Annotated in this window: 113 protein-coding genes, 1 tRNA gene, 2 pseudogenes and 1 other annotated feature (2 of these 117 running past the window's edge); of the genes and pseudogenes, 92 read left to right on the top strand and 24 right to left on the bottom strand. The window is 41.3% G+C overall.

The window, feature by feature from the left end; genetic code table 11:
* From tuaG to AC20OE_RS02100, 3 genes are all read left to right on the top strand, one after another.
* Window positions 1–388 carry the 3' portion of a teichuronic acid biosynthesis protein TuaG gene (gene tuaG / locus AC20OE_RS02110; protein ID WP_058837534.1) on the top strand. Its footprint begins 368 nt before the window's first position, so only the last 388 of its 756 coding nucleotides appear in the window; the start codon falls outside the window, past its left edge; the stop codon is at window positions 386–388.
* A 16-nt stretch (window positions 389–404) separates the two neighbouring features.
* Window positions 405–1604 (top strand): teichuronic acid biosynthesis protein TuaH, encoded by a 1200-nt coding sequence (gene tuaH / locus AC20OE_RS02105; RefSeq protein WP_372555766.1) that lies wholly within the window; start codon window positions 405–407, stop codon window positions 1602–1604.
* Window positions 1605–1738: 134 nt separating this feature from the next.
* The gene (locus AC20OE_RS02100; RefSeq protein ID WP_034660156.1) at window positions 1739–2806 is read left to right on the top strand and encodes a glycosyltransferase family 4 protein; all 1068 of its coding nucleotides are present in this window, start codon (window positions 1739–1741) and stop codon (window positions 2804–2806) included.
* A 35-nt stretch (window positions 2807–2841) separates the two neighbouring features.
* On the opposite strand, the gene AC20OE_RS02095 is transcribed toward AC20OE_RS02100, so the two are convergent.
* Both AC20OE_RS02095 and AC20OE_RS02090 read right to left on the bottom strand, forming a co-directional pair.
* A complete protein-coding gene (locus AC20OE_RS02095; RefSeq protein WP_058837535.1) occupies window positions 2842–3933 on the bottom strand; it encodes an LCP family protein in 1092 nt (363 codons plus the stop codon).
* The gene (locus tag AC20OE_RS02090; RefSeq protein WP_064497974.1) at window positions 3918–4586 is read right to left on the bottom strand and encodes a YigZ family protein; all 669 of its coding nucleotides are present in this window, start codon (window positions 4584–4586) and stop codon (window positions 3918–3920) included. Before AC20OE_RS02090 ends, AC20OE_RS02095 begins: the two co-directional genes overlap by 16 nt.
* A 221-nt stretch (window positions 4587–4807) precedes the next feature.
* Here AC20OE_RS02090 and degS point away from each other — a divergent pair, with 221 nt between their 5' ends.
* From degS to AC20OE_RS01965, 25 genes and pseudogenes are all read left to right on the top strand, one after another.
* Window positions 4808–5983, top strand: coding sequence for a two-component sensor histidine kinase DegS (degS, locus tag AC20OE_RS02085; protein WP_003213166.1), 1176 nt, complete (start codon window positions 4808–4810; stop codon window positions 5981–5983).
* Window positions 5984–6047: 64 nt separating this feature from the next.
* Window positions 6048–6737, top strand: a complete 690-nt coding sequence (gene degU / locus AC20OE_RS02080) for a two-component system response regulator DegU (protein ID WP_008348273.1) — start codon at window positions 6048–6050, stop codon at window positions 6735–6737.
* A gap of 216 nt (window positions 6738–6953) precedes the next feature.
* The gene (locus tag AC20OE_RS02075; RefSeq protein WP_047201877.1) at window positions 6954–7796 is read left to right on the top strand and encodes a DegV family protein; all 843 of its coding nucleotides are present in this window, start codon (window positions 6954–6956) and stop codon (window positions 7794–7796) included.
* Window positions 7797–7916: 120 nt separating this feature from the next.
* On the top strand, window positions 7917–9314 hold the full coding sequence (locus AC20OE_RS02070; protein ID WP_487268215.1) for an ATP-dependent helicase ComFA: 1398 nt from the start codon (window positions 7917–7919) through the stop codon (window positions 9312–9314).
* A 49-nt stretch (window positions 9315–9363) separates the two neighbouring features.
* A complete protein-coding gene (gene comFB / locus AC20OE_RS02065) occupies window positions 9364–9657 on the top strand; it encodes a late competence protein ComFB (RefSeq protein WP_058837538.1) in 294 nt (97 codons plus the stop codon).
* A 26-nt stretch (window positions 9658–9683) separates the two neighbouring features.
* Window positions 9684–10340, top strand: coding sequence for a ComF family protein (locus AC20OE_RS02060; protein WP_231746861.1), 657 nt, complete (start codon window positions 9684–9686; stop codon window positions 10338–10340).
* A 56-nt stretch (window positions 10341–10396) separates the two neighbouring features.
* Complete coding sequence (locus AC20OE_RS02055; RefSeq protein ID WP_039181808.1) at window positions 10397–10816, top strand: TIGR03826 family flagellar region protein; 420 nt, start codon at window positions 10397–10399, stop codon at window positions 10814–10816.
* Between the two features lie 79 nt (window positions 10817–10895).
* A complete protein-coding gene (flgM, locus tag AC20OE_RS02050) occupies window positions 10896–11159 on the top strand; it encodes a flagellar biosynthesis anti-sigma factor FlgM (RefSeq protein ID WP_024423620.1) in 264 nt (87 codons plus the stop codon).
* 18 nt (window positions 11160–11177) lie between these two features.
* Entirely contained in the window at window positions 11178–11660 is a 483-nt protein-coding gene (locus AC20OE_RS02045) for a flagellar protein FlgN (RefSeq protein WP_024423619.1), read from the top strand.
* Between the two features lie 15 nt (window positions 11661–11675).
* Window positions 11676–13196: a flagellar hook-associated protein FlgK gene (gene flgK / locus AC20OE_RS02040; RefSeq protein ID WP_041088045.1), complete on the top strand. Its 1521-nt coding sequence runs from the start codon at window positions 11676–11678 to the stop codon at window positions 13194–13196.
* A 9-nt stretch (window positions 13197–13205) separates the two neighbouring features.
* Window positions 13206–14114 carry a flagellar hook-associated protein FlgL gene (gene flgL / locus AC20OE_RS02035; RefSeq protein ID WP_041088047.1) on the top strand — a complete coding sequence of 303 codons (909 nt, stop codon included), beginning with the start codon at window positions 13206–13208 and terminating at the stop codon, window positions 14112–14114.
* 46 nt (window positions 14115–14160) lie between these two features.
* Window positions 14161–14739: a DUF6470 family protein gene (locus AC20OE_RS02030; RefSeq protein ID WP_039181796.1), complete on the top strand. Its 579-nt coding sequence runs from the start codon at window positions 14161–14163 to the stop codon at window positions 14737–14739.
* Window positions 14740–14767: 28 nt separating this feature from the next.
* Window positions 14768–15202, top strand: a complete 435-nt coding sequence (gene fliW, locus AC20OE_RS02025; RefSeq protein WP_041088051.1) for a flagellar assembly protein FliW — start codon at window positions 14768–14770, stop codon at window positions 15200–15202.
* On the top strand, window positions 15196–15420 hold the full coding sequence (gene csrA / locus AC20OE_RS02020) for a carbon storage regulator CsrA (protein WP_008360181.1): 225 nt from the start codon (window positions 15196–15198) through the stop codon (window positions 15418–15420). Before fliW ends, csrA begins: the two co-directional genes overlap by 7 nt.
* 161 nt (window positions 15421–15581) lie before the next feature.
* Window positions 15582–15923, top strand: coding sequence for a flagellar protein FlaG (flaG, locus tag AC20OE_RS02015; protein ID WP_487268209.1), 342 nt, complete (start codon window positions 15582–15584; stop codon window positions 15921–15923).
* A 20-nt stretch (window positions 15924–15943) separates the two neighbouring features.
* Window positions 15944–17473 (top strand): flagellar hook-associated protein 2, encoded by a 1530-nt coding sequence (locus AC20OE_RS02010; RefSeq protein WP_487268207.1) that lies wholly within the window; start codon window positions 15944–15946, stop codon window positions 17471–17473.
* Between the two features lie 17 nt (window positions 17474–17490).
* Window positions 17491–17895: a flagellar export chaperone FliS gene (fliS, locus tag AC20OE_RS02005; RefSeq protein ID WP_041088057.1), complete on the top strand. Its 405-nt coding sequence runs from the start codon at window positions 17491–17493 to the stop codon at window positions 17893–17895.
* Entirely contained in the window at window positions 17892–18233 is a 342-nt protein-coding gene (gene fliT / locus AC20OE_RS02000; RefSeq protein ID WP_487268205.1) for a flagella biosynthesis regulatory protein FliT, read from the top strand. The genes fliS and fliT overlap by 4 nt, the downstream gene beginning before the upstream one ends.
* Window positions 18234–18246: 13 nt before the next feature.
* A complete protein-coding gene (locus AC20OE_RS01995) occupies window positions 18247–18627 on the top strand; it encodes a DUF8042 domain-containing protein (RefSeq protein WP_039181775.1) in 381 nt (126 codons plus the stop codon).
* Window positions 18628–18660: 33 nt separating this feature from the next.
* Window positions 18661–19407: pseudogene (locus AC20OE_RS01990) on the top strand (HAMP domain-containing protein); the annotation flags it as partial.
* Window positions 19399–20346 (top strand): methyl-accepting chemotaxis protein, encoded by a 948-nt coding sequence (locus AC20OE_RS01985; RefSeq protein ID WP_404841323.1) that lies wholly within the window; start codon window positions 19399–19401, stop codon window positions 20344–20346. The pseudogene AC20OE_RS01990 and the gene AC20OE_RS01985, both read left to right, overlap by 9 nt.
* Before the next feature lie 188 nt (window positions 20347–20534).
* Window positions 20535–21098: a ribosome hibernation-promoting factor, HPF/YfiA family gene (gene hpf, locus AC20OE_RS01980; protein ID WP_024423608.1), complete on the top strand. Its 564-nt coding sequence runs from the start codon at window positions 20535–20537 to the stop codon at window positions 21096–21098.
* A gap of 198 nt (window positions 21099–21296) precedes the next feature.
* A complete protein-coding gene (gene secA, locus AC20OE_RS01975) occupies window positions 21297–23822 on the top strand; it encodes a preprotein translocase subunit SecA (protein ID WP_034281086.1) in 2526 nt (841 codons plus the stop codon).
* A 67-nt stretch (window positions 23823–23889) separates the two neighbouring features.
* A protein-coding gene (gene prfB / locus AC20OE_RS01970; RefSeq protein ID WP_098677688.1) for a peptide chain release factor 2 occupies window positions 23890–24991 on the top strand; the annotation gives its coding sequence in 2 pieces (ribosomal slippage) (window positions 23890–23961 and window positions 23963–24991; 1101 coding nt in all).
* Window positions 24992–25115: 124 nt separating this feature from the next.
* Window positions 25116–26909 (top strand): M3 family oligoendopeptidase, encoded by a 1794-nt coding sequence (locus AC20OE_RS01965; RefSeq protein WP_151284857.1) that lies wholly within the window; start codon window positions 25116–25118, stop codon window positions 26907–26909.
* A gap of 16 nt (window positions 26910–26925) precedes the next feature.
* On the opposite strand, the gene AC20OE_RS01960 is transcribed toward AC20OE_RS01965, so the two are convergent.
* Window positions 26926–27660 (bottom strand): alpha/beta fold hydrolase, encoded by a 735-nt coding sequence (locus AC20OE_RS01960; RefSeq protein ID WP_487268200.1) that lies wholly within the window; start codon window positions 27658–27660, stop codon window positions 26926–26928.
* Between the two features lie 189 nt (window positions 27661–27849).
* On the opposite strand from AC20OE_RS01960, the gene AC20OE_RS01955 reads away from it, so the two are divergent.
* From AC20OE_RS01955 to AC20OE_RS01935, 5 genes are all read left to right on the top strand, one after another.
* Entirely contained in the window at window positions 27850–28698 is an 849-nt protein-coding gene (locus AC20OE_RS01955) for a YitT family protein (protein ID WP_047201865.1), read from the top strand.
* Window positions 28699–28746: 48 nt separating this feature from the next.
* Window positions 28747–29076 (top strand): cytochrome c551, encoded by a 330-nt coding sequence (cccB, locus tag AC20OE_RS01950; protein WP_058837547.1) that lies wholly within the window; start codon window positions 28747–28749, stop codon window positions 29074–29076.
* Window positions 29077–29457: 381 nt separating this feature from the next.
* Window positions 29458–30144: a cell division ATP-binding protein FtsE gene (ftsE, locus tag AC20OE_RS01945; RefSeq protein ID WP_024423601.1), complete on the top strand. Its 687-nt coding sequence runs from the start codon at window positions 29458–29460 to the stop codon at window positions 30142–30144.
* Window positions 30137–31027 carry a permease-like cell division protein FtsX gene (gene ftsX, locus AC20OE_RS01940; RefSeq protein WP_039181755.1) on the top strand — a complete coding sequence of 297 codons (891 nt, stop codon included), beginning with the start codon at window positions 30137–30139 and terminating at the stop codon, window positions 31025–31027. Before ftsE ends, ftsX begins: the two co-directional genes overlap by 8 nt.
* A gap of 110 nt (window positions 31028–31137) precedes the next feature.
* Window positions 31138–32400 (top strand): murein hydrolase activator EnvC family protein, encoded by a 1263-nt coding sequence (locus AC20OE_RS01935; RefSeq protein ID WP_341084687.1) that lies wholly within the window; start codon window positions 31138–31140, stop codon window positions 32398–32400.
* Between the two features lie 50 nt (window positions 32401–32450).
* On the opposite strand, the gene AC20OE_RS01930 is transcribed toward AC20OE_RS01935, so the two are convergent.
* Entirely contained in the window at window positions 32451–33191 is a 741-nt protein-coding gene (locus tag AC20OE_RS01930) for a sulfite exporter TauE/SafE family protein (protein WP_024423598.1), read from the bottom strand.
* A 153-nt stretch (window positions 33192–33344) separates the two neighbouring features.
* Between AC20OE_RS01930 and ctpB the strand changes: the two genes are divergently transcribed.
* The 3 genes from ctpB to AC20OE_RS01915 all read left to right on the top strand — a co-directional run bounded on the left by ctpB (window position 33345) and on the right by AC20OE_RS01915 (window position 36747).
* Window positions 33345–34793, top strand: coding sequence for a carboxy-terminal processing protease CtpB (gene ctpB, locus AC20OE_RS01925; protein ID WP_047201861.1), 1449 nt, complete (start codon window positions 33345–33347; stop codon window positions 34791–34793).
* A gap of 344 nt (window positions 34794–35137) precedes the next feature.
* The gene (locus AC20OE_RS01920) at window positions 35138–35491 is read left to right on the top strand and encodes a swarming motility protein SwrAA (RefSeq protein WP_003212923.1); all 354 of its coding nucleotides are present in this window, start codon (window positions 35138–35140) and stop codon (window positions 35489–35491) included.
* A 68-nt stretch (window positions 35492–35559) separates the two neighbouring features.
* Complete coding sequence (locus tag AC20OE_RS01915) at window positions 35560–36747, top strand: PDZ domain-containing protein (RefSeq protein ID WP_039181742.1); 1188 nt, start codon at window positions 35560–35562, stop codon at window positions 36745–36747.
* A 9-nt stretch (window positions 36748–36756) separates the two neighbouring features.
* Here the strand turns inward: AC20OE_RS01915 and AC20OE_RS01910 are convergent, their stop codons facing one another.
* Window positions 36757–37122 (bottom strand): winged helix-turn-helix transcriptional regulator, encoded by a 366-nt coding sequence (locus tag AC20OE_RS01910; protein WP_024423595.1) that lies wholly within the window; start codon window positions 37120–37122, stop codon window positions 36757–36759.
* A 228-nt stretch (window positions 37123–37350) separates the two neighbouring features.
* Here AC20OE_RS01910 and AC20OE_RS01905 point away from each other — a divergent pair, with 228 nt between their 5' ends.
* Together AC20OE_RS01905 and AC20OE_RS01900 are read left to right on the top strand one after the other, a co-directional pair.
* Window positions 37351–38025: an NAD(P)H-dependent oxidoreductase gene (locus AC20OE_RS01905; RefSeq protein WP_144491537.1), complete on the top strand. Its 675-nt coding sequence runs from the start codon at window positions 37351–37353 to the stop codon at window positions 38023–38025.
* An 89-nt stretch (window positions 38026–38114) separates the two neighbouring features.
* Window positions 38115–38339, top strand: a binding site (T-box leader).
* Between the two features lie 75 nt (window positions 38340–38414).
* Window positions 38415–39764, top strand: coding sequence for an amino acid permease (locus tag AC20OE_RS01900; protein WP_059377561.1), 1350 nt, complete (start codon window positions 38415–38417; stop codon window positions 39762–39764).
* Between the two features lie 44 nt (window positions 39765–39808).
* Here AC20OE_RS01900 and AC20OE_RS01895 read toward each other — a convergent pair whose 3' ends face one another.
* From AC20OE_RS01895 to AC20OE_RS01860, 8 genes are all read right to left on the bottom strand, one after another.
* The gene (locus AC20OE_RS01895) at window positions 39809–40801 is read right to left on the bottom strand and encodes a glycosyltransferase family 2 protein (protein WP_059377560.1); all 993 of its coding nucleotides are present in this window, start codon (window positions 40799–40801) and stop codon (window positions 39809–39811) included.
* Between the two features lie 31 nt (window positions 40802–40832).
* The gene (locus tag AC20OE_RS01890; protein ID WP_487268192.1) at window positions 40833–42947 is read right to left on the bottom strand and encodes an ArnT family glycosyltransferase; all 2115 of its coding nucleotides are present in this window, start codon (window positions 42945–42947) and stop codon (window positions 40833–40835) included.
* 205 nt (window positions 42948–43152) lie between these two features.
* Window positions 43153–44568, bottom strand: a complete 1416-nt coding sequence (locus AC20OE_RS01885) for a HAMP domain-containing sensor histidine kinase (RefSeq protein ID WP_059377554.1) — start codon at window positions 44566–44568, stop codon at window positions 43153–43155.
* Entirely contained in the window at window positions 44565–45251 is a 687-nt protein-coding gene (locus AC20OE_RS01880; protein WP_039181727.1) for a response regulator transcription factor, read from the bottom strand. The genes AC20OE_RS01885 and AC20OE_RS01880 overlap by 4 nt, the downstream gene beginning before the upstream one ends.
* Window positions 45248–46231 (bottom strand): YncE family protein, encoded by a 984-nt coding sequence (locus AC20OE_RS01875; RefSeq protein ID WP_039181725.1) that lies wholly within the window; start codon window positions 46229–46231, stop codon window positions 45248–45250. Before AC20OE_RS01875 ends, AC20OE_RS01880 begins: the two co-directional genes overlap by 4 nt.
* A gap of 275 nt (window positions 46232–46506) precedes the next feature.
* Complete coding sequence (locus AC20OE_RS01870; protein WP_144494058.1) at window positions 46507–47841, bottom strand: MFS transporter; 1335 nt, start codon at window positions 47839–47841, stop codon at window positions 46507–46509.
* A gap of 40 nt (window positions 47842–47881) precedes the next feature.
* Window positions 47882–48454 (bottom strand): TetR/AcrR family transcriptional regulator, encoded by a 573-nt coding sequence (locus tag AC20OE_RS01865; protein WP_126682352.1) that lies wholly within the window; start codon window positions 48452–48454, stop codon window positions 47882–47884.
* Window positions 48455–48543: 89 nt separating this feature from the next.
* Complete coding sequence (locus tag AC20OE_RS01860; RefSeq protein WP_151284852.1) at window positions 48544–51075, bottom strand: PEP/pyruvate-binding domain-containing protein; 2532 nt, start codon at window positions 51073–51075, stop codon at window positions 48544–48546.
* A 281-nt stretch (window positions 51076–51356) separates the two neighbouring features.
* Between AC20OE_RS01860 and AC20OE_RS01855 the strand changes: the two genes are divergently transcribed.
* The 3 genes from AC20OE_RS01855 (at window position 51357) to uvrA (ending at window position 56751) form a co-directional block, all read left to right on the top strand.
* Window positions 51357–51602 carry a CsbA family protein gene (locus tag AC20OE_RS01855; RefSeq protein ID WP_025093987.1) on the top strand — a complete coding sequence of 82 codons (246 nt, stop codon included), beginning with the start codon at window positions 51357–51359 and terminating at the stop codon, window positions 51600–51602.
* 279 nt (window positions 51603–51881) lie between these two features.
* Complete coding sequence (gene uvrB, locus AC20OE_RS01850; RefSeq protein ID WP_099663655.1) at window positions 51882–53867, top strand: excinuclease ABC subunit UvrB; 1986 nt, start codon at window positions 51882–51884, stop codon at window positions 53865–53867.
* Between the two features lie 7 nt (window positions 53868–53874).
* A complete protein-coding gene (uvrA, locus tag AC20OE_RS01845; protein ID WP_487268187.1) occupies window positions 53875–56751 on the top strand; it encodes an excinuclease ABC subunit UvrA in 2877 nt (958 codons plus the stop codon).
* Between the two features lie 34 nt (window positions 56752–56785).
* Here uvrA and AC20OE_RS01840 read toward each other — a convergent pair whose 3' ends face one another.
* The gene (locus AC20OE_RS01840; protein ID WP_034281058.1) at window positions 56786–57016 is read right to left on the bottom strand and encodes a hypothetical protein; all 231 of its coding nucleotides are present in this window, start codon (window positions 57014–57016) and stop codon (window positions 56786–56788) included.
* Between the two features lie 197 nt (window positions 57017–57213).
* Here AC20OE_RS01840 and AC20OE_RS01835 point away from each other — a divergent pair, with 197 nt between their 5' ends.
* The 5 genes from AC20OE_RS01835 to AC20OE_RS01815 all read left to right on the top strand — a co-directional run bounded on the left by AC20OE_RS01835 (window position 57214) and on the right by AC20OE_RS01815 (window position 63189).
* Entirely contained in the window at window positions 57214–57549 is a 336-nt protein-coding gene (locus AC20OE_RS01835) for a membrane protein (RefSeq protein WP_047201847.1), read from the top strand.
* A gap of 11 nt (window positions 57550–57560) precedes the next feature.
* Complete coding sequence (locus tag AC20OE_RS01830; protein WP_059374733.1) at window positions 57561–58652, top strand: DUF4097 family beta strand repeat-containing protein; 1092 nt, start codon at window positions 57561–57563, stop codon at window positions 58650–58652.
* A gap of 6 nt (window positions 58653–58658) precedes the next feature.
* Window positions 58659–58853, top strand: coding sequence for a PspC domain-containing protein (locus tag AC20OE_RS01825; RefSeq protein ID WP_024423578.1), 195 nt, complete (start codon window positions 58659–58661; stop codon window positions 58851–58853).
* Window positions 58854–59240, top strand: coding sequence for a phage holin family protein (locus AC20OE_RS01820; RefSeq protein WP_024423577.1), 387 nt, complete (start codon window positions 58854–58856; stop codon window positions 59238–59240).
* A 94-nt stretch (window positions 59241–59334) separates the two neighbouring features.
* On the top strand, window positions 59335–63189 hold the full coding sequence (locus AC20OE_RS01815) for a metallophosphoesterase (RefSeq protein ID WP_372555760.1): 3855 nt from the start codon (window positions 59335–59337) through the stop codon (window positions 63187–63189).
* Window positions 63190–63218: 29 nt separating this feature from the next.
* On the opposite strand, the gene AC20OE_RS01810 is transcribed toward AC20OE_RS01815, so the two are convergent.
* From AC20OE_RS01810 to nagA, 3 genes are read right to left on the bottom strand one after another with little or no spacing between them, the layout of a single operon-like run.
* Entirely contained in the window at window positions 63219–63944 is a 726-nt protein-coding gene (locus AC20OE_RS01810) for a GntR family transcriptional regulator (RefSeq protein WP_059376589.1), read from the bottom strand.
* Window positions 63945–63962: 18 nt separating this feature from the next.
* Window positions 63963–64688, bottom strand: a complete 726-nt coding sequence (gene nagB / locus AC20OE_RS01805) for a glucosamine-6-phosphate deaminase (protein ID WP_059376596.1) — start codon at window positions 64686–64688, stop codon at window positions 63963–63965.
* Entirely contained in the window at window positions 64688–65878 is a 1191-nt protein-coding gene (gene nagA, locus AC20OE_RS01800) for an N-acetylglucosamine-6-phosphate deacetylase (protein ID WP_099663658.1), read from the bottom strand. The genes nagB and nagA overlap by 1 nt, the downstream gene beginning before the upstream one ends.
* A 177-nt stretch (window positions 65879–66055) precedes the next feature.
* On the opposite strand from nagA, the gene hprK reads away from it, so the two are divergent.
* The 8 genes from hprK to AC20OE_RS01760 all read left to right on the top strand — a co-directional run bounded on the left by hprK (window position 66056) and on the right by AC20OE_RS01760 (window position 71860).
* On the top strand, window positions 66056–66988 hold the full coding sequence (gene hprK / locus AC20OE_RS01795; RefSeq protein WP_024423572.1) for an HPr(Ser) kinase/phosphatase: 933 nt from the start codon (window positions 66056–66058) through the stop codon (window positions 66986–66988).
* An 11-nt stretch (window positions 66989–66999) separates the two neighbouring features.
* Window positions 67000–67824, top strand: a complete 825-nt coding sequence (gene lgt, locus AC20OE_RS01790; protein ID WP_039181691.1) for a prolipoprotein diacylglyceryl transferase — start codon at window positions 67000–67002, stop codon at window positions 67822–67824.
* Window positions 67825–67843: 19 nt separating this feature from the next.
* A complete protein-coding gene (locus AC20OE_RS01785; RefSeq protein WP_039181688.1) occupies window positions 67844–68788 on the top strand; it encodes a nucleoside recognition domain-containing protein in 945 nt (314 codons plus the stop codon).
* On the top strand, window positions 68785–69435 hold the full coding sequence (gene ppaX, locus AC20OE_RS01780) for a pyrophosphatase PpaX (protein WP_039181686.1): 651 nt from the start codon (window positions 68785–68787) through the stop codon (window positions 69433–69435). Before AC20OE_RS01785 ends, ppaX begins: the two co-directional genes overlap by 4 nt.
* A 1-nt stretch (window position 69436) precedes the next feature.
* The gene (locus tag AC20OE_RS01775; RefSeq protein WP_039181684.1) at window positions 69437–69955 is read left to right on the top strand and encodes an acyltransferase; all 519 of its coding nucleotides are present in this window, start codon (window positions 69437–69439) and stop codon (window positions 69953–69955) included.
* Between the two features lie 69 nt (window positions 69956–70024).
* On the top strand, window positions 70025–70453 hold the full coding sequence (locus AC20OE_RS01770; RefSeq protein WP_024423567.1) for an Rrf2 family transcriptional regulator: 429 nt from the start codon (window positions 70025–70027) through the stop codon (window positions 70451–70453).
* Between the two features lie 87 nt (window positions 70454–70540).
* Window positions 70541–71182: an NAD(P)-dependent oxidoreductase gene (locus AC20OE_RS01765; RefSeq protein WP_058837565.1), complete on the top strand. Its 642-nt coding sequence runs from the start codon at window positions 70541–70543 to the stop codon at window positions 71180–71182.
* Window positions 71183–71227: 45 nt separating this feature from the next.
* Window positions 71228–71860, top strand: coding sequence for a DsbA family protein (locus tag AC20OE_RS01760; RefSeq protein WP_107163018.1), 633 nt, complete (start codon window positions 71228–71230; stop codon window positions 71858–71860).
* Between the two features lie 41 nt (window positions 71861–71901).
* Here AC20OE_RS01760 and AC20OE_RS01755 read toward each other — a convergent pair whose 3' ends face one another.
* Complete coding sequence (locus AC20OE_RS01755) at window positions 71902–72693, bottom strand: C39 family peptidase (protein ID WP_487268178.1); 792 nt, start codon at window positions 72691–72693, stop codon at window positions 71902–71904.
* 233 nt (window positions 72694–72926) lie between these two features.
* Between AC20OE_RS01755 and AC20OE_RS01750 the strand changes: the two genes are divergently transcribed.
* From AC20OE_RS01750 to AC20OE_RS01670, 17 genes are all read left to right on the top strand, one after another.
* On the top strand, window positions 72927–74102 hold the full coding sequence (locus AC20OE_RS01750) for an ATP phosphoribosyltransferase regulatory subunit (RefSeq protein ID WP_487268176.1): 1176 nt from the start codon (window positions 72927–72929) through the stop codon (window positions 74100–74102).
* Window positions 74095–74742 (top strand): ATP phosphoribosyltransferase, encoded by a 648-nt coding sequence (gene hisG / locus AC20OE_RS01745; RefSeq protein WP_487268174.1) that lies wholly within the window; start codon window positions 74095–74097, stop codon window positions 74740–74742. The genes AC20OE_RS01750 and hisG overlap by 8 nt, the downstream gene beginning before the upstream one ends.
* Window positions 74739–76025 carry a histidinol dehydrogenase gene (gene hisD / locus AC20OE_RS01740; protein WP_487268172.1) on the top strand — a complete coding sequence of 429 codons (1287 nt, stop codon included), beginning with the start codon at window positions 74739–74741 and terminating at the stop codon, window positions 76023–76025. The genes hisG and hisD overlap by 4 nt, the downstream gene beginning before the upstream one ends.
* Window positions 76025–76609 carry an imidazoleglycerol-phosphate dehydratase HisB gene (gene hisB / locus AC20OE_RS01735; protein WP_487268170.1) on the top strand — a complete coding sequence of 195 codons (585 nt, stop codon included), beginning with the start codon at window positions 76025–76027 and terminating at the stop codon, window positions 76607–76609. The genes hisD and hisB overlap by 1 nt, the downstream gene beginning before the upstream one ends.
* The gene (gene hisH, locus AC20OE_RS01730) at window positions 76609–77247 is read left to right on the top strand and encodes an imidazole glycerol phosphate synthase subunit HisH (RefSeq protein ID WP_058837571.1); all 639 of its coding nucleotides are present in this window, start codon (window positions 76609–76611) and stop codon (window positions 77245–77247) included. Before hisB ends, hisH begins: the two co-directional genes overlap by 1 nt.
* Window positions 77244–77981 (top strand): 1-(5-phosphoribosyl)-5-[(5-phosphoribosylamino)methylideneamino]imidazole-4-carboxamide isomerase, encoded by a 738-nt coding sequence (gene hisA, locus AC20OE_RS01725; protein WP_487268168.1) that lies wholly within the window; start codon window positions 77244–77246, stop codon window positions 77979–77981. Before hisH ends, hisA begins: the two co-directional genes overlap by 4 nt.
* Window positions 77978–78736 carry an imidazole glycerol phosphate synthase subunit HisF gene (hisF, locus tag AC20OE_RS01720; protein ID WP_487268166.1) on the top strand — a complete coding sequence of 253 codons (759 nt, stop codon included), beginning with the start codon at window positions 77978–77980 and terminating at the stop codon, window positions 78734–78736. Before hisA ends, hisF begins: the two co-directional genes overlap by 4 nt.
* On the top strand, window positions 78733–79362 hold the full coding sequence (hisIE, locus tag AC20OE_RS01715; RefSeq protein ID WP_041115607.1) for a bifunctional phosphoribosyl-AMP cyclohydrolase/phosphoribosyl-ATP diphosphatase HisIE: 630 nt from the start codon (window positions 78733–78735) through the stop codon (window positions 79360–79362). Before hisF ends, hisIE begins: the two co-directional genes overlap by 4 nt.
* A 131-nt stretch (window positions 79363–79493) precedes the next feature.
* Entirely contained in the window at window positions 79494–80954 is a 1461-nt protein-coding gene (locus tag AC20OE_RS01710; RefSeq protein ID WP_144490035.1) for a tetratricopeptide repeat protein, read from the top strand.
* A gap of 363 nt (window positions 80955–81317) precedes the next feature.
* Window positions 81318–82709, top strand: coding sequence for a C40 family peptidase (locus AC20OE_RS01705; RefSeq protein WP_487268163.1), 1392 nt, complete (start codon window positions 81318–81320; stop codon window positions 82707–82709).
* A gap of 234 nt (window positions 82710–82943) precedes the next feature.
* Window positions 82944–83894 carry a thioredoxin-disulfide reductase gene (gene trxB, locus AC20OE_RS01700; protein WP_039183330.1) on the top strand — a complete coding sequence of 317 codons (951 nt, stop codon included), beginning with the start codon at window positions 82944–82946 and terminating at the stop codon, window positions 83892–83894.
* Between the two features lie 357 nt (window positions 83895–84251).
* Window positions 84252–84716 (top strand): 8-oxo-dGTP diphosphatase, encoded by a 465-nt coding sequence (locus AC20OE_RS01695; protein ID WP_024423553.1) that lies wholly within the window; start codon window positions 84252–84254, stop codon window positions 84714–84716.
* Window positions 84717–84755: 39 nt separating this feature from the next.
* Window positions 84756–85643, top strand: coding sequence for an RNase adapter RapZ (rapZ, locus tag AC20OE_RS01690; RefSeq protein WP_039183329.1), 888 nt, complete (start codon window positions 84756–84758; stop codon window positions 85641–85643).
* A complete protein-coding gene (locus AC20OE_RS01685) occupies window positions 85644–86603 on the top strand; it encodes a gluconeogenesis factor YvcK family protein (protein WP_034281026.1) in 960 nt (319 codons plus the stop codon).
* A 17-nt stretch (window positions 86604–86620) separates the two neighbouring features.
* The gene (whiA, locus tag AC20OE_RS01680) at window positions 86621–87571 is read left to right on the top strand and encodes a DNA-binding protein WhiA (protein ID WP_024423550.1); all 951 of its coding nucleotides are present in this window, start codon (window positions 86621–86623) and stop codon (window positions 87569–87571) included.
* A 26-nt stretch (window positions 87572–87597) separates the two neighbouring features.
* Window positions 87598–87855: an HPr family phosphocarrier protein gene (locus AC20OE_RS01675; protein WP_024423549.1), complete on the top strand. Its 258-nt coding sequence runs from the start codon at window positions 87598–87600 to the stop codon at window positions 87853–87855.
* A 37-nt stretch (window positions 87856–87892) separates the two neighbouring features.
* The gene (locus tag AC20OE_RS01670; RefSeq protein WP_064498003.1) at window positions 87893–88636 is read left to right on the top strand and encodes an arylamine N-acetyltransferase family protein; all 744 of its coding nucleotides are present in this window, start codon (window positions 87893–87895) and stop codon (window positions 88634–88636) included.
* 50 nt (window positions 88637–88686) lie between these two features.
* On the opposite strand, the pseudogene AC20OE_RS01665 reads toward AC20OE_RS01670, so the two are convergent.
* Together AC20OE_RS01665 and AC20OE_RS01660 are read right to left on the bottom strand one after the other, a co-directional pair.
* Window positions 88687–89013 (bottom strand): annotated as a pseudogene (locus AC20OE_RS01665) (ribonuclease); the annotation flags it as partial.
* Between the two features lie 345 nt (window positions 89014–89358).
* Window positions 89359–90336, bottom strand: a complete 978-nt coding sequence (locus AC20OE_RS01660; protein WP_064498004.1) for a 2-hydroxyacid dehydrogenase — start codon at window positions 90334–90336, stop codon at window positions 89359–89361.
* Window positions 90337–90887: 551 nt separating this feature from the next.
* Between AC20OE_RS01660 and AC20OE_RS01655 the strand changes: the two genes are divergently transcribed.
* Window positions 90888–91469: a beta-class carbonic anhydrase gene (locus AC20OE_RS01655; protein ID WP_064498141.1), complete on the top strand. Its 582-nt coding sequence runs from the start codon at window positions 90888–90890 to the stop codon at window positions 91467–91469.
* A gap of 37 nt (window positions 91470–91506) precedes the next feature.
* Complete coding sequence (locus AC20OE_RS01650; protein WP_047203861.1) at window positions 91507–93129, top strand: SulP family inorganic anion transporter; 1623 nt, start codon at window positions 91507–91509, stop codon at window positions 93127–93129.
* Between the two features lie 26 nt (window positions 93130–93155).
* On the opposite strand, the gene AC20OE_RS01645 is transcribed toward AC20OE_RS01650, so the two are convergent.
* Window positions 93156–93497 (bottom strand): MazG nucleotide pyrophosphohydrolase domain-containing protein, encoded by a 342-nt coding sequence (locus tag AC20OE_RS01645; RefSeq protein WP_064498005.1) that lies wholly within the window; start codon window positions 93495–93497, stop codon window positions 93156–93158.
* A gap of 133 nt (window positions 93498–93630) precedes the next feature.
* On the opposite strand from AC20OE_RS01645, the gene AC20OE_RS01640 reads away from it, so the two are divergent.
* On the top strand, window positions 93631–94209 hold the full coding sequence (locus tag AC20OE_RS01640) for an LOG family protein (RefSeq protein ID WP_041088147.1): 579 nt from the start codon (window positions 93631–93633) through the stop codon (window positions 94207–94209).
* Window positions 94210–94269: 60 nt separating this feature from the next.
* Here the strand turns inward: AC20OE_RS01640 and clpP are convergent, their stop codons facing one another.
* Window positions 94270–94866 (bottom strand): ATP-dependent Clp endopeptidase proteolytic subunit ClpP, encoded by a 597-nt coding sequence (clpP, locus tag AC20OE_RS01635; protein ID WP_024427684.1) that lies wholly within the window; start codon window positions 94864–94866, stop codon window positions 94270–94272.
* A gap of 260 nt (window positions 94867–95126) precedes the next feature.
* Here clpP and AC20OE_RS01630 point away from each other — a divergent pair.
* The 9 genes from AC20OE_RS01630 (at window position 95127) to abc-f (ending at window position 104907) form a co-directional block, all read left to right on the top strand.
* Window positions 95127–95202 (top strand) — tRNA-Arg (locus tag AC20OE_RS01630).
* Window positions 95203–95703: 501 nt separating this feature from the next.
* Window positions 95704–96255 carry a hypothetical protein gene (locus AC20OE_RS01625; protein ID WP_487268155.1) on the top strand — a complete coding sequence of 184 codons (552 nt, stop codon included), beginning with the start codon at window positions 95704–95706 and terminating at the stop codon, window positions 96253–96255.
* A 242-nt stretch (window positions 96256–96497) separates the two neighbouring features.
* Window positions 96498–97667 carry a macrolide family glycosyltransferase gene (locus AC20OE_RS01620; protein ID WP_487268153.1) on the top strand — a complete coding sequence of 390 codons (1170 nt, stop codon included), beginning with the start codon at window positions 96498–96500 and terminating at the stop codon, window positions 97665–97667.
* Window positions 97668–97988: 321 nt separating this feature from the next.
* Window positions 97989–99632, top strand: coding sequence for a nickel ABC transporter substrate-binding protein (gene nikA / locus AC20OE_RS01615; protein WP_372555748.1), 1644 nt, complete (start codon window positions 97989–97991; stop codon window positions 99630–99632).
* Between the two features lie 15 nt (window positions 99633–99647).
* The gene (gene opp1B, locus AC20OE_RS01610) at window positions 99648–100577 is read left to right on the top strand and encodes a nickel/cobalt ABC transporter permease (RefSeq protein WP_047203870.1); all 930 of its coding nucleotides are present in this window, start codon (window positions 99648–99650) and stop codon (window positions 100575–100577) included.
* Between the two features lie 5 nt (window positions 100578–100582).
* A complete protein-coding gene (gene opp1C / locus AC20OE_RS01605) occupies window positions 100583–101470 on the top strand; it encodes a nickel/cobalt ABC transporter permease (RefSeq protein WP_372555747.1) in 888 nt (295 codons plus the stop codon).
* On the top strand, window positions 101433–102251 hold the full coding sequence (locus AC20OE_RS01600) for an ABC transporter ATP-binding protein (RefSeq protein ID WP_047203871.1): 819 nt from the start codon (window positions 101433–101435) through the stop codon (window positions 102249–102251). Before opp1C ends, AC20OE_RS01600 begins: the two co-directional genes overlap by 38 nt.
* A complete protein-coding gene (locus tag AC20OE_RS01595) occupies window positions 102245–103015 on the top strand; it encodes an ABC transporter ATP-binding protein (RefSeq protein ID WP_487268150.1) in 771 nt (256 codons plus the stop codon). Before AC20OE_RS01600 ends, AC20OE_RS01595 begins: the two co-directional genes overlap by 7 nt.
* Before the next feature lie 302 nt (window positions 103016–103317).
* Window positions 103318–104907, top strand: coding sequence for a ribosomal protection-like ABC-F family protein (gene abc-f / locus AC20OE_RS01590; RefSeq protein ID WP_487268148.1), 1590 nt, complete (start codon window positions 103318–103320; stop codon window positions 104905–104907).
* A gap of 15 nt (window positions 104908–104922) precedes the next feature.
* Here the strand turns inward: abc-f and AC20OE_RS01585 are convergent, their stop codons facing one another.
* Window positions 104923–106332 carry a polysaccharide deacetylase family protein gene (locus AC20OE_RS01585; protein WP_487268146.1) on the bottom strand — a complete coding sequence of 470 codons (1410 nt, stop codon included), beginning with the start codon at window positions 106330–106332 and terminating at the stop codon, window positions 104923–104925.
* Window positions 106333–106655: 323 nt separating this feature from the next.
* On the opposite strand from AC20OE_RS01585, the gene AC20OE_RS01580 reads away from it, so the two are divergent.
* The 4 genes from AC20OE_RS01580 to AC20OE_RS01565 all read left to right on the top strand — a co-directional run bounded on the left by AC20OE_RS01580 (window position 106656) and on the right by AC20OE_RS01565 (window position 109968).
* Window positions 106656–107684 (top strand): FecCD family ABC transporter permease, encoded by a 1029-nt coding sequence (locus AC20OE_RS01580; protein ID WP_487268144.1) that lies wholly within the window; start codon window positions 106656–106658, stop codon window positions 107682–107684.
* Complete coding sequence (locus AC20OE_RS01575) at window positions 107681–108682, top strand: FecCD family ABC transporter permease (RefSeq protein WP_039181585.1); 1002 nt, start codon at window positions 107681–107683, stop codon at window positions 108680–108682. Before AC20OE_RS01580 ends, AC20OE_RS01575 begins: the two co-directional genes overlap by 4 nt.
* A 17-nt stretch (window positions 108683–108699) precedes the next feature.
* Window positions 108700–109599, top strand: a complete 900-nt coding sequence (locus AC20OE_RS01570) for an iron-hydroxamate ABC transporter substrate-binding protein (RefSeq protein WP_039183325.1) — start codon at window positions 108700–108702, stop codon at window positions 109597–109599.
* A 144-nt stretch (window positions 109600–109743) separates the two neighbouring features.
* Window positions 109744–109968: a phage holin gene (locus tag AC20OE_RS01565; protein ID WP_008347764.1), complete on the top strand. Its 225-nt coding sequence runs from the start codon at window positions 109744–109746 to the stop codon at window positions 109966–109968.
* 86 nt (window positions 109969–110054) lie between these two features.
* Here the strand turns inward: AC20OE_RS01565 and slrR are convergent, their stop codons facing one another.
* Entirely contained in the window at window positions 110055–110525 is a 471-nt protein-coding gene (slrR, locus tag AC20OE_RS01560; RefSeq protein WP_058837587.1) for an HTH-type transcriptional regulator SlrR, read from the bottom strand.
* 257 nt (window positions 110526–110782) lie between these two features.
* Here slrR and AC20OE_RS01555 point away from each other — a divergent pair, with 257 nt between their 5' ends.
* The 5 genes from AC20OE_RS01555 to epsE all read left to right on the top strand — a co-directional run.
* Window positions 110783–111514, top strand: a complete 732-nt coding sequence (locus AC20OE_RS01555) for a YveK family protein (protein WP_024423528.1) — start codon at window positions 110783–110785, stop codon at window positions 111512–111514.
* Entirely contained in the window at window positions 111504–112187 is a 684-nt protein-coding gene (locus AC20OE_RS01550; RefSeq protein ID WP_099663672.1) for a CpsD/CapB family tyrosine-protein kinase, read from the top strand. Before AC20OE_RS01555 ends, AC20OE_RS01550 begins: the two co-directional genes overlap by 11 nt.
* A gap of 165 nt (window positions 112188–112352) precedes the next feature.
* Window positions 112353–114227: a polysaccharide biosynthesis protein gene (locus AC20OE_RS01545; RefSeq protein WP_039181574.1), complete on the top strand. Its 1875-nt coding sequence runs from the start codon at window positions 112353–112355 to the stop codon at window positions 114225–114227.
* Entirely contained in the window at window positions 114193–115341 is a 1149-nt protein-coding gene (locus AC20OE_RS01540) for a glycosyltransferase family 4 protein (RefSeq protein WP_058837589.1), read from the top strand. Before AC20OE_RS01545 ends, AC20OE_RS01540 begins: the two co-directional genes overlap by 35 nt.
* Window positions 115334–115343, top strand: partial view of a glycosyltransferase EpsE gene (gene epsE, locus AC20OE_RS01535; protein WP_099663673.1) — the start only. 830 nt of this gene lie beyond the right edge of the window; the window shows 10 of its 840 coding nt (coding positions 1–10); the start codon lies at window positions 115334–115336; its stop codon lies off the right edge, out of view. Before AC20OE_RS01540 ends, epsE begins: the two co-directional genes overlap by 8 nt.

Raw genomic sequence — 115343 nt, 5'->3', positions numbered from 1 at the left:
TATTATCGCAGAAAATGGAGAACCATTAGAAAAAACCGTCACTGCACCAGCAAGATTAACTTATGATGAAGCTTTGAAAAATACCATTATCGGCTGTTTAACGGTGATGCTTGATGTACAGAAGATCGGACATATAGAAATGCCGAACATCCGCACAAGACAGGATTTAGCTACGTGGCTGTCCATATTAAAAAGAGGATTTACAGCCTATGGTATGAGTGAACCGCTCAGTGAATACCGCATCGTTGGAAACTCGATCTCTAGTAACAAGTGGAAAGCAGCGAAAAAAACGTGGTTCGTCTACAGAGAAATTGAGCAGCTTCATTTTGTCAAAGCATCTTGGTGTTTTATGCACTATGCGACAAATGCTGTGAAGAAGCGCTTATAAACAGAAGGGAAAAAAGGTGATAAAGGTGAAAGCAGACTCGATCATACATGTTATCGTAGCGACGGGAGAATGGGGACAGGACGGCTTGAGGTACAGACGGCATCGACTGGCGGAATTTCTAGCATCTGATCCAGAAACGAAAGAGGTCATCTGGGTATGCCCATCTGCATCCCGTCATAAAGCTCCCTTTCAGCCCATAACCGATCGAATGAAGCAATTGACCATTCCTGATGTGCTTAAGAGCAAATTTTTTCGCTTTGGCCGATATCAAGACATGTTCTATATTCATAAATTGTCCCCACTTCTTGAGCATTTGCGGCAGGAGGAAAAGAAGGGGATCGCTGTTTGCTTATGGTATACGTTTCCAGGATTTCCGCTCTTATCTTCTTTATTTGAATGGAAACATATTGTCTATGACTGCAGTGACCTGTGGGGAGAGCCGATAAGCGGCAAAAATAATTTGCTTTCTTATATGAGGCAGCGTGTCATTGTGAAAGCAGAAAATCGAATCATCAAATACGCACACAGTATTACATGCTCTTCTCAATACTTACACGATCAAATTAAAAAACGTCTCATGGGTGAACCGAAAGATGTCTTTACAGTGGAAAATGGCGTTGAGTACGATGTGTTTGCCAAAAGCAATCTTCCATGTAAGGAGGATGTGCTGGGAGGAAGAGAAGGAACTGTTCTTGGCTTTATTGGAGGCATCAAGCCGAAGCTGGATTTTGACATGATAGCCGAAGCTGCTCGCATGCAGCCTGATTGGACATTTTTATTTGTCGGTCCGGATGGAACAAATGGCGATCCATCTTTTCAGCATGCACTTAAACTGCCAAATGTGATTTGGACAGGTGCTGTTGCACCAGAAGAAGTGCCTGCGTATATGAAGCTGATTGATGTAGGCATGATGCCATACAAACAATCTCCTTACAATCAAGCCGTGTTCCCGCTCAAGCTATATGAATTTTTAGCCGCAGGAATACCGGTTGTCGGTTTAAATCTTCCGTCAACGGAAAGGCTAAAAGAGAATGATGTGTATGAATATTTAGAGGGCGAAGATCCTAGACTCTTCGTGGAAGCCTGCCAAAAAGTGATCAGCAAAAAAGACGACATGGACTATAGACATCTAAGACAAAGCCGTGCGAAGAAAAAAGATTGGCACGCGCTGTTCACAAACATGGTGGAACTAACGAATATTAAAGAAAACGCATAATTCATCAGGGATTGTGCGTTTTTATTTGTTTCTTCTTTACAGGGGAAGCTTGTGATCATCCTCTATTCAATTGTATAATGGAAAGAGCGGCCAATATACAAAATACAGATTTCAATTTAGAAGGAGACTGACCTATGGATTACGAACGCGCCTTATTAGCGTTTTTTGTCTCTCTGGCTACAGTTTTAATTGTGACACCAATCGTCAAAAAGTTTGCAATTAAGATTGGTGCAGTGGACCAGCCGAATAAACGAAAAGTTCATGATAAAGTAATGCCTCGAATGGGCGGTTTGGCAATTTTTATTGGGGTAGCGGCTGGAGCATTAGCAGGCGGGCTGTTTCTACATAATAAAATTACAGCAATTTCAGTTGGTGCCGTACTTATCGTCATTCTAGGTATATTTGATGATAAATATAATTTAAGTGCAAAATTCAAATTTCTCGTACAAGTTCTTGTTGCTTGTCTGATTGTAAGCACAGGCTTAAAAATGGACTTTTTCTCTGTTCCTTTCTTAACAGATCGAATTGAGTTAGGCTGGATGGCATATCCCCTAACCGTGTTATGGATTGTCGGAATCACAAATGCCATTAATTTAATTGACGGCCTTGATGGACTGGCTGCCGGTATTTCCGTCATCGGTTTATCAACCATTGCCGTGATGGCATTTTCAGCTGATAAAATTTTGATTCTTTCTTTATCCCTTGTTGTCATTGGCAGTACCATCGGCTTTCTTTTTTACAACTTTCATCCGGCAAAGATTTTTATGGGTGACACCGGTTCGCTTTTTTTAGGCTATATGATTTCGGTACTGTCACTATTAGGGCTATACAAAAGTGTCACTTTGTTTAGTGTAGTTGTCCCAGTGATCATCTTAGGTGTCCCTATTTTCGATACCACCTTTGCCATCATTAGACGAATATTAAACAAACAGCCAATCTCAGCACCTGACAAATCTCATATTCATCATAGACTGATGGCCTTTGGCTTGTCCCATCGCATGGCTGTCATCGTGATTTATATGATTGGCTTAGTCTTTAGTCTAAGTGCGATTTTGCTGACAAGCGCCACCATTTGGTTATCACTGATTATTATCTTTTTACTGGTCATGTTCATGCAAGTGATTGCAGAAGTCACAGGCTTGGTGAATGAAGAATTTAAACCATTTACGAAATTTTATAAACGAATGGTCAAAAGGCAGTAAAAAACAGCCCGTTCCTAGGAACTGGGCTGTTTTTATTATTGTCCAGGTGTGCTGGTCGATGAGTTAGTTGTATCACTTGACCCTGTTTCACCAGAGGATGGATTGGTTTGTGAATCTGTTTCAGTTGAAGATTCAGCAGGAAGCTTTAAATGCGTCCGTAATTCATTTTGGACGTTAGCTAAATTGGTCGGATCTGGCTCAAAGTAATACGTGCGATTTGGCCCTAAATAAAGGTCTGATCCCTTAATAGAAAGTGTTTCTGTGTCGTCTCCTTTAAATCCGCTGTAGATTTGCTGAAGCGCAAGACCTTCTGTGATACGGAAATTGGTCGTAATGTGATCACTGACCTCTTTAGCGATGTTATCGACGTTCGCAATGTTATTTGGCTTCGCCATTTGATCAATCATTGCACGTAAAATTTGTTTCTGACGATCGTTACGTCCGAAATCACCGCGTGGATCTTGTTTTCTCATCCGTGCGTAAGCAAGTGCTTCTTCCCCGTTTAAATGCATATTGCCTTTTTTGAAGTAAATCTTTTTCGATTTTTTAACATCACTTTTTTCATTGAAGTCAAATGGAACATCGATATCAATTCCGCCGACTTCATCAATGACATCCTTGAATCCGTCGAAATCAACGGTTGCATATTTATCAATCGGAATATGCAAGAATTGTTCGACAGTTTCGATCGTTTCGTCTTTACCACCTTTAGCAAATGCTGCATTAATCTTTTCTTTACTTCCTGTTGTATCACTTGCAAGCTGTACGCGTGTGTCACGAGGAATACTAACCATTTTCATCGTTTTGTCTTGAGGGTTAATCGTTGCGACAATGAGTGAATCTGAACGGCCATGATCACCCTTTGTGGCATAATCCTCAATTCCGACAAATAATACAGAGAAAGGTTTTTTCTTAATATCAATGACAGCATCACGAAGATTCGATTTCTCTCCACGGTTTAGTTCATCATATGTTTTGTCAGCAGCTTGAAGAGTATTGACGATTTTATATACTGCGAATCCGCCCATGCAGATGATAAGTAGCAAAAATAAGACCAGAATACGTTTGATAATTCTCTTCTTCTTACTCTTTTTCTTTCGTACACGCACTTTTACTCGTTGTGCCATTCATCTGTCTCCTTTATCGGACCAATGTCCTTTTCTAAATAAATCAATTCGCCTTCTTTTGTAACACTCTTTCCATTTGTCAGCTCAGTCATCCACTCAACGAACTGCTCTGTTTGTGTTTCTTCGACATATGTCTCAAAAATAACATCTTCTGCATAATGGATTTCTTTTAGCTGAAAAGATGAGGCTCTAAGCTCATTCTCTACCTTTCCAAGCCATGTATAATCTATTGTTGTGTGCATTGTACGCATTAAACAGCGCTCTACCATGCCAACATGGTTGATAGCTTCTGATACAGATTTTCCGTAGGCACGAATCAATCCACCGGCACCTAGCTTGATACCGCCGAAATAACGAGTGACCACAACGACTGTATCTTTCAGCTTCCGTTTTTTTAGCACTTCAAGCATTGGCACACCTGCTGTACCACTTGGTTCACCATCATCATTCGCTTTTTGAATGAGGTCATGTTCACCAATGAGATAGGCTGAACAATTATGTGTGGCATTCCAATGTTGTTTTTTAATGGATTGTATAAATGCTTGTGCTTCTTCTTCTGAGACAGCACGCTGTATATGACAAATAAAACGTGATTTTTCAATGACGATCTCATGCTCGCCACGACTTTTTACTGTAAGATAGCGATTCAGCAAAAGACACACCCTCCTGACAAGCAAATTGTAAGACTAGTGAAAATTTGCATTGGTTTTAGAATTTTACAGCGTATTTTGTTATGATGATAGGAGCGGAAAAAGGGTCGTCATAAAAACTTCAAGATTTATACGCATTCTTTCATTATAATTCGACATAAAATGCAGATCAATGACATTTATAATAAAAAAAGATGACATCACTGTTACGGGAGGGAAAAGCCATGACAACACCCAAAATGGATCCAAAATTATTGGATTCAATCATCATGAAAATGCTAAGTACAGTTGATGGCAGCAAGGACGAAGTATTTAGAATAGGCGAACAGTCCCGTCAACAATATGAAAGCCTAGTAGAAGAGCTGAAGCAAATCAAGCAGCAAGTAAACGAAGTAATTGATTTTGGGGATAAGCTGGAAGTCCATACAAGACATGCTAGAAATCGCTTATCTGAGGTCAGCAGAAACTTCAACAAATTCAGCGAAGAAGAAATACGGGAGGCCTACGAAAAAGCACATAACTTGCAGGTGGAACTCACCATGATTCAGCAGCGCGAGAAGCAGCTGAGAGAAAGAAGAGACGATCTGGAAAGACGATTACTAAGCTTGCAAGACGTCATAGAACGCTCTGAAACGCTTGTGAGTCAGATTACAGTTGTTCTCAACTATCTCAACCAGGATTTACGCCAGGTCGGCGTTTTACTTGAAGATGCTCAGGCAAAACAAGATTTTGGGCTCAGAATTATTGAAGCCCAAGAAGAAGAACGCAAAAGAGTGTCTCGGGAAATTCATGACGGCCCTGCTCAAATGCTGGCAAACGTGATGATGCGTTCCGAATTAATTGAACGGATTTTTAGAGACCGCGGTACAGAAGAAGGCTTTAAAGAAATTAGAAGTCTCAGACAAAATGTGCGAAATGCACTGTACGAAGTAAGAAGAATCATTTATGATTTAAGACCGATGGCATTAGATGATTTGGGTCTGATTCCAACACTGAGAAAATACTTAAACACAATTGAAGAATATGATGGGAAAACCAAAATTACGTTCCAATGCCTAGGTGATACAGAAAGCGAAAGAATTGCTTCTCAATTTGAAGTAGCACTGTTTAGACTAGCCCAAGAAGCTGTCACAAATTCATTAAAGCATTCAGAAGCTGAAGAAATCTCTGTCAAAGTAGAAGTAACGAAAGACTTTGTGACATTAATTATTAAAGACGATGGAAAAGGCTTTGATATGAAAGATGTGAAAACAAACAAAAACAAATCCTTCGGTTTACTTGGCATGAAAGAACGCGTAGACTTACTGGAAGGTAAAATGACCATAGACTCAAAAATAGGTCTAGGGACATTCATCATGATTCGCGTGCCGCTAACATTGCAAAATAAAATTGTAAAATAGAGTCAAAAGACATATTGACCATAAAGTTCAGGTGTAGAACAATAAACATGGGGAGGCGTAGCTTGTGACTAAAGTAAATATTGTAATTATTGATGACCACCAATTATTCCGTGAAGGTGTCAAACGGATTTTAGATTTTGAACCTACTTTTGAAGTAGTTGCAGAAGGAGACGACGGTGACGAAGCTGCACGTATCGTAGAACACTATCATCCGGATGTTGTCATTATGGACATTAATATGCCGAATGTAAATGGTGTTGAGGCTACAAAGCAGCTTGTTGAGCTTTATCCCGAATCAAAAGTCATTATTCTATCTATTCATGATGATGAAAACTATGTAACACATGCATTGAAAACAGGAGCTAGAGGCTACCTGTTAAAAGAAATGGATGCAGACACACTTATCGAAGCAGTGAAAGTTGTAGCTGACGGAGGCTCTTATTTACATCCGAAAGTCACTCATAATTTAGTAAATGAATTCCGACGCCTAGCAACTAGCGGCGTTTCAGCACATCCACAGCACGAGGTATATCCTGAAATTCGCAGACCACTTCATATCTTAACTAGACGTGAGTGCGAAGTTCTTCAAATGTTAGCTGACGGAAAGAGCAACAGAGGAATTGGTGAATCGCTCTTTATTAGTGAGAAAACAGTCAAAAACCACGTGAGTAACATTTTGCAAAAAATGAATGTAAACGACCGTACACAAGCTGTTGTTGTAGCTATTAAAAACGGCTGGGTAGAAATGAGATAATGTTCCGGACAAGTACTCCTTTTTCGCCTGTTTTTTGTTCTCTCACATTTTAGCTGGAGAGAAATGATAGACAGGGTAAGGAGTCTTTTTCGGATATAGCGGGCTTGCCTATTGATTAGGCAGGCTTTTTTGATTACTATTATAAATCTAATGAAAAAATGATCATTCTTTTAAAATAAAAAAGAGTAACTTAACGAATAAGGAAGGTATTTAAGAATGAAAATAGCCGTTGTAACAGACAGTACTGCTTATCTACCACAAGAGCTACGTGATAAATATAATATTCATATGATCCCCCTCAACGTCATCTTTGGCAGTGAATCATACCGTGAAGAAATAGAAATGGACTGGAAGACATATTATGAAGAAATCAAAAAACACAAAGATCTTCCAACAACCTCTCAGCCTGCTTTCGGTGAATTAATAGCCTTATATGAAAAACTAAGTGAAACATACGACGCTGTGATTAGTATTCACCTTTCAAGTGGAATTAGTGGAACGTATAATAGTGCTGCCTCAGCGAATGATCTAGTTGACGGGATTGATATTTATCCGTTTGATACAGAAACAAGCTGTATGGCACAAGGTTTTTACGTGTTAGAAGCTGCTGAAAAAATCCAAGAAGGTGCTTCTTTAGAAGAAGTGTTAGCACATCTAAATTACCTGAAAGAAAGTCAGCGGGCGTATTTTATGGTAGACGATTTAACTCATTTGCAAAGAGGCGGCAGATTAAATGGTGCACAGGCTTTTATTGGAAGCCTCTTAAAGGTAAAGCCTATTCTGCATTTTGACAACAAGCTAATTGTCCCTTTTGAGAAGATTCGCACACGTAAAAAAGCCATTTCACGTATTTTTGAATTATTTGATGAAGATGCATCACGTGGTGTTCCGATGAGAGCAACACTGATACATGGTAATAGAGAAGAAGAAGCAGAAGAATTAATTGCGCACTTATCAGAAAAATATCCTCATGTTGAATTTTATAAAAGCTACTTTGGTGCCGTGATCGGCACTCATCTAGGTGAAGGCTCTTTAGCTCTTGGCTGGGTGATTAGATAATTCCTAAAAAACCTCTTTTCTTATGGAAAAGGGGTTTTGTTTTTCTATTTTAACTGTTGGACGAAAGGTCATGTCTTTGCGCATAATAGGCAAATATCAATTGAAAGGTGTTTGGTTAAGTTGAATATGGACAAAGCAATGGAACTAATGCGGCAGCTGCATTCACGCCATTTGCTCACCGCCGAAACAAGGTGCCCACAGTCTAATTTGGATTGGTTGGAGGAGAAGGGCTTAGTCAATCGAACACCTGCCATTGAGAGGAAAGCAAATGGTTTTACATGCTGCCGGTGCGGTGTATCACACAAGCGGTACTTTGCTCACTCTCCATGTGAAGTGTGTCAAAAGGATTGTGTGTACTGTAGGTCATGCATCATGATGGGAAAAGCAACTGAATGTGGGTTTCTTTATGAATGGACAGGTCCACAAAAAGTAGAAACATATCGAGCTGAATTAACATGGCAGGGAGAGCTGTCTAAAGGACAAAAAAGAGCGTCAGAAAAAATGATTGAAGCTATCAAAAGCAAATTTGATCTGCTTGTTTGGGCGGTTTGCGGGGCAGGGAAAACGGAGGTGCTTTTTCACGGAATCGAATATGCGTTAAATCAAGGAATGAGTGTCTGTATTGCGACCCCTAGAACAGATGTTGTGCTTGAACTCGAACCACGACTTAGAAAAGCATTTCAAGGGATGACAATAGCCGTACTTTATGGAGGCAGTTCTCAAAGGTTTCAGATTGCACCGCTTGTGATCGCCACAACCCATCAGCTGATGAGGTACAAAAATGCATTTGATGTGCTCATTGTAGATGAAGTCGATGCCTTTCCTTATTCAATGGATGAACGTCTCCAATTTGCTGTTCTAAAGGCGATGAGAAAGAACGGAGGGGTTAGGATTTATTTAAGTGCGACACCCTCTAAAAAAATGACGAGAGAGGTTTCTAGTGGAAAACTGGAAACGATAAAAATTCCTCTGCGTTTTCATAAACAACCATTACCCGTACCGACCTTTCATTGGATTGGGCATTGGAAAAAGAAATTAAAAAAGAATCAGCTGCCCCGTAAAGTGATGAATTGGATGCAGAGACATATTGCAAATAAAAGAAGAGTATTACTTTTTGTTCCTTCAATTGCTACCATGAAGAAGGTAACGAAGATTCTTCTAGAACACTCCTTAAACGTGGAGGGAGTATCTGCTGATGATCCAGATAGGAAACAAAAGGTTCAGCACTTTAGAGATTACGTATACGATGTACTAGTTACAACCACTATTCTAGAAAGAGGCGTAACCATTCCAAATGTTCAAGTGGGGGTATTAGGTTCGGAATCTACTATTTTTACAGAGAGTGCACTTGTTCAGATTTCTGGAAGAGTAGGCAGACACCCGGATTATTGTACAGGAGACGTTTTCCTTTTTCATTTTGGTTTAACGAGAAGTATGAAACAAGCAAAGAAGCATATCGTTAAAATGAATGATACGGCTGCAAATGAGTTTTCTGAAAAACAGTGTGGGTTCAACTAAATCATGGTACATTATATTCACAATACACAAATGGCAGGAGAGACAAAATATGCTACTCAATGCAAAAGAAATACTACTCAAGGAAATTCTCTATCAATATCTCAACCAATTAAACATGATTTGTCATTGTGAAAAGTGTATGGAAGATGTATTAGCAATTTCACTGAATCAAGTGAAACCACAATATATAACAGACATCGATAAAATATCTTACAGTAAATCTGAGATGGTGGATAAACAGAAGAATACTGCTATGCTAGTTATTCTGACAGAAGCAGCTTCCAAGGTCTCCGCATTTCCAAGGTGTGAAAATCGTCTGCTGCTGAACAAGAAAACCAATTGAATTGCCAAATTTGTGAGGGACATTTTGTGCCGGCTTTTACATGGAAATCATTCCTACTATTAAATGATGATCGTCTTTGTGTAGCATGTAAGAATGACTTAGTAAAGATTGAGCGTCCTATTTGTCCAACGTGTGGAAGGGCGCAGTCAAATGACCAAATGTGCCAAGACTGTGTTAGATGGAATGAACGCCCTGATTCTACTAAAGTTCTTGTGAAAAATAGGTCAGTTTATACTTACAATGAGTTGATGAAAGATGTCCTTGCCCGCTTTAAATTTCGGGGTGATACGGCTTTAGTTGAGCTGTTTAAACGAGATGTACAAGCAGCATTTAAACATTCCTTCAGCATAAAAGAACCATTACTGATTCCGATCCCTTTAAGTCATGAAAGACTAAAAGAAAGAGGATTTAATCAGTCCGTCATCATCGCTTCTTTGATAGGTAAGCCAATATTGCAGCCACTCGTGAAAATACATCAAAGTAAGCAGTCCAAAAAAAAGAAAAATGAACGCCTAGATCAAAAAGGATTGTTTCAAATAAAGCATACAGATGTGATTGTTCAAAGGGATATTATATTAGTTGATGATATCTATACAACGGGAGCAACCATTTATGATGCAGCAAGAATTTTAAAAGACGCAGGTGCCAAAAGTGTTTCTTCTTTTACGTTGATACGTAGTTAAAAATCATGATAATTAACCGATAATAAGAAAAGAAAATAACGTAAGGGGTTTTGGTTATGAATCAATTGGCAAACTGTCCACAATGTAATCAGCTATTTTTAAAAACCACCATCCAAACGGTTTGTAACAAATGCTATGAAGAAGAAGAACGTTCTTTTGATATCGTATATAAATTCTTAAGAAAACAAAGTAATAGACAATCAACCATCGCTGAAATAGTAGATGCAACTGAAGTTGATGAAGAATTAATCTTGAAATTTATTCGTTTGAAAAGACTGCAAATTAGTCAATTTCCGAATATTAATTATCCTTGTGAAAGATGTGGCAAAGCGATCAGGAAAAACAAGCTATGTAGCCAATGTGAACAGGATATTCATTCGCAAATCAGCCAAATGAACCAAGAAGAAGAGCGTAAAAGGGAGATTGAATCTAGGAAAAAAGACACCTATTATGCCATTAATCCTAAAAACGACTGATTCCCTAAACTAAGTTGCAGTTTGGTCGATAAAATGGATAGAATCAAGACAGACTGTAACGGAAAGCGAGAGGAATCCCGTGAAAATTAATCGATATGGAACACAACCAGTAAATCCTTACAAGAAAACATATGAGAAACAAACGTTGCAATCGAATCAAGCAAAATCAACTGATAAAGTCGAAATTTCTAAAAAGGCAATCGAAATGCAAAAGGTGCCGAATATTATGAGAGAACGTCAAGATAAAATTGACCAAATTAAAAAAAGCATTGAAGCCGGAACATATCAAGTAGATACAAAAGGCATTGCAGATAAAATGCTGAATTTTTATAAACAACAATAACAAAAGGGAGCAGCGTGAATGTCAGTTAAAATAATTATTGAAGAACTGCATCGTCTCTATGGATTGCATGAACAGCTATTAAAGTTGTCTAAGGATAAAACAGAAATGCTGAAAAGCAATGAGATTGATGCTCTTTCAGAGGTTCTGAATTTAGAGCAAAAGTATATTCAGGCCATTTCTCAATTAGAAGAAAAACGAATTGAAGCGACCGTTCAATTTTTACAAAGTGATCAATCACCAACCATCACTGCATGTATCGAAAAGGCTGAAGGTACAGATCAAGAAGAGCTCATTTCATTATATGAGAAACTAAATGACATCATGGTGGAACTAAAAGATGTAAATGAACTGAACAAGCAGCTTATTCAGCAGTCACTTCAATTTATTTCACTGACATTCGATCTCGTTAACCCCAATAAAGAAAATATGAATTACGGACAAAATGGTCTTGAGAGTTCAAAGCCTAAACAGCAAAGGGCTTTGTTTGATTCAAAGGCGTAAACAAGGAGGATACCAATGGGTTCTACATTCATGGGACTAGAAACGGCAAAAAGAGGAATCACAGCCCAGCGTGCAGGGCTTTATGTCACATCAAACAACGTCTCCAATGCAAATACGGAAGGCTACTCAAGACAAAGAGTGACCTTTAAAGCAGAAAATCCTTATCCAGTCCTTTCTGTTTATGATGGAAAGACGTATGGTCAAATGGGGACAGGTGTACAAGTTGGAACGGTTGAAAGAATTCGAGATAGCTTTTTAGATCTACAATATAGAGATCATAACAACAACTTGTCTTACTACTCAACGAAGTCAGATGCCCTTTCACAGATGGAAGGGGTTATGAATGATTTGACGGATGAAGGCTTGAACAGAGCTTTTGATAACCTATGGAAATCATTACAGGTCTTATCAGAAACAAAAAATGCTGATACAGCTTCTGCACGTACAGTTGTTAAAACAAGTGCACAGGCTCTAGTTGACCAATTCCGTCTGCTCAATTCTTCTTTAACAACGGTACAAAAGAATTTGAAAACGGAACTCGATTCAACAGCCAAAGATGTAAACACTCTATTATCTCAAATAGATGAAGTGAACAAACAGATTGCAGCAGTTGAGCCAAATGGATATCTTCCAAATGATCTTTATGATACACGTGATACTTTGGTAGATCAATTATCCTCACTTGTTGATATTAAGGTCAGCTACAATCCACCTGGCGGTAATGCACTTAAAATTGCTGAAGGAACTGTCAACATCGACATTATCGGTGCAAATGGACAATCTGCTGGAAACATTTTGAATGGTATTACAAATGAAAAGTCTGAACTGCAAATCTCTTACGATAATACTACGGGACTTGTTAACTCACTTCAATTCGGAACAACAACTATTGCAGCGGATCAATTACAAGTAAACGGTAAAGTAAAAGCACTTGTTGAGGCTTATGGCTACATGTCAAACGGTGCTGAAAAAGGCATGTATCCAGATATGCTTGCAGAACTGGATGAAGTAGCACAAGTATTCATGGATACATTTAACGATGTACATAAGCAGGGGTACACGTTAACTGGTGCAAGTGGACAAGACTTTTTTGATATCGAGAATAACAATGAGTTGAATAAAGGTTTGGCAGCTCGTATTAAAGTGAGCGATGTCATTTTAGCATCAACAGATAATATTGCAGCATCTCTCAATCAAACTCAAGGTGACGGTTCGAATGCTACGAAATTAGCTAATATACAAGACTTAAAATTACCAATTGGCGGAAATACAACGACCATTCAGGATTATTACCAAAATGTTATTGCTGAGATGGGTGTACAAGGGAAAAAGAACATGACGCTTGAAAGCAGTTCAGCTGCTCTTGTCAATTCAGCCAATGAACGTAGAATGTCGACTAGCGCTGTCTCCATCGATGAAGAAATGACGAATATGATCCAATTCCAGCATGCATATAATGCGGCTGCGAGAATTATGACATTACAAGATGAAGTACTGGATAAAGTAATAAACGGCATGGGTGTCGTAGGAAGGTAGGGATAACGGATGCGAGTCACACAAGGTATGATTTCTCAAAACTCACTTCGAAATATTAGTAAAAGTTATGAAAAACTTTCTAAGATTAATGAGCAGGCACAAACAGGAAGACGTTTCACGAATACGTCTGATGATCCTGTTGCAGCAGTAAAAAGCCTTCAATATAGTACTGCCTTGTTTCGAAATGAACAGTATAAAAATAACTTAAATGAAGCACAAAACTGGATTGATACATCTGAAACAAGTGTCACTGAAATTATTGATATTATGTCAAATATACGAGATAAAGTACTTGATGCGGCAAACGGAACAAAGCAGCCAGAAGATTTAGCAGCTATCGGAGTGGAAATTGGTCAGATGAAGAATCAAATCATCGATGCAATGAACACTCAAATGCTAGGTAAGTTCGTATTTAATGGGACAAATACAAATGTTAAACCAGTTGTTGAGAATGCAGACGGAACGTATACATTTAACTTCGAAAATTATACAGATGCGAATGCTGTTCAAGCGAATATTTCTGATGGGATTACTTTAAATGTAAACTCAAATCCAATCTCAGCGTTTGGTGGACAGGCCAACGGTCAAAATGTCATTGAAATGCTGACTGATTTAGAAAATTCATTGAAAAATGGAACATTTGCGAATTCTGATGATGCATTAGGAAGTATCGATCAGTTTAAAGAAGTGATGAGTGCTGAGCGATCTGACCTAGGAGCGCGTTCGAATCGTGTTGACTTAGTAGGAAGTCGTTTGACTTCACAATACCAAGTATTGAAAAATGCTAAATCAGATAATGAAGATGTTGAAAGTGAAAAGGCCATTCTTGATCTTCTTCAACAAGAGACGGTGAATAGAGCTGCTTTAGCGACAACAGCTAAAGTCATTCAGCCATCCCTTGTTGATTTCTTAAGATAATAAAAAGCATCCGTAGGGTGCTTTTTTGCATCATGGAGGTGAATATATGCAAATCCCTAGATTGTTAATGCAGCAAACCTATGCAAAGCTTCAAATGTCGACAACTCCTTCTAGGCAAGAAGTAGAGCAGCCACGAGCGGACCTTGAGATTCAGCAGCCGCGAGCTGTCATGGATATCAAAAGGACACCATCGAAATTAACCATTGATCAAACCGAGGCATTTGCGGATATGGACATCAAGTCGATTTTTAGACGTTCTGAGGAATGGGCAGCTGAGGGGAAGCGTGCTGTTGGAGAAGGAATGGGCCGAAGAGCGGAAGAAGGAAGTGAACTTATCAAGATCGAGAATGGTGGAAATGCGATTGCTGAATTTGCCAAGATCAACGGCAGTCCTCCAGCAAAACAATTCACCATTGGTGTGATACCTTCATTCTTTAGTGTGAAAATTCACTATCAGCCTTCTGAGCTTCAAATTGATGTGGAGCCGCAAAAAGCTGTTATAGAGGCAACACCTCATAAACCAATCGTTAACTACCAGCCAGGTAAGGTCAATATTGATATGTTACAATACCCAGAATTAAAAATAGAAGTTGACGAAACGGGCCATAATGGTGATAAGGTATAGTTAAGAAAAACGAAAAAGGTCGTGAATTATGATCATTCAAACAAAATACCATGGTGAAGTGACAATCAAAGAGGAGCAAATCATCAACTTCTCTAACGGGATACCAGGATTTCTGGATCAAAAACAGTTTGTTATTTTGCCTTTATCAGAAGAATCTCCGTTTTTAGTTCTTCAATCATTGAAAAACGCAGCATTAGGCTTTATCGTCAGCAGTCCGTTTTTATTCTTCAATCAATACGAATTTGATTTAGACGAAACGGTTGTAGACATTCTGGAAGTAGAAGATGCCAATGATGTGGAAGTAATGGTTATTTTAACAATGGAATCATCTATTGAAAAAACAACAGCTAATTTAAGAGCGCCTATTATTGTGAACCGGAAAAACATGAAAGCCAAGCAGGTGATTTTGCATGATTCAGCCTATCATACAAAACATTTGTTAGAGGTGGCATCCTCATGTTAGTGCTGTCTCGTAAATTAAACCAGTCAATTCAAATAGGCGATGATATTGAAGTCAAGATTATTTCAATCGAGGGCGATCAAGTGAAAGTCGGGATTGAGGCTCCTAAGCACATCGATATTCACAGGAAAGAAGTGTACCTGTCTATTCAAGAAGAGAACAATCGTGCTGCGAGCCTATCCTTAGATCTCCTCTCTCAATTATCCTCACAAAAAAAGTGAGGATTTTTTTATTGCATTCAGCTGTCCTTCTCCGTGTGAAAGCGTTCCGATACAGATGTTCATGATCTATAGGAAACTTTAACAAATCGGTCCATCTATATTTAATTTGCAAATTCAAAGCCGATATAAAAGATAGATTAAAGCACAGGAGCTGAATAACTATGTCTGTTGGTAAGTTGACATCGCTAGAGCCAATTATCGATGCATTTCAAACCCGTGTTTCTAATAACCAGAATGACAATGTAAACTCTGACTCACAAGCAAATGGCAGGGCTGTTTCAAAAGATGAAATTGAAAAAACGCTTCAAGGCGCAAACAAGCTGATTGAACCTACTCAATTTCATCTTCAATTTGAATTACATGAAAAACTCAATGAATATTATGTCAAAGTCGTAGATAACCAAACAGAAGAAGTTATTAGAGAAATTCCTTCCAAGGAATGGCTTGATTTCTATGCGGCAATGACAGAAATTGTCGGTTTATTTGTAGATAAAAGAATGTAAATGAAGGGAGAACATAAATAATGGTCAATCGTATTACTGGATTTTCAAATGTGTTCGATATTGATGAAATCGTATCAAAGCTGATGAAAACGGAGCAGGCACCACTTGATACAATGACGCGCCAAAAACAAACACTTGAATGGCAAAGAGACAGCTATCGCGAGGTTAATTCGAAAATTAAAGAATTAGATGATTTGATCAACAGTTTAAAGTTAAATCTTCCAAGCACATATGGTGCCAAAAAGGTGACAAGCTCTAATGAATCTGCTGTCACAGCAACTGGATCAACAAATGCGACCTCTGGCTCTATTCATGTCACTCAGCTAGCGACAGCTTCCGTCTTCAAATCTTCTGGTACATCTGGATTTACACCAACAAACGGAACGTTTACGTTTGAAGTGACGACACCAGATTCGACAAAACCAAAAATGGTGACAATCAATACTTCTGATACCGACACAATTGATGACATCGTGAAAAAGCTGAACAGCGCACAATTAGGTGTGACGGCTTACAAAGGCCAAATCTCTGATGGCACTAACTACGTGGATACAATTGCTCTTACTTCTCGGACAACGGGTGAAGGCGTCAGTATTAAAGCAGCTGATGGCAATTCGGCTTCATTTTTAACGCAATTAGGATTCCAAGTAGATGGAGATAACAAATTAGTTGCGACCACTCAAGGACAGAAGGCGCAATACGAGATTAATGGTCTGAAAATGGAGAATAACAACAATACATTCACACAGGCTGATATTACGTACGAGCTTAAAGCAACCACAGATAAGCCCGTCAGCTTAAACGTTTCAACAGATGTTGATGCCATATATGATAAAATTAAACAATTTGTTGATAAATATAACGAACTCGTTGAGCAGATTAATGGAAAAGTCAATGAAAAGAAAAACAGAGACTATCATCCATTAACGGCTGAAGAGAAAAAAGCGATGTCTGAAAAAGAAATAGAGCTATGGGAAACGACCGCGAAGTCTGGCTTGCTGAGAAGTGATTCCATTTTACGATCTGGTGCCTCTAAAATAAGAAGTGATTTGTATGCTAATATTACGACAAGTGATGGGGATAAAATCCAACTCACACAAATCGGTATTTCGACATCATCCAGCTATAAAGATGGTGGGAAGCTTGAATTTATTAAGGATAGTGATGGAGTAGAGAAATTAAAAAAAGCCATTGAAGAAGACCCGGAGAAGGTCAGACAAATGTTCATCTCGGGTAGTTTAAATGTGGATTCAAAGGATAAAAACAAAGCGCAGCAGCAATATCAAGAACAAGGAATCATCTATCGTATCAAAAATTCCTTATCAGACTTTTCGAAGAGCATTCAAAAAAAGGCTGGCAGCATAACAATGGAATCAAAGGAATACGGACTGGGTAAGGACCTTGATTCTTTGACAAAACGAATGAGCACATTCCAAGATCGTTTAAAAATGGTTGAAGCCCGTTACTACAAAAAGTTTAACGCCATGGATAGTGCAATTCAAAAGCTAAACAACCAATCTGGCTACCTTTCTCAACTGCTTGGACAATAATTGGAGGTTTATAACATATGGCAATACAGAACCCTTATGCCGCCTATCAGAAAAATTCTATTGAGACCGCAACACCTGCCGAGTTGACGCTTATGCTTTATGAAGGCTGCTTAAAGTTCATCAGACTAGCGAAGCATGCCATTCAAAAAGAGGATGCAGAAACGAGAAACTTGAACCTGAAAAAGGCTCAAAACATCATTCAAGAATTAAATGTCACCTTAAATCGTTCCTATGACGTATCAAAGAGTATGGCAAGTATGTATGATTACATTTATCGCAGACTGATAGAAGCCAATCTTCAAAATGACGAAGAGATATTGAATGAAGTAGAACAGTACGTAACTGATTTCCGTGATGCGTGGAAGGAAGTCATTCAAACCGATCGAAAAGGCCGTCACCACTCTATCGGGGGCTCCCTATGAGTATTGTGGACCAGCTGCATGATCAAACATTAAAAATGGCAGCAGAAATAGCGGAAAATCCACAAAGTGAGACACTGGTTGAAGACTTTGATGCCTTTTTAATTGAGAGAGACGAATTAATGAGAGATATACAGCATGAATTGACGAATCAAGAAAAAGAGAAAATCCGAGAAATCATACAAACAGATCAACAGATGGCGAAGCAATTAACGGTTATCCAAAATGGGATAAAAGCAGATATTCAAGCCATTCAAAAAAAGAAAACAAAACAGCTGAATTATCAAAATCCATACCAGCCCATAACAAGTGACGGCGTATATTACGATAAACGGAAATAAATAGGTGAGACCTGTGGCGTATCGTTCAAATGACTATATTTTATTAACCACATATTATGAACTTCTATACACGATAGAAGAGAGTTTAAAATATTTAGATGAAATTGAGAAGGATTTTGACAAAACAGAAGGGGATCGGATCTTTAATGATCTGATCCATGCCTTCTTTCATTTAGACACAACACACCCCCTTCTGCTTTCAATTATTGAAAATGAACACTTTGCCAAAACGATTCGTTCGTTTGATCAAATATTTTTAAGTTTTGATATACTAGCTTTCTATACATTCCCTTCAAATCACTTCCAATCATTCCTGAAATCATATTTTATACCTGAATATAGAAAGTGGATGGATGAAATACATGCCTGTATGAGGCCGTATGTCATTCATTAATTTTTGTCCAATTCAGACCATTCGGAGGAAATTATGAGACTAAAAAATCAATTTTTATTTGGGCTTATTGTCATATGTGTATTGTTTGTCAGTATGTTAGGATTCTCAAGCTTTCTCTATTACAAAACAGATCAATCCTATAAAGCGTTATTAAGCAAGGAAGTGAAGCTTTATCAGACCTCGCTGGAATTAGAGGCGCTTCTGCAAAAGCAGGAAGCACAGATCAAAACATATGTTGTCGTCCAAGATGCAGAAAATTTGCAGAAAATTGAGCAAACATATGAAGATATTAATAAGAAAACAACAGAAGCTTCGAAATTAAGTACGGTCAAACAAGCAAAAAATCTATTAGATCAAATCTCAGAAAAAAATTATCTCTACTACACCTCAACGAATCGATTATTTAATTCATTAAATATGCAAAATCAAAAAGAATTCAACACCCGCCTCACTCAAGAATTACAACCTATCGAACAAGAAATACATACCTATACAAAAGAATTCGCTCAAAACCAGCTAAAACAACGTGATCAAAAAATCAATCAGCTTAATCAAGATAGTAATCAATTATTGCTTACACTCATTTTGGTCAGTGCTGCGATTATTGTTGGCTTTCTGGTGATTGGTGTCAGATTCGTTCATCGCATGACAAAACCAATTGTTTCTGTCACAAATGCCGCAAGAAGGATGGCAGATGGTGACCTGACCCTTGAAGAGATTGAAGTGACCTCTAAAAATGAGATTGGTCAGCTCGGCACAGCCTTTAATCAAATGACGGCTCATTTGCGTCAGCTTATTTTGCAGGTGCAAAGCGGATCAAGACAGCTTGCTGATTCTGCTGCTCAATTTGAGGAAACCATCAGTCAAACGATATCGGCTAGTGAGCAGACATCTAGCTCGATCGAACAGGTCAGTGAAGCTTCACGTGAACAATCAGATGCGGTCGGAAAAGTCGCCTCTGCCATTCAAGAAGTATCGACTGGCATGCAAAATGCAGCTGTACACACGTCCGATGTTTCGGGTCACTCAATTTCAGTGACTGAAAAGGCTGAAGAGGGTGCCGCCCTTATTCAACAATTTGTGAAACAAATGAGTTCTATTAAAGAGTCTGTGAATGAACACCATTCCACAATGGCCAATGTACAAGCGCAGTTTACAGGCATTCAAGGTCTGTTAGGTCATATCCATGCCATTGCTGACCAGACGAATTTACTTGCTTTAAACGCAGCCATAGAAGCAGCAAGAGCGGGAGAACATGGAAGAGGTTTTGCAGTTGTAGCAGATGAAGTGAGGAAGCTGGCAGAAGAATCTAGTCAGCTGACAGATCAAATTAGTCAATTACTAGAGAACGTGAACAAAGATACAGAAAGGTCATCGCAATCGATGACGAAGGTTGAGCGGGATGTAGCAGAGGGTGTAAAAGTATCACAATTATCTGAACAGAGCTTCCATGAAATCTTGGAATCTATTCGTGATATTTCAATGAAAGCCGAAGAGCTGTCAGCCACTGCAGAACAGATTTCTGCTAGTACAGAGGAAATTTCTCAAACGGTTGGTGTCATTGAAGAAGGTGCGAAACGAAACTCAGAAGAGACGGAGTATATGTCTGCTGCTGTTGAAGAATCATTAGCGGCCAATGAAGAGATGAAAGCCGCTGCGGAGGATTTAAAATCCTTGTCTCAATCGCTGAAAACATCGATTTCATCTTTTACCATTTAATGTGCGCTGTTCTTTTTCAAGAATCAGCCGAATATATATTCATCACCTATCAAGCAACAGTTGAAGCACCGCAAAATTCGACAAATTTCAATAAATATTCACATTTTTTTTACGTTTGAGCAGGAGAAAAGGAGGGAAAAGTAGAAATAGGTTTACATATCCTTAATTTTAAAGGAGGCGTTCTTTACATGAATTACAATGTCAGAGGAGAAAACATCGACGTAACACCTGCACTAAGAGATCATGTCGAGAAAAAAATTGGAAAGCTGGAGCGTTATTTTGAGACAGATGTTGATGCTTCAGTCAACGTGAACTTGAAGTTTTACAATGATCAAGAATCTAAAGTTGAGGTTACCATTCCAATGACTGATCTAGCACTTCGAGCTGAGGTGCATAATGAGGATATGTACAATGCAGTAGACCTAGCAGCCAGTAAATTAGAACGTCAAATTAGAAAGCACAAAACAAAAGTAAACCGTAAATTCCGCGAGCAAGGTGCCAAAAAGCACTTATTTGCAGGAGGAAATGGTACGGCTGAAGTAGCAGTTCAAGATGACGAAGAGATTGATGAAACAGAAATCGTCAGACAAAAACGATTCAACTTAAAGCCGATGGATAGCGAAGAGGCCATTCTCCAAATGAACATGTTAGGTCATAGTTTCTTCGTTTTCACAAATGCTGAGACAAATTTGACCAATGTGGTTTATCGCCGAAATGACGGTAAATATGGACTCATTGAGCCAAACGCTTAAATATCAGTTGATGCTGATTCAAAAACAACCTAAATAAAGTAAACCCGTTCCTTTCATAAGGGGCGGGTTTTTTGTGCGAAATTATGGCAAATTCTTTGGAAATGAAAGAAGGTATGGTATGATAAATGCAGGTAAATATGGACCTGTCAAACTTTTGGACATGCCGAAAAATTGCATGAAATAGAGGAGCGTTATTATATGCTTGGAATCTTAAACAAAGTGTTTGATCCTACGAAACGTACGATCAGCCGATATGAAAAAAAGGCAAATGAAATCGAAGCTCTCGCTCAAGATTTTGAAAAATTATCTGACGAGGCTTTACGAAATAAAACGATTGAATTTAAAGAAAAACTTGAAAAAGGACAATCCGTGGATGACCTGTTGGTTGAAGCATTTGCTACGGTTCGCGAGGCTTCCCGCCGCGTAACAGGAATGTTCCCATTTAAGGTGCAGCTCATGGGGGGGATCGCACTTCACGAAGGCAACATCGCTGAAATGAAAACAGGTGAAGGGAAAACATTGACATCAACAATGCCTGTTTACTTAAATGCTCTTTCTGGAAAAGGCGTCCACATCGTGACAGTCAACGAATATTTGGCAAGCCGTGATGCGCAGGAAATGGGCAAAATTTTTGAATTCCTTGGTTTAACGGTCGGTTTAAACTTAAATAGCTTAGACAAAGATGAAAAAAGAGAAGCGTACGCCGCTGATATCACGTATTCAACAAACAATGAACTCGGCTTTGACTATCTACGAGATAACATGGTGCTTTACAAAGAGCAGATGGTTCAGAGACCACTTCATTATGCTGTGATCGATGAGGTTGACTCCATTTTAATTGATGAAGCGAGAACACCTCTTATTATTTCTGGACAAGCTGCGAAATCAACAAAGCTTTACGTACAAGCCAATGCATTTGTCCGTACATTAAAAATCGAAGATGATTTCACGTATGATATTAAAACAAAAAGTGTGCAGCTGACTGAAAGCGGAATGACGAAGGCGGAAAAAGCATTCGGCATCGAGAACCTGTTTGATGTCAAACATGTCGCGCTCAACCATCACATCGCTCAGGCGCTGAAAGCACATGTTGCGATGCAAAAAGACGTGGATTATGTGGTAGAAGAAGGCCAAGTAGTCATCGTAGACTCCTTCACAGGACGTTTAATGAAAGGACGCCGTTATAGTGAAGGTCTGCATCAAGCCATCGAAGCAAAAGAAGGTCTTGAAGTGCAGAACGAAAGCATGACACTAGCAACAATTACGTTCCAGAACTACTTCCGTATGTATGAAAAGTTATCTGGTATGACTGGTACAGCAAAAACGGAAGAAGAAGAATTCCGTAACATTTACAACATGCAGGTTGTGTCAATCCCGACCAATCAACCAGTAGTTCGTGATGACCGACCTGATTTAATTTACCGCACAATGGATGGTAAATTTAAAGCAGTGGCTGAGGATGTTGCGCAGCGCTATATGACAGGACAGCCAGTTCTTGTCGGAACAGTAGCAGTTGAGACATCTGAGCTTATTTCTAAGCTGCTTAAAAATAAAGGCATTCCTCATCAAGTGTTAAACGCAAAAAACCATGAGCGTGAAGCACAAATTATTGAAGAGGCTGGTCAAAAGGGTGCTGTGACCATTGCGACAAACATGGCAGGACGTGGTACAGACATCAAGCTTGGCGAAGGTGTAAAAGAACTTGGAGGTCTGGCTGTTATCGGGACAGAGCGTCATGAATCCCGCCGGATTGATAACCAGCTTCGCGGACGTTCTGGACGTCAAGGAGACCCAGGGATTACCCAATTCTATCTATCCATGGAAGATGAATTGATGCGCCGATTTGGTGCAGAGCGGACGATGGCGATGCTTGACCGCTTTGGCATGGATGACTCTACACCAATCCAAAGTAAAATGGTGTCTAAAGCCGTTGAATCATCGCAAAAACGTGTAGAGGGGAACAACTTTGATTCCCGTAAGCAGCTTCTGCAATATGACGATGTGCTTCGTCAACAGCGTGAAGTGATCTACAAACAGCGTTTTGAAGTCATCGATTCCGACAACTTAAAATCAATTGTTATCAATATGATTCAATCTTCAATTGAGCGTGCTGTGGGATCTTATACGCCAAAAGAAGAGCTGCCTGAAGAATGGAAACTAGATGGTCTTGTTGAATTAATCAACACGAACTATTTAGACGAAGGTGCCATCACGGTCAAAGATATCTTCGGTAAAGAAGCAGATGAAATCACAACTTTCATCATGGATCGTATTAAAGAAAAATACGATGCAAAAGAAGAAACATTTGGCGAAGAACAAATGCGTGAATTTGAAAAAGTCATCGTTCTTCGTGCGGTGGATTCGAAGTGGATGGACCATATCGATGCAATGGATCAGCTGCGTCAAGGTATTCATTTACGTGCGTATGCACAAACGAATCCGCTACGTGAATACCAAATGGAAGGATTTGCGATGTTTGAGCATATGGTTGCTTCAATTGAAGATGATGTGGCCAAGTATGTCTTGAAATCAGAAATCCAAAACAACCTAGAACGCGAAGAAGTGGTTCAAGGTCAAACAACGGCTCATCAGCCACAAGAGGGCGATGAGGAGAAGACAGTGAAGAAAAAGCCGGTACGTAAAGTCGTAGACATTGGACGAAACTCTCCATGTCACTGCGGAAGCGGCAAGAAATATAAAAATTGTCATGGGAAGACAGAATAAGTAATGGAAAGAGGTGAAAACCTCTTTCTATTCATGTCAGCCCCCATACATCTATGAGGTGAAGGATATGGAATTAGTAGAAATTAGACAAGAGCTTGAAAATATGGCTAGCAGGCTAGCTGATTTTAGGGGGTCTCTTTGACTTAGAAACAAAAGAAGCTAAAATCGCAGAGCTTGAAGCGACGATGTCAGAGGCTGATTTTTGGAATGATCAGCAAAAGGCTCAAGGCGTTATCAATGAAGCCAATGCACTGAAGGATTCTGTGAATTCCTATCATGAGCTCAGTGAATCGCATGAAGAGCTGCAAATGACGCATGACTTATTAAAGGAAGATTATGACGAAGAGCTTCATGCAGAGCTTGAAAAAGAGCTGAAGAACTTAACGAAGCAATTTAACGAATTTGAGCTGCAGCTTCTCTTAAGCGAACCTTATGATAAAAACAATGCCATTCTGGAGCTTCACCCAGGTGCAGGCGGTACCGAATCACAGGACTGGGGTTCTATGCTTCTGAGAATGTACACTCGCTGGGCAGAGCGCAGAGGCTTTAAGGTCGAAACGCTTGATTACCTTCCAGGTGATGAGGCAGGAATTAAGTCGGTGACATTGCTGATCAAAGGGCATAATGCGTACGGTTATTTAAAAGCAGAAAAAGGTGTCCATCGTTTGGTCCGTATTTCTCCTTTTGATTCATCTGGCCGTAGACATACATCCTTCGTTTCATGTGATGTTATGCCGGAATTCAATGAAGAAATTGATATTGATATTCGCACAGAGGATATCAAGGTAGATACGTATCGTGCAAGCGGTGCAGGCGGACAGCACGTTAATACGACGGACTCTGCTGTTCGTATTACACACATTCCAACCAATGTCGTCGTGACGTGCCAAACAGAAAGATCACAAATCAAAAACAGAGAACGTGCGATGAAAATGTTGAAATCGAAACTTTATCAAAAACGGATCGAAGAACAGCAGGCAGAATTGGATGAAATCAGAGGAGAGCAGAAAGAAATTGGCTGGGGCAGCCAGATTCGCTCTTATGTATTCCACCCTTATTCTCTTGTGAAAGACCATCGAACCAATACGGAGATGGGAAATGTTCAAGCGGTGATGGATGGAGATTTAGATTCATTTATCGATGCATACCTACGTTCGAAATTATCATAAAAACTCGGCTTCTTGCCGGGTTTTTTTAATTGTGAGAAAATATAATGAATATAAAGGAATACATACGACATACTGATTCTATATCCTTTGTATGATGAAATTAGCAAATAAAGGGGGAAATATTTTGGGATTAACACCATTGCAAGAAACGTGGGATTTAGATGCCTTTTTTAAAGGAGGCAGTTCTTCACCAGAATTTAAGACATACCTGCAAACCATTCAGCAGCTATTGGATGAATTACGACAAAAGGTGGATGCCTTTTCAAAAGAAGATACACACATTGAAAGCAAATTAACGTCTGTCCTTGACACGTATGAAACTACATATAAAAAATTGTCTCAAGCAGGTTCATTTGTATCCTGCCTCCAAGCTCAAAATACGAAGGATATGAAAGCAGGCAGCCTTCGAGGTACGATTGCCAAGCTAGAAGCGGATTTAGGAACCATCCTTGCACTGTTTGATCAAGCGCTTGCTGCTATTTCTGCAAACAAGTGGGAAGAACTGATGAATTCAGCAGCCTTTTCAGATGTCCGCTACATATTAAATGAGCGAAGAGACCGTGTGAAGGATCAATTACCTGTTGAACAAGAAACACTGATCCAAAAGCTGGCTGTAGATGGTTACCATGCGTGGGATGAGCTTTATTCCAGCTTAGTGAATAAAATTACCATTCCGTTTGAACAGCATGGTGAAACGCAGATGATCTCTGTAGGCCAAGCGGAAAATGCTATGGATGATTCAGATCGTGAAGTCAGAAAAGCCGTTTACCACAACCTAGAGCATGCATGGACGCAGGATGAACATTTATTTGCTAGTACGCTCAACCACCTAGCTGGTTTTCGTTTGCAAGTGTATGAAGCAAGAGGCTGGGATCACATTTTAAAAGAGCCGCTTGAAATTTGCCGTATGAAACAAGAAACCCTTGATACAATGTGGTCTGTGATTGATGAACATAAGCAGCCATTCATTGATTATTTACACCGAAAAGCTGAGATGCTTGGAGTGGATAAGCTGAGCTGGTTCGATGTTGGGGCTCCTATCGGCAGTGAGACCAAAATCTATCCTTATCAAGAAGCAGCTGCTTTTATTGTGAAACATTTCGCTGGATTTGGAGAAGAGCTCGCTGCTTTTACAGAAAAAGCCTTTAACGAACGCTGGGTAGAAGCTGAGGACCGTCCAAACAAACGGGTAGGCGGCTTTTGTACAAATTTCCCTGACAGCGGAGAATCACGCATTTTTATGACCTTCTCAGGAAGTCCATCCAATGTGGCGACACTAGCGCATGAGCTTGGTCATTCATTCCATCAGGACGTGATGCAGGATGTTCGCATTCTGAATCGCAAATACGCAATGAATGTAGCTGAAACAGCGTCCACCTTCGCAGAAATGATTGTAGCTGATGCTTCATTAAAAGAAGCGGCAAATGAAGAGGAGCGTCTCAGCTTGTTAGAGGATAAGCTACAGCGCAGTGTAGCATTCTTCATGAACATTCAATCTCGTTTCTTATTTGAACAGCGGTTTTATGAAGAGCGTAAACAAGGAGAAGTGCCAGCTGACCGATTGAATGAATTGATGGTCGAAGCGCAGAAGGAAGCGTTTGGTGACTCATTAGATGAATACCATCCTCATTTCTGGGCGTCTAAGCTGCATTTCCATATCACGAATGTTCCATTTTATAATTTCCCATACACCTTTGGATACATGTTCTCGTTAGGAATTTATGCAAAAGCATTGCAGGCTGGTACATCGTTTGAAGAGAAATACATTGCATTATTAAAAGATACTGCTTCAATGACAGTGGAAGATTTAGCTAAAAAGCATCTAGGCGTTGACCTTACCCAAAAAGCATTTTGGGAAGAAGCCATTCGTTTGGCTGTAGCAGATGCTGAAGAATTTTTAGAAGTGACGAAAAAATAAAAGTGAAAAGCTCCCGTTATGGGAGCTTTTTTGCTGGCTTCAGCCAATCCAGCATTGTCTGAATGAGATCATTTTGCTGAGACAGGGGTGGAATGTCCGCCGGCTGATCTCCTTTTTGTTTGCCATACATGCCAAATTGCGCATGATTCCCGCCTTTTATTTCATGATAAACGGTTTGAGACGGCAGATTTGCTTTCGATTTTTTGATTTTCTCTTGTGTTGCCAGCCCATCCTTTTCACCTGAAATAGAGAGGACTTTTAATGACGATTGTTTCAGGTCATCTGATGCTGGATAAGATGCTAGAAAAAAGAGTCCATCTAGCTTGCTCTGATTTTTTTCTGCAAACATAGCGGCAGCTGCCCCGCCAAGTGAATGTCCGCCAATATACCAGTGTTTGATCGTTTGATGATCTTTGATGATGTCCTGCGCTTTGTTTGTATTGAAGATCGCAAAAGAAAATGGCATGTCAGGGATAAAGACAGAGTAGCCTTTTTTCATCAGCGTATCCCCAATATAGGCATACGCAAGTGGTTCCACCTTTGCCCCAGGATAGAGAATGATGCCAGTATCACTTTTTGATGCTTCAAAAGTATAAACATCGTTTTTATGTTCCACTCGCTCCATGTTCACCTGTTTTTTTAATGCTTCTGATGGTCCGTATGTAAAGCGGCTCCATATATAGAAAGCACCAAAAGCTAAGATGATCAGTGCAAGTAATGTCATACCTGTTATCTTCAGTATTTTCTTCATCGCATGCCCCTTCTTTCTCATGTACATATTAAATATACCATCATTTACTCCTATGCCAACTGGCAAGTACGCTGATCCGTCTGTGTGATAAAGTGTTAATCCATTAGCACTGCATTTGGCTGTTATTTACAATCGTTTTAAGAGGGCTTAAAATAGGTGTGCATTCAGAAGTAACGGAGGAAGAAAGACATGAAGCAGGGATATTCACAATTTTGGATTGAAGTGAAAAATTATTTGTTCATTTTAATCGGATCTGCCATTGTGGCGATTGGATTTAATACGTTATTATTGCCGAATCAGATTGCAGCAGGCGGTGTGAGCGGAATTAGTACCATTATGCAGTCATTCGGCTTTGAAGCAGCGTATGTGCAATGGGGGCTCAATATTCCGCTGTTTATCGCTGGCTTTTATTTATTAGGCGGTACATTTGGAGTGAAAACACTCGTTGGCTCGATTTTTTTACCTTTCATGGTGTTTGTCACAAGACATATTGCACCTGTCACACATGAAGCGCTGCTGGCAGCTATTTTTGGCGGTGTGGTCATTGGAATCGGTATAGGGCTCGTGTTCCTTGGGAATGGATCAACAGGTGGAACGGCACTCGCTGCCAAAATCATCAATAAGTACACCGGACTCACGCTAGGCACTTGCTTAGCGATGATGGATGGTTTGATTGTTCTGGCTGCAATGACGGTCTTTGGAATCGAAGAGGGGCTATACGCGGTCATTGGTGTGTTTATTTCGAGTAAAACGATTGATGTGGTACAGGCTGGCTTCAGTCATTCGAAAATGGCGATGATCATTACAGGGCATGAAGATGAGGTCAGACAGGCGGTTTTTGATCAAATTGACCGCGGTGTGACGAAGATCTCAGCAGTCGGAGGATATACCGATCATGACCGCCCAATTTTGATGTGTGTCGTTGGGCAGTCACAATTCACAAAGTTGAAACAAGTGGTGAAAGCAATCGATGCATCAGCTTTTGTCATTGTAATGGATGCAAAAGAGGTGCTTGGTGAGGGTTTTAAAAGGGCATAAACAAGGATATAATAGCGTTGACCAAATGATTGTAAGGGAGGGAAATAGATGAAAAAAAGCGGATTAACGATGCTATTTGCAGCAATGCTTCTTGTTCTCGCGGCTTGTGGAGGAAATTCAAGCAGCAGCGAAAAAGAAGGCAGCAAAAGTGCTTCATCTGTGAGCAGTGGTGAGGAGATCTATCAGCAAAACTGTATTGGCTGTCATGGGAAAGACCTATCTGGCGGAGGCGGACCAAGCCTGAAAGAAGTAGGGAAGAAATATAATGAAAGCCAAATCGCAGATATTGCGCAAAACGGTAAAGGCTCTATGCCAAGCGGAATGGTAGATGAGAAGCAAGCAAAAGAAGTAGCAAAATGGCTTGCAGAGAAAAAATAAAACCTTTGTCTAATCGACAAGGTTTTTTTGTTTTTTATATGTAGAAAAAGACTTTTGGATAGTATGAAAACGCATTATATTAAATTTTATTTAAAAAATAAGGGTATAAAGGCACGTTTTTCGGTTTTGGTTGTTCTATTTACCTTTTATTTATAAGTTTTGAAATATAAATGTAATACCATTGCGTCGATTCATGACGTATAATTGGAGTTGTTGAAAATGAGACGATTCAATTTTTTCATCTTTTTGGATGAAAAGGACATAAATTGCTAGTAAGTATCGAAGGGTATGTGCGTAACCATACATAACGTTTTTTGACGAGAAGTGTCAAAACATCATGATAGCTGTTAGTCAGCGAATAAGAAAAGATTAGGTGATTACATGATTCAAATGAAGGAAGTCTACAAGATCTATCCTAATGGCGTAAAGGCGATCAATGGAATCAATGTCTCTATCCATCCAGGAGAGTTTGTGTATGTTGTTGGTCCCAGTGGTGCTGGTAAATCCACTTTCATCAAAATGATGTATCGTGAAGAGAAGCCAACCAAAGGGCAAATCTTAATTAATAACAAAGATTTAGGTTCAATGAAGGAAAAAGAAATTCCTTACGTAAGAAGAGAAATTGGCGTAGTATTCCAAGATTTCAAGCTGCTTCCAACTCTTACTGTGTTTGAGAATGTTGCATTTGCTCTTGAAGTGATTGGTGAACAGCCTCATATCATTAAGAAAAAAGTGCTTGACGTTCTCGATCTGGTCCAGCTAAAACACAGAGCGCGCCAATTTCCTGACCAGCTGTCCGGCGGTGAACAGCAGCGTGTATCTATCGCTCGGTCGATCGTCAATAGCCCTGAGGTCGTCATTGCAGATGAGCCGACAGGAAACCTTGATCCAGACACTTCCTGGGAAATCATGAAGACGCTCGAAGAGATTAATAACCGCGGAACAACAGTGGTTATGGCGACACACAACAAAGAAATTGTAAACACCATGAAGAAACGCGTCATCGCAATCGAAGATGGAATGATTGTGCGTGACGAAGCAAGAGGGGAGTACGGAATTTATGATTAAAACTCTCTCGCGGCATTTACGTGAGAGCTTCCGTTCACTAGGAAGAAACACGTGGATGACTTTTGCATCAATTAGTGCGGTTACTGTCACATTGATTTTAGTTGGGGTTTTCCTTGTGATTATGCTCAACTTGAATAACATGGCATCGAACGCTGAAAAAGAAGTAGAAGTAAAAGTATTAATCGAATTAACGGCGAATCAAAAGCAGCAGGATGAATTAAAAGCAGAAATTGAAAAGATTCCTGAAATCAGTAATGTGAAGTACTCATCTAAGGATGACGAACTGAAAGCACTGATTAAAAGCTTTGGAGAAAATGGACAATCCATGGGACTTGTTGATCAAGAAAATCCATTAAACGATGCGTTCATTGTGAAAACAACAGATCCTCACGATACACCAAAAGTAGCGAAGAAATTAGAAAACCTAAAGGGTACATATAAGGTAACCTATGGGAAAGAAGAGGTCAGCCGACTCTTTAATGTAGTCGGAGTAGCGCGTAATGTCGGCATTGTGCTCATTATTGGGCTGTTATTTACAGCTATGTTCTTAATCTCCAATACGATCAAAATTACGATCTTTGCTAGACGTAAAGAAATTGAGATTATGAAGCTGGTAGGTGCAACGAACTGGTTTATCCGCTGGCCATTCTTCATTGAAGGATTATTGCTTGGTGTATTTGGTTCCATTATACCTATTGCCCTATTGCTTGGCACGTATCAATATGCAGTGGGCTGGGTCGCACCGAGAGTACAAGGCTCATTTATTTCAATGCTTCCATACAACCCGTTTGTCTATCAAGTATCACTGATCCTGCTAGTGATCGGTGCAATCATTGGGGTATGGGGAAGCTTAACGTCTATCCGTAAATTCTTAAAAGTATAAATATATTTTGATGGCAGCATTCGAGAATTCTATAGAAGATGTGACCGGTTGATCCGATTCATCCGGTCGGCTCTTCATGTCGACAGTTGTCATGGGAGGGGAATATCGTTTTGAAAAGAAAGCTGATGATGGCTGGAATGGCAGCGTTTATTGGAACAACGTGGCTATACATTCCAGGGAACGAGAATCGTGCATCTGCATACGAAGACCTAGATCAAAAACGTCAACAAATCGAAGAGAAAACATCGAAGACTGAATCAAACTTGAAGAAGAAGAAGTCAGAGCTGGCAAAGCTTGAAAAGAAAGAATCAAAGCTCAAGAAAGAAATTGAACAAATTGACCAAAAGGTAAGTACTGCAACTGAAAAAGTCGCTGAAAAAGAGAAAGAAGTTAAAAAAACGAAGCAAGAGATCAAGAAGCTAAAAAAAGACATTCAAGTCATCAATGAGCGAATTGAAAAAAGAAAAGCCATTTTCAAAGACCGAATTCGTTCTATGCAAAAAAGCGGCGGTACGATCAACTATTTAGATGTGCTGCTAGGTGCTCGCAGCTTTAGTGATTTTGTCGGTCGTGTTGGGGCTGTCACAACGATTGTTGAAGCAGACAAAGACATGATTACAGAACATGAAAATGATTTAAAGCTGGTGGAGCAAAAAGAAGCAGAGCTAAATAATCAGCTAAGTGGACTTGAAACATCTCTGAAAGAGCTAGAAGCACTGAAAAAAGATTTATCTAAGAAGCATAAAGAAAAAGAACACATTTTAGGTGATGTGACAGATAAAAAAAATCATGCACATGATGAACTAGGCAAGCTTGAGAATGAACAAGAAATTCTTGCGAACCAAAAAGCGGCTGTGAAGTCTGAGGAAGCTCACCGTCAAAAGGAAGAAGCGGCGAAAGCAAAGCAAGCAGCTGAAAAAAATGCACCTGCACCTCGTAGCGGCGGCTCAGATCAAGTATCTGATACACCAGCAAGCAGCTCAGGCTTTATTAAACCAGCTGCAGGGCGTTTCTCATCTGGCTTTGGCGGACGTTCTGGCGGAAACCACTTCGGATTAGATATTGCAGCAAAAGGCACAGTTCCTGTCTATGCAGCAGCATCTGGAACCGTCACAAACTCAAGCTACTCATCGAGCTACGGAAATGTTGTGTTCATTACGCACAATATCAATGGACAGACATATCAAACTGTATACGCCCACCTGTCTACAAGAAGTGTGTCAACAGGACAGAGAGTTGAACAAGGACAATTCCTTGGCTATATGGGAAATACCGGCCAATCGCATGGTCAGCATCTTCATTTTGAAATTCATAAAGGATTATGGAATGGCGCGAAATCAAATGCAGTCAATCCAGCGCAATATATCCGCTAATCAAAAAGCCGATAACATGACGTTATCGGCTTTTCTTTGTCTAGATAGAATTAAAATAACAGCAGTAACCCGGCAATAATAGGTGTTAACAGAACAGCTGATTTCAATAAGAGCTTCGGTGCAAGGCGTGTGAATTTCGCGCCGATAAATGCGCCTAAGACGGTTCCGATTAATATTTGGATCAGCAAGATAAAATCAACATAGCCCTCTGAAATATATCCAATTCCACCGCCGATGGAAATCGGAATAATGACAAGCATCGTCGTGCCAACGGCTTGCCGAATCGACAGCTTCAGTAAAATCAAAAGTCCTACTTGAATAAATGGTGCAGACCCGATACCAAACATGCCTGACAGCATTCCAGACACAAGGCCTAAAATAATGCCTCTTGTCATCAGCTGACGTGAAGAAAGCGGTTGCTGCTCAGCCTCTTCATTAAGAACAAATAGTTTGATCATCATAAAAACAGCGGATAAAAAAAGCATCCCTGCTGTTAAATAGTGCAGACTCTCTTCTGGAATAAAAGGAGCGACCTTAGCCCCGGCAAAAGAAGCAATACAAGCCAGAGCCCCGACAATCAAACCAGATTTTAACTGAATGTTCCCTTCCCTGTAGTGGCTGTATGCACCTGATAGTGTCGTAAATGCCATAGCGGCTAATGACGTCCCGAGTGCTGTATGGATAGGGATATCAAAAATTAATGTAAGCAATGCGATGACAAATCCCGCCCCGCCTGCTCCTACAAAACCTAATAAAATTCCTAATAAAAGCATCGTCAAGATAATATACATAGCGAAGACTCCTTCTCAATCATAACAAAATAAAAATTACACCTAATAAAATGATTCGTCAAGCCTTCACGGGAGAATGTCTTTACATGAAATCCCTTCTTCTGGCATATAATAACTCAGGTCATCAGGAAGAGTTGAAGAAGGAGGCCAAATATGAAAAAACAAATCGCATCTATTATGGCAAGTGTCGTTCTCTTAATAAGTGCAGGTGTGATGACGCATAAAGAGGGAACTCATGCGGAGTCACTGCAAGCAGCTGCTGTAATGGCTGGACAAGCTCAATCAAGTGATAAGGCGAAAGAGAATGGGATGGAAAAGATCGAGAAAGCCTATGACCTTATTTCGAATGAATATGTAGAGGAAGTGGATCGGCAAAAGCTGCTTGAAGGCGCGATCCAAGGAATGCTTTCGACGTTAAACGATCCATATTCAGTATACATGGACAAGCAAACCGCAAAGCAATTTTCTGATTCGCTTGATTCTTCCTTTGAGGGAATTGGGGCAGAAGTGGGGATGGATGAAGGAAAGATCATTATCGTCTCAGCCTTTAAAAAATCCCCTGCGGCAAAAGCGGGTCTAAAGCCGAAAGATGAAGTCATCAGCATTGACGGTGAACCGATGAAAGAAAAAAGCTTAAACGATGCTGTGCTGAAAATAAGAGGGAAAAAAGGAACTTCTGTCGCCTTAACAATCAAACGAAATGGGATTGAAAAAGAGCTAACGTTCCATATCAAACGAGAGGAAATCCCGCTTGAAACAGTGACTTCCTCTGTAAAAGAGGTCAATGGGCATAAAACAGGCTATATTGCGATCTCCAGCTTCTCTGAAGATACGGCGAAGGATTTCACGTCAAGCCTGAAACAGCTCGAGAAAAAGGGCATAGAAGGCCTTGTACTGGATGTGAGAGGAAACCCTGGCGGCTATCTGCAAAGTGTGGAAGATATTTTGAAGCATTTTATTACGAAGGATCAGCCCTATATTCAAATCGCAGAACGGAATGGCGACCGGAAGCGATATTTTTCAAAACTGAAAGAACAAAAGCCTTACCCAGTTAACGTCTTAATTGATAAAGGCAGTGCTTCCGCTTCGGAAATACTTGCTGGAGCCATGAAAGAAGCCGGAAAGTATGAAGTCGTCGGTGATGTCTCATTTGGAAAAGGAACTGTGCAGCAGGCGGTTCCGATGGGAGATGGAAGTAATATTAAATTAACGCTGTATAAATGGCTCACCCCAAAAGGCAATTGGATACACAAAAAAGGCGTCGTACCGACAATTGCTATTCATCAGCCAGATTACTTTACCGCAGGTCCGCTTCAGCTAAAAGAACCGCTTCAGCTTGATATGAACAATGAAGAAGTGAGACAAGCCCAGACGCTGTTAAAGGGATTGTCATTTGACCCTGGCAGAGTAGATGGATATTTTGATGAAGAAACGAAAAAGGCCGTACTTGCCTTCCAAAGCACATACAATCTCGATAAATCAGGTGTCATTGATTTGAAAACAGCGGAAATGATGAACAAAATGGTGGATGAAGTGAAATCATACGAAAAAAATGACCTTCAATTACAGACTGCACTAAAAGCACTATATCTTAAAAAATAAAGAGGCGAATAATAGCCTCTTTTTTTTGGTTCATAAGTGTCATGAACATGTAATAATTTATGATTAAAAATAAATTATATCGAGAAATATATTCATTTATTTTACAAAAAACATAACATTCCTTCGATTTTACCCGATAACATATGTATATAAGAGACTTTCTGTTGATTTAAACATGTCATGAAAATGAAACTTTTGAAAGTTGTATGTTACATAAATAATTCTTACAATAAAAAGTAGCACTCATTTTAAATATTTTATTTTTTGCGGATATTCAGCTTGAGCATTAAGCTGTACCGAGGTTTGCGCTTTTCTTAAAAGAACTAGTAAATGGGGGTACACAATTGAAAAGGGCAAGTATTGTGAGAGAGAAAAAATATTACGAGTTGGTAGAGGAACTTAAGAGTCGTTCGAAAGATGTGACGTTTTCCGCTACAAAGGCATTAAGTCTGCTCATGCTGTTAAGCAGGTACTTGGTCAATTACACAACGGTAGAATCAGTCGACGAAATCGATGAAGACTGTGCTGAGATATACTTCAATTATTTAATGGATAATCATAAGAGACTTGGTATAAACTTAACCGACATCAAGAGGTCGATGCAGCTGCTCGGCGGCATACTAGATGTAGATGTCAATCACTACTTAAAAGATTTTTCACTGTCGAATGTCACACTTTGGATGAATCAGGAGAAATAAACCTGATGTCAAGCATCGATTTATTTGATAGAATAAGAGAAAATGCTTGACTTGGGCGGTGAACGATAATGAGCTCGGAGTGGATGGGAGCCGGATTAAAAGCGGTCGGTCTGTTTTTAATCCATCCTCTTTTTTATTTCATGATATTAATCAGCCTATTGCATGGCTACATCCGCGTAAAGCGGGAGAGAAAAGCGTTTCAAACAAGAATAGAAGATGTATACGATGAACTTAAATTTACATATTCAAAGGGATGGATTCTAGGGATATGCCTATCCGTCATTTCAGTAGGCTTAGGGATTGCCCTCCCCCCTGGATTCATCGTGCTGATTGCAGCGATGACCATCGTTTTCTCTTTATTCTTTAAGGCGAGTGCGCTTTCGTCTGCATACACACTCGGTTTCAGTTTTATTGCGGCACTTGGACTGATGCATTTCCAAGTGAGTCATTCTTGGCTGCCGCAGCTCTCAATGATGAATGCATCAGCCGTTGTCATTCTGCTAGGACTTTTATTAATGACCGAGGGGATCCTAGCCTATCGAACGGCGCATTTACGTACATCGCCTGCTATGGTGATGAGTGCGAGAGGACTTTTAATTGGTCAGCAGCGGGCAAACCGTCTGTGGCTTTTACCGCTTGTTTTGCTGATGCCGGCAGGTGAATTCACTTCTTCTCTGCCATGGTGGCCGGTGCTTCAAGTGCATGATCAAAGCTTTTCATTTATTTTGATTCCTTATATCATCGGATTCGGTCAGAGAATTCAAGGCTCACTGCCAATTGTTAGTATTCAAATTACAGCGCGGCGTATTCTCATGCTCGGACTCGCTGTCGCCTTATTAGGTGCTGCAAGTATTTGGTTTGAACCGATTGCTTGGGGAGCTGTATTGATTGCGGTGGTAGGAAGAGCCTTTCTCTCATGGAAACAGAGGGTCAATGACAATGCTGCCCCGTTCTACTTCTCTAAGCGTAATCAAGGGCTGATGGTGCTAGGAATTATTCCAAATACACCAGCGGCTGATTTAAAGCTTGAGATCGGAGAAGTCATTACAAAAGTGAATGGAATTGAGGTAAAAACCGTTTCGGAATTTTATGAAGCCCTTCAAACCAATCGTGCTCTGACAAAGCTCGAGATCATTGGCTTAAATGGTCAGACAAGATTTGAGAAACGTGCTTCTTACGAAGGGGAGCATCATCAGCTTGGCATCCTGTTTGTAAAGGATGATCCACAGCAAGAACCAACGGCAATTTCATCTTAAAAAAAGCTGCTAGAGATGGCAGCTTTTTTCTTTTGGGCGCGCTTCTTTCCCATAGGATTCGCCCCATTCACGCATGGCGAAGATGATAGGCTTTAAGGTATTTCCGAGAGAAGTGAGTGAATATTCGACACGAGGGGGGACCTCCTCATAGACTTCTCTATGAACGACGCCGTCTTGTTCAAGCTCACGCAATTGCAGTGTGAGGACACGCTGAGAAATTCTTGGCAGAAGCCGGCGCAATTCATTGTAGCGTTTTGGTCCGCAAGTCAAATGATAAAGGATCACTCCTTTCCATTTCCCTCCGATGACACTTGTCGTCACTGAAACGGGACAGCCATGATTAACAATACTGACTGGATTGGATGGTGCACTCATCTTAAGACTCCTTTCTAAGGCAAATTTGGTGATATACGAACAAGATGGTAACTAACGAACAAAAATGTGCGTACTTGAATCACTCGAAGCTTTTCTTATACCATAGAGATATCACATCACACATTCGGGCTGTTTGTTTTCTTATCATAACAATTTCTATATGTGAATGGAAAGAAATTGGATTGATGAAACACAACCCCTAATTGGTTAATAGAAAGGATGAATACAATGCGAGACAAAGAGCAATTAAAAAAAGAAATCATTGAGGCGTATGAGTTCCGCCATGCGACAAAAGAGTTTGATCCAGCGAAAAAAATATCAGAAGATGATTTTGCGTTTATTTTAGAAACAGGAAGACTTTCCCCAAGCTCTGTAGGGTTTGAACCTTGGAAGTTCCTCGTTGTTCAAAATGAAGCATTTAGAGAAAAATTAAAAGAGTATACATGGGGAGCGCAAAAGCAGCTTCCGACTGCGAGCCATTTTGTGATCATCTTGGCAAGAACAGACGCCCGTTATGATTCAGCATATGCAGAATACATCAACAAGCAAATCAAAGGAATGACAGACGAAACGTTCGAGATGGTGAAGGGACGCTACCAAGAATTCCAAGAGAATGATCTTCATTTGTTAGAAAATGAACGTACGCTCTTTGATTGGGCTTCAAAACAAACGTATATTGCCCTTGGAAACATGATGACAGCCGCTGCACAAATTGGCATTGATTCATGCCCAGTCGAGGGATTCAGCTACGATGAGATTCATCGCATTCTAGATGAAGAAGGGCTGCTTGAGGATGGTCAGTATGATATTTCTGTCATGGCAGCCTTTGGTTATCGTGTGATCGAGCCGAAGCGCGGCAAAACACGCCGTCCGATGGATGAAGTAGCAGTTTGGATTCGTTAAAAGAGAATGTCTGAAAAAGGATGTTGACAATTGCGTGGTTAGTCAGTATATTTAAAAAATAAAATCTTTGATGAATATACAAATGGACTATAAACGCTTTGACTTGAGAATAGTAGATGAACATCCGTTTTTTAAGAGAGCTGCGGGTTGGTGCAACGCAGTAAAACGAATCATTGAACTCGCTCAAAGAGCGGTAAGACTGAATGAATAGTAAGTCTTTACGTGTGACCTCCGTTAACGGGTTTTAAGATGGATTCAGCTAGGGTTGAATCAATTAGAGTGGTAACGCGGTTGCAAGGTCAGTCGTCTCTTCAAGGAGATGACTGGCCTTTTTATATGCTTTTATCTTATATTTGTCTGAAGATTCAAATTTAAAGGAGCTAAAGAAAATGGAAAAGGAACATGTGCAGTTAAAACGAACAATGACGTCAAGGCATATTATGATGCTCGCACTTGGCGGTGCAATTGGTGCTGGTCTGTTTAAAGGAAGCAGCTCTGCTATTGATATCGCAGGTCCTGCTGTCATTTTGGCATATATGATTGGTGGACTTATTTTATTATTTATTATGCAAGGACTTGCCGAAATGACGGTTGCACGACCTGGCGCAAGAACATTTCGTGATTTAATTGAACCTGTGTTAGGCAAATATCCGGCCTATTTCTTAGATTGGATATACTGGAAAATGTGGGTGCTGAACATTGCAGCAGAAGCGATCGTATCTGCGATCTTTATTCAGTACTGGTTCCCACAGGTGCCGATTTGGATACTTGTGTTAATCATTTCACTTGTTGTGACATTGATCAATGTATGTTCTGTTAAAATGTTTGCTGAGACAGAGTACTGGTTAGCCTCTATTAAAATTGCTGTTATTATTTTATTTATTATTATTGGGTTAACCATGTTGTTTGTCTCATTCGGACAGCATGCAGCACCGGGATTATCCAACTTAACCGGCCACGGAGGATTTTTCCCGAATGGAACGGGCGGCTTAATTGCGGCCATGCTTGTTGTGGTGTATTCATATGGCGGGACTGAAATGATTGGGGTCACATTAGCAGAAACAAAAAACCCTGAAAAAGTCATTCCAAAGGCTATTCAAAGTACATTTGTACGAATCATCGGTTTCTATGTACTGCCGTTCTTCATCATCGTCAGCTTGATTCCTTGGAATCAAGTAAACAATGAGCAAGTGAGTCCATTCGTCACCGTGTTTGCAACGATTGGCGTGCCATATGCAAGTGACATCATGAACGGTATCATTTTACTAGCGATCTTGTCTTCTATGAACTCTGGACTGTACGCATCCTCAAGGGTACTTTATACGCAAGCGATGGATGGGCGTGTATGGAAGGGCTTCTCAAAGCTATCAAAACAGCAGGTGCCTGTTAGAGCAATCCTAGTGTGTACATCTACATTGTATGCCGCTGTATTGATTTCTCTTTTTGTAGGCAGTCAAACTTTTAATTATTTAATGGGATCTTTAAGCTATACGGTCTTATTCATCTGGTTTATTATTGCTGTCGGGCATTTAAAATCTCGAAGTGTAGCAGAACCAGGAGGATATCGCGTGAAGTTGTATCCTTTTACAACATGGTTTTCTGTGATTGCGATCATTGCCATTTTCATCGGCGTTGTGTCAACAACTCCAATTGTCCAAACAATGGTCACAATGGGCATTTATCTGATGATTACTCTTTCTTTCTTCATAAACAGAAAGCGGTTTGAAACAGCTGCTTAATACAAAAAGCGTGCGGGACCTTGAAAGAGGTCTCACACGCTTTTTTAATGCTGTTTGTATTGCTTGAAATGAACAGGTGGTTGAACAGGATGTGGCTTTGATTGAAGCCCGTAACTCTCTCTTACGATGTAAAGTGGTCGATCTTTTGCCTCGTCGTAGATTCGGCCGATGTATTCCCCAATCATTCCCAGCATAAAGAGGATAATGCCGCTAAAGAACAGCTGTATGACAATTAATGAACTCCATCCTGTAATGGTGCTGTTTGTAAAAAGCTTTAAGTAAAGTACAAGAAACATTGAAATGAATCCGATAGCGGAAAGGGCAATTCCTGCTATACTCGCTAGCTTCAAAGGTTTATAGGAAAAGGAAGTGATTCCATCCATCGAGAGCTTAAGCATCTTTTTGAGCGGATATTTTGTTTCTCCTGCTAGACGTTCATCTCGAACGTACTCTACTGCAATTTGTTTGAAACCTACCCAGCTGACTAGCCCGCGAACAAATGGATTTTTTTCTCGTATTTTTCTCATTTCATGGCACACTCTACGATCTATTAACCTGAAGTCACCGGTGTCAATTGGGATATCTACTTCGGTGATCTGACGTAAAACGCGATAGAAAAGGGAAGCGGTTTGCTTTTTGAAAAAAGTTTCGCCTTTTCGTTTGGTGCGCACGGCGTATACGACTTCATAGCCTTCTTTCCATTTTGCGATCATCTCTAATATCAATTCAGGCGGATCTTGTAGGTCTGCATCTATCACGATGACAGCTTCTCCCTTTGCATAATCCACCCCAGCTGTAATTGCAATTTGGTGTCCGAAGTTACGTGAGAAATCAATGAGTCTTACCTTTGGATCGTTTTGGGAATACCCTTTAATTAGTTCAGCTGTTCGATCCATACTACCGTCATTGACGAAGAGAAGCTCGTATGCTTCTCCCGTCGAATCCATGACTGTTTTCAGTCGCTGATAGGATTCATGGATCACAAGCTCTTCATTATAGACTGGGACTACAATAGAATATTGTATGTTCTTTTCCATCAGTCATCGTTCCTCCCTTTTAATAGATGAATTAATCAACGGATAGTTCATAAAGAGTGCCGCTCTCCATTCCGCCCATTCGTCCATTTGACTGATCATTTTGTTCTGATTGTTGGCTGTCTGTTTGTTGGTTCACTTTGGATGTAGAGCTGTTCTGCCATTTAGAAGCAGATACTTCTTTTCCATTTTTTTGAATCCAAGTTAGAATGTCAGAGCTGCCGCCTCTCATACCAGAAAGATAGAAGTATTTGATTTTGCCGTCTTTGACGAGCTGTTTGAATTCACTAAGAGTGAGAATGTTATCAGATCCACTAAATCCACCTAATGCCATAACAGCTTTTCCAGTTTTAATAATGTAAGGTGAAGCAGTGGTTGCATCTGTTGTTCCGAATAGGAATTCTTCTCCCGTATTGTTTTTCTCAAGATAGCTGATCAACTTTTCATTGACTTGTGAACTCATGCTGCCACTTGAAGTGGCAAGCTGAGGACCAGCCTCTGGAAGCATACTATTTCCTCCATAAAGAAGAGGTGTGCTTGCCCAGTATAGTGGTGCAACCAGCATGCCAAGGATGGCGATGAGAGACACGAATTGTTTTCGTTTTTCTTTTCCTTTTATCAAAAGCAGAGAAAGGATTGTTCCAACACCAATGATACCGACTGCAATGCTTAGTCCAAGACCGATCGTGCTTGTAAAAGTGGATAGGATAAAGGTTTCAAATGCTGTTGTAACGAATATCGCAATTGGAAGCAGCCATTTTTTAAACCCAGTTCCTATTTGAAATAATTGTGTCATCGAAACCCATCCGGCTCCTGCTAATACAGCAATTGGTGGTGCCAGCATGATCAAATAATAATGATGGAAAAATCCTGCTACACTGAAAAATGCAGCAACAGGTATAAGCCAAGCTAACCAAAATAGAGTTTCTTTTTGTTTTGTATTGAGACGTCTTCTTTCAAAGGCAGTCGAGAAGAAGATACCAATCGCACCGAAGATTGCAAATGGAAGCAGCCAGCTGATTTGATCGGATAGTTCAGATTGGAACAGACGTAGCGATCCCTTGGTTCCTGTACCAAACATGCCGGAGCCATTTCCCATTTTTCCGCCCACGCCATTTGGCGGTACATCACCATTACCGCCAAATGGCATATCAGGTGGTGTTGTGCCGTTTGCACTGCTTGGTGGTCCTTGCATTGAAGGCTGTTCCTGACTGGATGATTGGTTTGAATTGTCTGAGTTGTTTTGATTTCCATTAGATGGCGGCTGAGGCATGGTGGATGAATCATTGTCATTTTGCTGATCACCCTGCTGTGAAGGTGGCTGTCCCTCACCCTGATTTGTGCCACCTCCCCCGCCAGACTGTTGACCAGTCAACCGCTGAAGACCGTTGTAACCAAAGGCTAATTCTAGTGCTGAGTTCGATTGACTTGATCCCATATAAGGGCGATTGTCTTTATAAGTGAGATCAACAGCGATAGACCAAGAAGCAGATACACCTAAAAGAACAATCATTGAAATCATCAGTGATAACAACTTTTTCTTCCATGTCGTTCGGTAGGCAATGATGTAAAAAAGAATGAGTGCTGGTACGATCATATAGGCTTGTAGCATTTTTGTATTAAAGCCGACGCCAATCATCGCAAACGAAACAATCGCCCAAAGAACCTTTTGCTGTTTTACAGCCTTGAACATCATTCCTGTTGCTAGTAAAAGTATAAAGACAAGTAAGCTGTCAATATTATTTGTTCGAGATACAGCAACCGCAATAGGTGTACACGCCATGATAAGTGCCGCTAATCTTGCCGCTGCTTGACCAAAAGTTGGTTTGACAAGACGATAGATCAGATAAACAGATCCAATGCCTGCTAAAGCTTGAGGCAAGATGACGCTCCATCCATGGAGACCAAAAATTTTGGCACTCATCGTTTGCAGCCAGAAGGTGAGCGGGGGTTTATCCACCGTGACATATCCTGCTGGATCAAATGAAGCAAAGAAGAAATTATGCCAGTTTTGCATCATACTTGTGACAGCCGCAGTATAATACGCATTCACCGTATCATCTTCCCAAATGTTATAAATGTTTAAGATGGCAGATAAGATCAATATGAAAAATAAATAAATATCAAATTTCTGAAAACGTCTGATCAAAAGCATGTCACTCCTTTTTCTTCACTTGAAAAAAGTGTAACAAGCAAATATGAATAAAGTGTTAATAAAAAAAGGCCATTTTTTTATTTTTTAGAAATAAAAACAGCTCTTAATGAAAAGAGCTGTTCAAGTTGTAGAAAGTTCTATGGATACTGAATTTATCAGATAAAATAGTGATTCCAATGAGAGTAAAATATGTGAGTAGCTATAGAGTAGGTGAGCTCTCATTGAATGGAGCATTGGGAAGTTGAATGATAGCTGTTGTACCAAACCCAGGCTCAGATTGAATGTCGAATGTCCCATGATGTTTTTTGATGATTTGATAGACAATGGCTAGTCCAAGGCCAGAGCCGCCATCTTTTCTTGTTCGTGCTTTATTGACACGATAAAATCGCTCAGAAACATGTGGAAGATCTTCTTTTGGAATACCATTGCCTTCGTCAGTCACTCTTAATTCAGCAACACTTTGGTGAACTTGTAATTCAATTGATATTGATTTCCCAGATGGCGTGTAATGAATGGCATTGTCCAGTAAATTACGTATCACTTGTTGGAGACGGTCGCTATCACCATAAACAATACAATCCTCTTCAAGCGTTCGTTTGAAAGTAATGCTTTTCTTATCAGCGACGAATGCCATTTGATCAAGAACATCGTGGATCAGCTGTGCAAAGACAATTGGCTCCATCGTTAGTGGATAAGAGTCTCCTTCTAACTGTGCAAGATCTAAAAGATCGTGCACAAGACGGCTTAAACGTGAGGCCTCATCTTGGATGATTTGCATCCCTTTCTTTTGATCAATGATCCCTTCTTCAATTCCTTCTGCATAGCCTTTCATATAACTTAAAGGCGTTCTAAGTTCGTGAGAGACATTCGCAAGAAATTCTCTGCGGTGCTGTTCAACTTTTTCGAGAGTTGAAGACAGTTTATTAAAGGAGCGGCTAAGCTGGTTTAACTCATCTCCTTTTTTGGTTACGGCCATTCGTTTTGAAAAATCACCAGATTCCATTTCTATTGCAATTTCTTTCATTTTATTAATGGTCTGCACAATTTTATTGGAGCTCTTATATCCGATCAAGAATATCAGGAGCATAATCAATAAGATGGATATACCAAGCGTCAATCTAATTTGAACAAAGGGTTCATATACATCTGATAAGGGCATGGAGAGGAAAATAGTTCCCGATAGATCATCATTGCTTGAGAAAACAGGAATGGCGATGCCAAGAATATCTTGGTGAAACTTCGGGTGTTCTCTAATTAACACGACGGTTTCACCTTGAAGGAGCTTTTGGCGTTCCTTGAACGTAATGAGATTGTCATTTGTGTCCGTATCAAAAGGAAGTCCACTTGAAAGTTCCATTGGATCATCTGTAAAAATAACGTTCGCCTGACTTGAGTCATTTGCCCATTTCATTCTGTCGGTAAAATACTTGTCTTTCCCGTGTGTGTGATAGATTTCTGCCAGCTTCTTACCTTGCAAACTTAAGGAATCGATCTGTTTATCAATATATAAATGCTGGTATAAGTAAAAAGTAAGGGCAAGCGCTGAGGCTGCAACGATTCCGATCACTGCAAGGATTAAGAAGAGTACTTTCTTTTTAATCGATAATGGCTTCATTCTTCCTCCTCAAACTTATAGCCGACACCCCAAACGGTTTTAATATATCGTTCTGCTTCCTTTAATTTCAGTCTTAGTGTTTTGATATGTGTATCGACTGTTCTTAAAGAGCCGCTCGTTGAATGTGATTCCCACAATTTTTGATAAAGGTGTTCTCTTGAAAACACTTGTCCTTGGTTGAGCAAAAGAAACATGAGTAAATCAAATTCTCTTCTTGTTAAATTAACGGGCTGTTGATGGAGGTAAACTTGTCTGCCATCTTGATCAATCTCCATGTCACCAATCTGTATTCGGCTGCGCTTTAGCGAAAGACCTCTAATTCGTCTCAGGGTTGTTTCAATTCTTGCTGCAAGCTCACGCAGACTGAAAGGTTTCATGATGTAGTCATCTGCTCCAATTTCAAGACCTCTAATTCGGTCCTCCTCATAACTCCTTGCTGTTAAAAATAAAATTGGAATTTGAGATGTTTGTCGAATACGCTGACAGACTTCAAATCCATCCATGTCAGGCATCATGATATCTAATACAACAAGGTCAATAGATTCCTTTTCAAGCTGATGCAAGGCATCTTTTCCATTATTCGCAGTTGTAATGTGAAAGCCATGTCTCTTTAAAAAAGACCCGATTAACTCAAGCATATCAAGCTCATCATCTACGATTAAAATACGCATTTGTTCCTTCATTTCTTTTCCTCCAACACGATAGCATAAGGTCCTGATGGGACATTTAGTTGATTTTTCATAATAAGTGAGTGTTTATCGATGATGGATACTGAGTTGTCATCCAAGTTACTCACATAAATTGATGTCGTATCAGCGGTGATATAATTCGGATTTTGACCAGTTTCAACAGAAGCAAGCTGCTTATTTGTTTTGGTATCTACTTTGTATAGCGTATGATCTCCATGACATAGTACATATAAAGTAGAAGAATTTTTCTCTGGAAAAAATGCAACAGGCATAACGCCTAGCTTTATTTCTCGCTGTTTTTTGCCTGTTTTAGGGTCATAAGCAAGAATACTTTTATTTAAGGTACCTTGTTTACCATGGCCGCCGATCCAAATGGACTGTCCATCAAAATGAATCCCAGAAGGCCGTTCAAGTACAGAAAACGTACGTATATTTTTTTCCTTTTTAATATCTATGACTGAGACAGTATGACTTTCTGCATTTAAAACAAATAAAACACCTGATGAAGAAAGTGTCATAGAAGAAGGTAATTTTCCTGTTTTCACAGTTGATTTTATTTTTTTACTCTTCGTATCAATAAAATAAACGACATTTTTCTGCGAATTTGCAGCAATTAATGTATGAGAAGCTGCATCATATGTAAGGGAAGTCAGCCCTTTATCCACATTCATATAATCTGTTGCTGTCCCATTTTTTAGATTGATTTCAATAAGGGATTCTCCCTCTTTACTTGTAGCGATGATGACGTCTTTATTAATTTGAATAAGATCAGTAAGTGGGTGTTTTAAATCCACAGAAGAGAGCATTTTATTTTTTTGTATATCAACTATTGAAAAGGAGGCTTTTTTTAATTGAGAGATGACAGCGATCGATTGAGAGCTGCCTGGCGGTGTAAATTGCTGTTCTTTTCCACAGCCTGTCAAGAATAAAAGTAGAGCTGATAAACAGATTAAAACATATTTCATACGTTCCATTCTTCCGCTCCTTTGCGTTCTCTATTTTCAAAATCATACCACAAAAATTGTGAAAAAAAATTGAAGTTATCTATGCTGAAAAGAATGAAAAAGAGTTTTTAGGTGAGTGAGGGGAGACAATTTGCACCTGAAGTTCCTTTTTTGTCTGTCCATATGCCATTTTTCCTTCTTTAAAAGATGATTATCAGGATTTGATAGATGCACTTGCTATAGCTTACAGTGATACAAATGATGAAAAACTCCCTCGCTCTAAATAGGCATAGAGCAAGGGACCATTAGGCGGAATGTTCAGATGATGGGGAGGTTGATTTTGTTTTTACACGTTGAGATAAAAAGAAACCAAGAATGCCTGCGCCCATTAATACAATAAATAAAGATTGAAAACCACTCATGATCCCAATCAATGTAGACGAAATGATACTGCCAAAATATCGAAAGGTAGAGAAAATACCAGATGCTGAACCAGATAAGCTTTGATCAACAGACGTTAAAGAAGCCATCTGCATACTAGTCATTCCAATCCCTGATGAAATTCCACCTGCGATAAGTGTCACGATAAGCAGTGGTAAGGTAGGGTACTGACTGAGTGTGATTAACATGATCCCTGATAAAGTGAGACAGATAAATGAAAAGCCAATCATTTTTTTGGCGCCTTTTTTCGGATGGAGTCTTGCCCCTAGCAAGCCACTAATAGACATGCAAAGAGAAAATACCGATAGAATGATACCGCTTTGTGTATGAGACAGTGAAAGTTGTTGCTCCATAAACAGCGGCATAATTAGAAGGATGGCATACATGACAAAATTACTTAGCATGATCGACAGGTTTGCATTTGTAAATGAACTGTTTTTAAAAAGCGATAAATCGATGATCGGATTCTTTACTTTCCGTACATGTATAAAGAATAATGGAATGACGATCAACGCTAGAATTCCATAGATCAAGTATTCATTTAGCAAATGGCTTTTTGTGCATAGAATGAGTGTGGCAATCCCGATGGTTAAGTACAATGAACCAATGATGTCCACATTTGTTTGTAAGCGTGTATGGTTTATTTTTGGAATGAGTAATACGCCGGTCACAAGTGTAAGGAACAAGAATGGGATATTTACAAAGAATATAGAGTGCCAATCAAAACTCTGAATAAGAATCGAACCAATAAAAGGTCCAAGTGCGGCACCAATACCGGCTCCAAACCCAAAGTATCCCATTGTTTTAGACAGTTTTTCGGGGGATACTGTTGCACGAATCAATGCAATGCTATTCGGTGTTAAAATAGCACCACCAGCTGCTTGAATGGAACGAAAAGTGATAAGAAAAGCTAGATTAGGTGCTAAAGCACATCCAATCGAGCCAATTAAAAAGAGCATGACCCCAATTAAATACATTCGCCGGTGTCCATATATATCTCCTAACTTACCAGCGATAGGCTGAGTGACTGCCATGACAATAAGATAAATTGTGACAACCCAAGTGATGTTTGAAAGGGATTGATTATAATAAGTTGAAATGGATGATAGAGCGACAGCGATCATCGTTGAGTTGACTGGAACTAGTATAGCTCCAAGCAACAAAGAATAGATGACCAAACTCTCTTTTTTTAACCTCAATGTGTATACCACCTTTTGTAAAAAAGAAGAATTTCACCCTTTAAGCGGGAGAAATTCCTCTCATGAAAATGTGTGTGCATGTCTCAATAAAATCTTCTTTTTGTGTGAGCACGAGTTGTAGATCTTGCTCTAGCTGCTGAATGAAAAATCCAAAATACGTACTAATGAAGATGTCTGCATAAATGTCTTCTTTTCCTTTTAATACAAGATGCTCGGCACCCATCTTTTTGAAATATTGTATCAGCATTTCTCTTAGTTCTTGAGGATATATCTTTTCATGACTAGTTAAATCCTTAAACATAGCCGGTTCTCGCATGCTGATATAAATAAATTCTTTTTTGGAAGTCAAATCTTCAAGGAAATAGGTGCCGAGAAACTTTAAATCGGTGTATAAATCGCCTTTAAATTCTGCTTCTAGGGTTTTTGTCGGTGTTGATTTCATTTTCATAATGGCAGCAATGACGCCGCGTTTGTTTTTAAAGTTGCGAAAAATAGTTGCTTCACTCACATTCGCTTTTGTTGCTATTTCTTTGGTTGTTGTTTTTTGATAGCCCTTTTCAGTTAATAAATCCATTGTTGCGCGAATGATTCGTTGATTTGTAGATTTTAACAAGCATACTCACCTCAGGTTATGAATGTGTTTGCAACAAAGTAAGTATACCGATAAAACCTATGAGCGCCAATATCGTCCAAATGATAAGTTTATGAACGCGAATGCTGCTTTAATATCTGAATGCGCCCATTGCTGCCATCTACTGTCACAAGGTCACCGGATTGAAGTGTTTCAGTTGCTATTCTAGTACCTAAGACAGCTGGCATCATATACTCTCTTGCAATAATAGCTGAATGAGATAAAATGCCTCCAGCATCGGTGATGACTGCTTTCGCATCTCTAAATAAGCTCGTCCATAAAGGTGTAGTCGTTTTACAAACTAATATATCATCCTTTTGAAATTGTGAGAATTCATCAGCACATGTAATGACTTTTACTCTTCCAGAAACAATACCGCTGGATGCGCCAATTCCATGGATCACATCGTGTGTGTTGTGTTCATTTTCTCTTAATGAACCAAGCATTCTTTCCACTTGCTGCAATTCAGCTTCAGTTGGAGTGCCGGTGTAAGCTGGTGGTTGAATGGCTTCATTTTCTTTCATTTCCATTTTTCTTTGCTGGATAACCGAATCGAATGAGATAGACGTTGTGAGCGCTTTTTGTACCTCTTCATCGTAGAGATACCAAAGATCTTCTTGATGAGGAATGGCTCCTTTTTTTGCGAGAAGCTCACCAATTTTTAATAGATATACCCGGGCTTTTGCATCTAACATTGCATCAATGTAGAAGTGGTGGTCATCTCGGATATTCGCTGCTTGAAGGGCAAATTGATACAGCGTCTCAAATTTTGTTTTAAACGACTCATCCTTCACTTGACTCATAAAATGTTTATACGTCTCTTGTCTTTTAATCACTGCTTTTGCAAATTCTTCATCAAAATCACATTGGGACTGGATGTTATTTCTGATGATATCTAATATAAACTCCGGGTTTTCTACCCAAGTCTCATCCGTAAGGTCATGACTTTTAACAGATCGCCAGCCGTAAACTTGGAGAAAATCCTCCAATTTCGAAATGAAATGTTTCCCTTTTTCGAAGTGATTGAGTGCGTATAACAGGTCCGGGTTCTTTTCATGATGAATAAATGCCTGATGAAGTTCTGGATCTTGAAGGACATCCTTTGCTATATCAGATAGCAGCTTGTCTGTTTCAAGAGATTTGTTCATCACGCCTATCATCATTTCGTGCAGCAAGACGACTTGTGTTTGATCACCGGTATATGTTACAAGCATGTCTTCAATGATAGATGATAGTATGACTTGCGGTGTGACGATATCAAAATGATCATCATATGCTTGAATGTAAAAATCCTTTAATTCTTCAAAGCCGATGATGGCTTTTTCAATGGTCATAGGTTCATTCATTTGGCGATCGAGTTTTTCGTAAAATGGAAAGAAATTTTTCTCTAGAATCTCATACATCCGTTCACTTAAATGCGGAAATAGCTCAAATATACGTTCATCAAAAAAGGGTGCAGCTCCCTCTTGCGCTTCTGGCAGTGCGGGTGCTGAGTATAAGTGGCCTCTGTAAAGCTTAATATCTTTGATGTTCATATCAGGTACTTGATACTTTTCTCCATTTTTCTTCATCCCGCTTTTTAAGGCTGGTATGATCAGGCTTGAGAAAAGAGGGCTCGTTGGACCAGGCATATGATCATCCATTGAAATCCAGAATTCCTGCAGCTCATCTGGCTTCATTTGAAAAGAAGCACCCGCTGTTTCATTTACTGCTTTTGGGAGAGCTGTAGTAATCGGCCTCGCTTGAAGTAAATAAAACGCCCCATCTGCAATTCCAAATTCGATATCGACTCCATGTCCGTAAAGTTCTTCTACTTGTTTTGTGATTTGTGCGATTTCTATCAATTGATCATCGTTTAGGCAAAACTGGCCAGCCATTTCCTCCGCTACTGGTTCCTCGATGACACCCTCTTGGAAAGGAACAATTTGTAGCTCTTTCGCCCCAAGTGTTTTTTCAATCGAAAAGTTCTCTTTATCTACAATAAACGTGTCTGGTGTCACAAGACCGGAGACAATTGCTTCTCCCAATCCGTAGCTTGCGGTCAGCATCATTTCATTTGGTTTCCCCGATATGGGGTTCTCACTAAAGATGACACCGGAGACGTCAGAATGGATCAATCCTTGAACGACAACGGCCATAAGCGGCATCTCTTCCTCGTTTTCATTCATCTCTTCCTTATATTCTGTGACTCTCGCTGCAAAATAAGAAGACCAGCATTCTTTGACCGCCTGTAAAAATTCTTCATTTGTTTTGATATTTAAATAGGTCTCGTACTGTCCTGCAAACGAGGCGCCTTCGAGATCTTCAGCAACAGAAGAGGATCGTACTGCAACTGAGGGATAAGTCTTCCGCAAGGATTGAAAGGACGAGATCAGCTCTGCTTCCATTTGTGAAGGAAACGATGCTTCTTTGATTTTTTGAGAAAGGTTTTGTTCTGCTGGCTGCAGATTGTGATATGAAAGAAAGCTTTCAAAGCTGTTGGTTTTAATAATAAATCCATCTGGGACTGGCAGGCCGTGATTGTTTAATTTAATTAAATTCAGGCCTTTTGCCCCTGCGAGTGATGCGGATTCTTCAGCCGCATGAAATAAAACTGAATACATGGGAATGCCCCCTTATCCAAATAGCCAATGATTTGTATGTCTCTCTATTTTTTAAAATGATAGTGCGCACTATCATTTTAATCATAGAATTGATTGGATGTTATTGTCAAAGACGGAAAGACCTATCTTTACAAAGGGGACAATCTCACTAATTTTCTGCTATTTCTAAAACAAAAGTCTCCGAACATGAAGAAAAAAGGCAAAATTGAAAACTGTGAATTGTTCAATATGCCAATCTTTACTATAATCAAGGAAGTAGACCATGAAGAGGGAGGGTTTTTGTGATTACAAAAGCCATATTTGCACTAGTTTTTCCTTTCCTGCTCGTTATTTTATTTTCAAAGGTTACTTATAATCATTACGTAGGCATTGCGTTAACAGCAGCGCTTTTATTTGCTTCGTATATGAAAGGCTATACAGAAACCTACTTTATTGTGGGATTAGATATTATTTCTTTAGTAGCTGGGGCTTTGTTTATGGCTAAAAAAGAAATCGAAAAGAGAGAAAAAGCTGAAAAACATCAATGATGTTATCTTAATGCTGAAAGCTGACATGTTTTAAACAAGAGCTGTGCTTACGATTTCTAGTAAGCACAGCTTTCTTTTTCTGCTCATCGAATATCTCACTCCAAAATGTTCCATACTGAAAGGAAGGTTTTCTTAAGAGGGTTATTTGCCAAGGGAGAGAGGGTATGACTGTATTGGAAATAAAAATCAAGCGAGAGCCGAACTTTAGTTCGTATTTTTGTGTTCTTTTATGATAATATATTCATTAGATAGATTTCGTAACGAAACGGAGGCTTTGATGTGAGTGACCGCTTTGAATTAGTTTCTAACTATCAGCCCCAAGGAGATCAGCCAAAGGCGATTGAAAAGCTTGTTGAGGGGATCCATCAGGGGAAACAGCATCAAACGCTGTTAGGTGCTACAGGTACGGGAAAGACCTTTACTGTCTCCAACCTGATCAAAGAAGTGAACAAACCGACGCTTGTCATTGCGCATAATAAGACACTTGCCGGTCAGTTATACAGTGAATTCAAGGAATTTTTCCCGAATAATGCTGTTGAATATTTTGTGAGTTACTATGATTATTATCAGCCAGAGGCATATGTACCTCAGACCGATACATTTATTGAGAAAGATGCCAGCATCAATGATGAGATTGATAAGCTGAGACACTCGGCTACGTCCTCGTTATTTGAGAGAAGGGATGTCATCATCATTGCCAGTGTGTCCTGTATTTATGGCTTAGGTTCGCCAGAGGAATACAGAGAGCTTGTGCTGTCTTTGCGCACTGAAATGGAGATTGAACGCAATCAGCTCCTTCGTAAGCTGGTGGATATTCAGTATTCTCGTAATGATATAGATTTTCAGCGCGGAACCTTCCGAGTCAGAGGAGACGTCGTTGAGATTTTTCCTGCTTCACGAGATGAGCATTGTATCAGAGTGGAGTTTTTCGGTGATGAAATTGAACGTATTCGTGAAGTGGATGCGCTGACCGGAGAAATACTTGGTGATCGTGACCACGTGGCCATTTTCCCAGCATCTCACTTCGTCACAAGAGAAGAAAAAATGGAAAAAGCCATTATCAATATTGAACAAGAGCTAGAAGAACAGCTCGAAAAGCTTCGCGAAAATGGAAAATTGCTTGAAGCGCAGCGCCTTGAGCAGCGGACAAGATATGACCTTGAGATGATGAGAGAGATGGGCTTTTGTTCAGGCATCGAGAATTATTCAAGACATCTGACCTTGCGTCCTCCTGGTTCAACACCTTACACACTGCTTGATTATTTCCCAGATGACTTTATGATTGTTGTCGATGAATCGCATGTGACGATTCCGCAAATCCGTGCCATGTACAACGGGGATCAAGCGAGAAAGCAAGTGTTGGTTGATCACGGATTCCGCCTGCCATCAGCACTTGATAACAGACCGCTCACCTTTGATGAGTTTGAAAAGCATATCAATCATATCGTTCATGTATCAGCAACGCCTGGTCCATACGAGCTTGAGAAAACGCCTGAGGTTGTGGAACAAATTATCCGTCCAACAGGATTACTTGATCCAATTATTGAAGTCCGTCCGATTGAAGGACAAATTGATGACTTAATTGGAGAAATTCATTCACGAGTTGAGAAAAATGAGCGTGTGCTTGTGACCACACTGACGAAGAAAATGTCTGAGGATCTCACAGATTACTTAAAAGAAATCGGAATCAAGGTGAATTACCTGCATTCAGAAATTAAGACCCTTGAGCGGATTGAGATTATCCGTGATTTGCGTCTCGGTAAATATGATGTGCTTGTTGGAATCAACCTTCTTCGTGAAGGACTGGATATTCCAGAGGTGTCGCTCGTGGCCATTTTAGATGCGGATAAAGAAGGCTTTTTGCGCTCTGAAAGATCCCTCATCCAGACGATTGGCCGTGCAGCGAGAAATGCAGAAGGCCGGGTCATTATGTATGCAGACAATATGACAAAATCGATGGACATTGCGATTCAAGAAACGAAGCGAAGACGAGAACAGCAAGAAGCATATAACGAGAAATTTGGGATTACCCCACAAACCATCCATAAGAAAATTCGAGATGTTATTAAGGCAACAAAGATACATGAGGATTCGGAAGAATACGAAACAAAAGCAGCACCAAAGCTTTCGAAAATGAGCAAAAAAGAAAGAGAAAAAGTGATCGAAAAAGTCGAGATGGAAATGAAAGATGCAGCAAAAGCGCTTGATTTTGAAAAAGCAGCAGAATTAAGAGATCTATTGCTAGAGCTAAAAGCGGAAGGATGATTGCCTGATGGCTATGGAACGAATAGAGGTGAAAGGTGCTAGAGCCCACAACCTTAAAAATATTGATGTGAATATCCCGCGTGACCAGCTAGTGGTCATTACGGGGTTATCTGGTTCAGGAAAATCGTCGCTTGCCTTTGATACCATTTATGCAGAAGGTCAGCGCAGGTACGTTGAATCTCTTTCAGCGTACGCACGCCAATTTCTTGGGCAAATGGATAAACCGGATGTAGATGCCATTGAAGGTCTTTCTCCGGCGATTAGTATTGATCAGAAAACGACGAGCCGAAACCCTAGATCAACAGTTGGTACTGTCACTGAAATTTATGATTATTTGCGTCTCTTGTATGCTCGAGTCGGAAAACCGATTTGTCCTATACATGGGATTGAAATTACGTCACAAACGATTGAGCAGATGACAGATCGTATTTTAGAGTATCCTGAAAGAACGAAATTACAAGTGCTTGCCCCAGTTGTTTCCGGCCGCAAAGGAACACATGTGAAAGTACTTGATCAAATTCGGAAGCAGGGCTATGTGCGAGTGAGAGTCGATGGAGAGATGGAAGACCTTTCAGAAGATATCGAGCTTGAAAAGAACAAGAAGCATTCCATTGAAGTGGTGATTGATCGTATCGTGGTGAAGGAAGGCGTGGCTGCTCGTCTGTCTGACTCACTTGAAACCGCACTGCGGCTGGGCGAAGGCCGAGTGATGATTGATGTGATTGGACAAGAAGAGCTGTTATTCAGCGAACATCATGCTTGTCCGCATTGCGGGTTCTCTATTGGTGAACTTGAGCCGAGAATGTTTTCATTTAATAGTCCTTTTGGTGCCTGCCCGAGCTGTGATGGGCTCGGTTCCAAACTAGAAGTCGACCCTGAGCTTGTCATTCCTAATAAGGATCTGACTTTACGTCAGCATGCCATTGCACCATGGGAGCCGCAAAGCTCGCAATACTATCCTCAGCTTCTTGAGGCCGTATGTACACATTATGGCATCGACATGGACATTCCAGTGAAAGATATCCCATCGCATTTATTCGATAAAATTTTATATGGAAGCGGATCTGAACGGATTTATTTTAAATACGAAAATGATTTTGGACAGGTACGTGAAAATGAAATTGAGTTTGAAGGTGTTCTTCGTAATATTGAACGACGCTATAAAGAAACCAGCTCTGATTATATTCGTGAGCAAATGGAAAAATATATGGCGAATCAGCCATGTCCGACATGTAAAGGATATCGTCTGAAAAAAGAAACGCTGGCGGTTCTCATCAATGGCAAGCATATCGGAGAAATCACCGATTTGTCTGTCTCTGATGCCCTTGATTTCTATGAAAAAATCGAGTTGTCTGAGAAAGATTTGCAGATTGCCCAGCTCATTTTGCGTGAAATCAAAGAGCGCTTGTCTTTCTTAAATAATGTGGGATTAGATTATCTGAATTTGAGCCGGTCGGCTGGCACACTATCAGGTGGAGAAGCGCAGCGGATTCGCCTGGCGACTCAAATCGGGTCAAGGCTGACAGGTGTTCTTTATATATTAGATGAACCATCCATTGGTCTGCATCAGCGCGATAATGACCGGTTGATTGGGACGTTGAAAAACATGCGCGACATCGGGAACACACTGATTGTCGTCGAGCATGATGAAGATACCATGCTAGCTGCTGATTATTTAATAGATATTGGACCTGGAGCAGGAGTTCATGGAGGAGAAGTGATTTCAGCTGGAACGCCAGAAGAAGTCATGAAGGACCCGAAATCATTAACAGGACAATATTTATCTGGTGAGAAATTTATTCCGCTGCCAATTGAGAGAAGAAAGCCTGACGGCCGCTATATTGAGATAAAAGGTGCAAAAGAAAACAACCTGAAAAACGTGAATGCGAAGTTTCCTCTTGGCGTCTTTACAGCTGTGACCGGAGTATCCGGCTCAGGGAAAAGTACGCTTGTGAATGAAATTCTATTAAAATCACTTTCACAAAAGTTGCACAGAGCGAAGGCGAAGCCAGGGCAGCACAAAGAAATCAAAGGAATGGATCATTTGGATAAGGTCATTGATATTGATCAATCTCCAATTGGCCGTACACCAAGATCGAACCCTGCCACGTATACAGGTGTCTTTGATGATGTGCGGGATGTGTTTGCACAAACCAACGAAGCAAAGGTACGAGGTTATAAAAAAGGCAGATTCAGTTTTAACGTCAAAGGCGGGCGCTGTGAGGCGTGCCGCGGGGATGGCATCATTAAAATTGAAATGCACTTTTTGCCAGATGTGTATGTACCTTGTGAAGTGTGTCACGGGAAACGTTATAACCGTGAAACTCTTGAGGTCACATATAAAGGGAAGAACATTGCTGATGTGCTGGAAATGACGGTGGAGGACGCACTCCAATTTTTCGAGAATATCCCGAAAATTAAGCGGAAGCTTCAAACGATTTATGATGTGGGGCTTGGATACATTACACTTGGACAGCCTGCAACGACATTGTCCGGAGGAGAGGCGCAGCGCGTGAAATTGGCATCTGAGCTTCACCGCCGTTCAAACGGAAGGTCTCTTTACATTTTGGACGAGCCGACAACAGGTCTGCATGTGGATGATATTGCCCGTTTATTAAAAGTGCTTCAGCGTTTGGTTGAGAACGGTGATACAGTGCTGGTCATTGAGCACAACCTTGACATTATCAAGGCTGCTGATTACCTCGTTGATCTAGGACCAGAAGGCGGTGCAGGCGGCGGAACGATCATTGCCTCTGGCACTCCTGAGGACATTGCAAAAGAAGAAGCATCTTACACAGGCCAATACTTGAAGCCTATTTTAAAGCGTGACCGTAAGCGTATGAAACAGCTGGTCAAAGAAACAGAAAGTGTGACTTCTTCATAAAGAAAACCCCTCTTTTTATAGAGGGGTTTTTCTTTTATTGCACATCTTCCTTCGGCATTAAATTACTGAGGTGCGTTAAATCCTTTAAAATATGCGTGCTGCTGCTATCGAGCAGTACCTTTAAATAACGGATATCACCATACTTTGGATGAGACGGATGAATGGTCTCAAGCTCCTTGATCATATCGCTGTTCATGCTTTTCTGTTTCTGTATAAGGTCTAAAAGCGTTTGAGCCGTGTGGTTTGAATTATGATGATCTGTCAAAATAATTACCCCCTATAATGATAATCACCATCTTTTCAACATATTTTAAAGGGTAATCTGTGAAGAATCTACTCTTAGGTGCAAAAAGAAATAATTTGTGTCTAAGGTCATATGTAAATCGAATGATTTTGAAACTTTTTATACGCAATAAACGTATGAGTTAGAAAGGAATTTTCGTTATGAAGGAGCGAATATATATGAATAGAGATCAGTCGATTATTGCTTCTATTTGTTACTTTAGTGTATTTTTTATGCCGTTTATCGTACCGATCGTGGCGGTTTTTGTAGTAGACCAAAAGGAAACGAAACGGCATGCGATGCGGGCATTATGGTCACATCTTTTACCGGTCGCAGCATGCATTGTGTTGGTTTTTGGGTCTATCCCGTTTTTATTGGCGACACAGGCAGGCGACTCGCTCATTCCAGTCATGACGGTGTTCATCTTGTCTTTTTTAGTAGTCATTGGCTTTTTGATCTCTGTCATTTGGAATATCATTCAAGGTATTAAAGTACTTCAATCCATCAAATCTTAGGAGGGCTTTGTATGAATGAAAAAGAACGAATTTTAAAATTAGTAGAAGACGGGGTATTATCAGCAAAAGAAGCAATTACGCTGTTAGAAAAATTAGAAGAAGGTCAGTCCATCTCATTAGAAAAGTCTACGGATGATCACACCTTTCATGAAGAAAAAGCTGGAGCAGAGAGTAAAGGAAACGGCACCGAAAATCTTGGGGCAAAGCTGTTTGGCTGGTTAGATACTGCGGTGAAAAAGGTAAAAGACGTGGATCTTGATTTGAACTTTGGACAGTCCGTTGATGTTGAGCATATTTTTCAGTTCAAAGACGCATCGCTCTCTCATTTAGATATTCAATTAGCGAACGGCAGCCTCAACGTGATGCCTTGGGACGATCGAGATATTCGAGCAGAGTGTCATGCGAAAATCTACCGTGCAGAGGATGGAGAGCAGGCAAGGCAGCAATTCCTCAATCAATTGGACTGCGGGCTTGAAGGGGATAAATTTTTTATTCGAACCGAAAAGAAGACGATGAAAGTCAATGTTACTTTATACGTACCGCGTATCCAATACGATAAGATCAAGGTCAAGCTGTTTAATGGGCCGATTCGCGGGGAAAAGCTAAAGACAAAAGAACTTGCCGCGAAAACCACAAATGGTGTTGTCTCTTTTGCCTCGTTACAGGCAGAAAAAGTCGGAATTGAAACAGCAAACGGACAAATCAAACTGGCAGATCACGAGTGTGGTATGATTGAAGTAGAAACCATCAATGGGCTCATAGACCTGCGCGGGAAAAGTGAATCAATTGATGCCCAAAGCTTTAACGGAAATATTGCGGTTCAGCTGTCAGATGAAAAGTGCCGTTCCATCTATGCGAAAACGACAACAGGCAGTGTGGACGTTCAGATCCCGCGCGCATGTGCAGTTACCGCTGAGCTGAAAAGCAATCTCGGGTCTATCTCTCATGATTTACTTGATGCAGAGATGATTAAAGAAAAAAATGAAACATTACAAAAAGAGAAAATGATCAAAGCCAATCAACAAGCGGCGCACAGTATATCCATTTTTGCAGAAACAAAAACAGGCTCAATACAAGTAAAGCACCAATCAGACAAGGAGTGATTCTACATGAAGAAACTTTATCGTTCAGCAACAGATAAAAAAATAGCGGGTGTTGTTGGTGGACTTGCGGAATATTTAAGTGTTGATGCATCGCTGCTTCGCATTTTAACCGTTATCATCGGATTTTTGACAGCATTTATGCCGATCTTTTTGATCTACTTCATCTGGTATTTTGTTGTTCCGGAAGAAGGCACTAAATAAATGCTTAGATGGATCGTCAGTATTTTAGTAAATGCATTACTTTTAATCGTCATTGCTGGATATTTTGATTCAGGCATTCTGCCTGGGCTCGGGAGCGTGTATATTGAAGGGTTTGGCGCAGCCATTGTGGCAAGTATCATTTTGTCCTTGCTCAATATTTTAGTGAAGCCGTTTTTGATCATTTTAACGCTTCCAGTCACCGTCCTTTCACTAGGATTGTTCTTATTTGTCATCAATGCCATTACACTCATGATGACATCGAGCTTTATGGGAGATAGCTTTAACATTGATGGATTCGGAACGGCCATTTGGATGGCTGTCATTTTGTCCATTTTCCATCTGTTGATACAAAAAGGAATCGTAGAGCCGTTAGCGAAAAAAAGCTAACGGTTTTTTTGTGCAAATTTGTATCGTTTCTCCGTTCCATCTGACATAAAAACCACCTTCAGGAGACACAATATCCGAAGGGAGGCGGTGCAAAATGGTGAACGTGAGCAGACAAATCATGCTTTTATGTTTTTTTATCATTCTTTTTTGTTTCAGTCAGCCTGCTTTAGCAGGACCTTTTCTTCAAGCAGAAGTGAATGTACCGGACAAGCCTTTTTCACCTTTTATCTTTGATCAATTTCATGTGGATGTCCGCCCGGTTCAAGGAAAAAGCCATGACCTTCAGTTTCGTGCGTCCATTAGTGACCAAGAACAGATTTTGTCTGCGAACTTGTATTATAAACAAAGTGATGAACTGGGGTATCGCTTGATTCCAATGGAACGACTGCCAGGAATGAAGCCAGAATTTACAGCGAAAATTCCGCCAGATCAATTATGGAATCCAACCGTTCATTACTATACAGAGTTCCTTACGCAAAAATCAGTGATCAAAACAGCAGAGAAATCGGTTCACATAAATGGATTTGAAGAGGATCTTTCGCATATCCCGGACTTATTCATCACAGAAATTGTCGTTAATTCAAAAAATCGAAAAGGCAAAGATGCTTTTGAGTTTATCGAAGTATATAACACGACACATGCGCCTATCTCACTTAAACATTATCAGATCCGCTACCGCAATCCCACGCAGGGCATCGAATTGGATGATGTATATTCCTTTCATAAAAATCCAATCACCATTTCGCCTGGAAAACCTTATGTTTTTTGGCTGAGAAAAAAAGGGCAGGAGCATTTAACTGTAGCGGACTTTAATGCCATGTACAAAAGCCAATTAAAAGAGGGCGAGCATCTAACCATTATCGAGAGCAAAGGGCTGTCCAACTCTAAATCTCGTCTTGTTTCGATCACAACAAATATAGGTGAAGAGATTTCTTCTGCCGCATTTCGTTTGAAGCCATCATGGTTTAGCGAGCATAAATCCTTGCTGTTTAAGTATCCAATGGATGGTACGACGCAGACGAAGCTGATTTCGAAAATTGAGGAAGAGCCCACTCCAGGTAAAGTGCTAAAAGCACAAATTCCATCTGAGAAAAAGGAAATTTCTCAAGATATCCATAAACCTGTGATTGAAGATATGACGATAAGGAAACCGGTGAAACCAACTGAAAGCGTAGAGATTAAAGCAGATGTCCAGGATGATCAGGCCGTGAAAACCGTCAAGCTGCGTTATCGAACGAATCGAAAAGAAGCGTTCAAGGAAATACTGCTGCAAAAAGACCAAAATGACCGGTTATTTCATCATATTATTTATTCACCTGAGTTGATTGGGAAGGAACAATTGGAATATCAGCTTGAAGCGTCAGATGGCGAAAATGAAGCCAAGACGTTGAAAAAAACGGTTGATGTGGAGCAGGTTAGTAAAGCCCACGGTCTCCGATTCAATGTAGAAGAGGGAGATACGGTTTCAGGGTTATTTTCATTAAAGGCAACGTCTGATCAGAAAAAAAGCATCGAATTACGGATTGATGGAAAACGGAATCAGCAAGTATCCGCTGCCCTTGAGGCAGATCCATATATCGCATTTGATGTCAAAGGAACAAATTTATATTTTAAAAATGGGGTGTCTATAGGTAAGCGTTTACTTTCTGTTTTTGATGATTCGACAAAAGTGTATCGTACCTATACAATGCCAATACCAGAAGAAGAGATAAAAAAGGCAGGTCTCCAAACGATCTCATTCCACGCTGGCACAAAGTCTTCTCCGATAGACCGGCTTCCTGGAGAGAATCATGATGATTTTGAATTGAAAAACGTCAGGATGATCTTATCGAATGGAACACAAATTCATCCAATCAATGCGAAGCCGCAAAAAGAATGGAGAATGGGAGACAGCGGGAACGCAAAAAAGGTTAGAACGTTTCAATTTGAGATTCCAAAAGAGGCTTATGTCTCAACCTATATAAAGTGGGATACAAAAAGGCTGAAAGAAGGGCCGCACCTAATTGAGGCCAAAACCTCAGACGAGCACGCTTCAGTACGTGTGAAAGTTGATAACACTGGGCCGAGAATTAAGACCAACGTACAAGCAAAGGATCAATATAAAGGCGCCTTTACATTAAAAGCAAAAGTAACGGATCGCTGGAGTGACATAGAGGAGTTGAAGGCGTATGTAGATGGCAAACCAGTTTCTTTGCCATATCAGACGTCCTCTAGTGAATTAAAGCCTGGGAAGCACACGTTTATGATCAAAGCAAAAGACGCTGCTGGGAACATGTCGACGTTGAAAAAAGAGTTCAAGACCGTACATGAGCATCCAGAAACACCAGAACGGGTGGCAGATAAGACGAAAATGAAATCATCAAAGCAAACTGTGCTAACCAAGGATCCAACCAATGATAAGTTAGATTACTCTTTTTATCGTGCCTATCAATATACATCGCTGCATCCTTCAATGAAGATTTTTAAGTATGCAGCAGAGACAGAGCCGCCAAAGAGTTTTCTCCAAAAAGGAGAAATGATTTTTTCTGATCAAGAAAGGAACCGCATTGCATTTGTTGATGGAAAGGCAGTTGAAACGAAGGATTTACAGAGTTTTCCTTATCATCGTTTTCAAATTAAGGTTCATCATGATGTGCGCGAAAAGGATATCGTCGAAGCTGTATGGAAAGGGAGTTCATTGTCGGGGAGAAAGGTGACAATGTACGCATGGAATCACCAGCAGGAAAAGTGGGATAAAATCACTCATCACTTTGCGAAGGATCAAAAGGAATTTTACCTAAAAGGGCTGCTGTCAGTGAGACAGTACATGAGGAATCAAACGTTTGATTTGCTAGTACAGGATGAAATCAGCAAATCACAAAAGCCATATAAGATGGTGTGGATGTCTGACACTCAATATTATGCAAAGAGCTATCCTCATATCTTTAAACAAATGGTCGAATGGATCAGAGATCAGAGGGAGAAATTAAACATTCAATATGTGTTCCATACAGGCGATATTGTGGATGATTCAAAGGATAAGCAATGGCACCGTGCTGATACATTTATGCGTGTATTAGATGAGAATCACATTCCCTATGGTGTTTTAGCAGGAAATCATGATGTTAGACACAAGGACGGTTTATATGCGGAATACGGGAAATATTTCGGGGAAAAACGCTTTGCTGATAAGCCTTACTATGGTGAATCCTATCGAAACAATAAAGGTCATTATGATCTCATCTCTGCCGGCGGCAATGATTATATGATGGTGTACATGGGCTGGGGGATTAAGCAAGATGAAATTGATTGGTTAAACCGCGTGATTTCTGAGCATCCAGATCGTATTGTCATTTTAAATTTCCATGAGTATTTGTTAGTGAGCGGCAACCGAAGCCCGATTGGCGAGCTCATCTTTCACCAAGTGGTGAAACGCCATCCTAATATTGTGGCAGTATTTAGCGGCCACTACCATGGAGCCAGCAGGAAAGTAGATGAGCTTGATGATGACCATGATGGAAAAGCAGACAGGAAAGTATATCAAATACTCGCCGATTACCAGTCAGGACCTGAAGGTGGGCAAGGGTTTATGAGGGTCATAACAGCGGATCAAGAAAAAAATCAGCTTCATTTTACAACATATTCACCTTACTTGAATAAAGAGCATTTTTACGATCCTAAAACGTATGGAGATCAAGATGAATTTTCAATCGATGTGGATTTGACACCGAAAATGAAATCTGTCAAAACCAATTATTTTGAACTCAATGTGTATACGAATGTTCTTCTAGGAGAAGCGCGCGGCGTAAAAAGCGGCAAAAAAGCGAGCTTTGAGTGGAAGGGCTTAAAGCCAAATGAAGATTATTATTGGTACACTGTAGCAAAAGATCGTTTCCAAGGAAAAGCCATTTCACCAATATGGAAAATTCATACAAAAAATGATGATGAAACAAAATTTCTTAGGAAATAAAAAACAGTGCTCCGTGTCAGGGGCACTGTTTATCTTTCCATTGTATGAATGAGCTTGTAACGATCCCCTCTATAAACGGAAACAACATACTCAAATGGAACGTCTTGTTGAAAAAAAGTCGTTCTTGTTATGGAAAGCACAGGATCGCCTGTTGAAATAGACAGCAAGTATGCTTCTTCCTTTGAGGCAACATTGGCTTCAAGCTCCTGTTTGGCATGAGCAATGACATGACCAGTGTGAGTTTCTATATATTCATATAAAGAGCCAGTTAAATGTTCCTTTGTTAAATCTCCTGCAAATCTTTCAGGTATATAGCTCGTTTCAATCGCCATCGGTTCATCATTTGCAAGGCGTATCCGTTTTAGTTCAAAAACATCATCACTAGTTGACAGTTGTAAGGCTGGCAGCAAGTGCTCTGGACATACGGTTTTTTTGAAGTCAATCAGCTGGCTTGATGCTTTGAGCCCTCGCTGCTGCATATCCTCTGAAAAGCTTGTTAAGCCTTGAAGCGGCTGTTCAAATTTTTTTCGGCTAACAAAAGTGCCTTTACCTTTTTGTCGATACAAATATCCTTCGTTCACAAGATTCGATAAGGCTTGTCTGACAGTCATTCGACTAATACCAAAGCGTTCGGCATATTCTCTTTCAGAAGGAATGAGTGTATCAGGTGCTAATGTTCCATCCTCAATCTGCTTTTTCAAGTTCTCCATAATCTGATGGTACATCGGAATAGGTGACTGCTTATCAATAAACATGTGAAAATCCTCTCGTTTTTAGCGTAGTGATCCAGCTTCTCGATCAATCAAAACTGTTACATCTTCATGGAGTTTCAGTGCAGATGCTGGGAAGTCTGGATGAATCTCTGCCTGTTCTAAATATTGTATCACTTTCGCTTTTGATTTTCCCGAAGCAAGAAGGAGAATCTTTTTACTTGAAAGAATGCTCGCAATTCCCATTGTGATCGCATGAGTAGGTACCTCATCAATAGAAGAAAAGTATCTTGCGTTAGCCTGTCTCGTGTTCTCATCTAATTGCACGACATGAGTCTTTGAGTTGAAAGGGGTACCAGGTTCGTTAAAACCGATATGTCCATTTTGACCGATTCCAAGGAGCTGAAGATCGATGCCGCCTACATCCTCAATAAGCTGGTCATATCTTAAGCATTCCTTTTCTAAGTGAGCTGCATTGCCATTTGGAAGAAAATACTGACCCTGAGGTAGATCAATATGGTCAAATAAATGACGTTTCATGTAGGTCATATAACTATTTTCGTGTTCTGGATCAAGCCCTGCATATTCATCTAAATTGATTGTTTTTGTTTGCTTGAAAGACAATTGATGTGCTTGATGAAGTTGAATTAACTCTTTGTAAGTATCAATAGGTGTACCGCCCGTTGCTAGGCCGAGTACGGCATCGGGTTTAGCAGCTATTGCATGTGCAATAATGGCGGCTGCTTCTTTTCCTAATTGTTCCTTGCTTTCAAATTCGATGATGTTCATTAGTGGTTGGCCTCCTTTTTTTCAAAGACGATTTGTCCACGGCAGATCGTCATCATCAGTTCACCAGATTCATCCCAAATCACCAAATCTGCTAGTTTTCCAACTTCGATGGAACCGAGCTGTTGATCAAGTCCCAGCTGAACGGCTGCATTGGTTGAGGTCATCTTCGCAATCTCTGTCCACTCACAATTTGTGAGCTGTTTCATCCGTTTGACGCCATCTTTCATTCGCAAAATCGATCCTGCAAGTGTACCATCTTCCAGCAATGCCTTTTCGCCGCTGACTGTGACTGTCTGACCGCCAAATTCGTACGTTCCATTACCGAGCCCTTTTGCACGCATCGAGTCTGTGATCATGATTAAACGATCACTTCCTTTTGCCAAATACGCAAGCTTGATGGAAAGAGGATGGGAGTGAATCCCATCAGTGATCAGCTCGGTATAAAGGTTCTCATTCGTAAGAGCAGCACCTACAGCGTTCGGTTCACGATGCTGAAACGAACTTATTGCGTTATAAAGATGCGTTACATGGCGTGCACCATGCTTAGCTGCTAAATTAATCATGTCATGATGGGCATTCGTATGTCCAATAGAAGGGATCATGTTCTTTTCCTGTAACAGGGACAGAAAAGCAAAATCTGTGTCTTCCTCAGGCGCAAACGTGACAATTCGAATTAGCTGTTCAGATGCATCCAGCCATTTTTTAAAAAGCGGAATATCGGGCTGTTTAATCCATTGAACTGGCTGTGCCCCTGCCTTATCTTTAGAAATAAATGGACCTTCTAGGTGGATTCCTAGACATTGCGCCTGACTTCCTGCTTGTTCTTCATTACTTTGTTTCCACTGAGCGACATTTTTAAGTGCCTGCTCAATCTCATGATGGTTTTGTGTAATGGTTGTCGCTAAAAAACTTGTCGTTCCTTCTGATGGAAGGTTGTCAGCGAGTGTATTCATCGCTTCTGCTGTCGCATCCATCATGTCTGCACCATATCCGCCATGAATGTGAATATCAATCATTCCAGGGAGTAAATAAAAGTTTTCCCGGGAAATATATACTTTTTCATAATTTCCTGTCGGTGGTGATGTTGAAATATAGTCAATCTTGCCATCGCGTAAACCGACAAAACCGTTTTCAATGATCTTTGTCTTTGTCACAATATGAATATTGGAGAGCAATAAAGAACCGCTCATGTTTGAGCCCCCTTATTCGTTATCTTTCATTTAAGTTTACTCTTTTTAAGTATAGTTGTCTATACCAGTTAGGGCGGTGAAACAGGAACAGGATAAAATACTGTTTTGGGTTCATCATTGAAAGTGATAAAATAGAGCTGTATTTCTGAATCGCCTGTGATAAAAGGAGGAAGAAGCGTGCCGAAAGTTCGTACGAAGGACATAATGGAACAATTTCATCTTGAACTGGTAAGTGGGGAAGAAGGGATTAATCGTCCCATTACAATCAGTGATCTTTCCAGACCAGGTATTGAAATGGCTGGTTATTTTACATATTACCCAAAAGAAAGAGTTCAACTTTTAGGGAAAACAGAGCTTTCTTTTTTTGAACAGCTCCCAGAACGCGAACGAAAGCAGAGAATGATGTCTCTTTGTACAGATATTACCCCTGCCATTATTTTGTCTCGAGATCGTGATGTGCCGAAGGAATTAATCGAAGCATCAAATGAAAATGGCGTGCCCGTTTTACGATCTAGCCTAAAAACGACAAGACTTTCGAGTCGATTGACCAACTTTTTAGAAAGTAAGCTGGCACCAACGACTGCCATTCATGGTGTGCTCGTCGATGTATATGGTGTAGGTGTATTATTAATTGGGAAAAGCGGAGTAGGAAAAAGTGAAACAGCCTTAGAATTAGTGAAGAGGGGACATCGCCTCGTTGCAGACGATTGCGTGGAAATCCGCCAAGAGGATCAGGATACGTTAGTCGGAAGTGCACCAGAGCTGATTGAACATCTTTTAGAAATCCGCGGGTTAGGCATTATTAATGTGATGACCTTATTTGGAGCAGGCGCTGTCAGAAGTTATAAGAGAATTACGATTGTGATGAATCTGGAGCTTTGGGAACAAGGCAAACAGTATGATCGTTTAGGACTTGAAGAAGAGAAAATGAGAATTATTGATACAGATGTGCCGAAGCTGACGATCCCTGTGCGGCCAGGTCGAAACTTAGCGGTTATCATTGAAGTGGCTGCGATGAACTTCAGGCTGAAACGTATGGGGCATAATGCAGCAGAACAATTTACAAGTAAGCTTGCCGATGTCATTGAAGACAATGGCCAAGATGAATAGGAGTTGACTATATGAACGAAGCAATTCAGCCAATTGATCCGATCGCTTTTCAGCTCGGACCTATTTCGGTTCATTGGTATGGTGTGATTATTGGGGTCGGAGCCTTGCTTGGACTCTGGCTCGCACTGAGAGAATGTGAAAAAAGAGGAATCAATAAAGATCTGTTTATTGACTTAATCTTATTTGCCATTCCAATCGCGATTATTTGTGCCCGAATTTATTATGTATCCTTCGAATGGGATTACTATCAGCAGCATCCAAACGAAATCATTAAAATCTGGAATGGTGGAATTGCGATTCACGGCGGGCTGATTGGTGCTGTGCTGACAGCCATCGTTTTTACAAAAGTGAGAAAGGTATCGTTTTGGAAAATAGCTGATGTCGCAGCACCAAGTATTTTACTAGGGCAGGCAATTGGGCGCTGGGGGAACTTTATTAACCAAGAAGCGCATGGTGAGGCGGTTTCAAGAGCCTTTTTAGAAAATCTGCATCTGCCTGAGTTTATCATTAATCAAATGTATATTGATGGTACCTATTATCACCCGACGTTCTTATACGAATCATTATGGAATCTTGCCGGTGTTGTCATATTGATTTTATTACGGAGAACTTCGCTGCGCAGAGGCGAAATTTTCTTGTCTTATTTAATTTGGTATTCAATCGGCCGTTTCTTCATTGAAGGGATGAGAACAGACAGCTTAATGCTGACGGAACATCTTCGAATCGCACAGATGATTTCGATTGCGATATTCGCAGTGGCTGTTCTACTGATTTTCTTTAGAAGAATGAAAGGATACGCATCAATTCCGTATAAAGAGAACAATTCATCGAATTAAGCAGGGGGGATGAGAAGAGATGAGAGAGACATGGAAAAACGGCTTGAAAGCAGGGCTATCGACAACTTGGACTCTTGGCAAAGTTATCTTTCCAGTAACTATTCTTGTCAGTATCTTGCAGCATACGCCTGTCATGGATTGGATCATCCGATTCATTCAGCCATTTATGGGGCTGTTTGGTCTTTCGGGGGAAGCAGCGATTCCGCTTGTATTAGGAAACATGCTGAATTTGTATGCGGGAATTGCAGCCATTTTGACATTAGAGCTTCCTGTGAAGGAAGTGTTTATTTTGGCAGTGATGCTGTCCTTTTGCCATAACCTGATCATCGAATCGACAGTGGCGGCAAAGGTTGGACTGAGAGTATCTGTGATTTTGCTGGTTAGAATCAGTCTTGCTGTTATTTCTGCTATTGTCATTCATCTCGTTTGGCAGGGAGGCGAGGAGCCGGCGCAATATGGACTTTTGAGTGCAGCTCAGGCGGCTGATGTGCCTTCCAGCTGGTACATGATCGTTCTTCTTGCTATACAAAAAGCAGTACTCGGTGTGCTGCAGCTTGCCTGTATCGTTATCCCGCTCATGATCATCATTCAATTCATGAGAGATTTAGGCTGGCTTCATACACTGTCTAAGTGGCTGTCACCTTTTACTAGAATGCTTGGGATGAAAGAAAATACGTCTATGACAATGGTGGCTGGATTAACGATTGGTCTGGCGTATGGAGCCGGCGTGATGATGAAGGCAGTGGAAGAGGACGGTGTGAGTAAAAAGGACTTAACCCTTGCTTTTATTTTCCTCGTTGCCTGCCATGCGGTGGTCGAAGATACGCTGGTTTTTATTCCACTTGGTATTCCAGTATGGCCGCTTCTTGTGATCCGCCTGATTTCTGCAATTTTATTGACAGCTGCCATTAGCTATATTTGGCGGAAGCGGGAACATGCAGCTGTTAGAAAGGAAGCCATATGAACGAATCGACGATCAACACAGTGCTATTTGATTTAGATGGCACATTAATCAATACAAATGAATTAATTATTGCTTCATTTCAGCATACGCTGGATCATTATTACCCTGGTCAGTACAGCCGTGAGGATATTCTTCATTTCATTGGTCCGTCCTTGTTTGATACATTCTCTGCGATGGATCCTGAGTTGACGGATGACATGATTCAGATGTACCGCACGTTTAATCATGAGCAGCATGATCTGCTTGTGACTGAATATGAGACCGTTTTAGACACATTGAAAGTCCTGCAGGATCGAGGATTTAAGCTCGGTATTGTCACAACGAAGATACGGGATACGGTTTTAATGGGATTGAAGCTGACCGGTTTAGAGCCGTTCTTTGAGGTCATTGTGACGCTCGATGATGTACAAAATGAGAAGCCGCATCCGGAGCCTGTTCAGCTTGCATTATCAAAGCTTGGCAGTGATCCGCATGAAGCGGTGATGGTTGGTGATAATTATCATGACATTTTGTCTGGTCAAGCGGCAGGGACAAAAACGGCAGGTGTGGCTTGGTCTATTAAAGGAGAAGAGGCCCTTTTAAAGCATCGCCCTGACTTCATGCTGAAGAAAATGAGTGATCTCCTGGCGATTGTTGGAGCTGATTAAGTTGAGAAAAACAGATCGATATCCAGTAAAAGGGGTCAATTCGCTGCGGCAAGTCTATCGGACAGTTCCCTTTTTCAAAGTGGTGAAAAATTTCATTTTTATTCAAATGGCAAGGTACACGCCGTTTATGGGAATGAAAAATTGGATATACCGAACTTTTCTTCGTATGAAGGTCGGCGAGGATACTGCGTTTGCCTTAATGGTGATGGTTGATCTGATGTTTCCTGAGAAAATCACCGTCGGTCGAAATAGTGTAATCGGTTATAACACAACCATCTTATCCCATGAGTATTTGATTAAAGAGTACAGACTTGGGGAAGTCTATATTGGTGATGAAGTCTTAATTGGAGCTAATTCCACTATTTTACCTGGTGTGACTATTGGGGATGGAGCGATCGTATCGGCTGGCACACTTGTTCATAAGGATGTGCCAGCAGGCTCATTTGTTGGAGGAAATCCAATGCGTATGATTTATACGAAGGAAGAAATGGAAGCACGTCAATCTAAGTCTGCTGAGTAGCTCGGCAGACTTTTTTGTTGACAATGTGACATGGTGTAACTATAATGATTACAACAGAGGTGAGAAAACATGAAAATCAGCAGCAGATTTACTGTCGCTGTCCATATTCTGGCCTTGCTATCACTTGAAAAAGGATCTTTACAGACATCGGAGGATATCGCAGGAAGTGTGAATACAAACCCAGTGGTCATCCGCCGCATTATGAGTAAATTAAAAAAAGCAGGCCTAATCTCAACGAGTCTTGGCAAAGGTGGTTCGCAGCTGAACCGCAGTGAAGACGACATCACATTGCTCGATGTGTATAAAGCGGTTGAAGTCGTAGATGAGGGTGAATTGTTTCAAATTCATGAAAGCCCAAATCCTGACTGTCCGATCGGTGCAAATATTCAAGCGGTGCTTGAATTAATCTTATGCCGGGCTCAAAGTGCGATGGAGCAAGTACTTGCTGAGATCAAATTAAGTGAACTAACGCATGTGCTAATCAAAAAAATTGGATGATCAATTCAATTTTTTTTACCTCTGTTGTAACCGTATTAGTTACACCTTTCTTTATCAACATAAAACCATATTGCAGGAGGAGTTAACATGAAAATTGGAATTATTGGCGCAACAGGAAAAGCAGGACAAGAAATTGTGAAAGAGGCTCAATCAAGAGGACATGAAGTAACGGCAATCGTCCGCGATGCACAAAAAGTGACTGATTCATCACTAGCTGTTCTTGAGAAGGATGTGTTTCACTTGCAAGCAGATGACATCAAAGGCTTTGATGTGATTGTGAATGCATTTGGCGCACCTCCTGGACAGGAGCATCTTCACGTAGAAGCAGGGAAAAAGCTGATTGATATTTTAAAAGAAACACCTGAGACTCGTTTAATCGTTGTGGGCGGAGCAGGAAGTCTATTTGTAGATGAGGCGAAAACAACAAGACTTGTGGACACACCAGAATTTCCAAAAGAGTATGTGCCTACTGCTTCACAGCAAGGAGAAAATCTAAAAGATCTTCAGCAGTCAGAGGGATTAAAATGGACATTCCTCAGCCCTGCCGCATTCTTTAATCCAGCTGGCAAACGTACAGGTTCATACGTGAAAGGGAAAGACAATCTAATTGTCAATTCTAAAGGTGACAGCTATGTAAGCTATGCTGACTACGCCATTGCACTGGTTGATGAAGTGGAGCAGGCAGCCCATGTTGGAGAACGTTTTACCGTTGTATCTGAAGCTGAATAAGCAGTTTCATGGCCGCCTAAAAATGATAAATGGGGAGTCTAACGCATGAACGAGCAAGAATTGTCTTTCATCTATGTATGGGATGCGTATTGTGGCTGGTGTTATGGTTTTTCAAACAGTATCCGCACTTTGCATGAAAATCATCCGGAGATATCACTAACACTTGTTTCGGGTGGTTTATTTGTAGGGGAAAGGAGTCTTCCGATAAAGGATTATCCGCACATTCCAGAAGCAAATCAGCGTATTAGTCAGCTGACTGGTGTCGAGTTTGGTGAACGTTATCAGAAGCTGCTAGCAAACGGAACGTTTCTTTTAGACTCTGAGGCTGCGGCCATTGGTTTTTCTGCATTAAGATCCATCGCACCTGAGCGTTCATTGTACTTGGCTTCATCGATGCAAAAGGCTTTTTATCAAGACGGAAAAAGTCTGAGTGATGAGGAAACGTATCGGGAGATCGCTTTGGCGCATCATCTTGATCCTGACGCAGTCATTGAACGTATGAAAACAAAAGAAGCGATCAATGATGCATATGCTGACTTTGCGAAGGTTCATCAACTTCATGTGAATGGCTATCCTACACTTTTATTAAAAAGAGGGGATGAATACTTCAGCCTGGGCGGAGGTGCAATGACGGCTGAAAAGCTTGAAGACCGCCTAAAGGAATTTCTAGAAAAATAAATCATTTAAAAACAACCTCTATGCGGATAGAGGTTGTTTTTTTACGCTTTAATGATAATCGCCTGATTGCCCATCTGTTCCCAAGAATCTTCAAATTGATCACGGTCGACCTTTTGATTCTTTTCTCCATATGGATTATTCAAGTAGACATGCTCCTTGTCATAGCCTGTGATGACTACACTATGCACATTAAAGCTTACATCTATTTTGCCATTTGGTGTATTCCAAGTTTCGATGTTATCGGTTTTGTCGAAGGTGGATGTCGTAATCACCCAGACAGGATAGCCCTTTTCAAGTGACTGATAGATGGCCTTTTTAACAGGCTTTCCGGTTAAGTCGACAACTTGATCGCCCGCGTATTTTTTCGCAAGCTGATAAATCGGTTCGTGGTAAACCCCAAGACCCGGTCCATTCTCCATATCGCCTACAAACCCGTCATGAGGGTCACCTTTTAAGCCATTTTCATAATTGAGCGGAACACGTTTGATTTCATTTGCCAATGCGTTTTTCGTTATGTGCTCATAGCCGCTGTAATGAAGCAGCATCGCTAAGCTCGTGACTTCGCATCCGTTATAAAGCCTTGGTGCATCCATTTGATTGTAGAGAATGACGTCCATGGCTTTTTTGCTTCCTTTTAGTGAATGATGTGTGGTTTCTGCTTTTTTTGTTGAACGAGTTTCTTCAGCCGAGAGTGCCGTTTCGTTTTCTTTTTTTGCTGCTTCTTGCGGCGATGCTGTTTTCTTGACTTGGTCGAGTTGTGAAACGTATATAAAGCCGAAATAAACAAGACATGCGCACAACAAAGTTAAGATTAATGTCTGGATGAACTTCACTGTTAATCTCCTGTGTTATTCAATATTTTTAAGTATTATAGCACGTTCCTTCACCGAACATGCAGAAAAGGCACAGGTGTCACTTGAATGTAATAATTCCAGAATATGTTGATGAAAATAGGGAGAAATAAAAATGATTGATTTAATTACTTTATTTTGTTAGCATATTATCATATTAGCGAACTAAAGGATTCGGAATTTTTTGTTTTAATGTGTTGGAGGTGCGGAAGAACATGTTTATGTTTGAGAAACCATATGGTATGCGGGATTCATTACCTGGATTGTATGAGACGAAGAAAAAAGTGAGACATTCTTTAACAGAGATCATGAATGGTTGGGGTTTCCGTTTAATGGAGACACCAACGCTTGAATTTTACGATACAGTCGGTGTGCAATCGGCGATTACTGATACACAGCTTTTTAAGCTCCTTGATCAAAACGGGCAAACCCTTGTACTGAGACCTGATATGACAGGTCCGATTGCAAGGGTGGCGGCTTCTAAGCTTCATGAACAGGCGTATCCACTTCGTGTCGGGTATGCAGCCAATGTGTTTCGTGCGCAGGAAAGAGAAGGCGGAAGGCCATCAGAATTTGAGCAGGTCGGAATTGAATTGATTGGTGATGGTTCGATTAGTGCAGATGCTGAAGTCATCGCACTTGCCGTATTTGCCTTAAAAAATGCCGGGCTAAGATCCTTCAAAATCGCGATCGGGCATGTCGCTTTAGCAGAGACGTTATTTGTCGATGTACTCGGAAATACAGAGCGTGCAAACGTCCTTCGCCGCTTCTTATATGAAAAGAATTATGTAGGATACCGTCAGCATGTGAAACAATTACCGCTTTCCTCCATCGATAAAATGAGGCTGTTACAGCTTTTAGAGTTAAGAGGCGGCCAAGAAGTGATAGAGCGGGCAGAGGAAATCGTCGTTTCACAAAAAGGAAAAGAGGTGCTCGCACAGTTAAAGTCGCTATGGGAGACACTTGAAGATTACGGCTGTACAGAATATATCCGTTTAGATTTAAGCATGGTGAGTCATATGAGCTATTATACGGGTATTCTGTTTGAAGTATTTGCTGATCATGTTGGATCGGTCATCGGAAGTGGCGGTAGATATGATCAATTGCTTGCTCATTTTAATGCACCCGCACCAGCTACAGGGTTCGGACTTCGACTAGACCGTCTTCTTGAAGCGCTCGATGCAAAAGAGATCAATGAGCCGCAGGAGGCTGTGATTTTTAGCAAAGAACAAAGACTTGAAGCTTTTGCTTTTGCAGAAAAGGAGCGCTCAAAAGGGAAAAAGATCGTCCTGCAAGACTTAGCGGGGATTGAAAATATTGACGCGATGACCAAGGCATTTGAACAGGTGACTTATTTTATCGGCGCTAGAAAGGAAGAGCGAAATGGATAAAGTGTTGACGATGGCGATGCCAAAGGGCCGGATATTTGAAGAAGCAGCAGGGCTGTTAAGACAGGCGGGGTACCAGCTGCCAGAGGAATTCGAGGATTCAAGAAAATTAATCATAGATGTACCAGAAGAAAACCTCCGCTTTATTTTAGCCAAGCCAATGGATGTGACCACCTACGTAGAGCACGGTGTGGCGGATGTTGGCATTGCAGGGAAGGATGTCATGCTCGAAGAAGCTCGTGATGTGTATGAAGTGCTCGATTTAAACATCAGTAAATGTCATTTAGCTGTTGCTGGTTTGCCAGGAGCGAGCTGGGGTGGTGTCGCACCGCGTGTGGCAACAAAGTACCCAAATGTCGCATCGTCCTATTTTAGAGAGCAAGGGGAGCAGGTGGAGATCATTAAGCTGAATGGTTCCATTGAATTAGCACCGCTCATTGGGCTTGCCGATCGCATTGTTGACATTGTCTCTACAGGTCAAACACTAAAGGAAAATGGACTTGTGGAAACGGAGCATATTTGTGATATCACGTCACGTTTTATTGTCAATCCTGTGAGCTACAGGATGAAGGATACGGTGATCGATGAAATGGCACAGCGTCTTGCAAGAATTATTGAAGGAGAAGAGGAGGAATCATCATGAACATCACCTGCATACAAGAAGGTGAGACAGATACTCTCTCACTCAAACGGACTTTAGATACAGGAACAGAAGAGCAGCGTCAGGCTGTTCAGCGCATTATACAAGAAGTGAGAACAAATGGTGATGAAGCTGTACGGTCTTTTACAAAGCAATTCGATGGCGTGTTGATTGAACATCCGCTTGTCACAGAAGGTGAAATGGAAGAAGCTTACCAACGTTTGGATAAAGAGATGGTTCAGATTATCCAAACGGCTATCAAGCATATTCGCACATACCACGAGCGCCAGCTGACCTCTTCTTGGTTTTATCACCAAAAGGACGGCTCAATGCTTGGTCAAAAGGTGACACCGCTTGATGCGGTAGGTGTGTATGTCCCGGGCGGAACAGCTGCCTATCCATCATCCGTCTTAATGAATGTAATCCCTGCGCTAGTCGCTGGCGTTGAACGAATTGTTCTTGTGACTCCTCCTGGGAAAGATGGACGTCTCTCTGACGCTGTCTTGGCTGCGGCGAAGGAGCTTGGTATTTCTGAGATGTATAAAATGGGCGGTGCACAGGCGATTGCGGCACTTGCCTATGGAACGGAAAGCATCAAGCCTGTTGATAAAATCACAGGTCCAGGGAACATTTATGTAGCGCTGGCAAAGAGGGAAGTATTTGGTCAAGTAGATATTGATATGATTGCAGGTCCAAGTGAAATTGCAGTTCTAGCAGACGAAACAGCAGTCGCGCATGAGGTAGCGGCGGATTTACTTTCGCAGGCAGAGCATGATGCCCTTGCATCTAGTATTTTGGTGACACCGTCTAAGACACTTGCTGAAAGCGTGCAGGCTGAAGTCAGAAAGCAGCTTGATACTTTGCCGAGAAAATCAATCGCAGCACAATCCATTCAAGATCATGGCCATATTTACGTGACAGAATCAATCGATCGTGCAGTAGACGTCGTCAATCAATTAGCACCAGAGCACTTAGAGGTGCTAACAGCATATCCAGAATCACTTCTTGGTCAAATCAAGCATGCGGGCGCGATTTTCTTAGGACGCTATAGTCCAGAGCCGGTGGGCGATTATTTTGCAGGACCGAATCATGTGCTGCCAACAAACGGAACAGCTCGATTCTCCAGTCCGCTTGGTGTGACTGATTTTCAAAAGAAAACGAGCATTATTTCATATAGTCAAGAGGCCTTTGAAACACATCGGGATAGCATTGCCGCTTTTGCCAGATTAGAAGGGCTTGAAGCACATGCAAGGTCGATTGAAGCGAGAAAGCGGGAGGAATCGTAATGAGACAGGCGAAAACAGCGAGAAAAACAAATGAAACGAACATTTCATTAGCGCTAGAAATTGATGGAGAAGGAAAAGCGGATATTCAAACAGACGTCCCTTTTATGACGCACATGCTTGATTTATTTACGAAGCATGGACACTTTAATTTGACCGTCGATGCGAAAGGAGATACGGATGTTGATGATCACCACACAACAGAAGATATCGGCATTGTGCTCGGGCAAATGTTTAAGGAAGCGTTAGGCGATAAAAAGGGAATTAAGCGGTATGGTTCAAGCTTTGTTCCGATGGACGAAACTCTTGCCCAGGTCGTGGTCGATTTAAGCAATCGTCCTCATTTGGAAATGAGAGCGGCCTTTCCAAGTCAAAAGGTAGGTACCTTTGATACAGAGCTAGTACATGAGTTTCTGTGGAAATTTGCACTTGAAGCCCGGATCAACCTTCATGTCATTGTTCACTACGGAACCAATACACACCATATGATTGAAGCCATTTTTAAAGCGATGGCACGTGCCTTAGATGAAGCAACAACCATTGATCCACGTATGAAAGGAATTCCTTCGACAAAGGGGATGCTCTAATGATCGGAGTCATTGATTATGGAATGGGAAATTTGTTCAGCGTATCAAAAGCATTGGAACGAGCAGGTGCCCGTTATATCGTTTCCTCTGATGTGGAGGAGCTGAAAAAAGCAGATGCTTATATTTTGCCCGGAGTTGGTTCGTTTCGTGATGCAATGCAGCTGTTAAAAGAGACTGGACTTGAGGCGTTTATTCATCAAGTTGTGCAGGAAGGAAAGCTGTTATTCGGCATTTGCCTTGGCATGCAGCTGTTATTTGAAGAAAGCGAAGAGGCAGGCCGCACAAAAGGATTGGGGCTGTTAAAAGGGCGTGTCGTTCTTTTAAAAGATCGTGATCAGGACGGGAAAAGGCTGAAGGTACCTCATATGGGGTGGAATGAGCTCACATTTCATCAGCCCTCCCCATTGTTTGACGGTGTACCAGAAGGATTTGCATACTTTGTTCACTCTTATTATGTGAGTGATATGAACCCAGATGAGCAATTAGCAAGCGCGGACTATGGTGTTCAAGTACCAGCAATCGTTGGCAAGGGAAATGTGCTTGGTGCACAGTTTCACCCTGAAAAAAGCAGTACAACGGGAATGGCGCTGCTCAAACAATTTATTCAATTAGCAAACGAACAGAGGGTGAGCAAATGAGTGAGTTTACATTATATCCAGCGATTGATATGAGAAATGGCAAATGTGTACGTCTTGTACAAGGTGATTATGATCAAGAAACCATTTATGGAGATTCACCGCTCGACATGGCCGCGAAATTTGCGAAGGATGGAGCAACGTGGATTCATCTTGTGGATCTAGATGGTGCAAAAGCAGGGAAACGTGTCAATCATGAGCATGTGCTGGCGATTGCATCTTCTTTAGATGTGAAGGTGCAAATCGGCGGCGGTATTCGGACAGAAGAAGACGTTGCTTTTTATTTAAAGAGCGGCGTCGATAGAGTGATTCTTGGCAGCTCAGCTGTATCTAACCCAGCCTTTGTGAAAAAAACGCTGTCGCAATATGGAGAGAAAATCGCAATTGGGATTGATGCGCGAAATGGCTTTGTATCGACTGAAGGGTGGCTTGAAACGTCTAAAGTGAAGGCAGAGGAGCTCGGCAAGGAATTGGCAAAGGAAGGCGCAGAGGTCTTTATTTTCACCGATATTCAAATGGATGGCATGCTGTCTGGTCCCAATGTGGAAAGCACGGTTCGCTTAGCAGAAGCAACCGGCAAACAAGTGATTGCTTCAGGCGGTGTCAGCGCGGTAGCTGATCTTCAAAAGCTGTCAGCGCAAAAAGAAACTGGTGTGTCTGGTGCGATCATTGGAAAAGCACTTTACACGAAGCAGTTTACTTTAGCGGAAGCATTTGAAGGGCTTGACCGCATATGATGACAAAACGAATCATCCCATGTCTTGATGTGAAGGAAGGGCGTGTTGTCAAAGGAGTGCAATTCCTAGGCTTAAAGGATGCTGGTGATCCGGTAGAATTAGCGCAGATCTATGATGAGGCAGGGGCGGATGAACTCGTCTTTCTTGATATTTCTGCGTCGCATGAAGGCCGGAAAACGATGGTGGATGTGGTCAAACAAGTCGCGTCCACTCTTGCCATACCATTTACGGTAGGAGGCGGGATTAACCACCTTGATGACATGAAGCGTATATTAAGAGCGGGTGCAGACAAAGTATCTGTCAATACAGCAGCTGTGTTAAGGCCAGAACTGATTTCAGAAGGCGCTGACTTTTTTGGCTCCCAGTGTATCGTTGTCGCAATTGATGCAAAATACGATGAAGAGAAAAAAGCATATATGGTCTATACACACGGAGGACGCCGTCAAACAGATTTAGAGGTTAGCGATTGGGCGAAGGAAGCTGTGCAAAGAGGTGCAGGAGAGATTTTGCTGACAAGTATGGATGCAGATGGTGAAAAGACAGGCTTTGATCATCGATTGACAAAGCTTGTATCAGAGGCAGTCACTGTGCCAGTTATCGCTTCTGGCGGCGCTGGCAATGCCCAGCATATGGTGGAGGCATTTACAAAAGGAGAAGCTGATGCAGCATTAGCAGCCTCCATTTTCCATTACAAAGAAACCTCCATTCACGAGGTGAAGACATATTTGAGAGAACACGGGGTGAAGGTCAGATGAAACAGGCAAATGAATTAACTTTTAATGAAGCAGGCCTGATTCCTGCGATTGTACAGGATGCTCAAAGTAAGGAAGTACTGACGCTGGCATATATGAATCAAGAATCCTATGAAAAAACGCTGGAGACAGGTGAAACATGGTTTTATAGCCGGTCGAGAAACGAGCTTTGGCACAAAGGCGCCACCTCTGGGCATACCCAGCAAGTGATTTCTATTCGATATGACTGTGACAAGGACGCTTTGCTTGTCCTTGTCGCGCCAAGCGGCCCAGCCTGTCATACTGGCAGCTATAGCTGTTTTTCGGAAGAAGGCGTAAAGCGTCAAAGCGAAGAGCAGGATCGTTTTGCGATATTAAATGAACTTGAACAGGTCATTGCAAAGCGTCAGGCGGAAATGCCTGAAGGTGCATATACTACCTATCTATTTGAAAAAGGGGTCGATAAAATCCTGAAAAAGGTAGGGGAAGAAGCGTCTGAGGTGATCATTGCAGCGAAAAACCGGGATCAAGAAGAATTGAAATGGGAAACAGCGGACCTCCTCTATCATCTTCTTGTGCTATTACGTGAACAGCAATTACCGCTTGATGATGTATTAAAGGTATTAAAAAAGCGTCATCAAGGTGAATGAAAAGCCGGGGGATATCCCAGGCTTTTTATTTTTAAATGAAAAACAAATCCTTCCTTTCCTTTTGTTCTATGTGACGACTGGTGAAGTATGTTATACTACACACGGTACACTGTTCGAAATGGAGGGTATCGGTGAGTAAATACACTTCTCAAAATAATCACACACAAGTCGTCCAGCTTTTTCAAGATGGGCATTACTTTTTTCATAAAGGTCTTAAAGCATATAGAGAAAGAAATTTGTCTAGGGCAAGTAAGCTAATACAGCGGGCTATCGTACTTGAGCCTGAAAATGTAGAAATGCTGTCACAGCTTGCCATTATTTATACTGAAATGGGTCATTACCAGCAATCAAACGAACTGCTTGATTTCATCCTCGAACACATCGATGAAAACATGTCTGAGTGTCACTACTTTAAAGCCAATAATTATGCCAATCTCGGACTATTTCAAGAGGCATATAAATCAGCTACTGCTTATGCCGCACTGGAAGAGAACGGGGAATTTGCGGATGAAAATGACGACCTCCTGGACCTGCTCGATATGAGCGACGAAGAGGACGAAGATTTTCCTTATGATCAGGATGACCTGATTGTGAAGCAGGATCAAGCAAACCATTTGCTTGAAAGCGGCAGACTCGATGAAGCCATTGAGATGCTGGAACAGATGATTGTTGAGTATCCAGAATTTTGGTCAGCGTATAACAATCTCGCTTTGGCCTATTTTTATTCTGGCCGAATCCATCAGGCGAAAGAAATGTTGAACCGGGTCCTTCATGAAAATCCCGGTAATCTGCATGCCCTTTGCAATCAGCTAGTCTTCTACCATTATGAAAAAGAAGAAGAGAAGGTCAACAAGTTAGCGAAGCAATTAACGCACGTGTATCCAATACTAAGTGAACAGCGTTATAAGCTTGGTGCAACATTTGCCCTTGTAGGAGAATTTGAATGGGCCTTTAAATGGCTTTATTCTTTGTACAAAACAGGTTTTCAGGGAGATAGTACATTTTTATACTGGCTTGCAAGCGCAGCCTATCATACAGGCCACAAAACGCTCGCCCAAACGGTTTGGGATAAGATGGTCGAAGAAGATATCGACGCAGATGAGATCAAGCCGTGGCAGGATAAACCTGAGGAGACTGAGCCAATGGTCTCGATTGAGGAACGTCTGACTGCGTACTATGTCAGCAAACAAAAAGGAGAACGTGACGTTCTGCAGTCTGTCCTTGATGCACGTGCAGCGAAAACGGCCTTTGAACAGCAATTCATAGAACTGCTTTTGTATGAAGATGAAATGAAAGAAAAGTCTTTTTCAGAAGATGCAGTTTTTGCAAAACAGGCGGCATCCAGTTTAGAGGAAGCCGTTCAGCCTGACAGCCATATGCCTTATTTTTGGTTATTCCATATTATTCAGCAGGCACGTGCTTCTGGTATTGATAAGAAAAATGCGCCTGCCTGGGCAGCAGCATCTTATTATCTATGGATGAATGAACAAGAAGAATCAGCTGTCAGCAAAAAAGACATTGCGTCTGCTTTTCAAATCAGTGTTCAAACACTGTCAAAATACGAACGAGAAATCTGTACGTTAATTGATTAAATAGGTAAATAGATTCAGAACATCCCAGCATGGCCGAAAAGGTCATGCTTTTTTCTTGGATAAAAAGGTGGGATTTGCAAGGAATTGGCGAAGTATGACAATCACGACATGTTTTTGAAACATAAATGTAATAAAAATATTAGCTCATTTTGTCGATGTCTCATGTATAATGAAAATCGTGGATTAAAACAAAGATAGATATTTAAATATTTTACTATACATAATGAAACACCCAGTGATGAAACAATCTGGTCAACATCTGACTGAACAATCAGGAAGAAAGACATAGAGAGCACAGATTGGTCGCAGAGAATTTGCTGCTTTCTAATGTCGCTTGGGAAATTGTCAAAGGAGGAACTATTTGTGAAAAAGTTTATTACTTTCGGTTTAGCTTCGGTGATCGGAGCGAGCGGTTTATTTATTCCATTTACACATGAAGCAAACGCACAGAACTTTGAACAAAAGAAACAAGAACTAGATAGCAAGCAATCTGAGGTAAACAAGAATCTTCAAAAGAAAAAAGAAGAGCTTTCAAAGCTTGAAGCAAAACAAGAGGCACTTGCACAAAAGCTTAAAGATATTGATGAGAAAGCTTTAAAAACAAGTGATCAAATCGAAGAAAAACAAAAAGAAAATGAAAAAACTAAAAAAGAAATCAAAGCACTGAAAAAAGAAATTGCTGATACAGAAAAACGTATTGAAGAAAGAAACGAGTTCTTGAAAAAGCGTGTACGTGCCCTTCAAGAGAGCGGCGGTTCTACGAAATACATAGATGTATTACTAGGAGCAAAAAGTTTTAGCGATTTCATCAGTCGTGCAGGTGCAGTTTCTACACTGATCAACGCAGACAGTGAAATCATTAAAGAGCAGGAAAAAGACAAAGCAGAGCTTCAAAAGTCTGAAAACGAATTAAACACAAAGCTTGAAAATGTGCAAAGCACACTTGCAAAGCTTGAAACACTTCAATCAGACTTGAATAAACAGCTTGATGAAAAAGACAAGCTATTCAAGCAAGTGAAAAAGCAAAAAGGAAGTGCTTTTTCAGAAATCAGCGAGTTAAACAGTGAGGCTAACAGCATTGCATCTGAAAAAGACGCAACAGTAGCTGCACAAAAACAAGCTGAAAAAGAAGCTAGAGAAGCAGCTCAAAAAGCAAAAGAAGAAAAAGCGCAAAGACAACAGCAGCAGCGTCAAGCTAGTGTTCAAGCGGAAGACAACAGCTCAAATAACGATAGCAGCCCGTCTTCAAGTAACAGTGGTTCATCTAATAACAACAATAACAATAACAGCAACAGCAGTTCACCAAGCAAGAAGCCATCTTCTGGCGGTGGATCACCTGTCAGCAGTAACGTAGGCGGAATTGAAGGTGCAATCAGCACAGGTTCTACTATTGTTGGACAATCTCCATATAAATGGGGCGGCGGCAGATCACAAGCCGATATTGACGCTCGTCGTTTTGACTGTTCTTCATTCGTTCGCTGGGCATTTGCATCAGCAGGCATCAACCTTGGACCAGTTGGCGGAACAACAACAGATTCGCTTGTAGGTAAAGGAAGAGCTGTAAGTGCATCTGACATGAAACGCGGAGACCTTGTGTTCTTTGATACGTATAAAGTAAATGGACACGTTGGTATTTACTTAGGAAACGGTACATTCTTGAACGATAACAGCTCTCGCGGTGTTTCAGTTGACTCAATGAGCAACGTATACTGGAAAAAAGCATTCAAAGGCGTTGTAAGAAGAGTCGTTGAATAAATCATTACTTTTTATATAACCGTAAACAGGCTTCCTTAAACAGCAGTTTAAGGAAGCTTTTTCTTTTTTTGAAGATATGAGCAAATGATTCGCTTATTCCCCGCAGATTTAATAGGATATGGATAAGGAATAAAAGCTAAGAGTGGAAATGATGCTCTCTGTCATGAATGGAAGCATCACCCAAGGGCATTCTAATAAGAAATGCGAGCAGCAATTGAAGAGGGAGTGACAGTTGTGTCAGAAGAAAAAATCTACGATACGATCATCATTGGAGCGGGTCCTGCCGGAATGACAGCCGCTGTTTATACATCACGGGGAAATCTTTCAACATTAATGATTGAAAGAGGAATTCCAGGCGGACAAATGGCGAATACGGAAGATGTCGAGAACTATCCTGGCTTTGAAAGCATTTTGGGGCCGGAACTTTCAAATAAAATGTTTGAGCATGCGAAGAAATTCGGTGCAGAGTATGCATATGGCGATATCAAAGAAATCGTGAACGGTGAAGAGTACAAAATCGTCAAAGCCGGCTCAAAAGAATACAAAGGACGCTCTGTCATTATCGCGGCAGGGGCTGAATACAAAAAAATCGGTGCACCAGGTGAAAAAGAACTTGGCGGCCGCGGCGTATCATATTGTGCAGTATGTGACGGAGCATTCTTTAAAAACAAAGAGCTTGTCGTCATTGGCGGCGGAGATTCTGCTGTAGAAGAGGGTGTGTATCTCACACGCTTTGCTTCTAAAGTAACGATTATCCATAGACGCGATAAGCTTCGTGCACAAAGCATTTTACAAGCGCGTGCCTTTGATAATGAAAAAATTGACTTCATGTGGAACAAAACCGTGAAACAGATCAATGAAGAAAACGGGAAAGTCGGCAGTGTGACATTGGTTGATACGGTGACTGGTGAAGAAGAAGAGTTTAAAACAGACGGCGCCTTTATCTATATCGGAATGCTGCCACTGTCTAAACCATTTGAAAATCTCGGCATTACAAATAAAGAAGGCTACATCGAGACAAACGAAAGAATGGAAACGAGAGTGGAAGGTATTTTCGCAGCGGGTGACATTCGTGAAAAAACACTTCGTCAAATTGTCACAGCAACAGGAGACGGAAGTATTGCAGCACAAAGCGCACAGCATTATGTAGAAGAGCTTGCTGAAAAACTCAAAGCAACGAAATAATTGGCTGTCGTAAATCCTTAATATAGCGTCATGGGCTTTTAACTGGAATGTAACACGGGTGAAATAATTTTCCGTTATGATAAAACTAGTAATTGACCCCCTTTTATAAGGAATACATGTTTGGCACGGATGTGAATCCGTGTCCTTTTTTTTGCCTAAAATCAGAAATTCACGAGATGTTCACAAATGACGCATGGAGAACCGTTAGATGCTGTAAAATAAAGAGTAGAGAAATGGCTCGTTACATCATTCAAACGAAAACCGGTCTGTTTTCGGGGAAGAACGGGCATGTTCATTGTGGGAGTCAGGTTGAACCTGTATAATAAGTTAAAGACATAAAAGAGTAGGTGACAGCTGATGCAACGAGTAACCAATTGTGTGCTGCATCACGAAGATCAAGTTCTCTTGCTGCAAAAGCCAAGACGGGGCTGGTGGGTAGCACCGGGCGGCAAAATGGAAAGCGGAGAATCGGTCAAGGATTCAGTCGTTCGAGAATATAGAGAAGAAACAGGTATTTATATTTTAAATCCGCAGCTGAAAGGTGTTTTTACCTTTATCATAAAAGAAGGCGATCAAATCGTTCAAGAGTGGATGATGTTCACCTTTATGGCAGATTCATTTACCGGAAAAAACGTAACAGAGTCAGAGGAAGGCATTTTAAAATGGCATGACGTAAAGGATGTGCCTCATTTGCCGATGGCTCCAGGAGATTCCCATATTCTTGATTTCATGCTCAAAGGAAAAGGACTTCTGCACGGCACTTTTACGTATACACCCGATTTTGAGCTGATTGCTTATCGGTTAGATCCTCAGGGAGAATAATACATGAACCGTTTTCATAAAGAAGGAGAGGAAGCAGGCATGAATACACACAAACAAGAAGATATTCAGCTTGTGATTATTACAGGAATGTCAGGTGCGGGGAAAACCGTCGCCATTCAAAGCTTTGAAGATTTAGGCTACTTTTGTGTTGATAACCTGCCGCCATCACTTTTACCGAAGTTCCTAGAGCTCATGAAGGAATCGAATTCCAAGATGAGCAAGGTCGCTCTTGTGATGGATTTGCGCGGACGCGAATTTTTTGACAGCTTAATTGCGGCATTAGATGAAATGAGTGATCTTGACTGGATCACGCCAAGGATTCTATTTTTAGATGCAAATGATAAGGTGCTTGTCTCAAGATACAAAGAAACGAGACGTTCGCACCCCCTTGCGACAACAGGTTTGCCGCTTGAAGGAATTGCAATGGAGCGCGAGCTGTTAGAGGAGTTAAAAGGCCGGTCTCAAATGATTTTTGATACATCGGATTTAAAACCAAAACAGCTGCGAGAAAAAATCGTCACGCACTTTGCCACAAACCAAGGTCAGGTGTTTACAGTAAACGTGATGTCCTTTGGCTTTAAATACGGTCTGCCGATTGATGCTGATCTTGTCTTTGACGTGAGATTCCTGCCGAATCCTTACTATATTGAGAGTATGCGTCCACAGACTGGAAACGATGAAGAAGTGCGCTCCTATGTGATGAAATGGAGTGAAACGCAAAAATTCACAGAGAAATTAATCGATCTTCTCAGCTTTATGCTTCCGTCGTATAAGAGGGAAGGAAAAAGTCAGCTTGTGATCGCCATCGGCTGTACAGGCGGGCAGCATCGATCTGTGACGCTGGCCAACTATTTATCGGAGTATTTTAAAAACGATTACTATACACATGTCACTCACCGGGACATTGAAAAGAGAAGCAGAAAATAGATGACGACACTACCAAAGGTGGTCATTCTTGGCGGTGGCACTGGCTTATCTGTTTTGCTCAGAGGGCTAAAAACGAAGCCAGTGGACATTACCGCTATAGTAACGGTTGCTGACGACGGAGGCAGCTCAGGCAGACTGCGGCATGATTTGAATATTCCCCCTCCAGGTGATATTCGAAATGTCCTTGCAGCTCTCTCTGATGTTGAACCGCTTGTAGAAGATTTATTTCAGCACCGTTTTAACAAAGGGAATGACTTAACAGGCCACTCACTCGGCAACCTCATTCTTGCGGCCATGACAAATATAACCGGTGATTTTTTTCATGCCGTCACTGAAATGAGCAAGGTTTTAAATGTGAGAGGAAAAGTATTGCCAGCAGCAAATTCAAGTGTTGTTCTTCATGCGGAATTAGAAAATGGGCAAATGGTGACAGGAGAATCGAAAATTCCCACCTATGGTGAGCGAATTAAACGAGTGTTCCTCACACCCGATACGATTGAACCGCTGCCAGAATCTATTCAAGTCATTCGTGAGGCGGATTTGATCGTCATTGGGCCTGGCAGTCTGTATACGAGTATTTTGCCAAACTTGCTTGTCCCGCATATTGGAGAAGAAGTGATTCGCTCAAAGGCGAAAAAAGTGTATATTTGCAATGTCATGACGCAGCCGGGGGAAACGCTTTCCTACAGTGCAGCTGATCATGTTCAGGCATTAAATGATCATATGGATCGTCCATTTATCGATACGATTTTTGTGAACAATAAAGAAATTCCAGAAGAAATCAAAGCAAAATATGCAGAAGAACAGGCACAGCCTGTCCAATTCGACACAGATGCACTGAAAGCAATGGGACTAGAAGTGATTCCTGGAGAAATCATTACATACGACCAGCATGTCATTCGTCATGACACGCTAAAAGTAGCCTCGCTGCTTGTCGATCTGCTGCATCAGAAAAAATAGGAATGGGGGTGGCAAGGATGTCATTTGCATCCGAAACAAAAAAAGAGCTGACTAATCTGGACGTGAAGGACTGCTGCACAAAAGCAGAGCTTTCTGCCCTCATCCGTATGAACGGTTCATTATCTTTCTCTAATCGAAAATTGATTTTAGATATACAGACAGAGAACGCAGCCATTGCAAGACGTATTTATACGCTGCTTAAAAAGAAATACGATGTGACAGTCGAGCTGCTCGTCCGTAAAAAAATGAGATTGAAAAAGAATAACGTGTATATTGTCAGACTGGTAGAACGAGCGAAAACCATTTTAGAGGATTTAAAAATATTAGGTGAGCAATTTGTATTTGAGCGCAATATTTCAGAAGAGCTCGTGAAGAAAAGATGCTGCAAGCGCTCCTATATGAGAGGTGCTTTTTTAGCAGGCGGTTCTGTGAATAACCCAGAAACGTCCTCCTATCACCTTGAGATTTTTTCACTATATAAAGAACATAATGATGCCCTTTGTGAGCTGATGAATCAATTTCATCTCAATAGTAAAACACTTGAGCGCAAAAAAGGGTACATTACGTACATGAAGGAAGCAGAAAAAATCACGGAATTTTTAAGTGTTGTGGGCGCTCATAACTCACTGCTTCGCTTTGAAGATGTGCGAATCGTCCGAGACATGAGGAACTCCGTCAACCGGCTCGTCAATTGTGAAACAGCAAACTTGAATAAAACGATTGGTGCATCACTGCGTCAGGTCGAGAACATTCAATTTATTGATGAAAAAATTGGACTTGATGCCCTGCCGGAAAAGCTTCGTGAAATTGCTAAACTGCGAGTCGACTATCAAGAGGTCACGCTGAAGGAACTTGGAGAAATGGTGGAAAGCGGCAAGATCAGCAAGTCAGGGATTAACCACCGTTTAAGAAAGCTAGATCAAATCGCAGAACAATTACGAAACGGACAAGCTGTTACACTCAAATAGGAGAATGAAAAAGGGAGGCAGATCATATGGTGGAAAAAACGGTCACCATCCAGCTGAAAACAGGCTTGCAGGCACGTCCAGCTGCTTTGTTCGTACAAGAGGCTAATCGCTTTGGAGCTGATATTTTTCTAGAGAAAGATGGGAAAAAAGTCAATGCGAAAAGCATTATGGGTCTCATGAGTCTAGCGATCAGCTCTGGGGTTACTGTCACACTGATTGCAGATGGTGCGGACGAACAAGAAGCCATTGAGGCGTTAACAGATTTTATCAATCAAGAAAACTGAGTCTCTTCAAAGGCTCAGTTTTTTAGGAGGGAATGTCATGATTCAATCAGCTTTTTTACAGAAGATCGGATATGAAGGCCAGTCGATCACCTTTAATGACTTACCTGTATTATTAAAAAAAATGGCCTATACCTTTCCATTTGAAAATAGATCTGTTCTGAACAAACAATCCTACGCTTTGAATCAAGAAGGGTTGAAGCAGCATCTTCTTGAAGAAAACAGAGGAGGTCTTTGTTACGATCTCAATCCTCTCTTATACTATGTGTTAAAAGAGGCTGGGCTCTCTGTACAGCTTCTTCAAGGGACAGTGTATATCAAAGAAGCGGACACGTGGGCCATTGATGGCACGCATGTAGCCATTATGTTGAAGCATCATAACGAACGCTTTCTCATTGATGGGGGATTTGGTGTGAATTTACCTCTTCAGCCTGTGCCTTTTACAGAAGATTGGGTGGAAGGAGCGTCTATTCGGTTTCGCGTCAAAGCAGAGAAAACCGAAAAGGGGACACATCTACTCCAATTAGATAGGGGAGATGGTGCTGAAACAGGCTATGCTTTCACATTGAACGAGGTGGACGAGGCTGCATTGGTCCAATTGAGACACGAGATTTATGAAAATGAATCCTCTACTTTTAACAAAAGACCGCTCGCGTCAAAGCTCACGCCAACAGGACGTGTGGTCGTTACTGAGGATCATGTCACCACACATGAACATGAAGAAGTGTCAAAAAAGCCGCTTCCAGTTCCTTTTGAGGATTACGTGAAAAAGCTTATACCGTAAACCATACTAAAAGACAGCCCCAGATGAAACAGGGCTGTCTTTTTTATTGATTATCGAATACGTGTGAAAGTCGCATAATGGTCTGTTGTTTTGTAAATGAGCCAGTCGCTTGAATACACAAGACGGTCAGCATTGCGGAAGCCTGAAACGTAGTTGATGTCTGCCTCACGCCATGTGCGGCCGCTTGCTGAAGGAAGACGTCCTTCCCGGTTTGAGAAAATATCTCCACCGATGCTTTTACCTGGCGCCACTTCTGCTAGATTTCCCTTAGATGCCACCCATCCGAGAGCACTTGCTTGTGATTTCGTAATGTAGTTATCAGGCAGTCGTTTGTAGCGAATTAAATAATCTGCTACACCATCAAACGTATTAATGACGGCAAGGGTACGTACATCTGGCGTGAGCTGAATAGAAGCATTTTCAGTTGTGGCTGTTGGTGTAAGAGGTGTTTCTGCATGAACTTGCTGCGGGATAAATCCAGAAAACAGAATAGCAGCGATCAGAGCGAACATAGTCAAAACTGAACTCAATCTTTTCATCTTCATCCTCCTATTAAGGAAATCCGATGCCGTCCTCTTGATGCTTGTCTACCTCATATTATAGCACCCGAACATGAAGGAAATGTAAAGAATCAGGATCTTTGCTAAAATGAGACTTTTCTCCTGAATCCTCTTAAAGAAATAAATAAAAAGACGCAGTTCAGTTCCCTGCGTCTTATTTGATCAAGAGGAAGCAAGCTCCTTCACAACATCAACAGGCGCCTTCCCATCTATTCCATGAATCACATTATGAATGGCTCGTTTCAGCATTAGATCCCTTGTTGTTTCAGTAGCGGAACCGATGTGAGGGGCTAGGGTGACATTGTTCATCTCTTTGAAAGGATGATCCTCTTGAAGCGGTTCCTGCTCATACACATCAAGACCAGCGCCTTTGATCCATCCCTTCTGAAGTGCTTGAATGAGGCTTTTTTCATCCACTGTTTTCCCGCGGGAAATGTTTACAAATAAAGCCGTTTGCTTCATTAACTTCAATTCTCGTTCCCCAATCATATGATACGTTTCCTCGGTCAGCGGTGTAATCAACACAATGATATCAGCTTGTTTTAAAAGATCATCAAGTGCACAATAGACAGCGCCATACGCCGATTCAGCCTTTTCATTCCGGCTTCGGTTATGATAAAGAACATTCATATCAAAACCATGTGCTGCCCGTTTGGCAACTTGTTCTCCAATACGTCCCATGCCAATAATACCGAGCGTTTGGTGATGTACATCGATGCCAAAGATCTCTTCTTCCTGTACGAATTTTGTCCATTTTCCTTCACGGATAAAACGATCAAGCTCGGCGATTCTTCGCGCAGAGGAGAGAATGAGCGAAAAGGCAAGGTCAGCCACGGTATGATCGAGCGTATAAGGGGTGTGCGTACCAATCACGCCTCTTTGCCTCATCGCTTCTATATCGAAATTGTCATAGCCGACAGAGTTATTACTCACTACCTTGAGTTTTGGTGCGTGATCTAACAGCTCTTGATCGATTTTCGTTCCAGACGTTAAAAGACCATCAGCGTGCTGCAGCTTTTCAAACAAAATGTCTCTTGGAATAGGGTCTTTGGATTGCCAAACCTCGTATGTACAATGTTCCTTTAGCATTTCCTCAAAAGAAGCAGGTAAGGGTTTGGCGACAAAAATGTGTGGTGTCACAGTCAATTCGCTCCTTTCACATGGTCATCTTACTCCTTTTATTATAAAGCAACCATTTCGGCAGAACACGTTTGAATGTTAGCAGCTCAATATTTAATATACTAAAATAACGGTAAAGAAAGACATTTTCTTAATGAAAAAGTAGATTCATATGCCATCTGATGCATTTTTTATCTATATAAAAATAAGCGGATAGTAGAGTATACATGTGAATTTGCAAGATTTTACGAGAGATTATCTGACAAACCGGAAAATAGATCGAGACTTTTTGATAGAAAATTTATTATATTTGAAATGTATTAAACGGGATGGTCATTTTCTACTAAACCATTTTATTGTCTTTTAGTGTGATGAGAATAATAGATTGAAAACAAACCCGCGAATCCGCTGGGATGCAGCGTAAAATAGAGAAAATAATGATATTTCTTCTCATCGTTTTCTCATTTTTTTCTTTTTTTTCTATCATTTTTCTTCTCTATTCTTGAGAACACGAGAAGGAAAAGGGGGACAGGCACGAGCTTACGTTACTTAAAAAGATGGGAGATGGCAAAATGGGATCAAAATTAGAACAGATTCTTCAGCACAATTCAGAGTTTGTGAATCAGAGACATTATGAGCCTTACAAAGCGGGGAAATTTCCTGAGAAAAAACTGGTCATTTTAACGTGCATGGATACCCGTCTTTTGGAATTATTGCCGCAATCTATGGGACTGCGCAATGGGGATGCAAAGATCATTAAGAATGCGGGCGCCATCGTGACACATCCGTTCGGCAGTGTGATGCGGAGTATCCTGCTAGCTATCTATGAGCTAAAGGCAGAGGAAGTATGCATTGTAGGTCATCATGAATGCGGAATGGCAGGTCTTGCGGCGGATCCTTTACTTGAAAAGGCGAAAGCACGTGGAATCGAAGAGAAATGCTTAAGCATTGTAAAAAACTCAGGAGTCGATTTAAAGGGCTGGCTGACAGGCTTTGATTCAGTTGAAGAGAGCGTGGCCCAAAGTGTGAAATTAGTGAAAGAGCATCCACTGATGCCAAGTGATGTGGCTGTTCATGGACTGGTGATTCATCCAGCAACAGGAAAGCTGGATGTCGTTGTGAAAGATAAACTGATTGACCCGCAGTATACCTAAATCATCTACACATACTTAAAGGAGGCCAACACATACCATGCGTTTTTATGGAAGATTTGAAGGGTACAATTCATCAAAGTTTAGACGCGATTTAATCGCTGGGCTTGTCGTGGGGGTTGTGGCAATTCCTTTAGGCATGGCATTTGCCATTGCATCTGGTGTCGGACCAGAATATGGATTATACACAGTCATCGTTGCCGGCATTTTGATTTCATTGTTTGGTGGTTCAAAGTATCAGATCGGCGGGCCGACTGGGGCGTTTGTTCCAATTTTATTCGGGATCGTCAGCCAGTACGGAATTGAAAACTTGCTTATTGCCGGTTTTATGGCAGGCTGTATGCTTGTATTATTCGGAATATTCAAACTAGGAAAGCTCATGAAGTTTATTCCTCGTCCGGTTATCATCGGTTTTACTGCTGGCATTGCTGTCATTATTTTTTCAGGACAGATTGCCAACTTCCTCGGATTAAAGGGTGTTGAAAAACATGAAAGCTTTTTCCTCAATATGAGAGAAATCGTGGTCCATCTCGGTACCACAAACAGTCTCGCCATCATCACAGCCGTCACCGGGCTCATTGTGATTTTGGCGGCACAAAAATACATTCCCAAAATACCTGGTGCTCTATTAGGTCTATTGGCTTCTACGTTTCTCGCCGTTCTCTTCTTTCAAGGACAAGTTGAAACGATTGGCTCTGCATATGGTGAAATCCCTCGTCAGCTGCCAACCTTCGCTTTTCCTGAATTGACGATTGAAAAAATGATATACCTCCTGCCTCCAGCAATTATCATTGCACTTTTAGGCGGCGTGGAATCGATTTTGTCCGCAATGGTTGCTGATAATATGAAAGGCTCTAAGCATGACAGCAATAAAGAGCTTGTTGGGCAAGGAATTGCCAATATGGCGGCACCGCTTTTCGGAGGAATTCCAGCGACGGGCGCTATTGCCCGCACGGCAACGAACATAAAAAATGGCGGAGCAAGTCCGATTTCTGGTGTTGTGCATGGCGTTGTCGTTTTGTTAATTTTAATGGTATTTGCGCCATATGCGTCAATGATTCCACTTGCTGCAATGGCACCCATTTTAATGTTTGTTGCTTGGAATATGAGTGAGAGAAAAGAATTTATCAATATTGTGAAAGTGAAAAATGCCGATTCGCTTGTACTTGTCGTGACCTTCCTGCTCACAGTGATCGGTGATTTGATTATTGGCGTCACCGCTGGTCTCATTTTAGCGTTTATCGCTTTTATCAAAAAAATGAGCCAGACGACCAATATCCATACAAATGTCGCTGTTCCTCAGATGGAAACAGCAGCTGCTTTAGAAAAACAGGTAGACGAGAAAGGGATCAGTATGTATTCCATCGAAGGGCCGCTCTTTTTCGGAACAACAGATTCATTGGAAAATTCGATTTTGGACCATGTTCAAACAAAACCGAAAACACTCATTCTGCTTATGAATAAAGTCAATTATATGGACACATCGGCAGAAGCGGTTCTCATGAATATCTCCAATCGGTTAAAGCATCATAATGGAAAGCTGATGATCGTTGGGCTTCAATCACAGCCTAAGGAGCTTTTGCATCGAACAGGTCTTTTCCATCATATCGGAAAGCAGCATTTCTTTGAACGAACAGATGACATCTCACCACAGCATCTTTAAGGCTTAGAAAAACACGTGACAGCTGGTCACGTGTTTTTTACTGACTCTTTTTCTCCAGAAAAACGTTTTGTGAGTTTCTGTTGATGAGCGCTGAAGACCTCTTCTACTGTGACGTCATAGAGATCCGCTAAAATGAGGAGGTTTGCTAAGACATCTCCCATTTCTTCAATGAGTTCTTTCTTCAGCTCAGATGATTCCTGTTTCTGCTCATCAGGCCGGTCTCGTCCAATTTCTATTGTTCTAACAGCACGAGCGAGTTCTCCCGTTTCTTCCATTAAGAAGCCTAACCGGATAAACGGTCCATATTCTGTCCAATTTCTCATTTGATAAAAATCCTTGATCCACTTCTCCATTTCAGTTATTTGCATTCTCTCTATACAGCTCCTTATATGGTGTTCACTCTTTTGATTTTACACTATATATAGAAGAAACGGCTGTTTTTTTACAAATCATTATAGTAGAATGAGTGAAGAAATCATAGAGAGAGATGGAGCTGTTTTGATGAAAACGATTTGTGTGTTTGCTGGTTCAAATCCAGGTGTAAACGATGTCTACAAACAAAAGGCTGTAGAGCTGGGGGCTTATATGGCGAAGCAGGGCATTCGTCTTGTTTACGGCGGATCGCGTATTGGGTTAATGGGCGCGATTGCCGATGAGGTCATGAGACATGGCGGACAAGTGATCGGTGTCATGCCTAAGGGGCTTTTTAGAGGAGAAGTCGTGCATCAAGAGCTGACAGAGTTAATTGAGGTAACAGGCATGCATGAACGAAAAGCGAAAATGAGCGAGCTGGCCGATGGGTTTATTGCGATGCCAGGTGGCTTTGGTACATATGAAGAATTATTTGAGGTGCTGTGCTGGGCACAAATCGGCATCCATCAAAAGCCGATTGGATTGTATCAAGTGAATGACTATTTCAACCCGCTTATGGACATGGTGAAGTTTAGTGTACAGGAAGGCTTTTCAAATGAATCACACCTTCAATTGTTACATGCTTCGAGCGAACCGGAGGAATTAATCACGCAGATGGCTTCTTATCAAACACCGTCTCTTCAGCAGAAATGGACGGAGCTGTCTTAAAGTATGTTTAAATGACAAAAAACCGTCTGTTCAAGGAACAGACGGTTTGTGTTGTGATCATTATTTTTGGTCTTCTGTATTACGGGTCAAGACTTTGTCAATGAGTCCGTATTGAAGTGCTTCTTCCGCTGTTTTGAAGTTGTCACGATCTGTATCGCGCTCAATGACTTCAATTGGCTGACCAGTACGTTCAGCAAGTACTTGGTTCAGTTTATCGCGTAAAGAAAGGATTCGTTTTGCCGCAATTTCAATTTCTGTTGCTTGACCTTGGGCTCCGCCTAGTGGTTGGTGAATCATGACTTCACTGTTTGGAAGAGCATAACGCTTACCTTTTTCACCAGCAGCAAGCAGGAACGCACCCATAGATGCAGCCATACCAATACAAATAGTTGATACCTTTGGTTTAATAAATTGCATCGTATCGTAAATGGCCATACCAGCTGTGATTGAACCGCCAGGGCTGTTAATGTAGATAGAAATATCTTTTTCTGGATCTTCAGCTTCTAAGAAAAGCAGCTGTGACACGATGGAGTTGGCAACATTGTCATCGATCGCAGAACCAAGCATGATAATACGGTCTTTTAAAAGACGAGAATAAATGTCGTAAGCTCTTTCCCCACGATTTGTTTGCTCAATGACTGTAGGTATTAAATTCATAATGTTCCTCCTTCACCTTTTAGGTAAGTATGTAATTCTTAATTCAATGATACATTTTTGGTCAATAAAGGTCAAACAAAACGCTGACCTAAATTCAAATACCCCTATCCATTTTCCCCAAAATCATTCCACTTCAAACCATCATATTAGTTTATGTATCCAAAGTAAGAAAATACATCATCATGACGAATGATTAATCATTGCTTTCTCGCAGTATTTCCCTTATAATTTGATATGCTGACGTTCAAAAAACATATCGTGCGCTCGTAGCTCAGTTGGATAGAGCGGTGGTTTCCGGTACCACGTCTGCCGGGGGTTCGAATCCCTCCGAGCGCGTACTTGACCTTGTTTACGATGATAAAGGTTATTCATGAACCCCTCTTCATTTAGAAGAGGGGTTTTTGTATGTTCAATCGGATTCATCGTTCTCTTCTAATAAAGCTAGGGTAAGCAAGTGAAAAAACGATCTTGTTGCAAAACAGCAACATCTATCCGAATATAATAAAATAACCCCCACTCTTAACATAAGGATGGGGGTTATTGCTATAAAGGGGTTACCTGCCTTTTTGGCCTTTCCTGTAAATAGCCGCAGGTATAATTGTAAGAAGAACAATGATAAATCCAATCACGGATACAGTATTTTTTATTGTATTGTCATTCACAGTGAAGTTTGTCACGATCATTGCCGCCAGACAAAGAATGATGATTAAATAACTGTATTTCTCCAAGACTTTCACAAAATATCCCTCCAATATGAATCTATAAAATTGAAACAATTATTATAATATGATATTTTTACCTCATATACAAAAAATAAACAAGAAAGGGGTATATTGGATGACAACTATTTTTCATAAGAAGAGTGTTATATGCTTCATAACAGCTCTTTTCATGTTATTGTCAACGATTTTTACTGCGAATGCAACAGCAATTAGTCCTAATTCAGAAGTGGATGAAGAGTATCAAGAGTTGCTAGAGGTTTTATTGGCGATTGAAGCTTTACCTGACAGCGTTATTGCAAAAGGAGATGAAGCCGTAGTTAAATGGTTGAAAGAGAACTCTAATATCCCTCTTCAACGACATGGTGAGCTTGTTACTATGGGTGTAGTTGGTTGTATTTCTGCGGTTGGAACTGCCATTATAACCAATGTTATACCAATAGCAAAAATCGCAAAAGTCAAGTCCGCAATAAAAGCTGCAGGAGGCGCGACAAAATTTGTTAAAACATTGATTCCAGCGTATAAAGCCGCCAGACAGGCGGGGAAAAGTAAGTGGAATGCTGTAAAAGCAGCTGTAAATAAAGCAGCGAAAAATGCTAGTCCTGAAGCAAAAAGAGCACTGCTTGAATTTTTCAATATAGGAAATGTGTATTCAGCGTGCTTTGAATAAATATCAAAACATCAGATTCGATCTCCATTGAAAAACAGTCTGATGCATTTAAAAAAATGCTTCTCAAATCATAATGTGAAAAAGACAAAGTGCTTATTAGGAGACTTTGTCTTTTTTCTTGCCACCTCATCATGAAATACTGGACATAAGACTCATTTCTTCCCTTTTCAGGCGTATTTGTTGAGCCGGCTTGCTGTATATGATTAACATGGAAGGGAATTGACAATGAGGAGGGATTTCTTGTGGCGAAGATTTTATTGATTACGTTTCCAGCTGAAGGACATGTGAACCCTATGTTAGGAATGATTAAAGCATGGGCGGATCGAGGCGATGAAGTGCATGCGGTCACAACTGTACATTATGAGGAACGAATCAAACGCTTAGGAGCTCACGTACATATACATCCAGACTATATTCGGACATTACATGTGGAAGAAGGAGATTTAGATTCCATGCAGCCGTTCTTTCATGCCATGCTGCAAACATCATATGATATTTTAGAGGTAGTGGAAACACTTTCCGATAAGCATTCATTTGATTTGGTCTACTACGATATGTTTGGGGCAGGTGAGCTTGTTCGAGATTACTTGCGCATTCCGAGCATTGGGTCCAACCCATCTTTTGTGCTGCAAGAGGCGCATTTTGATACACCGCTATACAGGAAGGATGAGAAAGCTGAGCATCTGTTAGAAAAAATACAAGAGCGTTTTGGCGTTCAGCCAACGCGTTTGATGCAATTTATGAAAAACCGTGGAGAACTGAATATCGTCTATACAAGTGAATATTTCCAGCCGTCTGTTGATTCATTAAACGATTCGTTTGTCTTCATTGGACCGAGCTTTCTAAAAAGAGCCGACCAGCATGATTTCCCGCTGGAAGCACTTGAGCAAGAAAAAGTCGTTTTTATTTCCATGGGCACCGTTCTTGGGGATACAGAAGCATTTTTTAATATGTGTATAGATGCCTTCGCAGACTTTGACGGAAAAGTAATCATCGCAACAGGTGAAAAAGTAGATCGTTCTCTCTTAAAAGAGGCGCCTGCTCATTTTCTGATCGAGCCTTATGTGCCGCAGCTTGAAGTGCTCGAACTGACAGATGTGTTTATAACGCACGGCGGGATGAATAGTGTCAATGAAGGTATTCATTACCACGTTCCGATGGTCGTCATTCCAGTCGACAAAGATCAGCCGATGGTGGCACAAAGACTGACCGAATTATCTGCTGCCTGTGCACTTGATAAAGATCATCTGACAGCAGAGCAGCTAAGAGAGACCGTTGAGACGGTTTTAGGCAGTGATACGTACCGGGCGGGGATTGAGAAAATTGAAGAAAGCTTCCAAGCAGCAGGTGGAACAGAAAAAGCATTAAGGGTGATCGATCAATTCATACAAGCGAAACAGACTCAATCATGAGTCTGTTTCAGCGTGTAGACAAACCCTCGCATTCGCCCGCAGTCCTGCGCTTCGGTGCTCACGAATGTCAAATTCGCTCCGCTCCGATGCTCGTCCTTCCTAGGGCTGTAAAGGTTTTCTATCATGCTGAAAAGAAGACAAAGGGCTAAAATCAAGATTATTTTATCCCTTTATTAACAATCTGAAACAGACTCAATCATGAGTCTGTTTTTTTATGAAAAGACGTTGTATTTCCCATTTCTGTATGCTAATATTCAATTCGTAATCATTTCGATTAATAATCGTAATGATTACGATAATGTTGAATTGGAGGAAATACATATGAGTGATCAACCTGTTTACATAAAGAAGAAATATGAGAAAAAGCATCCCTATGTGATATACACCTTGATGCTGTTTTCAGTGATGGCTTGTTTTTTATTGGCCTCATGCTCTGGAAACAAAGCATCTTCCAGCATGAATGATAGAGAAGAAGATGAGCTCGTGTATGCAAGTACAAAAGATATCAGGGACATCAATCCCCATCTATATGGTGGAGAGATGGCTGCTCAAAATATGGTGTTTGAATCGCTTGTCGTCAATACAGAGAAGGGCGTTCAGCCTGCCTTAGCGAAAAGCTGGGACATTTCAAAAGATGGAAAAACCTACACCTTTCATCTTAGAAAAGGTGTGACTTTTTCAGATGGTGAGCCTTTTAATGCAAAGGCAGTGAAATGGAACATTGATGCTGTCGTCAAAAATATTGAAAAGAATGCTTGGCTTAATCTCGTATCCGAAATCAAATCCACAAAGGCGTTAGATGACGATACATTTGTTCTCACGTTGAAAGAGCCTTATTATCCTACGTTAGAAGAGCTGGGCTTAACACGCCCCTTCCGTTTTATTTCTCCAAAAAGCTTCATTGATGGAACGACTGCAAAAGGAGTCAAAAGCTATGCAGGTACAGGTCCTTATGTTCTAAAGGAACATAAGAAAAATCAATATGCCGTTTTTGAAATGAATGACCACTATTGGGGAAAAAAGCCAAAAATTTCAACCGTGAAATGGAAAGTCATGCCGGATCACCAGACCATCTTACTTGCGCTCCAAAAAGGAGAGATAGATCTTTTATTTGGAGCAGATGGTGACATGATCGATGGAGACTCATTCCAGGCTTTAAAAGAAGCAGGTCAATATGGTGTAACCGTGAGTCCTCCTGTTGGTTCAAGATCGATTGTCATTAATTCAAACCAGCCAATCACAAAAGATCCGAAAGTAAGAGAAGCGTTTCAATACGCCATTCAAAAGGACATGATCACAGAAGGCATTTTAAATGGAACGGAAAAGGTGGCACACACATTGCTTGCCCCTTCTGTCCCTTACGCAAATATTCCACTGAAAAAGAAAACTTATCAAAAGAAGAAAGCAGAGGCAATATTGGATGAGGCAGGCTGGAGGATGAAAGAAGACGGGTATCGCTATCAAAATGGCAAACTGCTGAGTGTGGCTATTTACTATAATTCCGATAATGCAGGGGAAAGAACGATCAGTGAATCGATTCAACAAGATTTCAAGCAGGTGGGGATCAAGCTGGATATTAGAGGAGAAGAAAAACAGGCATTTTTAGATCGGCAAAAAACAGGAAAGTTCGATCTGATGTACTCGCTGTCTTGGGGACTCCCATATGATCCACAAACTTATGTCTCTTCATTCCGTGTAGCATCCCATGCTGATTATCAAGCCCAATTAGGACTGAAAAAGAAAAAGTGGCTGGACGAGACGATTACGGAAGTATTAGTAGAACCAGATGAGCAAAAGCGGAAACAAATGTATCAAGAAATATTGACGTATATCCATGATGAAAATGTCTACATCCCAATCTCTTATTCTGTGACAAAGGCCGTTTATAATAAGCGCCTGAAAGGCGTAGGTTTTCATGTTTCTCAGTATGAAATCCCATTTGACCGTATGTATTTTGCGTCATAAAACGGAGGTAGAGACATGACTCGCTATCTCTTAAAACGAATATTGATGCTTTTCCCGCTTATGATCTTCATCACCTTCTTTGCTTTTGTACTGCTAGCGATGCGGGCAAGTGATCCAGCTGAGGTCGCTTTGCGGGTGAATCAAGTTACACCAACAGAAGAAATGATTGAATCGATGCGTCAGGAGTTAGGCTTAGACCAGCCGTTTTTCATCCGCTATGCCACATGGCTTAAAGATGGATTAACAGGTGATTTTGGTAAGAGCTATGTCACACAGGAGCCGGTTTTTAATCTTATCATGGAGGCGCTGCCTGCTACATTGCAGCTTGCAGGAGTAGCGCTCTTTTTGATCATATTGCTCAGTTTGTTGTTCGGGGTGATTTGTGCATATGCTGCTCATTCCTGGGTGGACCGGATATTGAGAGCCTTTGTGTTTATCGCCGCTTCAATGCCTAGTTTTTGGCTGGGGATTTTGTTGATTTGGCTTTTTTCTGTCAAATTCAATTGGGTCAATACGAGTGGAATGGAAGGGTTCAAATCGATTCTTCTTCCAGCTGTCACATTGTCATTTGGCTACTTATCGACCTATGTGAGACTGATACGCAATCAAATTCTAAAATTTCAGCACGAGCCCTTTGTTTTTTACGCAAGAGCACGTGGTTTAAAGGAACGAACTGTTCAACTGAAAGTCATGAGGCATGCCCTGCAATTAGCGGTGACAGCACTTGGCATGTCTATTCCAAAGCTCATTGCGGGAACTGTTATTATTGAGAACCTTTTTGCTTGGCCAGGGGTTGGCCGGTTGTGTGTATCAGCTATTTTCCATGCTGATTTCCCTATTATTCAAGCCTATTTGTTTGTGATGGGGTTCCTGTTTGTTATGTGCAATCTCATCGCTGATGTGATCCAAATGACCATGAATCCGCAGTTGCGAAAGGAGGTCTGACAACGATGATAGGGTGGCATCAATTAAGAAAAGACCGTATGGCGATTCTTTCAATCTGGCTTTTAGCACTTGTCGCATTAGCGGGACTGCTTGCACCAGTGTTAGCACCACATGACCCAACAAATACGAACATTCTTCAAAAATATGCCGGTATCAGTCTTACTTATCCACTAGGAACGGATCATCTAGGGAGATGTGTATTGTCTCGGCTTTTATATGGTATTCGGACAACAATGCTTGCGGCCATGCTGACGATGTGTATCACGATGCTTATTGGCAGTGTACTTGGACTCATGGCGGGATTCTTTCGAGGAAAGGTGGATGGGGTTTTGATGAGGCTGTGTGATATCATGCTTTCCTTTCCAGCAGAGGTGATGATCCTTGCGGTTGTGGGAATACTCGGACCTGGACTATTCAATATTATTTTGGCGAATGTCCTAGCGAAATGGGCCTGGTATACAAGGATGATTCGTTCGTCTGTCCTTCAATATGCGAATGAACCTTCTGTTCAATTTGCAAAGGTGTCTGGCGGCACACCCTTTTACATATTGAGGAGACATCTATTTCCTCGCATCTCAGGAGAAATTGCTGTTTTTGCGACACTTGATGCGGGCTGGGTAATCTTAAATATATCAGCACTGTCTTTTCTTGGGTTAGGTGTGAGTGCACCTACACCAGAATGGGGTATGATGCTCAACGAGGCGAAGAATGTCATGGTGACACATCCTGCCCATATGCTTGCGCCTGGACTTGCCATCTTGTTTGTGGTCATGGCGTTGAACTTTTTAGGAGACAGCCTTCAGCATGCCGCGAATCCTGCCATGCATCATACCAGAAAGAAAGGGGGGAGGTCATTTGCCTTTAATCGACGTAAAAAATCTGTCCGTACATGATCCACAGAAGCAAAAGAATATAGTGACGAATATCACATTTTCTTTACACCAACAACGCTGTTTAGCCGTCATTGGAGAAAGTGGTAGTGGAAAATCAACTGTCGCAAAAGCGTTAATTGACCTTGTCGCCCCATCGCTAGAAGTGGAAGGAACGATTATTTTTGACGGCAAAACATTGACAAATCAAGAAGCGCATCAATGGCGGGGGAAACGAATAGGTTTCATCTCACAAGATGCTATGAATGCATTCAATCCCATCGAAACGATTGGTCATCAAATAATGGAAACATTTCAGCAGCATTTGGGCTTACGCGGGAAAGAAGCAAAAGCACATGCTATGGCTGGGCTTGCACGTGTTCATTTAAAAAATCCATATGATTTGATGAAAAAATATCCGTATGAACTGTCTGGAGGAATGCTTCAGCGTGTGATGATTGGCATCACGATGATGCTTTCTCCTAACGTGATCATTGCAGATGAGCCAACTGCATCGCTTGATGCCTTTAATCGGCGTGAAGTCATCAGACAATTACACAGGCTAAAGGAAGAAACCGGTGTTACCTTGATCGTCATAACGCATGATTTAGGCGTCGTTCAGGCAATCGCCGATGAGTTGATGGTCATGCACCAAGGAGTAATGCTTGAGCATGGGTCAGCCAAGGAAGTGTTCACATCACCCGAGCATCCCCAAACAAAGCATTTACTGGAGACGAGGCTTCGATTATCTGCTCCTATTAAAGCACTGCGGCAGCAGAAGAGAGTGGAGGCGTTTCCATGTTGATCACAGCTTTAAATCTAGTCAAACAGGGCGAGAAGAAAGGTCTTTTTTCACATCAAAAGAAATCAAAAGAACGCATATCAAACGTTTCGTTTCAAATTGAAAAAGGACAATGTGCCGGATTAGTCGGTGAGAGCGGCAGTGGCAAAAGTACATTGGCACGTATCCTGCTCGGTTTAGAAAAAATAGATAGAGGCGAGGTACAGATTGATGGCATGCCAGCTGACAAGTGGCGGAGGGTGAATCGGGGGAAAATGAGTGTTGTTTTTCAGGATTATCTATCTTCTGTTCATCCCTCCTTTACGGTGAAAGAGATCGTAGCAGAACCGATGCGTTTGTTAAAGCAGAATCAGAATCTGGATCAGAAAGTTTTGTCATTACTTCAGCAAGTCAGGCTGCCCTCGTCTGTACTGAATCAATATGCTCATCAGCTAAGCGGCGGTCAGCTTCAGCGAGTGTGCATCGCACGAGCCATATCAACGCACCCATCCATTCTCATACTAGATGAAGTCCTGAGTTCACTGGATGTTTCTGTTCAAGTACAAATATTGGAGTTGCTTGAGACATTAAAACAAGAGCTAGACATGACGATCCTTCTCATTACCCATGATGTAGAAGCAGCGGTGTATCTATGTGACCGTCTTCTATTTTTACATGAAGGAAGCCTAGTGGAGGAATGCAAAAAGGACGAATTGTTTGAAGTGTCCCATCCATTTACACTCCAGTTAATCGACTCACTTATGCCTTTTCAGCTTGACAAAAAATAACCAATCTTTTATCGTATACGTAACAAACGACGGAAGGGTGACCCAATGCAATGAAGTACTAATCCTATGACCTGTAAGCAAAATGAACGAACGAAGGCAGTGAGCAAACGATCGGTTTGCCATGTTTGCTGCGTTTTCATTTTTTAGCTTCGGAATAGGATGGTACAGCTTGGGAATCAAAGAATGAGGTGATTGATACGTGGGATGTGTGTGTTCAAATTGGAACGGCACACCATACTGGATCAATCCGCTTATTTTTGTACACCATTTTGCCTCCTATTCTGAGAATGGGAGGCTTTTTCATGTCTCCTGATACGAAAGGAGAGGATTGGATGTTATTAAAAGCCAATCAGTTAAAGGTATTTCGAAAAGATCGCTTGTTATTTGATATTGAGGAACTAGCCATTCATCAAGATGATCGCATTGGTCTTGTAGGGACAAATGGCAGCGGCAAAACGACTTTATTGCATGTGCTGGCGGGGCAAGAAACACCAGACAGCGGCACAGTTGCAGCCACAGCGGCCTGTACGCTGCTTCCTCAATTGAAAAAAGGAGATGGCAGACAGAGTGGCGGTGAAATGACCCAGACTTATATTGAAAGAGCATTAAGCCGGCCGTCTTCCCTTTTATTAGCAGATGAACCGACAACTCATTTGGATACAGAGCATATTGAGTGGCTGGAAGATAAGCTGCGTCATTATCAGGGAGCTCTCATTGTTGTTTCACATGATCGTGCTTTTTTAGATGCAATATGTACGGAGATTTGGGAGCTGGATCATGGGAAGCTTCATCATTACAAAGGCAACTACACACATTTTGCACAGCAAAAAGAGCTGGCACATCGTCAGCAGGTGGAAGCGTACGAAGCTTATACACAAAAGAAAAAACAATTAGAGCATGCACTGGAAAAGAAAAAGAAAAAGGCGGACAAAGCGACAAAGCCATCCCAAAAGGTGAAATCCTCAGGACCTAAAATTGCAAAGCCCTACTATGCAAATAAGCAAAAAAAGCTGCAAAAAACAGCCAAATCCATTGAAACCAGGATGGAGAAATTAGAAAAGGTTGAGAAAGTAAAGGACATTCAGCCGATCCAAATGACTCAGCATACGATGAAGGAAGTAGCAAGCCGTACCATTTTGCGAGTGGAAAATGTAGATGGCAAGGCGGGCGATAAAGTGCTTTGGAAGCAGGCGAATGTGGAAATGAGGGGCGGAGACAAGGTTGCCATTATCGGAAAGAACGGGAGCGGCAAAACGACATTTCTCCGTATGTTAGTGAATGGACATCCCGGAGTTACTCGCTCAGAGGCTGTCAAGCTAGCGTACTTCCGTCAGGATCTTTCAGGACTGAAGGTAGATGAATCGATTTTACAAAATGCGCTGAAAGAGGCGGTTCAAGAAGAGACAGTGGTTCGAACGGTTTTGGCGAGACTAGGATTTAGAGGGGATGATGTGCATAAGCCTGTTGGAATATTAAGCGGGGGAGAACGGGTGAAAACGATGCTTGCGTCCTTACTCGTCAGTGATGCCAATGTTCTCATGCTGGATGAACCGACGAACTTTTTAGATCTGGCCGCAGTTGAAGCACTTGAAGGTCTTTTGAAGGATTATCCAGGTACCGTTGTGTTTGTTTCCCACGATCGCAGGCTGATTGAGGAGGTTGCCACTCGTATTTTCCATATTCATGAGGAACGTATTGAAGGATTTGATGGCACATATGAAGCATATAAACAAAAGGAAGAAAAACCAGCTGTGACAAATAGAGATGAGGAGCTTCTGTTAATTGATATGGAGCTGTCTGAAGTGCTCAGCCGTTTAAGTATTGAGCCGTCGCAAGAGCTTGAAGAGAGATTTCAAGCATTATTGAAGCAAAAAAAGTCTTTGGAGTCATAAAACAAAAACCCCTGTTTACTCTACAGGGGTTTGTTCATGTCGTTCTTTTTTTAATTGTTCAAGTTCACTCACTGTGACGAGCTGGTAGCCTTGTTTGGTGAGTTCACGGATGATCTTTACTGCTGCTTGAGCTGAGCTTTCATAAATATCGTGCATTAACACTGTTTTGCCATCTGCTGCATGTGAGAGAACGCGGTTTGTGATCTGCTGGCTGTTGCGGATTTTCCAATCCTCAGGATCAACATCCCACAAAGTGACCTTCATCCCAATCGCCTCATTGATGTCTTGATTTGTACCGCCATATGGCGGTCTAAAGTGCGTAGGTGTATATCCGCTTGCTTTCTCAATCAGCTGCTGGGTGTCCTTCACTTGTTTCACGGCTTCTTCTAAAGGCAGTCTTGTTAATAAAGGGTGATTGTAGGAATGGTTTCCGATCTCATTCCCGCCTTTTAGAATGTCGGCAAGCATTCCAGGATAATACTGCACCCTGCTGCCTAAGACGAAAAAGGTGGCATGTCCTTTATTTTTCTTCAGCGCATCTAAAATTTTTGAAGTTGTCGCTGGATTCGGTCCATCATCAAATGTGAGTGCGATGGCTTTTTTATTCGGGTCAAGCTTTGATTTTTGCGGAAGCTTGACGGCTTTTCTTTTTGGGTTCGGTTCTTTCATTTCATTTTTATTTTTGATTTTATCCATATATTCTGGCTTTAATATGTCCTTCAGCAATGTCTTTTTGATTGCGAGTGTTTGCGAACCAAGATCCTCTGCGGCTACTTGAGATGCAGGGAAATAAAATTCTACATATTTGTCTTTCAAGGCAAATTGACTGAAGTTTTGAGCATCAGGGGCTGTTCCTTTCTGAAGGAGAGGCTGATCCTTAGATAAGGTTTTGTCCTTTCGAAGCTCCGTATATGTAATATAGGATAATTTCTTTAAATAATTGGTTTTAGGCAGAAATAGATCTTTTGTGTCAAGAAAGGTTTTTTTCTGAAAATCAAAGTTAATCGTGAGATGATTGGTGGTTCCATTTTGCTGACCAGTATACGTATAGGTCGTAAAGCGAATGGCAGCAGACTGCTTTGCATAATGCACCATTTCATAATCAATATTCAGTTCATAGCGTTTATGTTCATCGATATCCTTTGCTTCGCTGAATGTTTTTTTGAAATGCTCTAATGCTGAATTGGCATAGCTTTGAATCTTGTCATCTAGCTCTTTTTGATGAAAAAGAGGATAGTTGACTGCATATCTCATAAATTTCCCGTCATTTACGAGAGTGACAATTTCCACGTTTTTATAGTTCGTATCTTGCTTTACATTTTTCTTCTCTGTACCGCTTGCTTGTTGATTTTGAAAGAAAGCAACTGCTCCAATGACGACTGCAAGCGCAAATAGGACGATACTCCATTTTCCCTTTACTGACACAACTTTCAAATCTCCTCTCATGACGGGTCATTCTTTATTATTTTGACATCTGTTTGTAATATTTTTATAACATTTGACTCACTTTTGTAATTTTAGTGGATATTCATGCAAAATGTCAACTATTTTCCTATTAAAATATGAGAAAACATGATAGGTCGTTCTGTGAGGCAAAAAGAACCCCGCCTTTCTCTGCTCCGCACATACCTTCATTAATTAAAAAATAGGGTGTACATTGATTTTTTAGAGGCTGGCGGCTATAATTTTGTTGATTATGATTCTCATTTTCAAACTGACTTTTAATGAAGAAAAGGATGACACCGATTTTGCAGGATAAGCGAAAACCTCAACAAAAGCGATCATCACATATTCTGTTCTTTTTAATATTTTTTCTCGCCGTTATTGGTTTAGCGGCTGCCATGTTTTTTGCTGTGTCATACGGTGCAAAAACATTGTCTCTGCAAACGGTTTGGACAGCTGTATTTGACTACCAGTCAAATGTCACAGAGCAGCAGATCATCCATGAATTAAGACTTCCCCGTGTTTTAGGGGCAGCTCTAGTGGGAGCGGCGTTTGCCGTAGCGGGTGCTCTTATGCAGGGCATCACAAGAAATCCACTTGCAGATGCGGGGATTTTAGGTATTAATGGCGGTGCGATGTTTGTGGTCGCTCTCTGTTTTGCTTTTTTCCCAGGAATGCCTTATTCGGCACTGATGTTTTTTTCCTTTATTGGTGCTGTGCTCAGTACGCTACTGATCTTTGCGATTGGGGCGGCTGGCGGCGTATTGACACCGATGCGCCTCACTGTAGCAGGAGCGGTTGTCGCCGCATTGCTTCATGCGCTCAGCTCTGGGATCGCGATTTATTTTGACCTGAGTCAGGATCTGGCCTTTTGGTATGCAGGCGGGGTAGCTGGTGTGAAATGGCCGCAGCTGACGATTCTTGCTCCGGTCATTCTGATTGTGATCGTATGGGCAATACTATTAGGCCGGTCACTTTCCTTACTAGCGCTCGGTGAAGATACAGCGGCGAATTTAGGGGTGAAAACCCGACAAGTGCGAATACTAGGCATGACCGCTGCTGTGTTATTAGCAGGGGTTTCTGTATCAGCAGTCGGGTCGATTGGGTTTGTCGGTCTCGTCATCCCGCATATTGCACGAAAGCTTGTTGGTGTAGACTATCGTTTCGTTATTCCGATGTCAGCGATATTAGGCGCAATGCTGCTTGTCTTTGCAGACCTTGCCAGCCGTACAGTCAATCCGCCAAGAGAGCTTGCCATTGGCGTGATGGTGGCACTTGTTGGTGTTCCTTTCTTCTTATACATTGCCAGAAAAGAAGGGAGGAACCTGTCATGAGAGAGAAACAGCGTGCTCTTGCCGTGACAGTCGTTTTGCTTTGCCTGAGTGCGGCTGTTGTGCTGTATAGTTTAAATACCGGTACGCTGAAACTCAGCCCTGTTATGGTTGTCAAGACGTTATTTGGCTTTGGAGATTTCCAAAGTGAAACGGTGCTGTTTGACTATCGTCTGCCTCGAATCGTGGTGACGATGTTAGCTGGTATTGGTCTTGGCATTGCTGGCGGCATTTTGCAGAGCTTATCCCGTAACCCGCTGGCTGATCCTGGAATCATTGGACTGAATGCAGGGGCAGCATTTGGCTTAATTGTGTTTGTGACATATTTTCATGCACTTGAAGGCAATCCGTCTCTTCTTATTCCGCTCTTTACGTTTGGCGGCGGACTGCTTGCGGCAGCGGTTATTGTGCTTCTTGCATATGACCGGCATGAGGGGCTTGTTCCTATCCGTCTGATCTTAGTTGGCATTGCGGTTGCTGCGGGATTTAGTGCACTCACCTTATATTTGTCATTGAAGCTGGATGAAGATACATACACGTTTGCTTCGAGATGGCTTGTGGGCAATGTATGGGGGAGAGACTGGATTCATGTACTGGCACTTCTGCCTTGGATTGTATGCCTTGTGCCGCTTACGCTGATGCAGTCAAACACGCTCAATGCATTGACATTAGGAGACGCTGTCGCCTCAAGTGTAGGTGTACGAGTCCAGCGTAAACGTCTCCTCTTGCTGACCTTAGCGGTAGGCCTCGCGAGTGCAAGTGTTTCGATGACAGGCGGTATTGGCTTTATTGGACTCGTCGCCCCGCATTTGGCCAGACGGCTGGTCGGGTCATTGCATCAGTATTTTTTACCAGTTAGTGCGCTGCTTGGCTTGTTGATTTTGGTCAGTGCAGATACAATCGGGCGATCCATCTTTGCTCCAAATGCTATACCAGCGGGTGTGGTCGTGGCCTTTATCGGTGCCCCGTATTTTCTCTATTTATTAACTAAAACGAAATAAACATGAAAGAGGAACTCATCATGAAAAAACTACTAGTGTTTGGATTAACGCTCTGTTTCTTGCTGCTTGCCGCTTGCGGACAACAGGAAACAAAGAATACAACAAATGAAAAGACCAATGGAACACCAAAGATTGCTTCCTTGTCCATTCATTTAACAAATGACTTGTTAGCCCTCGGTATCAAACCAGCGGGCTCTGTTGTAGGAGGAGACTTAAAAGATTTCCTTCCACATGCGAAAAAGCAGCTGAGTCAGACAAAGAAGCTCGGCATTGCAGCTGATCCAGATATGGAATCACTGCTTGCGTTACAACCAGATGTCATTTATGTTGATGAAGAATTAGCCGGACAAGACTTATCGAAATATAAGAAGATCGCCAAAACAGAAGTGTTTAATTTAAATGATGGCACATGGCGGGATCACTTGAAAAAAATCGCCAAACACGTCAATAAAGAAAAAGAAGCGGACCAATATATTAAGAATTACAATCAAGAAGCAAAAGAAGTCAAATCGCTCATCAAGAAAAAGATTGGAAACGGTAAAGTTATGGCGATCCGTGTGACAGCAAAGGAGCTTCGCGTATTTAGCATGAAGCGCCCAATGGGTCCTATTTTATACGATGATTTAGGCCTGACACCTGTCGATGGTGTGAAAAAGCTGGACAGCAAGCGCCCATTTGAAGTGATTTCTCAAGAGGTTCTTCCTGATTATGATGCTGATGCGATCTTTGTTGTCGTCAACCGTGATGATAAAGCACAGCAGGCATTCAAGCAATTAGAAAAGACTCCAATTTGGAAGGGTCTAAAAGCAGTGAAGAAAAACCAAGTCTATCCGATTGCCGATCAGCCATGGCTCGATTACTCAGCTCTAGGCAATAAAATGGCATTGGATGAAGCAAAAGAGATGTTTTCTAAATAAATAGCAAATGAAATCAGACATCATTCCGCGTATAGGAATGATGTCTCTTTTTTTGATTCGTTCTTCTATTCATTCGGCCGCTGCATACATATGAGAGAGAACGAGCAATACCGCCCGTGAGAAGAGGAAAGGGAGGGGTTACAGTTGAAGGTTCAAAAAATTAGTGCAGGTACAATTGCAAGGCTTGTGCTGCTTTTACTGGCGCTTGTTAACAGTGCGCTAACCGCTGCGGGAAAAAGCCCAATTCCTATTGATGAAGAAGGCGTTCAGCAATTCATCACGCTGGCCTTTCTAGGAATTACATCACTATGGGCCTATTGGAAAAACAATGATATAACGAAAAAAGCACGAACAAAAAAAGAAGAATAAGAGAAAAAAGAGCCTTTCATGAATCAAAGGCTCTTTTTCATCGAAGCGTCAAACGCCTCTCCCCGCAATCATTCTTCCTGAAAGGCTTACGCCCTGCGTTCTCCCATGTTGTTGAGGAAAGCTTTTACTTCCTCAATGCTTAAGCCAATTGCCTTCGCTTCACTCATTAGACGCTTCCACTCTGCAATATTTGAGTCAGTCAGCTTTCTATGGGTGACATGTATTGACTTTTCTTCCTGCTCCTTTCGGTACGTTTGGAGCAGCTGATAGAGCTCTTCTTTAGGCATGCCGGCTTGGACGGCATTGACAATATGCTCCCGCCATTCGTGTTCATCACCCTCAGTGTAATGAAACATCATCGTCTCTGCATCAAACAGCTCTTGTAAATCAATCTCTAATGAAGAGGATACCTTTTTTAAGAACTGGACAGATGGATTCCTGTGGACACCACGCTCAATTTTGCTCAAATATGACTTAGAGACATGAGCATCCTCAGCCAGCTGCTGAATCGAGTATCCTTTTCTCTTTCGGTAAATGCGTATCACCTTGCCTATCATTCGATCAATGATCTCCCTTCTCCCCGGCGAATAGTTCTGCGACCTTTTCGTTCATTATAAGAAATAAATTGTTCTTTATAAAATTCAAAAACGTAAGAATCAGGAAGTAAACAAAAGAAAACGAACGATTTCGTTCTTTAAAAAGAACTATAAGACCTATTATGACATTTTTCTTTGCGGGTATTATCTTTTATAATCCAATCATTAACAAAAAGAAACCATATATAACCTTTTTATGATGAAATCGGGAGGTATCTATGAATGAGAATATAGGTTTTAAGCAGCTGTTTTCTGTCATTAAAGAGAAAATGGCCCTTCTGATCCTGATTGTCCTGATCGTAACGGGCATTTCAGCCTATTATCAGTTCTATGTCTCGACTCCTGTATATCAGGCAACCACTCAAATTCTTGTTCATAAACGCAGCAATGACGCACAAGCAGATTTAAACGATATTCAGATGAACCTTCAATATACACGTACCTTTCAAGTTTTATTAAAAAGCCCAATCGTCATTGAAAAAGTAAAAGAAACACTCCATCTCACAGAATCAGCAGAAGGACTAAAACACAAAATTGCCACAAGTACAGAAAATGAGTCTGAGGTCATCAATATTTCTGTACAAGATGAGGATCGCGCGAAGGCAGTCGCCATTGCGAATACTGCAACAGAGGTGCTGCAAGAAGAAATCAAAAAAACAATGAATATGGATCGCATTAATGTTTTGTCTGAAGCCAAGCTGTCCAACACGATTCTGATGAATTCGAGAAAATTCGTTCATATCGTTCTGGCACTAGGCGCCTCTTTATTAGGGGGAATGACACTCATTTTCTTAATGAATTTACTCGATGATACTGTAAAACGAACACATCAAATAAGAGAAGAGATCGGATTGCCGTCACTTGGCAGTGTCTATCAGATGCAGGCAGACAGGAGGGCCAAAAAAGACAAGCAGTCCGTCATAACGGGAGGACAGAACATTGATCTTTAAGAGGAAGAAGAGAGAAAAGAGAGATTTATCCTGTATTTCTGTATTAAATCCTCACTCTGTCATTGCGGAACAATTCCGTACGATCCGAACAAACATCGAATTCACATCGATCCAAACAAGGCTGAAATCGATATTAGTGACCTCCTCCTTGCCGAAGGAAGGGAAATCATTTACGGCTGCAAACTTAGCAGCTGTTTTTGCACAGCAGAACAAGCGGGTGCTGCTCATGGACGCTGATTTGCGAAAGCCGGCCGTTCATGAATATTTTGACCTGAGTCATCACACCGGTTTGACAAATGTGCTATTAAATAATTGCAGCTTGGAAGAAGCAATTTTACCGACACCGATTGAACATTTAGAGCTGCTTCCGAGCGGAACCATTCCGCCGAATCCAGCAGAGCTGCTCTCCTCTTCTGTGATGAAGCAGCTATTTTATGAGATTGAACAGCAATATGACTTGGTGATTGTTGATTCCACGCCGCTTCTGCCAGTTGCAGATGCAAAGATCTTGGCGAACCGGACGGATGGGAGCATTCTCGTTGTCTTAAGCGGCAAAACAAAGATTGCTGCTGTGAAGAAATCAAAAGAAGTATTAGAGGGAACAACAAGTAAACTGCTTGGAGCTATGCTAAATGGCAAGAAAGAGAAAAAGGGCAGGCTGTACATGTATTAAAAAGATTGATAGGTGATGTCTCCTAATCTTTAACAATGGAGGCACTCGATCCTGCTGTGGGCACAACCGGTGCCTTAGATGCTCGTCATCAGTAGTGGGATGTGAGGACGGGTTTGATGCCCATGTTACGTAAGAATAGTGATGCTTTAAAAAGGGGGAGGAGCGTTGACTTACGCCCAAAGATTATCAATCATCGTAGCACTAGATTCATATCTCATCTTAGTTGCCGTCTTTTTTGGTTTTCAATTTGTCCAAGAGGCGGCTTTAACCGTTTATACATTTGAAATGCTCGCCATTTCTTCACTCAGTCTGCTCATTGGGCACCATCTATTTGCCTGCATATTTCATGTGTACAAGCAAGTGTGGGCTTATACAGGAGTAAGAGAGTTATTTTCTTTAATGAAGACCTTTGTGTGTTCTTTTTTATTTTCGATGACGATGCTGTACCTTTTCGTGCAGACATGGCCATTTCGGTTTTTATTCATCGTGTGGCTTTTTCATATCTTATTCATCGGTGCCTCTCGGATGGCTTCCAGGCTATTTCATGACGGAGCAAAGCGGCTTCAGGCAGAAAAGGAGCGGGCATTAATCATTGGCGCCGGATCAGCGGGGACCATGCTCGTTCGTCAGCTTCAGCAATCGAGTGATGTACATATTGAGCCAGTTGCCTTCATCGATGATGACAAGACGAAACATAGGCTTGAAATTATGGGTCTGCCTGTCATAGGAGGAAAAGAACAAATTCAAACAGCTGTCGTGATGATGGATATTCAGAAGATCATCATTGCCATTCCATCTAAAAGCAGCCACACCTTAAAAGGGCTGTATAAGGAATGTGTAGCGACCGGAGTCAAAACACAGATCATGCCGGAAATGGAGCAGATTTTAAAAGGAACCCATGCGCTAAATCAATTACGGGATGTACAGCCAGAGGATTTACTAGGGAGAGAACCGATTCAATTAGATACGAGCCGTCTATCTGCTCATTTAAAAGGAAAAACGATCATGGTCACAGGGGCAGGCGGATCAATTGGGTCAGAAATCTGCCGTCAAATTTGTGTGTTTGCTCCTCAAGCGATTGTACTTGTGGGACATGGAGAATTTAGCATTCATTCTATTTTACTAGAGCTGAAAGAATTATATGGAGACAGCATCAGACTCTATCCACAAATTGCGGATATTCAAGATAAACAGAAAATGAGTGAAATCGTTGGTCAGTTTCAACCGGATATGATTTATCATGCTGCGGCACATAAGCATGTTCCGCTCATGGAGATCAGTCCGAAAGAAGCCGTGAAAAACAATATTATCGGGACAAAAAATGTCGCAGAAGCCGCACACGAGCACGGCATTGAAACATTCGTCCTCATCTCATCTGACAAAGCAGTCAACCCTGCCAATGTGATGGGAGCCACTAAGCGGTTTGCTGAAATGCTGATCATGCAAATGGGGGCAAGCAGCGAAACAAAATTTGTCGCCGTTCGATTTGGAAATGTACTTGGAAGCAGGGGGAGCGTCATCCCTATTTTTAAGAAGCAAATCGAGCAAGGCGGGCCGGTGACGGTCACGCACCCAGCCATGACAAGATATTTTATGACCATCCCAGAAGCATCAAGGCTTGTGATTCAGGCGGGTGCACTGGCAGAAGGAAGACAGATTTTTGTTTTAGATATGGGGGAGCCAGTGAAAATCGTAGACCTCGCAGAAAACCTCATTCACCTCTCAGGCTACACCACAGACCAGATTCCGATCACTTTCACAGGCATTCGTCCTGGGGAGAAAATGTACGAAGAACTACTCAACCAGCATGAAAAAGCACAGGAACAAATCTTCCCGAAAATTCATATCGGCCATGCGCTGGATGGTGACCCATATGTGCTGAACCGCTTTATCCATGAATTTGACATGATGAGTGAAGAGCAAATGAGACAAGCATTATTTGCTGCCATTGAGTCGCATGATATGTTGTCCGAACAGATGAAACGAGAGGAGGAGCCGCTTGCCAATGAAGAAAAAAGTCTTGTTTTGCGCAACGGTTGATTATCACTTTAAGGCCTTTCATCTTCCATATTTCCGGTGGTTTCAGGAAAAAGGATGGGAAGTGCATACAGCGGCAAATGGCCAGCTGGAGCTGCCCTATGTGAATCAAGCTCACTCGATTCCGATTCAGCGCTCTCCTTTTCATGTCCGCAACCGGCTTGCGTATGTAGAACTGAAGAAGCTGTTAGCGAAAGAGCACTATGATTTCATCCATTGCCACACACCAATGGGAAGTGTCATTGGCAGGCTTGCAGCCAAAGGCGCGCGCAAAAAAGGAACGAAGGTTCTTTACACGGCACATGGCTTTCACTTTTGGCAGGGGGCGCCGCTTCAAAACTGGTTGCTCTATTATCCAATTGAGAGATTTCTTGCTCGCTATACAGACGCACTGATCACCATTAATGGGGAGGATTTTAAAAGAGCAGACCGTCTATCAAAAGAGCGGACATCTGTTTATTATGTGCCTGGTATGGGTGTGGATATGAAACGGTTCGCACCAGTTGATGAAAAAGAGAAACAGCGTCTCCGCGCAGCCTACGGCTTTTCTGCGGAAGATTTTATCGTACTGTGTGCTGGCGAATTAAACATGAATAAAAATCAAGGAATGCTCATCAAAGCATGTGCACAGCTGTCTAGGAAAATACCAAATATAAAGATCGTGTTTGCCGGGGAAGGGACAATGAGACCAAACTATGAAAAGCTTACCCGCCAGCTCCAGCTTGAAAAGCATGTTCACTTTGCTGGGTTTTGCAAACAAATGGAGGAATGGATGCATTTGAGCGATGTGTGTGTTTCCACCAGCTTGAGAGAAGGGCTCGGCATGAACCTGCTTGAAGCGATGTCGGCAGAAAAACCCGTGATTGCAACGGAGAATAGAGGGCATTGTGAGCTTGTCAAACATGGCGTCAATGGTTTTTTAGTTAAACCGCAGGATGTGAATGGTTTAGCTGATTACTTGCAGCAGCTCTATGACAAAAAGGATCAGCTGCTTCTCATGGGAAAAGCGGGACGCTCTATCGCTCATGCATTTGCACAGGAGCAGACGGTCAGTGCAATGGAAGAAATTTATACAATTTATATGGATCAAGCAGAGAAGGTGATACAGCATGCGTAAAC

This window comes from Bacillus sp. SRI_025 (assembly GCF_057592095.1).
The sequence above is the reverse complement of the archived record's forward strand: the minus strand, read 5'-3'. Positions and strand labels throughout refer to the sequence as shown.

Bases quoted from the DNA above. Each gene is read 5' to 3' on its own strand.
- AC20OE_RS02055 (WP_039181808.1), top strand. From the start codon at position 10,397: ATGAATCAATTGGCAAACTGTCCACAATGTAATCAGCTATTTTTAAAA.
- AC20OE_RS01760 (WP_107163018.1), top strand. From the start codon at position 71,228: ATGAACGAGCAAGAATTGTCTTTCATCTATGTATGGGATGCGTATTGT.
- AC20OE_RS01650 (WP_047203861.1), top strand. From the start codon at position 91,507: ATGCGTTTTTATGGAAGATTTGAAGGGTACAATTCATCAAAGTTTAGA.
- slrR (WP_058837587.1), bottom strand. From the start codon at position 110,525: ATGATAGGCAAGGTGATACGCATTTACCGAAAGAGAAAAGGATACTCG.
- fliW (WP_041088051.1), top strand. From the start codon at position 14,768: ATGATCATTCAAACAAAATACCATGGTGAAGTGACAATCAAAGAGGAG.
- uvrA (WP_487268187.1), top strand. From the start codon at position 53,875: ATGGCTATGGAACGAATAGAGGTGAAAGGTGCTAGAGCCCACAACCTT.
- nikA (WP_372555748.1), top strand. From the start codon at position 97,989: ATGAGTGATCAACCTGTTTACATAAAGAAGAAATATGAGAAAAAGCAT.
- AC20OE_RS01915 (WP_039181742.1), top strand. From the start codon at position 35,560: ATGAGCTCGGAGTGGATGGGAGCCGGATTAAAAGCGGTCGGTCTGTTT.
- AC20OE_RS01910 (WP_024423595.1), bottom strand. From the start codon at position 37,122: ATGAGTGCACCATCCAATCCAGTCAGTATTGTTAATCATGGCTGTCCC.
- lgt (WP_039181691.1), top strand. From the start codon at position 67,000: ATGAACGAAGCAATTCAGCCAATTGATCCGATCGCTTTTCAGCTCGGA.
- hisH (WP_058837571.1), top strand. From the start codon at position 76,609: ATGATCGGAGTCATTGATTATGGAATGGGAAATTTGTTCAGCGTATCA.
- AC20OE_RS01785 (WP_039181688.1), top strand. From the start codon at position 67,844: ATGAGAGAGACATGGAAAAACGGCTTGAAAGCAGGGCTATCGACAACT.
- AC20OE_RS02045 (WP_024423619.1), top strand. From the start codon at position 11,178: ATGTCAGTTAAAATAATTATTGAAGAACTGCATCGTCTCTATGGATTG.
- AC20OE_RS01810 (WP_059376589.1), bottom strand. From the start codon at position 63,944: ATGTTTATTGATAAGCAGTCACCTATTCCGATGTACCATCAGATTATG.
- AC20OE_RS01830 (WP_059374733.1), top strand. From the start codon at position 57,561: ATGAATGAAAAAGAACGAATTTTAAAATTAGTAGAAGACGGGGTATTA.
- AC20OE_RS01555 (WP_024423528.1), top strand. From the start codon at position 110,783: ATGAATGAGAATATAGGTTTTAAGCAGCTGTTTTCTGTCATTAAAGAG.
- AC20OE_RS01895 (WP_059377560.1), bottom strand. From the start codon at position 40,801: ATGGAAAAGAACATACAATATTCTATTGTAGTCCCAGTCTATAATGAA.
- AC20OE_RS01655 (WP_064498141.1), top strand. From the start codon at position 90,888: ATGGGATCAAAATTAGAACAGATTCTTCAGCACAATTCAGAGTTTGTG.
- AC20OE_RS01750 (WP_487268176.1), top strand. From the start codon at position 72,927: ATGTTTATGTTTGAGAAACCATATGGTATGCGGGATTCATTACCTGGA.
- hisB (WP_487268170.1), top strand. From the start codon at position 76,025: ATGAGACAGGCGAAAACAGCGAGAAAAACAAATGAAACGAACATTTCA.
- flaG (WP_487268209.1), top strand. From the start codon at position 15,582: ATGTCTGTTGGTAAGTTGACATCGCTAGAGCCAATTATCGATGCATTT.
- AC20OE_RS01675 (WP_024423549.1), top strand. From the start codon at position 87,598: ATGGTGGAAAAAACGGTCACCATCCAGCTGAAAACAGGCTTGCAGGCA.
- AC20OE_RS01825 (WP_024423578.1), top strand. From the start codon at position 58,659: ATGAAGAAACTTTATCGTTCAGCAACAGATAAAAAAATAGCGGGTGTT.
- AC20OE_RS01645 (WP_064498005.1), bottom strand. From the start codon at position 93,497: ATGCAAATAACTGAAATGGAGAAGTGGATCAAGGATTTTTATCAAATG.
- AC20OE_RS01695 (WP_024423553.1), top strand. From the start codon at position 84,252: ATGCAACGAGTAACCAATTGTGTGCTGCATCACGAAGATCAAGTTCTC.
- AC20OE_RS01885 (WP_059377554.1), bottom strand. From the start codon at position 44,568: ATGAAGCCATTATCGATTAAAAAGAAAGTACTCTTCTTAATCCTTGCA.
- AC20OE_RS01670 (WP_064498003.1), top strand. From the start codon at position 87,893: ATGATTCAATCAGCTTTTTTACAGAAGATCGGATATGAAGGCCAGTCG.
- AC20OE_RS01820 (WP_024423577.1), top strand. From the start codon at position 58,854: ATGCTTAGATGGATCGTCAGTATTTTAGTAAATGCATTACTTTTAATC.
- nagB (WP_059376596.1), bottom strand. From the start codon at position 64,688: ATGAACATCATCGAATTTGAAAGCAAGGAACAATTAGGAAAAGAAGCA.
- opp1B (WP_047203870.1), top strand. From the start codon at position 99,648: ATGACTCGCTATCTCTTAAAACGAATATTGATGCTTTTCCCGCTTATG.
- AC20OE_RS01640 (WP_041088147.1), top strand. From the start codon at position 93,631: ATGAAAACGATTTGTGTGTTTGCTGGTTCAAATCCAGGTGTAAACGAT.
- AC20OE_RS02030 (WP_039181796.1), top strand. From the start codon at position 14,161: ATGCAAATCCCTAGATTGTTAATGCAGCAAACCTATGCAAAGCTTCAA.
- hisD (WP_487268172.1), top strand. From the start codon at position 74,739: ATGAACATCACCTGCATACAAGAAGGTGAGACAGATACTCTCTCACTC.
- hisG (WP_487268174.1), top strand. From the start codon at position 74,095: ATGGATAAAGTGTTGACGATGGCGATGCCAAAGGGCCGGATATTTGAA.
- ftsE (WP_024423601.1), top strand. From the start codon at position 29,458: ATGATTCAAATGAAGGAAGTCTACAAGATCTATCCTAATGGCGTAAAG.
- AC20OE_RS01955 (WP_047201865.1), top strand. From the start codon at position 27,850: ATGAAGCAGGGATATTCACAATTTTGGATTGAAGTGAAAAATTATTTG.
- rapZ (WP_039183329.1), top strand. From the start codon at position 84,756: ATGAATACACACAAACAAGAAGATATTCAGCTTGTGATTATTACAGGA.
- AC20OE_RS01930 (WP_024423598.1), bottom strand. From the start codon at position 33,191: ATGTATATTATCTTGACGATGCTTTTATTAGGAATTTTATTAGGTTTT.
- AC20OE_RS01985 (WP_404841323.1), top strand. From the start codon at position 19,399: ATGACGGCTCATTTGCGTCAGCTTATTTTGCAGGTGCAAAGCGGATCA.
- AC20OE_RS01540 (WP_058837589.1), top strand. From the start codon at position 114,193: ATGAAGAAAAAAGTCTTGTTTTGCGCAACGGTTGATTATCACTTTAAG.
- AC20OE_RS02010 (WP_487268207.1), top strand. From the start codon at position 15,944: ATGGTCAATCGTATTACTGGATTTTCAAATGTGTTCGATATTGATGAA.
- AC20OE_RS01875 (WP_039181725.1), bottom strand. From the start codon at position 46,231: ATGGAACGTATGAAATATGTTTTAATCTGTTTATCAGCTCTACTTTTA.
- hisF (WP_487268166.1), top strand. From the start codon at position 77,978: ATGATGACAAAACGAATCATCCCATGTCTTGATGTGAAGGAAGGGCGT.
- clpP (WP_024427684.1), bottom strand. From the start codon at position 94,866: ATGAATTTAATACCTACAGTCATTGAGCAAACAAATCGTGGGGAAAGA.
- AC20OE_RS01685 (WP_034281026.1), top strand. From the start codon at position 85,644: ATGACGACACTACCAAAGGTGGTCATTCTTGGCGGTGGCACTGGCTTA.
- AC20OE_RS02075 (WP_047201877.1), top strand. From the start codon at position 6,954: ATGAAAATAGCCGTTGTAACAGACAGTACTGCTTATCTACCACAAGAG.
- hisA (WP_487268168.1), top strand. From the start codon at position 77,244: ATGAGTGAGTTTACATTATATCCAGCGATTGATATGAGAAATGGCAAA.
- fliS (WP_041088057.1), top strand. From the start codon at position 17,491: ATGGCAATACAGAACCCTTATGCCGCCTATCAGAAAAATTCTATTGAG.
- AC20OE_RS01595 (WP_487268150.1), top strand. From the start codon at position 102,245: ATGTTGATCACAGCTTTAAATCTAGTCAAACAGGGCGAGAAGAAAGGT.
- csrA (WP_008360181.1), top strand. From the start codon at position 15,196: ATGTTAGTGCTGTCTCGTAAATTAAACCAGTCAATTCAAATAGGCGAT.
- cccB (WP_058837547.1), top strand. From the start codon at position 28,747: ATGAAAAAAAGCGGATTAACGATGCTATTTGCAGCAATGCTTCTTGTT.
- fliT (WP_487268205.1), top strand. From the start codon at position 17,892: ATGAGTATTGTGGACCAGCTGCATGATCAAACATTAAAAATGGCAGCA.
- AC20OE_RS02100 (WP_034660156.1), top strand. From the start codon at position 1,739: ATGGATTACGAACGCGCCTTATTAGCGTTTTTTGTCTCTCTGGCTACA.
- flgL (WP_041088047.1), top strand. From the start codon at position 13,206: ATGCGAGTCACACAAGGTATGATTTCTCAAAACTCACTTCGAAATATT.
- ppaX (WP_039181686.1), top strand. From the start codon at position 68,785: ATGAACGAATCGACGATCAACACAGTGCTATTTGATTTAGATGGCACA.
- opp1C (WP_372555747.1), top strand. From the start codon at position 100,583: ATGATAGGGTGGCATCAATTAAGAAAAGACCGTATGGCGATTCTTTCA.
- AC20OE_RS01905 (WP_144491537.1), top strand. From the start codon at position 37,351: ATGCGAGACAAAGAGCAATTAAAAAAAGAAATCATTGAGGCGTATGAG.
- AC20OE_RS02095 (WP_058837535.1), bottom strand. From the start codon at position 3,933: ATGGCACAACGAGTAAAAGTGCGTGTACGAAAGAAAAAGAGTAAGAAG.
- AC20OE_RS01765 (WP_058837565.1), top strand. From the start codon at position 70,541: ATGAAAATTGGAATTATTGGCGCAACAGGAAAAGCAGGACAAGAAATT.
- comFB (WP_058837538.1), top strand. From the start codon at position 9,364: ATGCTACTCAATGCAAAAGAAATACTACTCAAGGAAATTCTCTATCAA.
- AC20OE_RS01880 (WP_039181727.1), bottom strand. From the start codon at position 45,251: ATGAAGGAACAAATGCGTATTTTAATCGTAGATGATGAGCTTGATATG.
- nagA (WP_099663658.1), bottom strand. From the start codon at position 65,878: ATGAGCGGTTCTTTATTGCTCTCCAATATTCATATTGTGACAAAGACA.
- AC20OE_RS01900 (WP_059377561.1), top strand. From the start codon at position 38,415: ATGGAAAAGGAACATGTGCAGTTAAAACGAACAATGACGTCAAGGCAT.
- AC20OE_RS01815 (WP_372555760.1), top strand. From the start codon at position 59,335: ATGGTGAACGTGAGCAGACAAATCATGCTTTTATGTTTTTTTATCATT.
- whiA (WP_024423550.1), top strand. From the start codon at position 86,621: ATGTCATTTGCATCCGAAACAAAAAAAGAGCTGACTAATCTGGACGTG.
- abc-f (WP_487268148.1), top strand. From the start codon at position 103,318: ATGTCTCCTGATACGAAAGGAGAGGATTGGATGTTATTAAAAGCCAAT.
- AC20OE_RS01575 (WP_039181585.1), top strand. From the start codon at position 107,681: ATGAGAGAGAAACAGCGTGCTCTTGCCGTGACAGTCGTTTTGCTTTGC.
- flgK (WP_041088045.1), top strand. From the start codon at position 11,676: ATGGGTTCTACATTCATGGGACTAGAAACGGCAAAAAGAGGAATCACA.
- ftsX (WP_039181755.1), top strand. From the start codon at position 30,137: ATGATTAAAACTCTCTCGCGGCATTTACGTGAGAGCTTCCGTTCACTA.
- AC20OE_RS01770 (WP_024423567.1), top strand. From the start codon at position 70,025: ATGAAAATCAGCAGCAGATTTACTGTCGCTGTCCATATTCTGGCCTTG.
- AC20OE_RS01960 (WP_487268200.1), bottom strand. From the start codon at position 27,660: ATGAAGAAAATACTGAAGATAACAGGTATGACATTACTTGCACTGATC.
- secA (WP_034281086.1), top strand. From the start codon at position 21,297: ATGCTTGGAATCTTAAACAAAGTGTTTGATCCTACGAAACGTACGATC.
- hisIE (WP_041115607.1), top strand. From the start codon at position 78,733: ATGAAACAGGCAAATGAATTAACTTTTAATGAAGCAGGCCTGATTCCT.
- ctpB (WP_047201861.1), top strand. From the start codon at position 33,345: ATGAAAAAACAAATCGCATCTATTATGGCAAGTGTCGTTCTCTTAATA.
- hpf (WP_024423608.1), top strand. From the start codon at position 20,535: ATGAATTACAATGTCAGAGGAGAAAACATCGACGTAACACCTGCACTA.
- AC20OE_RS01835 (WP_047201847.1), top strand. From the start codon at position 57,214: ATGAATAGAGATCAGTCGATTATTGCTTCTATTTGTTACTTTAGTGTA.
- AC20OE_RS01625 (WP_487268155.1), top strand. From the start codon at position 95,704: ATGACAACTATTTTTCATAAGAAGAGTGTTATATGCTTCATAACAGCT.
- degS (WP_003213166.1), top strand. From the start codon at position 4,808: ATGACAACACCCAAAATGGATCCAAAATTATTGGATTCAATCATCATG.
- AC20OE_RS01860 (WP_151284852.1), bottom strand. From the start codon at position 51,075: ATGTATTCAGTTTTATTTCATGCGGCTGAAGAATCCGCATCACTCGCA.